Below are 96044 nucleotides of genomic sequence, written 5' to 3' on the forward strand. Positions count from 1 at the left end.
CCGTCGCGCTGGTGGCCGACGGCGCGGCGTCGGTCGTGCTCTTGCCGCCGCACGCGGCCACCATCCCGAGCGCGCACACCACGCTCGCCGCCGCCACGAACACCCTCGTCCTACCGTTCCTCATAATAGACGTTCTCCTCACGTTTCGGTCGGGCCGGCATCCGGCCGGCGCCGGGCCCCGGTACCTCCGAGGCCGAGGCCCATTCCAGCGAAGAGGATGTTGCGAGAGCCTTCGGAAAAATGCTTACGCGGGTTTTACCTCACCCTCCCCTATCGTTGACCCGGGGCGGCCGTTCCCCGGCCGCCCGGTGAGAGAGCAGGAGGTCGATGACGTGCGCGTGCTGGTGGTCGAGGACGAGTCCTACCTCGCCGACGCGATAGCCACGGGGCTGCGCCGCGAGACGATGGCGGTCGACATCGCGGAAGACGGCGCCGAGGCGCTGGCCCAGGTGGAGATCGCCGACTACGACGTCGTCGTCCTGGACCGGGATCTGCCCGGAATCCACGGCGACGAGGTCTGCGCCCGTCTGGCCCGTGAGCACCCGGATGTGAAGGTCATCATGCTCACTGCGGCCCGCTCCCTGCGCGAGCGCGTCGAGGGCTTCGAGCTCGGAGCGGACGACTACCTCGTCAAGCCCTTCGAGTTCCCCGAGCTCGTGGCGAGGCTGCGCGCGCTGGAGCGGCGAAACCAGCCGGCGCGCGAGCCCATCCTGGAGTCCCGGGGGGTGCGCCTGGACCCCTTCCGCCGGGAGGTCTCGCGCGACGGCCACTTCGTGCGCCTGAGCCCCAAGGAGTTCGCGGTCCTCCAGCTGCTCATGGAGGCCGACGGCGGGGTGCTCAGCGCCGAGACGATCCTGGAGAAGGCCTGGGACGCGAACGCCGACCCCTTCTCGAACACGACGCGGGTGACCATCTCCAACCTGCGCAAGCGCCTCGGACGACCCTGGGTCATCCAGACCGTCCCGGGCGCCGGCTACCGCTTCGGGGACTGACATGGTGGACCGTCCCTCAACCGATCGGCCCGACGTCGGGCTCCCGACGACGGCTCCGGGATCCCGGCTTCGACGGCTGACCATCCGAGCCCGGCTCACGCTCACCTACGCGGGCCTGGTGACCGGGTCGGGCGCCGTTCTCATCGCCCTCGTCTACCTCTACATGAGACAGCTCCAGGTGGCGGTCCCCGAGCAGGCCCCGAGCACGGACGGGGTCGAGGAGGAGGTCTACCTGCGGATCACCCTCATGTCCGAGTTCCTCAACACGATGCTCGTCATCTCCCTGGGGGCCCTCGTCCTCCTCGCCCTGCTCTCCGGGGCGGTCGGCTGGGTGGTCGCCGGCCGCATGCTCGCCCCGCTGTCGACGATGAACGAGGCCGCCAAGCAGGCCGCGTCCGGAGACCTCAGCCGGCGACTCTCGCTGACGGGTCCCCGCGACGAGATCCGCGACCTGGCGGACACCTACGATCACATGCTCGACTCCCTGGAGACCTCCCTGGGGACCTACCGCCGCTTCGCGGCGAACGCCTCCCACGAGCTGCGCACGCCGCTGGCGACGGCCCAGACGATGATCGACGTGACACTGGCGGATCCCACCGCGTCCGCGGAGCAGCTGCGATCCCTGGCGGAGCGGTTGCGGGAGACCAACCGGGCCAATGTGGAGACCGTTGACGCCCTGCTCGACCTTGCGGAGGCCCAGTCGGGCGACCTCTACCGGGAGCAGGTCGACCTGGGGGAGGTGGTGGCCTCGGCGCTCTCCCAGCTCGTCCCGGAGGCCGGCACGCGGGAGGTGGACCTGCCCGAGCCCCCGGACGCCCTCGTCGTCGTGGAGGGGGATCCGGTGCTGCTGCGCCAGGCGGTCTCGAACCTGCTGCGCAACGCGGTGCGGCACAACGTCGCTCACGGCGGCATCGAGCTCGAGCTCACCAGCACGGACGACCGGGCCCGACTGCGGGTGTCCAACGACGGCCCGCTCGTGCCCGCGGAGCGGCTGGAGTCGCTGCGGGAGCCGTTCGTCCGCGGTTCCGGCCGGGGCCGGACGCGGGACGCCGGGCACGGTCTGGGCCTGGCCATCGTCTCCGCCGTGGCGACCGCCCACAACGGCGTTCTGGAGCTGTCCGCGAACCCCTCCGGCGGTCTGACCGTCACCCTCGACCTGCCCGTGCGCAACGATGATCCGACGCATCCCGAGGACGACCCCGCCGCCTGATGGGCGGTCGGCTCGCCGACCCCGGCCAGGGGGACGGTCCGTCCCATCCAGGGCCTCGGGACAGAGCCCGACGTGCCGGGCGGGCCCTCCCCTCGACGGTCGGACGGACCCGGCACGAGCACGGCGGACACGGCTGGGCGCGGGTGCGGCGATACCGCTCGACGAGCCCCGGTGATCGGACCCCGGTTCGCTCAGCGCAGCGGACCCCAGCTCGCGTACATGCGATTGAGGGCACGGTGGCGCAGCAGCCGGACGGCCCCGACAATCGTCACCACCAGCCCGGCCATTCCCGTCACAGCGGCGACCAGGAGCAGCATCTCGCTCAGCGGCAGGCGGGAGAGGTCCAGGGGCGGCCCGATGATGACGTCGTCGGTCCCTCCGGGGCAGGTCACCGTGAAGGTGCCCGTCGACGGCGCCTCGAAGGAGCCGTAGGGGAAGTCCTCGGTCAACGGGGTCAGGGCCACGGAACCGCCGTCCGGGCCCGTCACGGTGCAGTCGGTCGTCGTCCTGCCGAGCGTCGATGTGTACAGGGCCGAGGCGCTTCCCTGCTCCAGGTACACCGTGCCGGCTTCGCCCAGGGGCTCGCCGGGGCCGCGGGATCCCCCGAAGGCGAGGGAGACCGCGGCGAGGGAGAGGATCAGCGGCAGCACGAGCATGAGGACCAGACCGATCGCCGCCATGCGCCACGGATGGTACGCCGCCGCCCGGGAGCGCGCACCGAGCCCGGTGTCGTGCCCCGGACCGGTGCGCTCGCGCACGGGGGGCAGAGGAGCCGCCAGCCGAACGGCCCTCCCGCCGGACGGGCGCACATAGGGGTCGGGATCCTCCCTCCCGTGGTCCCCCGTCGGTCCTCCTCCGCGGCCCGGATCGCGCCCGTCCCCGATGTCCTCCACGGGCGAGCCGTACGACGGCGTCTGAGAGTCCGATGACCAGTCCGAGTCCGCGGCCGACTCCATCAGCGGCCCATTCCCCTGCTCGTACAGGTACGCCGCCAGCTCCTCGGGACTCAGGCGCTTCCCGTAGCGGGGCTCGCCGTCGTCGGTCTCGTAACGCGCCACGCGAGGCTCAGCCCTGGCGGCCGCCCGGGCCGCCGATCCTCGCCGCGATCTCGAGCACGAGACGCAGCAAGAAGATGTCGACGCAGGCCTTGGGGGCGTTCATGAACAGGTTGACGAGGAACCTGCCGACGTCGAGGTTGTTGCTGCCGAGGCTACTCGTGCTGTAGCTGTAAGCGGCGTAGAGCCACAGCAGGACGTAGCCGACCGTGCCCACGATCATGACGATGGTGCCGTACCTGGACGCGAAGGCGCGGCTGGCGTCGAACAGGTTGGAGAAGAGCGAGCCTCCGGCCGCGGACTGCGGCGGCATCACGCCGGCGGGGGCGTACTGGGCGGTCTGCGGAGCCCCCGCGAACTGCTGCTGCGGGTTGTACGTGCCCGGGGCCGACGGCGCGGAACTCGGCGGAATATAGGGCTGCCCAGGATTGGGAGCAGGGCTGGGAGGCTGTGTCATGGCGAACTTCCTTCGTCGTTGGGGGTACCTACACACTATAACCGCGAGCAGAAGCGCTCCGGGTCATGGATCACGCTTCGATCACGGTTAGATGCGGCGCAGGACGACGCCCTTGCCCGGGCGAGTCTCCCGCATCACCCCGGGCGCACCGGCGGTCGGCACCCCGGCGCCGGCGGTGAAACTCCGGCCCGCCCGGCCCGCCCGACCGGCGCGGGCGGGCACGACCCGGACCTCGCCGTCGGCGGCCGCGGCGAAGACCCGTTCAGCGGCCGCCTGACGCAGGCGCATGGCGCGGTTCTCGCGCTCAAGAGCCTCCAGACGGCGTTCGAGCTCCAGGATGCGCCGGATGCCCTCGAGGTTGACGCCGTCCTGACTGAGAGCCTGGACCCGGCGCAACTGCTCGACGTCGCGGTGGGAGTAGCGTCGCCCCCGCCCGGAGGTGCGGGCGGGGGTGACGAGTCCGAGGCGGTCGTACTGGCGCAGCGTCTGCGGATGCATGCCGGCCAGCTCGGCGGCCACGGAGATGACGTAGACGGCGCGCTCGGCGGCGTCGTCGGCTGGGAAGTCGACGCCCTGGCCGGTGCGACGCCGCGGGCTCATTGCGAGGCCTCCCGGGCCAGCGAGGCGCGCGGGTCGGACTCCATGGCGGCGTCGAAGGCCTCGAGGGCATCCTTGGCCGCGCGCGAGAGCTTCCTGGGCACGGCGACCTGGATGGTGACGAGGAGGTCCCCGGCCTTCTTGGAGGTGACGACCCCCTTGCCGCGCACTCGCATGACGGTGCCCGAGGAGGTGCCCGGCTTGATCTTGATGCGGGTGGTCGTCCCGTCCAGGAGCGGCACCTCGACGGTCGCTCCGAGAGCCGCCTCCCTGAGAGTGACCGGCAGGTCCATGCGCAGGTTGACGCCGTCGATGGAGTAGACGGGATGCTTGGCGACCGTGATGGTGATGACCATGTCGCCGTTCTCGCCGCCGTCGCGGCCGGGACGCCCCTTGCCGCGCAGGCGGATCTTCTGCCCGTTGTGGACGCCCGCGGGGATGCGCACGGTCATGGTCCGCCCGTCGGCAGTGAGCTCGACGGTGGTGCCGGCCACGGCGTCGCGCAGGGACAGGGTCGCGCTGGTGATCACGTCGGGGCCCTTGACGGGCTCGGGCTGGGAGGCGAAGCCTCCGAAGCCGAAGGGGCTGCGCGAGCGCCTGCCCCCGAAGCCGCCCGTGCCGCCGGCGGCCCCGAACTGGCGCAGGAGCTCATCGATGTCGGGCTCGGCGCTTCCCGACGTGGAGAAGCGGACGTTGCCGCCCCCGCCGCCGAACATCGAGGAGAAGATGTCCTCGAAGCCGGCGCCGGCGCCGCCCGACCCGGAGGTGAAGCGGGCTCCGCCGCCGGCCATGGAGCGGATGGCGTCGTACTGCTGGCGCTCCTTGGCGTCGGACAGGACCGCGTAGGCCTCCCCGATCTCCTTGAACTTCTCGGCCGCTGCGGCGTCGTCGGGGTTGCGGTCGGGGTGGTACTTCTTGGCGAGGGCTCGATACGCCTTCTTGATGGCTGCGGAGTCGGCGTCCTTGGCGACGCCGAGGACCGCGTAGAAGTCCTTGGTCATCCAGTCCTGGCTGGCCATGGGTCACCGCCTCCTTGTCCGGGTGGTGGTCGTGGTTCTCTGTCTTTCGTGCGATGCGGGTGCGTGGTGGGCTCCGACGGCGGGGGCCGGGCGCGGGTGCCGGCCCCCGCCGTCGGATCCGGTGCCGGTCCGAACCGATCTCGGTGCGGAACTGAACCGATCTCGGTGGGGAACTCGACCGATCTCGGTGCGGAACTGAACCGATCTCGGCATCAGGCGGGGTTGGCGACCTGGACGCGCGCGGCGCGCACGACCCGCTCGCCGAGGCGGTAGCCGGGCTGGAGGACGAGCGCGATGGTCGGCTCGCTCACCTCCTCCGACTCGGTGGCCATGAGCGCCTCGTGGATCGTCGGGTCGAAGGCCTCGCCCGCCTCGCCGAAGCGCACCACACCGAACTTGTCGGCCAGGATCGCCTCCAGCTTGCCGGCGGTCGTCTCGAAGGTGCCGGTGAGGTCGCCGTGCTGGCGGGCCAGCTCGATCTCGTCGAGGACCGGGATGAGTGCCTCGACGACGGCCGCCTGACCGGTCTCCCGATGCCCCGCGGCCCCCTCCCGGGAGCGGCGCACGAAGCCCTGGTACTCCTGCTGGAGGTTGTACAGGTCGGCGCGCGCGCGGGCCAGGTTGTCGGCCGCCCGGGCGGCCTCGGCGCGGACCTGCTCGAGCGTCGAGGCCTCCGAGGGCTCGGAGGACCCGGCGGCCTCGGAGGAGTCCGCGGCTCCGGCCCCGCCGGGCCCGGCCGCGCCGTCGTCGGCCTCGGAGGACCCGGCCGACCGAGTCCCGTCCTCGTCGTCGGCCGACGGCCTCTCGGCCCCGCCGGCCTCCCCGGCCGCCCCCGAGGGAGCGACCGGGTCGCCCGACTCGTCCAGCACGACGTCGTCGAAGGCGGACTCGACGGCATCCGCCAGGGCGGGGTCGATCCGGCCCTCGCCGTCCTCGCGATCGGCGTCCCCGGCACTCACTTGGAGTCCTCGTCGTCAACGATCTCGGCGTCGACGATGTCGTCGTCCTCGGCGGGGGCCTCGGAGGAGGCGCCGGCGGAGGCCTGGTTCTGCTGCTCGGCCTGCTCGTGCTGGTAGAGGGCCTCGCCGATCTTCTGCGCGACCTCGTTCAGCTTCTCCTGAGCGGTCTTGACCGGCTCGATGTCGTCGCCCTCGAGGGCCTTCTTGAGCTCGTCGACGGCGCCGGAGACCTCGGAGTGGACGGCCTCGGACAGCTTGTCCTTGTTGTCCCTCAGGAGCTTCTCGATGGAGTAGGCCTGCTGCTCGGCGGAGTTGCGGGTCTCGGCGTCCTCGCGGCGCCTCTTGTCCTCCTCCGCATGGGCCTCGGCCTCCTTGACCATGCGGTCGATGTCCTCCTTGGGCAGGGCCGAGCCGCCCGAGATGGTCATGGACTGCTCCTTGCCGGTGCCGCGGTCCTTGGCGGAGACGTGGACGATGCCGTTGGCGTCGATGTCGAAGGAGACCTCGATCTGCGGGATTCCGCGGGGGGCCGGGGCGATTCCGGTCAGCTCGAAGGTGCCCAGCGGCTTGTTGTCGCGGGCGAACTCGCGCTCGCCCTGGTAGACCTGGATGAGCACGGACGGCTGGTTGTCCTCGGCGGTGGAGAAGACCTCGCTGCGCTGGGTCGGGATGGCCGTGTTGCGCTCGATGAGCTTGGTCATGACGCCGCCCTTGGTCTCGATGCCCAGGGACAGGGGCGTGACGTCGATGAGCAGGACGTCCTTGCGGTCGCCCTGGATGACGCCGGCCTGCAGGGAGGCGCCGATGGCGACGACCTCGTCCGGGTTGACGCCCTTGTTGGGCTCCTTGCCGCCGGTCAGCTCGCGCACGACCGAGGTGACGGCCGGCATGCGCGTGCTCCCGCCCACGAGGATGACGTGGTCGATTCCGGAGACCTTGACCCCGGCGTCCTTGATGACGTTGTGGAAGGGGACCTTGGTGCGCTCCAGGAGGTCGGCGGTCATCTCCTCGAAGCGGGAGCGGGTGAGCTTCTCGTCGAGGTGGATGGGGCCGGCCTCGCTCATGGACAGGTACTGCAGGTTGATGTTGGTGCTCGTCGCGGACGAGAGCTCCTTCTTGGCCTGCTCGGCGGCGTCCTTGAGGCGCTGCATGGCGATCTTGTCCTTGGACAGGTCAACGCCGTTCTTGTCCTTGACCTGCTTGACGAGCCAGTCGACGATGCGGGCGTCCCAGTCGTCGCCGCCCAGGCGGTTGTCGCCGTTGGTGGCGCGCACCTGAATGGTGGAGAAGCCGTCCTCGTCCTTGCCGACCTCCAGGAGGGAGACGTCGAAGGTGCCGCCGCCGAGGTCGAAGACGAGGATGAGCTCGTCCTCCTTGCCCTTGTCCAGGCCGTAGGCCAGCGCCGCCGCGGTGGGCTCGTTGACGATGCGGTCCACGCTCAGCCCCGCGATGGTGCCGGCCTCCTTGGTGGCCTGGCGCTCGGCGTCGTTGAAGTAGGCGGGGACGGTGATGACCGCGTTGGTGACGGTCTCGCCGAGGTAGGCCTCGGCGTCGGCCTTGAGCTTGGCCAGGATGCGGGCGCTGATCTCCTGGGCGGTGTACTTCTTGCCGTCGATGGCGACGGACCAGTCGGTGCCCATGTGGCGCTTGACCGAGGAGACGGTGCGGTCGACGTTGGTGACCGCCTGGCGCTTGGCCACCTCGCCGACGAGGACCTCGCCGGACTTGGAGAAGGCGACGACGGAAGGCGTCGTGCGGCCGCCCTCGGCGTTGGGGATGATGGTGGGCTCGCCGCCCTCGAGGACGGCGATGGCGGAGTTGGTGGTACCGAGGTCGATACCGACGGCGCGTGCCATGTGTGGCTCCTTGCTGCTCCCGAGGGAGCGATGATCGAGATTGAGTGGTATGCACTCAGGATTGTGGTTGAGCGGGGGCTTGTCAATTTCGCGCACCACGATCTTGAGTCTGTTGGGCTCAACCTTTGTTGCGAGCGATCCATTCCAGGAGCCGCAGGTGACCTGAGACACGCAGCGCGGAGAGGGCGCGGATCGGGGTGCCGCCAGTCCACCGGACAGACCGTCACGGTCCGATAGCCTCGTCGCCATGTGCACCCCACCCCGGCCTCAGGCCGACAGGCCCGCGCCCGAGGAGGTCTTCGACCACCTGCGCCGCGAGGACGGCGAGCACGTGGGCTACATCGAGATGACCACCGACGGCCGTTTCACCCCCTACGACCTGCTGTGGGTCCGCCGGGGCGAGGCGATGGACCTCGACGAGGCGGAGGCGACCCTGGACGAGGTCGGCCTGCGGCTCCTGGCGGAGGACTGGCTCCTTCAGGAGGAGGACGGGCAGACGGGCGAGGCGACCTGGGCGCGAGTCAGGATCCGCGAGGTCCACCGGGACCGCGTCGTCGTCGCCAGGGCGATGGAGGACCTGTCTGCCGACGTCGCCAAGGCCGTGGACCTCGTCGGCGGCGTCGAACTGCCGCTGCCGACGACGCGACTGCGCCCGGGGCGTTGAGCGGCGCCCCCGCCGGCACCGGCCCCCGACAATGGCGTCCCCGTCACCACCTGCGCAGGCCCCGGCGTCAACGCGCCCCGCGCGGAGGCGAAGGCACGCGGCTCGGCGCCCGCCGGATCGCACGGCCGCCCGTATCGATTCGATCTCGCTCGGTCAGGGTGTCGGGCGAGCTCTTCGACGCATTTCTGGCCGCGCTCGAGTCCGACGTGCCCCGGACCCGTCCTCTGCATCCTGGATCACCAGAATCATGCGAGGCCTCGCGCGGAGAGGGCCGCCGCCGTACCCTGAAGGCGGTGCCCCGCGCGCCGCCCCATCCGTCTCAGCGAGGAGGCCTCATGTCCGAACGCTCCCCATCCGCAGTAGATACTCTCCCCTGGGCGACCCAGGAGGATGTCGATGACTTCTTCGCCCCACCGACCAAATCCGTCAAGCCGCTCTTCGTCACCGCCTACCTCCTGGCCCAGCTCTTCTTCTTCATCGCCCTCCTGGGCCCCGCGATCGTGGCCATCCAGGTCAAGGTCATGGAAATGTTCCCGGGCGACAACTCCGCTCAGGTCGACGCGGTCGCCACCATCGCGGGCCTGGGGGCGCTGGGGGCGCTCTTCGCCAACGTCATCTTCGGGCAGATCTCCGACCGCACCACCTGGGCGTGGGGACGACGCCGCCCCTGGCTCGTCATCGGCATCGTCACCATGACGGTGGGCCTGGCCATGATGGGCCTGCTCAACACCGTGCCCCTGGTGGCCACCGGCTGGCTCATCGGCCAGATCGGCGCCAACGCCACCCTGGCGCCCTTCGTCGCCGTGATCTCCGACCAGATCTCCGAGACCCAGCGCGCCCGCGTCTCCTCATGGATCTCCATCGCCCAGAACCTCGCGGTCCTCATCGCCACCTACCTGGCCCAGGGGCTGGCCACCCGTCTTCCCCTGCTCTTCATCGGCCCGGCCATCCTCGCCATCATCTTCATGACCTGGTTCGCCTTCGTCCTGCCGGACAAGCGCATGCCCGTCAAGCCGACGCGGTTCGGCCTCGTCGAGATGCTCAAGACCTTCTGGGTCAACCCGATCGCTCACCCGGACTACGCCCTGGCCTGGTGGGGTCGCTTCCTCATCACCTTCGCCAGCTTCTCCTTCACCACCTACCGCCTCATATACCTGGTCCACCGGGTCAACCTCACCGAGGAGCAGGCCCGCTCAGTCGTGTCCACGTCCGTGCTCATCTACACCATCGCCCTCATAAGCGCGAGCTTCATCGGCGGATGGCTGTCCGACCTGTACCACCGCCGCAAGGTGTTCGTCATGCTCGCCTCCGTGCTCTTCGGCATCGGCACCGCCCTGCTGGCGCACACCACCACGGTGGGTATGTTCTACTGCGTCGAGGCGATCATGGGTCTGGCCTACGGCATCTACGTGGCCGTCGACCTCGCCCTCGTCGTCGACGTCCTGCCCAACCCGGACAACGCGGGCAAGGACCTGGGCGTGTTCAACATCGCCAACGCCCTGCCCCAGTCCCTGGCCCCCTACGTCGCCCCTATCTTCCTGGCGATCGGATCGCCGGAGGACAAGACGAACTACCCGGCGCTGTGCTACATGGCGGGCGTCTGCGCCATTATCGGCGGTCTCCTCGTCATCCCCATCAAGAAGGTGAAGTAGCTCCGCGGGGAGGACGACCGGGGAGGCGACGCGGCTCAGCGGCAGCGCCCGGTCCTCCGGCGAGGGGCTCGAGGGCCCTGCGGGTGGCGGCGGCCCGGCCGGGCCGCCGCCACCGCCTCTCGCGGGCGCTCACCATGCGCGCCCGCGCTCAGCCCGGCGGAGCCTCCCCGAGGAGGTTGCCGCTGAAATCACGAGCCTCGCCTCCCAGTCCATCGACACCGTCCCGTTCCACCGCTTCACAAGCAGCCTCACTGGCGGCAGGGCTGAGCGCGGTCCTGCGGGGCGAGGTGACGGGGATGCTGGGATCCGATGGACGTGGGCCGATCAGAGGCTCGATTGTCCAAATCTGCCACAAAGGCCCGGATCCTGTGGGAGTGCGCGAGGAGAATCGTTGAGATTCCGGGCTTTTCTTCGGCGCCGATATCGGCTTTCAGCTCCTTTGTGGCAGATTTGGACACGCCTTGCCCGGACGAGTCCCAGGAGCCCCACGCGCCTCACCAGACGGGTGCGCCCCCTACTCCTCGCATCCCGGTCCCCGCCGCCGGGCGGGTCTTTGGGCGCACTCGCCGCACCATCCCCGGCAGGAGGAGCCAGTGAGTTCGTGCGCATCCCGCCCCGTCGGTTCCGGGCACCATCCCCGGGCGGGAGGAACCGGTACCGTCTCCACGTCGATCAGGACCTCCACAGGCGCCCGACAGCCGGGGCCGCCGAACAGAGCCCGAGCCCCAGCCAGTACGAGGTCCGGGCCCTCATCGCGCCCTCGCATTGAGGGGCGGGCACGGAGGACGCCACCCCGGACGGCGCACGCCGACGGCATCGCCATCACAGCTCCGAGCGGCGCTCCCCGCGTGCGGCCGCCTCGTCGGCCGGGCGGTCCCCGTCGTCGGCCGCGTCGTCATCGCCCACGCCGAAGGCCGCCAGCGCGTTCGCGACCACGCCGAGGGCCACGACGACCACGCCGAAGGCCGCACCGCTCGCCTCACCGGTCAATCCAACCAGCGGACTGACCAGGCCGCCGACGACGAACTGGATGAAGCCGAGCAGGGCGCTGCCCGTGCCCGCCCAGCGGCCGGTGCGGTCCAGGGCGATCGCGGGCACGTTGCCCATCGACAGGCCGAGGCAGACCACGTGCACGAGGAGGAGCGCGATCACGACGACGAGCAGCGGCATCCGCTCCGGCCCGTCGACGGGCCCGCGCAGCCGGACCAGGCACACGGCGGCGAGGACGACGTCGACGACGAGCCCCGTGAGCAGCCCGACGCGCACCTGCCGGGTCTGCGGGAAGCGGCGCACGAGCGAGGCGGCCACGGCGATCGTCACCGTCACCGTCGCCCCGCACAGGCCGAAGACGGCCGTGTAGGGCGCCGTCCCCATGCCGAGGACGTTGCGCAGCACGAAGGGCGCGGCGGACAGGTAGGCCATGAGGAGCCCGAAGGCGAGGGCGTTGATGAGGAGGAGCCGCACGAGGACGTGGTCGCGCGCCAGCTCGCGCGTGCCGTCGAGGAGGATCCTCATACCCCCGTCATGACGTCGTTCGGCGGGTAGGGACTCGGGAACCCAGAGGGCGACCATGAGGACGAGCATCCCGGTGAAGCCCGCGACGACGGCGAGGATGCCGCGCCAGCCGATGACGTCGACGAGGGCGCCGCCCAGGATCGGGGCGACCACGGGGGCGATGCCCTGAATGGCCATGACGAGGCTGAGGGCCCGGGTGGCGGTGATGCCGCGCGAGCGGTCGGAGATCACGGCGCGCCCCAGGACCATGCCGGCGGCACCGCCGAGTCCCTGGAAGAAGCGGGCGACGAGGAGGAACGGCAGGGCCGGCGCCACGACGGTGCACACGCTCGCGACGAGGGCGAGCACGCTGCCCCACAGGAGGAGGGGGCGCCGGCCGAAGCGGTCGGACAGGACGCCGATGCTCAGCTGGCCGAGCGCCACGCCCACGAGGAAGGTCGTCATCGTCAGCTGGACGCTGGAGGCGGAGACGTCCAGGTCGTCGGCCATCTGGGCGAAGGCGGGCAGGTAGGTGTCGGTGGCCAGGGGCGCGACGGCCGCGAGCGCCGCGAGGGCGACGAGGAGCGTGGCCGTGAAGGAGGTGCGCAGCCCGGCATCGGACCGCGCATCCGCAGCGCCTCCCTCCCCGGTCCCGCCGCCGGGTCCCGGGCTCCCTTCCTGGGGGGAGGGCGAGGATCCTGAGGGCGGGGATGGCGTCATGCACTGAGATTACGAAGCGTCCGGACCGCAGCGTCAGCGGGCGGCGACGTGATGTGCTCCACGTCGGACTCGTGCGTCCCGGCGCTCCCCCGCCGACTCCCGCCGACGGCGCTCACCGCCCTCGTCCGCCGATCGCGCCGACCCTCAGGGCCCCCACTGACGGGCGACGCTCCCGGTGATCCGCAACCCGGTCGCGCAGAACCAGCGGCCCAGCCCGCTGACGGCACTGCGAACGCCGCGAGCGCCGGGAGCGCCGCAGGCGTCGTCGGGGTCGGGGACCGGGAGGCCGGGCTCGACCCGGTCGATGAGACCGCCGATATCGCCGTCGGGCGGGACGGGGGCCACGATCGCACCGGCCCGCAGCCCCGCCATCGCGCCCTGATCGGTGCAGGCGATCAGCAAGACTCCGCGCAACGGGGCGGCGGTGTCCCGCGCCGCCCGACGGACGGTCAGCGCCGTGGGCCGGTGCGGCAGGGTCCTCCAGGGGATCCGATGCCGGTCCAGCAGCATCACGACGTCCAGAGCGCCGTCGGGCGGGGTCGGGGTCACCGGGTCGGGCGACTCGAACAGGACGGCGCGCGAGTCGGTGATTCTCATGGCAGTCGAGAGCTCGGTCGGGGTCCCGCCGAGGCCAGGAGCCGGCGCAGCTCGTGCAGATCATCGCACGCCACATCGCACTCGGCTCCGGCCTCCCGGGTCCCGCCCACCGCCACGACGAGCGTCCCCGCGGCCCGTGCCGCCTCCAGGCCGGGGGCGGAGTCCTCCACACCGGCCACTCGGCGGGGCTCGACCCCCAGGCGCCGCACCCCCAGCAGGTAACCGTCCGGATGGGGCTTGCCGCGCTCAACGTCGTCGAAGGAGACGATGACCGGCGCCTCGATCCCGGCGGCCCCCAGGCGCGCGCGGGCCAGACGCAGGTGCGCGTTGGTGACCACGCCCCAGGGCAGGCGCCGCTCATCCAGCCAGGCCACCAGCTCCGGAGCGCCAGGGGCGGGGATGACGCCGTCGATGTCCGCGCACTCGCGCTCCAGGTGAGCGGCGACGTGGCGAGCCAGCTCCGCCGCCCCGATGCCCGGCAGGAAACGGCGCACGGTGGTGGCGGCGTCCGGGCCGTGGCACACCGCCAGGACGGTCGCCGGATCGAGGCCGTTATCGCGGGCCCAGGCCCTCCATGTGGCCTCGACGGCGGCTCCCGAGTCCACCAGGGTGCCGTCCATGTCGAGAAGGACGGCACGGCAGGAGGCAAGATGGCGCATGGGCGAGGTCATGCGCCCATTAAACTCGTTATTCGATTAAAATACTAGACGCAGATACAGGAACCGGAGAACCCGTGGCACGACGACGCAGCACCGCCGATCAGCTCCGCTGGGCCCTGGCGGCCGACGTCTGCGCCCTCGTGCGGGCGACTCCCGGCATCACCCGGGCGGGAGTCGCCCGGGAGCTCGGGATCTCCACCGGCACGGCCACCGACCTCGTCACCAGGATGCGCCGGACCGCCATCCTGACCGAGGGGGACCCGGTCCCCCACGGCCGCGGGCGTCCCACCTCAGTTCTCGCCGCGCATCCCCGGGGGCCGCTCGTCATCGCCGTCGAGATCACCGCCACCGACTGGCGGATGGCCAGCGCGGGCCTCGACGGCCGCCTCACCACCGCGGTCTCCGCCCTCCACCGAGGACGCAGTCCCGCCGACGTGCTCGCCCCCATCCGCCGGGCCGTCGCCGCCGAAGCGCGTGCCCGCGCGGGCAGGGTGCGGGTCGTGTCGGTCGCCGTGGCCGCCACCGTCCGCGACGGGAGCGTCGTCCAGTCCTCCGTCCTGGACTGGGACCGGGTGAGCCTCGCCCCCCTGGGTGCACCGAAGGCCGCCCTCCTGGTCGCCAATGACGCCACATGCGAGGCCCTGGCCGAATCCCGCCGCGGCGCCTCGCACGGGGCGCGCTCCGCCCTGCACCTGACCGTGCTCACCGGCGTCGGCGGCGGCCTCGTCCTCGACGGCGCGCCCGTGCTCGGGGCGACCGGCCTGGCCATGGAGGTCGGCCACCTCCCCTTCGGCGACCCGCGGGCGCTCTGCAGTTGCGGGGCCCGGGGCTGCTGGGACACCGTCCTCGGCGCCAGGCCGCTGGCCGCACGGCTGGGGGCCGACGACGACTCCCCGGCGGACATCGAGACGATCATCGCCCGAGGGGATCCCGCTCACCGCCCCGCCCTCACCGCCGCGGCCACGAGCCTGGGACGGGGACTGGCCGGACTGATCAGCGCCGTCGATCCCGACGTCGTCACCCTCGGCGGGCTCGGGCCGCTCCTGCGCGCTCACTGTCCCGAGGCCTTCGAGAAGGCCCTGACGAGCGGCCTCATGACGTGCCTGAGCGAGAACCGGCCGCGAATCACCACCAGCGCGCTCGGAGCCGATGCCGCGCTGGTGGGCGCCGTCGAGACGGCCCTGGACGAGGTGACGAGTCCCGCGGGTCTCGCCGCCTGGGCGGCGCGCGGCGACCCCGCCACGGAATCGCCGGCCAGCCGCGAGCACCCGCCGCCCGGGCGCTGAGAGCTCCGAACCTTCTCCGGACGCACCGGTCCAGCCGATGCCGCCCCGCCCGGACACTGAGAGCCCGGGCTGCGCCGTCCGGCACCGTGGGCGGGAGCCGCGCGGGAGGCGCTGGCCGCCGATGGACCGCGTGTGGTCCGAGAGGACGTGGGCGGGAGCCGCGCGGGAGGCGCACCAGCGGCACCCGAACAAGAGCGTCCGGCATCGTGGGCGGGAGTGCCGGCCCCGCCCGGGCGCTAAGCCCCCCCCTCAACCGACGTGAGCCTCAGCATCACATGCTCCGCCGGCCCCGCCCGGGCGCCGGGGCTCCCGCCCGGACGAGAGTCGAGATCGACCCGGCTCCGCGCGGAGGCCGGCCCGGAGCCGGAGCAACGGCCCCGACACGCCGTTAGACTGATCGAGTGAGCGACCCACTCATCGACTCTCTGGCGCGCGCCGTGGACGCGGCCCCCGACGACATCCGACTGCGCACCCACCTGGCCGAGCTCCTCATCGAGGCCGGCCGCCAGGCGGAGGCGGTGACGCAGTGCGCCACCGCCCTCCAGTGCGACCCCACCGACGAGGCCGCTCGCGAGCTCATGGCTCGCGCCCTGTCCGCCCGATCCGCGACGACGCCGCAGGATGCGCACCCCGAACCCCACCACCGGTCCGAGCCCGGGCCCGCGTCGCCAGTGCCGCCGCCGGCATCGCCGTCCAGTCCGGTGACCCTTCCGGCGTCGCCGGCCGACGCCGCCGCAGCCGGTACGCCTGCGGCGAGCCCATCGCCCAACGGGCCCGCGGCGGGCACCCAGCCCGGCACGCCCGAGGCGGGCCCCTCGCCCGAGGCAACCGGGGACACCGAGGGCTTCGACTGGCACCGGGCCGAGAAGGACCTGACGACCGACCCGGCCGCGTTGTCCACGCCCGGCGGCCCCGACCTGGTCTCGGTACCGGTCAAGGCGGGCGACTCCGACGACCCGGATATCTGGGAGGTGGAGAAGGCCGATATCACGCTCGCCGACGTCGGCGGCATGACCGAGGTCAAGAACCGTCTCGAGGCCTCCTTCCTCGCTCCCATGCGCAACCCCGAGCTGCGCCGACTCTACGGCAAGAGCCTGCGCGGCGGCCTGCTCCTGTACGGTCCGCCGGGCACGGGGAAGACCTTCATCGCCCGCGCCGTCGCCGGGCAGATGGGAGCGGGCTTCCTCAACGTCACCATCACCGACGTCCTCGATCCCTATATCGGCAACTCCGAGGCCAACCTCCACAAGGCCTTCGAGCAGGCCCGCGAGCACAGCCCGTGCGTCCTCTTCCTCGACGAGCTCGACGCCATCGGCATCAAGCGCTCGCTCTCACGCAGCTCGGGTATACGCGGCACCGTCAACCAGCTCCTCGAGGAGCTCGACGGCATCGGCAGCGACAACGAGGGCGTCTACCTCCTGGCCGCCACCAACGCGCCCTGGGACATCGACCCGGCGCTGCGCCGCCCCGGACGGCTCGACCGGAGCATCCTCGTCCTGCCGCCGGACGGGCCGGCGCGCGCCGCCATCCTGCGCACGCACCTGCGCGAGCGCCCCGCCGAGGGCATCGATCTCCAGGAGCTGGCCCGCACCACCGACGGCCTGACCGGGGCCGACCTGTCGCACCTGTGCGACAGCGCCGCGGAGAAGGCGCTCCTGGACTCCGTGCGCACCGGCTCCCCCCGCATGATCACCATGGAGGACATGCTCGCCGCGCTGCGCGAGATCCGCCCCTCCAGCGGCCCGTGGTTCGAGGTCGCCCGCAACGTCATCGAGTACGCGGATTCCTCGGGGGAGTACGCCGAACTGCGCGAATGGATGAAACGGCACCGCCTGCTGTGAGCGATGAGGACTACAACCGGCAGTGGGCGAGGGCCTACCAGCTCGTGGAGATGGGGCAGGACGACCGGGCCATGAAGGCCCTGACCGATCTCCTCGCCCACTACCCGGAGCACGCGGATCGCACGCAGCTCGCCCTCGCGATCGCCCACGACCGTGCGGACCGCATCGATCAGGCCGTCGCCTCGGCTCGTGCCGCGGTTGCGCTCGCCCCGCAGGAGCCCGAGGCGCACCACTGCCTCGGTCATGTCCTGACGCGCCAGGGGGACCGGGACGGCGCCGAGCACGCCCTGCACGAATGCCTCGCCCTGGATCCCCACAATGCCGGAGCGCACTCCGCCATGGCCCGCGTGCTGGTGGAGTCGCCGCGCAACGCGGAGGCTCTCGCCCACGCCCGCGAGGCCGTACGGCTGGACCCCGATAATCCGGAGCACCACGCCATGCTGGGCGCCGCCCAGGCGACCGTCGACCCCGCCGCGGCCGACCTCTCCCTGCGGGAGGCCCTCCGACTCGACCCCTCCTACGACCAGGCCCTCGCCCACCTCGCCATCCTGCGCATGCGCCGCGGCGACCAGACCGGCGCCGCGCGCGCCCTCGCCTCCTTCGCCGCGCAGAACCCCCGCAGCAGCATCGTGCGCACGGTGGTCGACCTCTTCCTCGCACAGGTCGTGTCCGTCATCCACACCGGAACGATCCTGTGCCTGCTACTGATGCTGGTGGCGCTCCTCCTCATGCGATTCGCGGACCTGCCCGCCGTCATCGCAGTCCTGGTGCTGCTGGTGATGGCGATGCTGACCGGCATATGGGCGCATCAGCGCATACAGGCCCTGCGCTCCGCTCTCCCGGACCGCGGTCGTCGTATCGCGTGGTCCTTCGTACGGCGCCGTCGCCTCATCGTCGTGTGGGCGCTCCTGCTCGCAGCGATCTGGGCAGGTCTGGCGATCGGGGTCTCCCTCCTGCTCGCGGGCAACGGCGCCGCACCGTGGTGGACGACGGTGAGCGGTTTCGTCGCGACCCTGATCGGCTGGCGCTTATCCCACATCGAGTTCGACGACGAGCTCGAGTGACACCGGTGCCGGCGGGCCGGGCCCCGGAACCGTGTCGCCGCGGGAGCGCGCGCATCTCACGAGCCATGACGTCCGAGACCCTCAGAAGTCGCGAGACGACGCAGGACCCGAGACCGCCCGGTCGTACGTTATGGCGCGCGGTCGTACCCGGACTCGCGAAGTCGTACCCGAGACCGCGCGGTCGTACGCAGACGCGCGCGGTCGTACCTTAGAGCCTCTCTAAGGTACGACCCGGCGCAAGAGGGTACGACCGCGCGCTACAACGTACGACCCGGCACAGGAAGGTACGACCGCGCGGGACCCGGAGCGCCGACACCGGGGCTCGCCCGCGCCGGCCGCACACTGGATGTCACAGACCGCCTCTCCGTGTCATCCCACCCGCCGGCGCGCTCCGCACGTCCACGTCGCTTGCGCCTCAGACCCCGGAACGCGAAGAGCCTCTTTCACAGGAGACCCACAAGAACGACCTGCGTCCGCCACACGCCGATTCGACACCGTGGAGCCATGTCGAACCAGCACCGGCCACCGGCCTCAGACCCCGCCGGCACAGCGGGCGCAGCAGGCACCACCGACGGCACAGCATGCACCATGAGCACGGTAGGCACCACAGACGCCACCGATACAACAGGCACCTCGGGCGCCACAGGCACAGCAAGCACAGCGAGCTCCCCCGGCTCCGCCGACTCGACCGCCGGCTCCATGACCGTCTCAACGGCGACCGCGCCCGAATCGCGGACCCCGCGGCCCCGCCATCGCACGCGTCGCACCTTCCTGCTCGGGGGCGCCGCCGTCCTGGGCCTGACCGTCACCGGCACCAGCGCCTGGGCGCTCAACCGCTTCGTCATCGACCACACCGAGATCACCGACGTGGCCGCCTACGAGGCCGAGAACGCCGCCGCGGCCTCGGCGGCGACCGCCGACGCGGCCAGCGTCGCCATCACCGACTCCTCCTACACCTCCTCACTCACCTCGATCGCGATCAACACGGTCGCCACCGGCTCCGGAGCCGACTCCGTCACCTACTACACGGCCGATGTCACCGTCTCCGACGCCGCCGCCGTCCGCAGCGCCTTCGCCAACAACGAGTACGGCACCAACATCACCGCCAAGCCGAGCCTGATCGCCTCCGAGCACGACGCCGTCCTGGCCACCAACGGCGACTACTACGGCTTCCGCTCCGACGGCATCCTCATCCGCAACGGCGTCGTCTACCGCGATGATGGCGTGCGCGACGGCATCGCCTTCTACACCGACGGCCGCTGCGAGATCTACGACGAGACCTCCACCAGCGCCCAGGCCCTCCTGGACGACGGGGTGTGGAACACGCTGTCCTTCGGTCCCGCCCTGGTCAACGACGGGCGGGTCCTCACCGGGATCGACGAGGTGGAGGTCGACACGAACGTCGGCAACCACTCCATTCAGGGGGCCCAGCCCCGCACGGCCATCGGCTGGGTGGACACCAACCACTACATGCTCGTCGTCGTCGATGGCCGCGACGAGGGCTACTCCCGCGGCGTCACCATGACCGAGCTGGCCGGGATCATGTCCGACCTCGGCTGCCGAGTCGCCTACAACCTCGACGGCGGCGGCTCCTCGGCCATGTACTGGGACGGACGGATCATCAACCGGCCCTCCAACGGTGGCGAGCGAGCCACCTCCGACATCCTCTACATCACCCGGGGGGCCTGAATGCGCACGACGACCCGGCCCGACTCCGGCTCCCGCCCGACCCGGGAGCGCCCCCGCCTCGACGACGTCGCGCCCCGGCACCGCCCGCCCCTCCCGGCCGCGGAGCCTCATCGCGACGCCCGACGCGCGACCGCGGCGAGACACGGCGTCGTCGCGCTCGTCGTCCTCATCCCCGCCTACCAGCCGGACATGCGCCTGACCCGCCTGATGCGGGACGTGCGGCGCGCGCTTCCGGAGACGCGGGTACTCGTCGTCGACGACGGCTCCGGCCCCGCCTACGAGGGCGTCCTCGCCACGGCCCGCGCCGCCGGAGCGGTGGTCACCGGCTACCCGGTCAACGCGGGCAAGGGCGAGGCCCTGCGCACCGGTCTGGCGCGGGTGATCCGCCTGTGGCCGGGCGCCGACGTCGTGTGCGCCGACGCCGACGGCCAGCACACGCCCGCCGACATCGCCGCGGTGGCCCGCCGGGTCCACGAGACCGGTCGCATGACGCTGGGCGTGCGAGCCTTCACCGGATCGGTGCCTCTGCGAAGCCGACTGGGCAACAGCGTCACCGCGCTGCTGTTCCGCGGGGCGACGGGGTGGCGGCTGCGCGACACCCAGACCGGTCTGCGCGGCTACCCGGCGGGCGAGCTGGAGTGGCTGCTGGAGGTCCCCGGCGATCGGTACGAGTACGAGCTCTCGACCCTGCTGAGATCCCACGAGCTGGGGATGGCGGTCGAGGAGATCGAGATCGCGACCGTCTACGAGCCCGGCAACGCCTCCTCCCACTTCCGCCCGCTGCAGGACTCCGCGCGGATCTACGCTCCGCTGCTGCGCTTCACGGGGGCGTCCCTGGCGAGCTTCGTCATCGACTGGATCGGGGTCGTGGTGCTGCACCTGCTCACCGGGAGCCTGCTGACGAGCGTGGTGGGCGCGCGGCTGATCAGCGGCGCCGCCAACTTCTTCATGAACCGGCGCGTCTTCCGGGCGGCGCCGGGAACGGTGGGGCGCACGGCCGTGCGCTACGTGGTGCTGGCGCTCGTCCTGGTCGCCGCGAGCTACCTCGCGCTGGCGGCGCTGACCGGGGTCGGCGTCCCGCTGGGCATCGCCAAGATCCTGGGCGACAGCGCGATCTACGTCGCCAGCTACATGGTCCAGCGCCGGGTCGTGTTCCGTGAGAAGGCGTGAGCGATGGGACCGAGCCGGCGCGATCCCGCCGGGGATGGCGGCACTCCCGGCGGGCGGGGCGCCCCGAGCACGGGTCCGTGCAGTCGGAGCCCTCGGTGGCCGGCACTCCCGGCGGGCGGGGCATCCCGGCCGGCCGGGCCTCACCCTCGGCTCCGCGAGTCCTCGCCGGCCTCGGTCTCAGGAGCCCGATCGAGGCTGCATCCAGGCGGGGACGGTCTCGGGGCGACGCGGGTGGAGACGCAGATCCTCGGCGCAGTCCTCAGGGGTGTAGGGAGGATCGAGAGTGGGCGGGGCGTCGTAGTCGAAGTCGGTGGTCAGTCGGTAGTCGTCGGATTTCATGGTCAGGTGCGCCTTGGTCCAGGCCCCGCCGCCGGGCTGGGCCATGGCGGCGCGCAGGTCGATGGCCTCGCGCACGATGATCGCCGGGACCTCGTTGTCCACCCACTGCCCCCGGTACAGGGCGCGGGTGTGGACCAGGACCCGCTGCCCCAGGGCGTCGATGCTCATGATGGTCTCCTGCACACCGGCCTGCCGCATCCACTCGCCCATGTGGTCGGCGACGGTCTGCATCGCGGTCATCTGGTTCTCGAAGGACCAGGGGCTCATGAGTTCTGAGTTCTCCTTGTCGACGGGGTGCCGCGGGGACCCGCGACGCTGCGGCACCAGTCTGCCCGGCCCGTCCGACGTCGGCCAACCAGGTGGCGCCGTCGGGCTCGGTGATGAGATTGCGATCCATCCGACGCCGGCCGCTCCGGACCGTCCGGGGCGCGGCGCGCCCCGCCTCACGCCCCCGGCTGCACGAGACCCGCTTCGTAGGCGGCGATCACGAGTTGGGCGCGGTCCCGTGCATCCAGGCGGGCCAGCAGCGCGGTGATGTGACTGCGGCAGGTGGCGCGGGTGATGCCGAGCACGGTCTCGATCTCGCCGTTGGACAGTCCCCGGGCGATGAGCACGAGAACCTCCCGCTGCCGGGGAGTGAGTCGCCCGACGTCGTCGGCCCGCCGCCCGCAGGCCGCACCGGACGGCGAGCGCGACACGAGACCCCGGAGGATCTGGGGGCTGAGGAGCGACTGACCCTCGTGGACGGTGCGCACGGCGTCGACGACCGTCTGCGGGTCGGCGTCCTTGAGAAGGAAGCCGGAGGCGCCGGCACGCAGCGCCCCCAGCACGTACTCCTCGATCTCGAACATGGTCAGGACGAGGACCCGGGTGCCCGCGAGCGCCGGGTCGGCGCAGATCCGAGCGGTGGCCTCGATACCGGTCAGCCCCGGCATCCGAATGTCCATGACGACGACGTCGGGACGGAGGCCGGCCGCCAAGGCGACGGCGCGGGCGCCGTCCGCGGCCTGCCCGACGATCTCCAGGTCGTCCTCGGCGTCCAGGAGCGCCGCCAGCGAGGCGCGCAGGAGCGCCTGGTCCTCGGCGACGAGGACGCGGACGGGACCGCCGGCCGGGCCGCCGCCGGTCGGCATACCGCCGGCCGGGCCGCCGCTGGTCGGGGCACCGGACGACTCTCTCGTCCCACTCGCGTCACTCATGGGATTCCTCCGCGGACTCGCGCGGGCCGGCTCTCGAAGCGGTCGCCCCGCCGACTCCGCCGGTCCGCGTCGCGGGCAGCGGCAGGACCGCCTCGACGACGAAGCCCGCCCTCACGGCCCCGACGGCCCCGGCCGTCCCATCCGCACCGCCGGCGCCCCGGCCGCCAGCAGCGCCGTCGCCACCATGACCAGCACCGCCGGCACCGCGGAGGGGTCCCGCTCTCAGCGTCCCGCCCATGGCCTCGACCAGCTCGCGCAGTCCCCGAAGTCCCTGGCCGGTGCCGGGGCGAGGCGTCCAGCCGGGAGCCGGACCGTCGTCGACGACGATGACGCGCAGCCGGGAGAACTCCCGCCGGACCGTGACACGGGCGCGCGAGGGCCCGGCATGACGGGCAGTGTTGACCAGCGCCTCGCCCACGACCCGGGCGACCGCCTCCCCCATCGGGGAGGGCCCGGCGCCCCGGTCGGCGTCGATCTCGACCTCCACGCCGGCGCGACGGGCGCGGGTCACGGCCCCGGCCAGAGCGGAGTCCGGATCGCCGGCGCCAATGCCGCTCCCCCGCCACGAGGCTGCGACGGCGGCTCCAGCGGTGCCAGCGCCGTGCGGGGCACCGGCACCGGCGGGAGCCCCGCGGGCGGGCCGGATCATCCGGTCCCCGGGTCCACCCGGGGCCCCCGCCGCCCTCGCCGGCCCGGCCGGGCCCGCAGCCGCAAGGCCCGCCGGACTCGCCGAACCAGCCGCCCTCACCGGCCCGGCCATCCCCGACGCCCCCGTCGGGTCCGGGATACCGTGCGCGGCCGCGCCCTCGTCGCGCAGCACCGCGAGCATGCGCCGCAAGCCGTCGGTGGCCTCCCGGGAGGCCGACTCGACGTCGCGAAGGGCGTGACGCAGACCGTCCGGGGAGGTCTCGAGCCGCTGGGCCACGGCGCAGCGCACGGTGATGGCGCCGAGGTTCCCGGACACGGCGTCGTGCAGCTCGCGGGCGATGACGAGGCGGTCCTCGACGACGGCGCGCGCGGCGGCCTCCCGCGCCAGGCGCCGCTCGTAGGCGCATCGGTCGCGCCGTCGCAGCCACAGGGCAGCGACCGTCAGCAGGGCCATGGCGAGCAGCATCACCATCTGGACTCGGGGGGAGGGCTGCGGGTGCACGCCGACGAAGAGACCCCAGAGCACGGTGAACGCCATGAGGCCGGTGATCACGCGCCCCAGCGTGGAGTGGCGCGGGGGAACGTCGAGTGCGGGCACGCGGCCAGTCTAGGAAGGCGGCCGGGCGAGGTCATCGAACCACGGTCCGAGGCGCGGGGTCCGACGCCTCGCGAGCCCCTCCTCTCGACGGCCGATGCGCATCGCGTCGTCCCACCGGTGAGGTTGCCCCATGATCAGTGTTGAGAACCTCGTCAAGCGGCACGGCCGGAGAGAGGTGCTCCACGGCGTCAGCCTGGAGGCCCGTCCCGGCCGCGTCACCGGCTTCGCCGGCCCCAATGGGGCCGGAAAATCCTCCACCCTGCGGTGCCTGCTGGGGCTGGACCGGACCGACGGCGGGCGCGCGCTCATCGGCGGCCCCCCCTACCGCGAGCTGCGCGAGCCGCTGCGCGCGGTGGGCGCGATGCTCGACGGCTCGGGGGCGCACCCCTCCCGTACGGCCCGCGGTCACCTGGCATGGGTGGCCTCGGGCGCGGGGATCGGGCGGCGCCGGGTGGCTCAGGTGCTGGACATCGTCGGGCTGAGCGAGGCAGCCGGACGTCGGGTGCGCACCTTCTCCCTGGGGATGGGGCAGCGGCTGGGACTGGCCGCGGCCCTGCTGGGGGACCCGGAGGTGCTCATCCTCGACGAGCCGGTCAACGGCCTGGATCCCGAGGGGATCCGCTGGATCCGCAGGCTGCTGCGCCGTCGGGCCGACGCCGGGGGCACGGTCCTGCTGTCCAGTCACGTCCTGGCCGAGCTCGCCGAGGTGGCGGACGACGTCGTCGTCATCGCCGACGGGCGGGTGCGGGCGGCCGGGACGCTCGAGGAGATCGCAGCCGGCTACGCGAGCCTGGAGGAGGCGTTCTTCTCCCTGACCGGGGGCGGGTCCGGCCGCGCGCCCGGGGGTCGGGCCCCGTTCGGAGGCCGGTCGGGACGCCCGGGTCACGCGGATCGTGGGGGCCGCGGGGAAGGGGGCCGGGCATGAGCGCGGCGACGGCGCTGGTCCGCTCGCTCAAGGCGGAGGCGCTCAAGACGGCCGGTCTGCCGGGCGTGTGGGTGGGGGCGGCGCTGGCGCTCGTCCTGCCGGCGCTGGTGGAGTACTACGTCGATCATGACCTACCGGCCAGGCTGGCGGCCGGCGACCCGCGGGCGCTGGCAGGGCTGGACGGCGTCGGCGTCATCGGCCTCTACATGGGGACGACGGGGATCGTGGTACTGGCGGCGAGTGTCGTGGTCAGTGAGTACGCGAGCGACCCGCGCACGAACGGCGCGTCGCGGCAGGTGGCGACGACGATGCTGGTCCAGCCGCGGCGCGGAGCGGCGGTGGTCGCGAAGCTGATCGTCGTCCTGGTGTCCGCGCTGGTGCTCCTGGCGCTGGCGTCGGCGGTGACCTTAGGGCTGTGCCGGCACCTGCTGGGGTCCTGGGCGCCCCTCGATCCGGTGCCGTGGCCGCTGCTGACCGGGATACTGGCCTGGTGGGGGTTCTCGGCGATGGCGTCGATGGCGCTGGCGGCGGCCACCCGCAGCGCGCTGGTGTCGATGACGGTGCTCATCGCGATGTCGACGATGATCTCGCCGGGGGTGCTGCTCATCAAGTCCACCGATGCGGCCCGGTTCCTGCCGGATGCCGCCGCGGTCCGTCTCATCGCGAACCCGACGACGCTGAACTACGACCGTCTCGTGGACCTGCTGTCCGTCCCGATGGCGGCCGCGGTCTGCGCGGCGTGGGCGGGCGGCTGCGCCGTGACCTGCTGCTGGGTGTGGATGAGGAGGGACGCATGAGTGCAGCGAGTCGGGCGCGACGGACCCGGTCTGATCGCTCGGAGAGCCAGGAGCACCAGAGCCGTCCCGGCATCGGAACCGGAGCGGTGGGCCGCCTCGGGGAACGCGAGGACTCCGGCCCGAGCCGCCTCGGCACCGGGGTCCGGGGGCGCGCGAGGACCGGGGCCCGAAGGCGGGCGTTGCGCAGCGAGCTGCTGAAGGTCGCGACGCTGCCGGCGATGTGGTGGACGCTCCTGGTGACCGCCGGACTCGGGGCCGCGATCATCCTGTCGGCGCTTCAGAACGACACGGGCGGACGCGCGTTCGGCTTCGACCAGATCGCCCCGACGTGGACGCTGGCGGTGCAGATCGGGTTCGTGGCCGCCGGGGTGATCATGTCCGGGGCCGAGCACTCCAGCGCTCAGGGGACGACAACGCTCCTGGTGACGCCGGCGCGAGCGCGGCTGGCGGCGGCACGTCTCGGTGCGCTGACCGGCGCGGGTCTGGTGACGGCGAGCGTCCTGGTATCGGTGGGCGTGGTGATGTGCCCGGAGATATCGGCCGCGGCTCTGCGGGCCGGCGGCAGGAGCGTGGTGTGGCTGACGGCGGCGCTTCTGCTGGCCGCGGGTCTCGGCGAGATCCTGCGCAGCACGACGGGTGCGGCGACGGCCGCCGTGGTGCTGGTGGTCCTGGCGCCGCAGGTGGCCGTGATCGCGGGCGACGCCGCCCGCTGGCTCCCGGGCCAGGCGGGCCAGATCTGGGTGGCGGCGGCTGGGCCGCGCGCCGACGTCGTCATGGCCGGATTGGTGGTGCTCGCCTGGACCGCGGTGGCTCAGGCGGGCGGAATCCTGCGCCTCATCCGCTCGGATGCATGAGCGCGGATCCTGACAGAGCGACGGACCGCCGCGCGCAGTCGCCCCGGTTCCGCAGCAGTCCACGGCAACGCGTCGTGACGAACCTGTTACTCTGCTCATGAGCCTTTTGCACAACCCCTGATCCTGAGGAAGCACAATGGCCGCCAACGAGAAGAGAGCAGCTCTCGACAGGCAGCACAGCACGACCTCCACGGCGGTCGACGTCGACAGTCTGAAGAAGGCCTTCACCGACTTCCTCGAGACGCTCGGCATCGCGCTGGCGACCGAACCCAGGGAGGTCGACGATGACGACCCGCGGGCGCTGTGGCCGGCAACCGAGCCCACGGACTCGTTCGGGGCCCCACACGGCCGTCCAGACCGTCAGAGACCGCGCCGACACGATCGAGAAGTACAAGGACAATATCGTCGCGTTGAACGAGTCGGGCACGGCCTCGATGGACGCCGACGGCGTCATCACCCTGACCCTGCCCGACGACGCCGCCCTGCCCGACGATCCCACGGACTTCGCCTCGTGGGCGCAGGCCACGATCGACGCGAATGATCTGAAGTCCCTGACCGAGTCCAGCGATATGACCGCCACGTCGCCCAGCGGGCGCACCTACGACCAGGTCATCGACTCCATCCGGGCCAACTCCACCGATAGCGGCGGCTACGACGCCGACCACCGGGCGGCCTACTCCGATGCGCTCATCACGGCGATCGGCCCGGAGAACCTCACGAGCCTGCCGATCAGCGCTCAGCAGCACTTCCTCTACAATCCTCCCACCGGCAAGGAGGTGAACACCCGCCCCGAGGCGGGCGGGGACCTGGCGAGCCTGCTGGGCACGGTGCTGGCCACCGCGTCCTGGTCCTGGTCGTGGGACGAGGTCCGCTCCCGGAAGGTGGCCGACGCGATCGTCTCCTCGGTCGACGAGGAGGGCGAGTACGGACGGATCAGCGCCCTGAACGCCATCCTCGGAGGCCACGACGCCGATGACAACCACGTCAATGATCTGACGTTCGACCGCCGGCTGCTGGTCGACCTGGCCGAGGGCCTTGATGACATCGATTACCAGAAGGTCGCTCGGGCAGCCTCCTACCCGGAGCAGGGAGGGGGCGACCTCACATCGCAGGGAGAGGCCCGGGCACGCGCGACGATCCTGGGCTCCAGCCTGAGCGGCTACTCCTTCGATCCCCTGACCGGGGTGCTGGACGCCATGGGCAACAATTCCTCCGCGGCCCTGGCGTACCTCGCGCCCACGACCGAGGACGGCGCCGTGGACACCAGCCGCGTCGCCGACCTGTCCGCACGGACATGGGATGAGGCCGGCCTGGCCGGCTACACCGGCGCCGTGGCGGCCGCCTCCTCGCTGCGCACCAGCGAGGTGGGCAACCAGAGCGAGCAGGCCACGCAGCTGGCCGGCTCCGCCATCCACAGCCTGGCCCGGAGCACCAGCGCCGACGCCTACAACGAGGACGCCAAGGCCCGCACGGGCATGCTGCTGGCCAACTGCCCCGCGGAACTGGTCGTGGCTGCGCAGAAGGATAATGGTCAGGGTGCCCCTATCACGGATCCGGAGACGGACTCGCCGTTCCCGGAGGCGACCTCGGACGACATGAGGACCCTGATCTACGACGTCGCCGACAGCACGTCCGCGGTGACGACCATGAGCTCGACAGTGGCCGACTACACCCACAACCACGCCGTCGCCCTGGCCAAAGACGCGGAGGGGGACGAGCAGACCAAGATCTCCGCTCTCAACAACGAGTACAACCACGGGGCCCAGGCCGCCGGCCTGATCGCGGGCCTGGCCGACAACCGCGCCGCGGACATCACCAGCGCGGGTACGGCGAAGAGCGACGGTGCGGAGAGCACCGCGTCCACCGCCCTGGGGGCCTTCTCCACGGCGGTCAGCACGGGCCTGTCCACCGCATTCCCCGAGGCCACACTGGCCTCGGCGGCCTGGAGCGCGTTCTCGACCGTGAGCACGCCGGCCGCGGTGGACGCGCTCACCCCCGATGCGAGCTATCAGGCCAGTCAGGGCTCGGAGGGCCTGAAATCGGGACTGTGGGTGTCCCTGATCCGGGACACCGCCAACCTCGGGCTCCTGAGAGACACGGACTTCAACCCGGCCAAGGGCACCTACGGCTGGCTGGACAACGACGCGCGCACGATCGACCTGACCGGCACCGACCCCGCCACGGTTCACAGCGAGATGGTGGACTGGACCAACAAGATCAACTCCTCCACGCAGTGGGCCAGTGAGCGCGACCCCAATATCCCCGCGGTGGCCGACAACATGCACGAGTTCTTCGGCAGCGGCCGGAGTAAGGGACATGAGTTCAGCACCGAATAACCGTCGGGCCGCCCATGCACGGCGGGCAGTGGCCGCGGTGGTGGCGTGCGCGGTCCTGGCCCTGGCCGTGCTTCTGGGGAGCCGGGCCTGCTCACCCGGACGGGGCGGCGGAGCCGCCCGGGCCTCCTCGACGGAGACCCCCATGGCCGGAGACGCCATCGTGTGCGAGCTGATCGAGGCCTCCCGCCTGGAGGAGATCTTCGGCGAACCGGTCGTGCGCTACGGCCAGGCCTACAACCCCACCAACACCAGACCCGGCTCCCCACCACAGGGCACCTGCTTCATCTACTTCACCTCCCACAAGATCGACAGCATCGAGATCACCTACACCAGCATCGACTACTTCCCCCGACTCAAGGAATTCGGCGGCACGGCCTTCGAGGACGCCTACAACGGCCCGGACGCCGCACCCATCACCGCGGACGGCATCGAAGGACGCGGAGCCACCTGGGGATACAACCTGCTGACGTGGAGCTACCCCGACGGGACGTTCCTGGAGATGCAGATCGATCGTCACGGCCCCTCCACCGACGGGCCCGCCGACTACACCAGCGAGGCGGCCGAGCTGTTCCAACAGATCGGCACCACCATGCCCCAACGCCTCACCAGCCCCGGCCCCGCACCCACCTTCAACACCCGCCCCACCATCAGCCCCACCCCGCCACCGACCCGCTACCCCTCAGAATCCACCCTCGGCTGACCCGATCACGGCCACCGTCACCTGACCACGCACTGCCGGCCCCGACGCCTCTTCACGGTCAACCGCTCGCCAGTGCTTCCGTCCCGACGACGCGCTGCGGCCCTCGAGGGCCTCACCCACACACGACCGCGCGTGCGGCGGGGTGGGGCATACCGCCGTCACGATTTGCTCCCGAATGCGCGCAGCTGCACGGAGACGGAATGGGATGCGGCGCCGTCGTCGGGCTCGCACCGGCGTCGCGCGACCCCGACCACTCGGGCACGCGCCCGAGTGGGCCTCCCTCAAGCCGCGAGCGGATCGACGACGGCGAGGCCACGGGCCCGGGCCGCGTCGGCCAGGCGGGCGTCGTGGGTGAGAACGGTGATTGGGTCCCGCGGGTCGTCCAACAGCGTCGCGGTGGCCAGGTGGATCGCGTCGAGGGATTTCAACTCCCCGGTCAAGGCGCAGGCCCGCTCAATGACGTCGTCGCCGATGTCGAGGAGTTCGACTCCGTCCACGGAGGCGCTGACAAGGCGAGCATCGAAACCTTCACGATGCGCCGCTCGCGCTTGGCCGGGCGAACCCTGCCCTCGCGGACCATGCGCTCATACCAGGACCCCTCGCGATGGATCGGGACGATCCGGGCGATGGGCGAACTCATCGCGTTCACAACACGAGGATACCGGTAGGCCTCTGCACACCCTCCAAGGAGACGCGACAACCCGCGGCGGCAAGGACGACGCCATCGACGCCGAGGCCGCCAGGGCGCGCCGGCTCGGACGCGGCGCCGCGGATGCCCTCACGCCGCCCGGTAGGTGAACCGCTCCCAGCCGAGTGCCTCGATCGACGCGGCCATGCGCTCGCAGGCGGCGTCCCAGCCCTCGGCGGTCACCGCGAAGTCGCCCGTCGTCCCCCTGCCGCGCGCCTGCTGCAGGGCGTAGACGCGCGCTCCCGCCTCGTGCACTCTCCGGGCCACCTCGACGGCGTCGTCGGCCGTCACGTCCCCGGGCACGACCGTGGTGCGCACCTCGAACGGCACCTCGGCCTCCAGCAGCACCCGCAGGCTCTCCCAGGCCTTCGCGCCACCTGAGGGGCGGCCGACCACGGCCTCGTAGTGCTCGGGCAGCGCCTTGACATCCAGCCCCACCCAGGAGATGAGCCCGGAGTCGAGCAGGTCGCGCAGGCGCCGCGGATATGCGCCGGCGGTGTGCAGTCCCACGCGGAATCCCGCCTCGACGACCTCGCGAGCGGCGTCGGCGAGCGCGTCCTGGCGCAGCGCCTCGCCGCCGGTGAAGACGACGCCGTCGAGCAGCCCGCGGCGGCGCCCCAGCAGAGCGCGCACCTCGTCCCAGGCGACCGCCCCGGGCGTGCGCGTGGGGATGAGCGCCTGATTGTGGCAGTAGAAGCAGTTCCACGGGCAGCCCTGCAGGAAGACCGTCGCGGTGAGGTGGTCGGGCCAGTCGACGGTGCTCATGGGCACGAGCCCCGCGATCACCAGAGCATCAGCAGGGCCGGTCGACCGGGCTCTCGCCTCCTTCACCTCAGGCATCGAGACCGAGGGCCGCCGCGATCTCGTCGAGTCGGCGCGTCTTGATCTCACCGCGCCTCACCGCCTCCGCCTCCGTCTTCAGCGCGTACGCGTACTCCAAGTCATCAAGTCGGCGCTTGAGGTCCTCCGGCAGCCGAACGCTCAGAGCCCCTCCTTCTCCGTCGCGAGTCCTCACGCGCTCACCGCGCTCAGCCGGGAGGTGGCGGCCCCGTGGGCGCCGGCGGCGCCCTCGGTGAACATCTGCCGCTCCATGTACTCGCCCTTCTTGCCGATGTTGAACGACTGCACGGGGCGGAAGTAGCCCATGACGCGCGTCCACACCTCGCACTCGACCGGCTCGGCGTCGGGGTGGAGCGCGGCGCACTTCTCGCAGGTGAGGTGCTCCCCGACCAGGTAGCCGTGGGTGGGGCAGATCGAGAAGGTCGGCGTCACGGTGATGTAGGGGGTGCGGAAGGCCGTCAGGCTGCGCCGCACGAGCTCCTTGCAGGCCCGCGCCGAGGAGATCTGCTCGTTCATGTACAGGTGGAGAACCGTGCCGCCGGTGTACTTGGTCTGGAGCTCCTCCTGCATCTCCTGGGCCTCGAAGGGATCGTCGGTGTAGGCCACGGGCACCTGCGAGGAGTTCGTGTAGTAGGGGTTCGTGTCCGTGCCGGCCTGGAGGATGCCCGGGTAGCGCTTGCGGTCCTCCTTGGCGAAGCGGTACGTGGTGCCCTCGGCGGGGGTCGCCTCGAGGTTGTAGAGGTGGCCGGTGGCCTCCTGGAACTCCACCATCTTGTCCCGCACGTGGTCGAGGATCCGCACGCACATGGCGTGACCGCGCGGGTCGGTCAGGTCGTAGGCGTCGTGGGTGAAGTTGCGGACCATCTCGTTCATGCCGTTGACGCCCAGGGTGGAGAAGTGGTTGTCGAGCGTGCCGAGCCACCGCTTGGTGAAGGGGAAGAGACCGGCGTCGATGTGGTGCTGGATGACGGTGCGCTTGAGCTCGAGGGTGTCGCGGCCGATCTCCAGCAGACGGTCGAGGGCCGCCACGAGGCCGGCCTCATCGTCCGCGTGCAGGTAGCCCAGGCGCGCCATGTTGACGGTGACGACACCGACGCTCCCGGTCTGCTCGGCGGATCCGAACAGGCCGTTGCCGCGCTTGAGCAGCTCGCGCAGGTCCAGCTGGAGGCGGCAGCACATGGAGCGGATCATGCCGGGGTCGAGCTCGGAGTTGATGAAGTTCTGGAAGTAGGGCAGCCCGTACTTCGCGGTCATGGTGAACAGGCGCTCGCAGTTCTCCGTCTCCCAGTCGAAGTCCTTGGTGATGTTGTAGGTGGGGATGGGGAAGGTGAAGACGCGGCCCTCGGCGTCGCCGGTGGTCATGATCTCCATGAAGGCGCGGTTGATCATGCCCATCTCCTCGGCCAGGTCGCCGTAGGTGAAGTCGCACAGCTCGTCGCCGATGAGGGGGTGCTCGTCGGCCAGGTCCGCGGGGCAGGTCCAGTCGAAGGTGAGGTTGGTGAAGGGCGTCTGGGTGCCCCAGCGGGAGGGGACGTTGAGGTTGAAGATGAGCTCCTGCATGCCCTGGAGGACCTGGTCGTAGGTCATCGAGTCCAGGCGGACGAAGGGGGCCATGTAGGTGTCGAAGGAGGAGAAGGCCTGGGCCCCGGCCCACTCGTTCTGCAGGGTGCCCAGGAAGTTGACGATCTGCCCGACGGCGGAGGAGAAGTGCTTGGCCGGCGCGGAGGCGATCTTGCCGGGAACCCCGTTGAAGCCCTGCTGGAGGAGGTTCTTGAGCGACCAGCCGGCGCAGTAGCCGGCGAACATGTCGAGGTCGTGGATGTGGACGTCGCCGGCGCGGTGGGCGTCGCCCGCCTCCTGGGAGTAGATCTGGCTCAGCCAGTAGTTGGCGATGACCTTGCCGGAGGTGTTGAGGATCATCCCGCCGAGCGAGTAGCCCTGGTTGGCGTTGGCGTTGACGCGCCAGTCGGAGCGGTCGAGGTACTCGGTGATGGTGGAGACGGCATCGACCTGGGGCCGTGAGCCGTGGGCGACGGCCGAGTCGGCGGAGCCGCGCGCCACGAGCTCGGGGTGAGCGGCGGCGAGATGCGCGGCGGTGGGGATCTGGCTGCTGTCTGACACGGTCATCTCCAGAGTGCTTCCGTTAACGAGTACCGACGCCGTCATGGCGACGGTAGGCGCCGCTCCGACCCCCAGGGCGGGTGCCTGGAGCAACTACGCTGGTTCTGAAGCCTACAACCGAACCACACTCGTGCAACACATCATGTAGGTGCCAACCCCTTTGGCAACCACAACATATTGTGGTCAAGGCGACTTCGATAAGATTCATGGACGACCTCTTTCGGCATGATTGCAAGGCTCCCCGCCCCTCGATCCGGCATGTGCGGCAGATCACATCACGAAATGTCGGACGGCGCCGAGCGCGTGTCGCGGGCGGTGGGGTGGTGGGTGGTGCCCGTGGTACGGCGCTGCGCGGCGCCCCGCGCGCGGCCACGCACGTCGAGTCGGGCTTTTCGGCGTGAGTCCGACGGCGGCGTCGTCGGACTCACGCCGAAAAGCCCGACTCGCGCAGGAATGCCCGACTCCCGTCGCACCGGCCCGGGCGCAGACGCCGCCCGGGAGGCGCTCCTGCTCGACGTCGTCGCCACGCTCTTCGACCACTTCCCGCCCGAGCCCCCGGCGCCCGGCGCCCCGGGCCGCCGACGGCGATCGAGAGCCATCGGGCGCTGCGCCGGGCCGTGGCCCGCATCGACACCTCCTTCCACGAACGCGTCACCCTGGATCGCCCGGTACGGCACGTGGGCTCCCCCGGTTACCCGTCCCAGGTCTTCCCTCAGCAGGTCGACACGACCTTCTCGGAGGATCTCACCCGCGTCCGCCCGCGACGGGCGACCCGGGACCCGGGCGGGACCGGCCACCGCATCGCGCAGTTCGCCGTAGACAGCGGCTTCCCGGCGTCAAAACCCTCAACACGGCCTTCCGGCCGCGCCTTCGGGCGCACGCCCCGGCCTGCCGTCGCCTGCTGACGGCCGCCACCGCCGCCGCGAACTCGGTCTTCCACCAGCGCTACGTCTCTCACCGCGACGAGACAATCATGCGGGTCCTGCACATCTGGGCCTCACGTGCCACCACCGGCGAGACGGCCTCCTGCGCGATGACCAGGGGATCGGATCCAGTCGGAACGCACAGGAGAAATCGTTGGTATTACGGGCTTTCCTCTGCTTTCGATACCGGCGGACTGCTCCTTTGCAACAGGTTCGGGCACGCCCCGCCCGAATGAGCCAAGGCCCGGGCGCTCGCCGCGTGCTGCTAACGGGTACGCGCACCGGCATGAGTCCTGCTGCATTCCACAGGCCCCGCAGCCGCGCCCCGCCGACCTGCGCGACGCTGGCCTGCGGAGCCCGGAGCGCCCGGGAGCGCATACCGGTTCATCACCGTGCGCCATCGGCCCCGCGCGGTCGTACGCAGTCCCACCCGGTCGTACGTAAAACCGCGCGGTCGTACCCCCGGCACACGCGGTCGTACGCAACTCCACGCGGTCGTACCTTAGAGAGGCTCTAAGGTACGACCGCGCGCTCCCGGGTACGACCGCGCGCCCCCGGGTACGACCGCGCGCCCCCGGGTACGACCGCGCGCCCCCGGGTACGACCACGCAGGACCCCGAGACACCGAACCACCGGCACCCGCCCACCCCAACCACACCCTCACACGAAGGGCCCTATCGCGGTCGGACAAGCGGCCCAACTCCCGCGCAAGGTCAGCCTCGATACTGACACGCGCCCACCTCCCGGCGGCTCGCCTCGCCCGCACCGGCGTGCGCCTCATCGTCGGCAAGGTCGGTCAAGGTCGGTATGGACCCGGGCACCGAGACCGGCTGCCGGACGCACGGCGCCCTGCACCGCGTCTTCCCAACCGGCAACGCGGTCATCGCCGCCACCGCCGTCGAGGAGGTCGAGGACACCCAATAGCGCGACCTGGGGATGCCCGAGACGCTGTGGGCCTTCCGAATCACGCATTTCGGCCCGCTCATCGTCTCCATCGACACCCACGGCGACAACCTGTTCGAGTGGTAGAAGAACGAGCGCAAGAAGGCCGCACTGGCCAAGCTCGAGCGCAAGGTTCGGTACATCGGATGAGCGTCGACGGCACCCGCCCGATCGTTCGGAAGGCCGCCGATGCGGGCGCGGCGGGCGCGGACACGGCCGAACGGCTCCCCACCGGCACCATCGCCATCGACGCCAGCGCTCCCCGGCCGAGAGGCGGGCCGGAACCGGGCCTGAGACGCGAGACCAGACCGTGGGCGCGGGTCGCCCATCTCGCCGTCGGCAATGCCGGGGACAGGGCCCCGGCGGCCCTGTCCGGCTTCTCCAGCTCCACGATCCGGCTCATCGTCTCCGCCTTCTTCACCGTCCGGGCGGTGATCTCCTCGGGACCGGACGAGCGGCTCGTCCACCCGTTCGTCAGGGTCCTCGGGCGCTCGCCCCTCGCTCTTGTGCCGGGCCGGCCCGACATGAGTCAACCGGGTGGCTGGATCATCCCGGCGAGGGCGCCGTGGCAGCCTGGCTCCATGAGCACCGCGGCCTCTCCCGCCCCTGGCTCCCATCCGACCTCGCCGGTCCGGTCGCCGCGCGGCCTCCTCCCCCGCTGGGCCCGCGCGGTCCTGGCGGCCTGCCTGGCCCTGGCCGTCTTCGCCGCCGGACCGCACACGCCGAAGGCGGACACCTCCTCCATCACCGGCGACCAGGACCTGGCCAAGCAGGTCATCGACCTCCTGCCCGACGACTACCAGGCCCGCGGCGTCCACGTCTCCGTCATCACCGCCGACGGCGCCCGCCACGCCGGCATCGGCACCGCCGCCTCCGGCCAGCAGTACACGTCCACCACCCCCATGGAGATCGGCTCGATCACCAAGACCTTCACCGGCCAGCTCCAGGCCGACGCCATCGCGCGCGGCGAGGTCAGGGCCGGCGACCCGCTGTCCGCCCACCTGCCCGAGCTCGCCGGAACCCCGGCGGGCGAGGCCACCCTGGAGGAGATCGCCTCGCACCGATCCGGCCTCCCGAGCTTCCCCTCGCAGGACATGGGCAGGTTGCTGCGCGCCCAGATCCTCGGGCTGAACCCCTTCACCGACAGCATCGACCAGCTCATCGACAGTGCCCGTACCACCGAGCTGGGCGAGCGCGGTGAGTTCGCCTACTCCAACCTGGGGATCTCTCTCCTGGGCGAGGCTCTCGCGCGCGCCGCCGGCGCCGACTCCTGGAGCTCCTACATCACGGAGCGGCTCTTCACGCCATCGGGCATGGAGCGCACGATCATCAGCCACGGCGGCATCACGATGGAGTACATGACCCATCTGGCCATCGACAGGGAATCGGGAACGGCCGTCATGGTCTTCACCGACCAGAACAATGATGGGACCGCCTCCGCCCTGGCCGCCGCTCTCCTGACCGATGGACAGAAGACCTCGGCGGCGCACGCGCCGCTATCGGCCGAGACGCTGGCAGAGATTGCACTCCTCGGCGCCTTCACCATCCTGGCGCTCGTCATGGGCCTGTACACGACCGCCCGCGCGGCGAGCGTCCCCAGCCGCATGGCGGTGGTCTGCCGCGCGGCCTCACTCATCGCCTGCCTCATGGCGGCCGCCGCCAGCGGACCCTGGGCGTACCTGCCCGGCTGGATCCTGGCGGTCGCTGCATCGCCCGGCCTGTACGGCGTCGTCCGGGGCATCACGCCGTGGACGCGACTGCCCGCCCTGCCACGTCGCCGGGCCTGGCTCGGCTGGATGCAGGTGGGGCTGAGCGCCGCCTTCGTCGGCGCCTGCCTGGTCGTCGCCTGGCCCAAGGCCTGAGCCGCTCCGGGCCCGGAGCCTTCACGACCGTTCTCGTCCCCCAGGCGGAGGAGCCGGGCACGGGCCGGAGGGTACGGACGCGGCAACCTCCCGGAGGAGGACAGCGGACGTCATCCCCCTCCGCCGGGAGGTCGACCTCGTCCACCCGGAGGCCGCGAACCGACACCTCCGGGATCCTCCCGACGGTCGAGGAAGTCGACGTCGCCGCGCCTTTAACGTCGCGAACGTCCGGGCACTGCGGGAGCGCGGCCCGGGCGGAGCCCATCAGCAGGCATGAGCCGGTCATGCGGCATCGAGCTACCCGCGACCGACCCGGCCCGCGGCAGGCAGCAGAGGAAGACCGACGACGATCCAGACACCGCAAGGAGGGCACACCCCATGAGACCGAGACCCCTCATCGCGCGGAAGGCGGGCGCGGCCCTGGCAGTACTGATGCTGTCGACCGCCCTGACGGCCTGCCAGCCACAGGCCGCCGGCGCCACGGCACCCGCTTCCGCGCCCGCACCCACCGCCCAGGCCAGCGCCCCGGCGGGTGACGCCACCGGCAGCTCCAGTTCCTCCCAGAGTGACGTTCCCCAGGAACTGGAGAGCTTCTACGGCCAGTCCATCGACTGGCAGGACTGCTCGGACGGCACCTCTCCCTTCCAGTGCGGGACGGTCACCGTCCCCCTGGACTACGAGCATCCGGACGGCCGCACCATCACGCTCGCCCTGAAGAAGCTTCCCGCCTCCGACGGCGACGCCGAGCACGGCTCCCTGTTCCTCAACCCCGGAGGCCCGGGTGGCAGCGGCGTCGAGGCAGTGGCGGACGCGCCCCGAGCGCCCGAGGAGCTTCGAGCCGCCTACGACATCATCGGATTCGACCCTCGGGGAGTCGGGCGGTCCACCCCGATCACCTGCTGGACCGACGACGAGATCAACCAGTCCCTGACGGATCCCGGCAACGGCGACATCAGCCCGACGAACCCGCTCAGGGGCATCACATCCAAGAACGTTCCGGCCCAGGAGAAGATCGACCGAGGTACGGCCAACGCCGCCAGGTGCGCTCAGCACTCGGAGGTCCCCGAGCTGCTCGACCACGTCGGCACCCGAAACGTCGCCCGCGACATGGACGTCCTGCGCGCCACGAACGGCAACGCGACGCTGAACTACCTGGGCATCTCCTACGGGACCCATATCGGAGCCGTCTACGCCGACCTCTTCCCCGGCCGCGTCGGACGCGTCGTCCTGGACAGCGCCGTCGATCCATCGAAACGAGAGATCGACCGAAACACCGAGACAGTAGCATTCAAGGAAGACGTCCTGCGCCAGTACGTCGAGCACTGCCAGCTCCAGAGCGACTGCCCCCTGACCGGCTCCACGGACGAGGCGATCGCCCAGCTGACGGCCTTCGTCGACGGCCTGGACCAGGCCCCTCTCGCCGCCCCGGACTCCAGCGCCACCGTCAACACGCAGGACGCCATCGGCATCATCCAGCAGCACGCCGTCGCACAGCCGGACTGGGACGCGCTGACCGCCATGCTCACCCCGGCGATGAACGAGCGTGACGGCACCCTCATGGTGAAAGCGAAGCAGAACTCGGGTGAGGCGCCGCCAACGACCGTCGAGACGGCGGCCAGCCAGGCGAACAGACAGATCATGCTCGCCGCGGTCATCTGCAACGACAACCCGGACACGGCCGACACCGCCTCCGACTGGGACGCGCAGTCGGCCGCCGAGAAGAAGGCCTCCCCCTTCTTCGGTGGTACCTCGAGCGCCATGGACGCCTACTGCCGCGGCTGGGGGCACCGGACGCAGACGCCACCCGCTCAGACCCGCGCCGAGGGCTCCGACCCGATCCTCGTCGTCGGGATCACGGGCGATGTCCAAACACTCTACTCATGGGCCCAGAGCCTCGCCGGCCAGTTGGACAACGGCCGCCTGTTCACCGTCGAGGGCTACGGGCACGGCGGCGCTATCGGCAACTGCGCCAGCGCGGCCACGATCGGCTTCCTCGTCAACGGGACCGTCCCGGCGGAGGGCGCCACCTGCACCGCCGAGCCCCGACAGGCCGCCGGCGGAGCCGAGGGCTGACGGGCGGCGCCTCCGCTGTCGCGATGACGCAGGGCGACGCAGCCGCGAGCGCGGGACGCATGACAAAGCCCGCGAGCTCGCCACCGAGTGGGCCGCGCCGCAGCCGCGAGCGCGGGGGGGCTTCGGAGCCTCGGGGCCGCTCCCGGCGAGCTGCCGGGTGACATCGACCGGAGCCTCGACGTCCGCGCCCCCGTCCGCCCGCATCCGTGCTCCCGGGCCCCTGGCGGGCTCCAACGGGCCCCGCCAGGAGGCCTCCGTGTCCGAATCTGCCACAAAGAGGCTCACACCTCTCGAACGCGCTCGACAGAACCGCGGAATCATGCAGTTTCATGCCAGCCGCTCGGGCCCTGCGGCGGCCTTTGTGGCAGATTCGGACAATCGTCCTTCGCATCGACGACTGACGACCCGGCCGTACGCGACCCGCAGGGGAGGCCGGGCCCTACGCGGAGTTCCTCGCGCACCAGGCCCGGCAGGACAGGTGACCGGCCAGTGCAGCCGCGTACTTCGACCCTTAGACCAGTGCTTCTACCCTTCCAGGTGTACAGCACAGGGCGAAGGGGCGAAGTACGCGGCTCAGCAGGGCAGGACCGCGGTCGACGAGCGCCGTCATCCGGCGGATCGCGACACCCGCGACACCCGCGACACTATGGTCACGCCCTGACGCTCCGCGAGCGCACGGACGCCGTCGCAGGCGCTGGTCTCGACCTTGATGGTCGTCATCCTGAACATGAGATCAGTGCGTCGTGACTGGACACTCCCCGCCGCGCCCGACCGTCGACGGCTCCATCGCCACCATCTGGCCACGGCTCGTGATCTCTTGGAGCTCCGGCGCGGTTCGCCGCTCCTTCTCGGGAAGGTTCACCGAGGCCATGAGCAGATCCGCCACACGGCGGACCTCTTCGGCGTGAGCGTCGTCTACGGCCCAATCGTCGAAGCTCACGGTGATGTTCTCGTCCCTCGTGATGATGTCCAGAGTCGCTCCCTCCTTCTCCATCCGAAGACGGACGTAACGCAGGTCCGACAGGGAAACGCTCCGCTCGATGCTCCCGTCCCCGGTGAGAGCCGACTGCGATGTGAGGAAGAACCGTGTTGGCGTAACACCGAGGTAACTGGCGGCGCCCGTCAAACGCCACTGGGAGACCTCGGCCAGGGCGAGGAGGGGCTCCTCGCGGGGCAGCGCCCACCTGAGGATGCCGAGGGCGCGATTCGACGCATCGTCCTTGACGACCTTGATACCCGGACTCAGGACGAGAGGCTCCTCATAGACCGCACCGCGCAGACGGTCGACGTACTCAATCATGGCGCTCACCGCCCGGTCGACGCCGGACGAACGCCGGGATCTGAGGTCGCGAAGGCTCCAGGTCCGCCCACTCGACTCGGCGGCGAGATGGCAGTGGGCGTCGAGCTGCTCGAGAACCCCGGCGATCAGTTCCATCGACCGACGACGCTCAGCCGGGATCTGCCTGGCGAGGTGCCGCATGAGCTCGTCGTCCCCGGCGGAGCGATGGTCGTCGGCCGCGATCTCGGCGGCTCTGAGCGTCTGGTAGCGATAGTAGGCGGTCTCCGCCATGACGAAGCCCTGGACGTCCGCGACGATCTCCTCGGCCTTGTCCCTCAGGTAGTCGCGCCGATCGGCGTATCCGGCGTCGAGCGACTGCAGATGCTTGTCGAGATAACCGGCGAAGGCCCGGCGCTCCTTGTGCAGCGAGTCCTCAAGGCTCTTGACGCGGTCGAGGGTTCGCGACGTGACGGTTCCGACCTCGCGCGCCTCGCCAACGGCGCCGGCGATGGTGTCGCACAGCCCGCCGAGCCTGTTCCAGTGATCCTCACGAAGGGCCCTGAGCACGTCACGGGTCAACTCGATGTTCTCATCGACCTTGCTCGAGGTCGCGGTGAGCTGCGCGCCGATCGTCAGGAGGGCGAGAGCGGGGCCCAGGCTCGCCACGATGGCGCCCATCTGGGCACCCGTCGCCGGCGCCCAGCGAACGGATGCGGCGAATCTGCCGCCCCGGGTCAGGGTGCCCAGGTAGTAGCCGTCTTTCGCAACGGTCTGCATGGTCCCGAGGTTCCGGATCGTCTCCGGCGCGAGCCTGACCAGCCCCTGGACGGAGGCGAGACCTCCTATGCCCTGTGCGGCAAGGTTCGCGGCGCCGACGGCGTTGCTCAGCGCGTGGACGACCTCACGGTCGCCACGCCTCCCCAGCCCGAAGGGCTCGACCTCCAATCCCGCTGGCACGCGATCGCCGAGGAGGACGGCGACGCCGGGCTCCACTTCGAGAAGGGTCGCCTCCGCGCCTCGCGCCTCCAGCGAGGACCCACTCCCATTATTCATACTCATTGCTACTCCTTGCTCCCGCGGACGTCGTCGTCGGCTGTTTACGGAAGGATGCTTACGGAGGGAACAGTAGCCTCAGGGTGCGACACATTCGTGACCGCGCAGGAATGGAAGCGGCTCCAGGCGCGGCCAGCCGCTCCCGCAACCCGCGCCCTCACGACCCCGGAACCGGGTCACAGATTGATCATGTGCTCGTCATGGCCCCGAGGATCCCGGTTCCCTCCCTAAGATCGTTCTCGTGACCACGGTCGTTCCTCCCGCCTCCCCCGCACCGGCGGTGGCCTCTCCTGCGCCGTCCCTCGACGTCGCACCGGGCTCCGTGGTCCGGGTGCGCGACGAGGACTGGCTCGTCACCCAGGTCTCCATGACCTCTGACGGCACGCTGGTGACGGTGCAGGGCCTGTCCGAGCTGGTCCGGGACACCACGGCGCAGTTTTTCGCGGGCATCGACCGCATCGTCCCGGTGGACCCGCGCCGCACCCGCGTCATCGCCGACGCCTCCACCCGACATCGGCTCTCGCGCCTGTGGCTGGAGGCGACGCTGCGCAAGACGGCGCTGCCGGCGAGCTCCACGGACCTGGCCGTCGTCGGCGATGTCCTGGCGGACCCCCTGGCCTACCAGCTGACGGCGGTGCGCCAGGCCCTGGACCCGGCGAACCTGCGCCCGCGCATCCTGCTGGCGGACACCGTGGGCCTGGGCAAGACCCTGGAGATCGGCATGATCCTGGCCGAGCTCGTGCGCCGCGGCCGGGGCGACCGCATCCTCATCGTCACGCCCCGCCACGTGCTCGAGCAGATGCAGCACGAGATGTGGTCGCGCTTCGCACTGCCCTTCGTGCGCCTGGACTCGGTGGGGATCCAGCGGGTGCGCCGCTCGGTGCCGGCCTCGCGCAACCCGTTCTCGGTGTTCCACCGCGCGATCATCTCCATCGACACCCTGAAGTCGGACCGCTACCTCAACCATCTGCGCAAGCAGCGCTGGGACGCGGTGGTCATCGACGAGTCCCACAACGTCACCAACAAGGGCACGCTCAACAACCGGCTCGCGGACATCCTGGCCCGCCAGACCGACGCCCTCATCCTGGCCTCGGCCACGCCCCACAACGGCGACCCGAAGTCCTTCGCCGAGCTCATCCGCCTGCTGGAGCCGACGGCGGTGCGCGCGGACGGCTCCCTCGACGAGGAGGCGGTGCGTCGCCTCGTCATCCGCCGCCACCGCCACTCCGACGAGGTGCGCGACGTCGTGGGCGGCCGGTGGAAGGAGCGCCTGACGCCGGTCAACAAGCTGGTGGCGCCCTCCCCGGCTGAGGACGCGGTGGCGGGCGAGCTCTCGCGCACCTGGCTTCACGGCGGCGACGGCGCCGCCCCGCCCGGCGGCCGGAAGGCAGGCTCGCGCGGCGACTCGCTATTCGCCTGGACCCTGGCCAAGTCCTTCCTGTCCTCACCGGCGGCCCTGATCCAGACGATCGACGAGCGCCTGTCCCGGCGCCGCAACCGGGCGGCGGGCCCGGACGGCCCGGAGCCCTCGGAGCAGTCGCAGGCCCTGGCCCGCCTGCGCGAGTTGGCCACCCGGGCCAACACGACGGCCTCGGGCAAGTACCAGGCGCTGCTGGCCGAGCTGCGCCGCATCGGCATCTCCCGCTCCTCGGCCGAGCGCGTCGTCGTCTTCGCCGAGCGCATCGCGACGCTGACCTGGCTGGCCGAGCACCTGCGCGAGGACCTGCGCCTGCCGGCGGAGGCGGTGCGGGTCATGCACGGGAGCCTGTCGGACGTCGAGCAGCAGGAGATCGTGGAGCAGTTCCGCCAGGCTCACACGCCGGTGCGCGTCCTGGTGACCGGCGACGTCGCCTCGGAGGGCGTCAACCTGCACGCCCAGTGCCATGAGCTCGTCCACTACGACATCCCCTGGTCGCTCATCCGCATCGAGCAGCGCAATGGCCGCATCGACCGCTACGGCCAGAGCGTCTCCCCGCAGATCACGACGCTGCTGCTGAGCCCGTCGGACCCGCGCTTCTCCGGCGACGTGCGAGTGCTCACGCGCCTGATGGAGAAGGAGGACCAGGCGCACCGGGCCCTGGGCGACGCCGCCTCCCTCATGGGCCTGTACTCGGGTGAGAAGGAGGAGGCGGCGATCCGCGAGGCGCTGGCAGCCGGGGAGGATATTGACGAGGTCGTGCCCGACGCCGACGACGCACTCGCTCTGGACCCCATGGCCGCCCTATTCGCAAGGCTCACGGGTACGGCCGAGGCCCGGGGCGGCGACGACGCACTCGCCGGTGCCGACGACTCCCCCGCACCCGGCGATCCGAGCGATTCCGGTGATCCGGACGGTCCGGCCGACTCCGCCAACGCTGCCGCTCCGGCCACCCCCACCCGGCCCGCCGCCCCGCTGCCGACGTCGACGCTGTACGAGACCCAGCTGGACTACCTGCGCCAGGCGCTCACCGAGCTCTATGAGCGCCCCGAGGAGGCCGAGCAGCGCCAGACCGGCGGCGGGGGCGTCTCGTGGCGCGAGCACGGCCCGCAGCACGTGGTGGAGATGGTGCCCCCGGCGGGGCTGCGCCATCGCCTGTCGGTACTGCCGCAGTCCTACCTGCGCGAGCGCCGCGTCCAGGAGCACCTGCTGCTGGCCACCACGCAGGCGAAGGGCGCGCGTCTTCTCACGGAGGCCCTGCGCGACTCCTCGGACTCCTCCTGGCCGGAGGCCCACTACCTGGGGCCCTTGCACCCGGTGCTGGACTGGGTCGGCGACCGGGTCCTGGCCAAGCTCGGCCGCTCCTCGGTGTTCGCGGTGCGCGGCGATGTGGACTCGCCGACCGTCCTGCTACTGGGGACGCTGACGAACCGCGCGGGCAGGACGGTGTCGATGGTGTGCGTCAGTGCCGCCTTCCCGTACCTGGACCCGGCGGCAGCCGGCGCAGACCTGGCTGCGGGCCGGAAGTTCGAGCCGGTGGCGATCGGGCAGGTGCACGACTCCCCCACCGCCATGTTCGCCTCGGCGGGCATCTCCCGTCAGCTGCGGAACTCCGGGCCGGTGACGGACACCGGCCTGCTGGAGGAACTCATCTCCCCGGCGGTGGACGCGGCCGAGAGTCAGATGGCGCTGACCGTCCAGGCGGCGAGCCGCCAGGCGCGCGAGCGCGTGGATGCCTGGGCGGAGCACGCAAACGCCTGGGATGACGAGGCCGGTCTCCTCATCCAGAACCGCCACCTGCGCGCGCAGCGCTCCACGGTGGCTCAGGAGCGCGAGCTCATGGACCAGCACCTGCCCGCGCACACGCTGGTGCGCCCGCTGCTGGTCGTCGTACCACAGGACTTCGGGACGGAAGGGGAGTGCTGATGGCGGCATCGGACGCGCTGGTCGTCGGCGAGGACTGGATCAGCGAGCACTACTTCACCACCGACGCCGTCAAGGAGTCCTTCCTGGCGCGGGTGCTGGAGCGCCGCAAGGAGTGGGAGACCCTGGAGAAGCCGGCCGATCCCAGTACCGCTCCGACGCCGACGCCCCGCTCCCGGTTCCGCTCCGAGCGCTCCCACCTGGAAGAGCTGCTGGCGGCCCTTCCCGCCGACGACGCCGGTTCCCTGACCAGTGCCGCCCTGGAGGCGGCCGAACGGCTCGATGCGCTCCTGCGCGAGATCCTGGGCTTCGCCTCACCGGAGTACCGCCTGACCGAGCGGGGCCCGGTGACCCTGGTGAGGCCGGTGGGCGATGAGGGCCCGGCCCCGTTGGCGCTGCTGCGGGCCCGCCCGGTGACGACGGTGGAGGACCTGCTGGTCAAGGACGCCCCCACGCTCGCCGAGTCCTGGGAGCCGGTGGATCTGGCCGACCCTGACGCCCCGGTGCTGGAGGGCTCCGAGCCGGTGGAGTCGGTGTCCCGGGCGCTGTCGACGCTCATGACCGATGAGCACGGTCCGGCCTTCGCCCTGGTCCTGGCGGGCCAGTGGGCGCTGGTGGCGGAGCGGGAGCGGTGGCCGGAGGGCCGCTGGCTGGCAGTCAACGTGCAGCTCGTCGTCGAACGCCATGAAACCACGCGCGGAGGCGAGGTGGAGCGGGCCCTGACCTGCCTGGATGCCCGCTCCCTGGTGCCGACGGCGGAGGGCGAGACCTGGTGGGCGGCCACCCTGGAGGACTCGGCGGCCCACACGGTGGGGGTCTCGAAGGACCTGCGTGAGGGCGTGCGCGCCTCGATCGAGATCATCGCGAATGAGGTGGTGCGCCGTCGCTCCGCCCGGGGGCTGGAGCCGCTGGCCCAAAAGCGGGCGCAGGACCTGGCCCTGCAGTCGCTGCGGTACATCTACCGGATCATCTTCCTGCTGTACGCGGAGGCGAGTCCCGAGCTGGGGGTCCTGCCGGTGGGCGCCACCGAGTACGACGCCGGCTACGGCCTGGATCGTCTGCGCGAGCTGGCCTTGAGGGAGCTGCATGAGGAGTCGGCCCAGGCGGGCACGCACATCTATGACTCCCTGGACCGCCTGTTCCACCTGGTCGATGAGGGGCACAACGAGCAGGTGCCGGCCGCGCAGGAGGGCAGCTTCGACGGCCTGGTCTTCCGGCCGATGCGCGCCGACCTTTTCCGCCCGGTGGCGACCGCCCTCATCGACGAGGTGGGTCTGGGTAACGGGGCGCTGCTGCGGGTGCTGCGCCACCTGCTGCTGACCAGGGAGAACGGCAAGAGTGGCCGCGGCTTCATCTCCTATGTGGAGCTGGGCATCAACCAGCTGGGCGCCGTCTACGAGGGGCTCATGAGCTACTCGGGGTCCTTCGCCACCGAGCGCCTGTGGGAGGTGGCGCCGGGCGGCGATGCGTCGAAGGGCTCGTGGGTGGTGCCCGAGGACGTCATGAAGGGCCTGGAGGAGAAGGACTTCGTGACGGTGGAGGATGAGGTGACGGGTGAGCGCCGCAATGTCACCTATGAGAAGGGCCAGTTCGTTTACCGGCTTTCCGGCCGGGACCGGCAGCGCTCGGCTTCCTTCTACACCCCGGAGGTGCTGACGCGTTTCACGGTGCAGCAGGCGCTGGAGGAGCTGCTGGATCAGGATGGGCGGACGACGAGCGCGGAGGAGATTCTGCACCTGACGGTGTGTGAGCCGGCGCTGGGGTCGGGGGCCTTCGCGATTGAGGCGGTGCGACAGCTGGCGGAGCAGTACCTCTCGCGGCGTGAGCGTGAGCTGGGCCGGCGCGTAGATCCTGAGGAGCGGCCCCGGGAGCTGGCGAAGGTGAAGGCGTATCTCGCCTTGCACCAGGTCTACGGAGTGGACCTCAATGCGACGGCGGTGGAGCTGGCGGAGGTGTCCCTGTGGTTGGACACGATGGTGGAGGGGCTGGCGGCCCCGTGGTTCGGGCTGCGTCTGCGGCGCGGTAACTCGCTGGTGGGGGCGCGCCGAGCTCTGTACTTCACCCCCCAGCTGAAGAAGCGGGCCTGGCTGTCGGCCGCTCCGGTGGCCGAGCCACTGAGCCAGGTGGCGGCCGCAGTCGACGACGCCGATGCCGCCTCCCGGCACCGGATCGGTGGGGCACTGGACGTCTCCGGGAGCATCCATCACTTCCTGTTGCCGGCCAAGGGCTGGGGCAGCGCGGTGGAGGTTCCCAAGCAGGTGCGGGACCTGGTTGATGCCGGCCGGCTTAAGGCCCTCAAGGCCTGGCGCAGGGAGACCACGAAGGCACCGAATAAGACCCAGACCGAGCGGCTGACGGCCCTGGCCCGGCGCGTGGAGGTCCTGTGGGAGATGACCCTGCGGCGCCTGCGGGTGGCGGAGACGGAGGCCTCGCGGCGCATCGATCTGTGGGGCCGCGAGACGCAGGACGACGCCGGTTCAACGGTGTCCCGCGAAGACATCGAGGCGTATCTAGCGGCGCCGGGCTCGGCGTATCGGCGGCTGCGGCTGGTCATGGATGCGTGGTGCACCCTGTGGTACTGGCCGCTGACCACGGAGGTAACCCCGCCGAGCCTCGATGAGTGGCTGGGTGCCCTGGAGGGTCTGCTGGGTAAGCAGGTCAAGGACGCCAAGGGCACCGACGGAACCCTGGTGGATGCCTCCTCATGGGCGGAGCTGGAGACCATGGAGGAGGTTGAGCTCGGTCTCGCCGGCGCTCGCCGGGTGGAGGCGGTCATTGACGAGCACCAGTGGCTCGCCGTGGTCCAGGAGGTGGCGGAGGCGCAGGGCTTCTTCCACTGGGAGCTGGACTTCGCCACCGTCTTCGCCCGCGGAGGCTTCGACCTCCAAGTGGGGAACCCGCCGTGGGTGAGGCCCCGCACCGATGTTACTGGTCTTCTCTCTGAGGGAGATCCCTGGTGGTCACTCAGCAACAAGCCGTCTGTCACCGCAAAGAACGAACGCATGCCACACACCTTGGCTCGTCCTGGAGTCCTACGCACAGTCCTTGACGGAACCGCTGAGGTCATCGTGCTCTCTGAGCTCCTGAGCGAACCGGCTGTCTATCCGCTCCTCAGCGGCCAGCCGGATCTCTACCGCGCATTCATGTGCCAGGTGTGGCAGCACCAAAGCCAGGGCGGAACGTCGGGGCTCATCCATCTAGAAAGTCATTTCACTGACTCGAAGACTCAAAGTCTTCGAGCAGCATCTTACCGTCATTTGCGTCGACATTGGCAGTTCATCAATGAACTTCACCTCTTTGACATCCAGAACCAGAAACAATACGGCGTTAATGTCTACTCCACCGAACAGGACCCCTACTTCCTACACGCAGTATCTCTCTATCATCCAGAGACTGTAATGCGTTCACTCAAACACGATGGTTCAGGAGAAGAACCGGGCTTCAGAGATCCTCGCACCGGCTTCTGGGACCTCCGCCCACACTCGGCTCGCATACAACTTGTTGACATTCCGACCCTTCAGTCTTGGCAAGCCGTCACTGAATCCAGCGATTGGCATTCCACTTCTATGGTGTCAACCGTCAACTCCACCACATCACGGACGCTTGCAACCCTTGCCCACAGACCACGCATCAATTCACTGGAACTTCGTCACTCCAGAGGATGGGACGAGTCAATCGATCGCCAGAAGGGGAGATTTATCCGGTCATGGGGCCCCTCTTCCTGGGACGACGCAATCATTCAAGGATCGCATCTCTACGCGTCCACGCCGTTATACAAGCAGCCGAACCGGACAATGGCTAACCAACGCGACTGGACGTCAACCGACCTGGAAGCACTTGCCCCGAGCGCACAGCCCGTTACCCAGTACAAGCCTGCGGGCGACCGCGCCACCTACGACCGTCTCTACACCCACTGGGACGGCTCCCCCGCTCGCGACCACTACCGCATCGCCTGGCGCCGTATGGCCCCTCTGACCGGAGAAAGAACTCTTGCGTCAGCAATCATTCCTCCCGGTCCAGCACACATTGACGGCGTTTTCTCAGCAGCCTCTAAAACACCTTCCGATACCCCACTCGTAGCAGCCACATTATCCACACCGCTCAGCGACCTATTGATTCGAGCAGGCGCAAACACCAACATTCGCGAACGTGCAATCAGTCGCCTTGCTCTACCATCTTCAACTTCACCCCTAGCGAAGCAAATTACGCTGAGGGCACTTCGCCTGAACTGCCTCACAGATGCCTACGCCGATCTGTGGACAGAGTGCTGGGATGAGTCGTTCCTGACTGATATTCCAATTCTGGAGCGCTATGACGAGCGTCCGATTGGTCCGGAGTGGACAGCGGATACGCCGTTGCGTCGGGCGGAGGATCGTCGCAATGCCCAGACGGAGATTGATGTCATGGCGGCAATGATGCTGGGGGTGCCGATCGAGGACTTGTGCACGATCTACCGCACCCAGTTTGCCGTCCTCTATGACTACGACCATGGCCGTGGCCAGGGCGCCTACGTCTACGATACGAACGGCCGCCAGCTGCCGACTCCGGTCCGCCAGGCCTGGGAGAAGCGCCATCGCCCTACCTCCAACGAGGACATGCCATTATCGGAGCGCACTCACACCCACCCTGGCTCCGACGTCTCCTACGTCTACGACCTCCCCTTCCGCATCCGCGACCGCGAATCCGACTTCCGCCGCATCCACACTCATCTATCCGACTAGAGCCCAGGCTGTAATACTCACCGACACGCCACACCTTCGAAAAGGAGAGCTTATGACCGCCCCTTCCAGCATCAAGCAAGCAGATGAGGTTTTCGGAATTTCACCGAATATCCACAAGGATTCTTACGTCGATAGAGGCAGACTTGACGCCAAGATGAAACGACTACTTAAACGCGACCAGCACATAGCATTAAAAGCCCCCTCCAAGGCAGGGAAAACCTGGCTGAGAAAGAAAGCGCTCAATAATCCCATTGAAATTCAGTGTCGAGTAGGCCAGAGTGTCGACGAAATTTACACGAACGCTCTAGCCGCTCTTGGTATTAAACTAGAAATCACACGCACTCGAACCAACTCATTCTCCGGACACGCAGAAGCCGAAGGAGAAGGCGCACTCAGCATATTTGTAAGGGCTTGCGCGAAAATAGGCGGAGCAATCGGACGCGAAAACACCGCAACATACCAACAACTCAGGCAGAGTGTAACCAACCTCAATTTTATCGCCGAGTGCATCAAGGAGTCTGGACGACGTTTAGTGGTCGAGGACTTTCATTACCTCCCCAAGGACCAACGGAAACTATTTGCTTATGAAATGAAGGCACTCTGGGAGCTCGGAGTTTTCGTTGTCGTCGTAGGCATTTGGGAAGAAACAAACTATCTATTGTCTCTAAATCACGATCTCGCAGGACGCATCGAAGAAGTTTCCGTTAGATGGAGCCACGAAGAACTTAAAGAAATCTTAATTTCTGGCGGCACAGCACTCAACATCCGTTTTTCAGAGGAAGTAATTAAAGAAATTACTCGATTCAGTTACAGTAGCGCCGGAATTCTTCAAGCTCTCGCATCCAGAACACTGGAAGCGGCAGGCATCGAAGAAACGCAGGAACACGAAACTGTAATTTCAGATATCGAATTGGCCAGAACAGCCGCAAAAAAGCAGGCGAAACAATCTCGTTCAATCTATGAAGATTTTGCAAAGAAAGTCGCGGTAGGGATTCGACGACGCAACAATTCGACTCACATTTACGCATATGCAATGGAGGCGATCATGAGGCACGACGATACGGAACTTGCTACAGGGGTTCCTGTTCACAGAATCTACGAACTGGCTCACGCAAGACAAGATAGAATCAATCTAGGCAACCTGCGCAACATTCTAAGAAAACTCGAATCTATCCAAACAGACGAGGATAGCCGAGGATTAATCCTCCTATACAGCGAGGATGACGATGTCGTTTCTGTTGTCGACCACCAGCTTTTACTTTATCGGCACTTCCGGGAAACCCCTTGGCCTTGGGATGTTATCATTTCAGAAATCGACAGAAACCCTTCGAATGGAGTCGACTACGAGAGAGACGAATAGGGATCGAGAAACAAGTAAGAACCGCTTTCTCGCCCCACAGAGCATCAGCAAGCCCCCGAGGTGAGGGCAACTGATTTAGTTTCAGAGCGAATGGTGTACCGCTGGTACGGGAGCACTGAACCCATAGGGGCGATGATTGGCGCTTAATCGGTCTCTCATCCTGAAAGTCCATGAGGATGCCATCAGCTCCCATGACCACCCTGTCATGCCGACCTCGATGAGACCCATTAGGAGAAGGAGCGCCCGAAAGATCCGTAAATCATGGCGGCCGAAAGAAGTGTATCACCCAGCGCAACCAAGGACAGTCTCCCACTGTCCTGCTGGTACATGCTTTCAGGCTGCGTGATGGTCGCTGAAGTCCCGCGAGGTGAGGTGGCACGGATCCACCTGAGAATCGACACTTTGGTCGTCGATGGCTCTGCACGCGATCGCGTTGCGCTGAGCTTAATCAGTGCTCATATCAGGCGACCAGATATGAGCAAGGACACAGTCGAATCGGCACCCCGTACCCCGCTGCCGGATCGGACTCGAGGAAACCGCATAGAGACGCTTGTTCGCACCTCGGCGAGTCATGTCCGCACGCCTCCGATGGCTTGCCATAACAGGCCAACATTACGTGCTTGCTTCACGGACTCATCGAGCGCGCGCCCAGTGGCGCGGAGTCGTATCTGCGCGACCACGACTCTCGTGAGGGCAGGATCATCGACCGTGGCTGCAGGATCCGGACCATCCCCATTATTGGCGTTCTCGATCTCGTCAAGCATCTCTTCGACGGTCTTCATACTTCACTCCCTCCTCAAGAGCTTCTCGTGCGCAAACATAGTATGAAAGACGAAGTCATCGCCATTGACGTCGACTTTGAGCAGGTGACTAGACCGAGAGAAGCCAACAGCGCAGCAGTGGCCATTCAACAACCACAGCGAGCTCGGAAGGCAGGATCACGGTCATGCGACGAGCTCACGCAGTAATTCTTCCGCTTGAGCACGCTCAGCCTGGAGGGCGCGTACCTGGTCCAAGACGTCGCTCGTGGAGTCAGCAACGCACGCCTGGCCGGTGCGAGCAAGATCCCGTCCCCAGGAGGTGGTCTCGGCTACGCGGCGAGCGAGAACGATTCCGCGTCCGTGTTTGACTGCCTTCTTTGTCTGGGAGCGAGTGCCTGAGTGCTCGGAGGCTGTAACAACGAAGGTGGTGATGCCGTAGCCGCTCATGACGGCGTTGCGCATCGGAAAGTTTGCAGGCTTCACTGGAGCATTCGGTTCGAACTGAGTCATGACCAGCCCGCGGTTGGCAACGATGCGCTCACGCAGGTTCTTGTTTGTCGCCGGGTAGATGCGCTCAAGCCCCGTGCCCATGACGGCGACAGTGCGTCCTCCGGCATCCAGGGCAGCGGTGTGGGCGGCAGTGTCAATGCCAGCGGCCAAGCCCGATACGACAGTCAGACCTGCCTCGACTACCGCTCTGGCGACGTAGTCGGCAACACGGAGAGCATCGTCGTCGGCATCGCGTGAGCCGACAATGCACACTCCCTGGTCTGCCGGGGTCAGGTCACCCTGGTAGTAGAGAAGAGCCGGCGCCTCGCGAACATCACGCAGACGTGCGGGGTACTGGTCAGCCAGTACAGAGACGAGTCCCATGCCCTGAGAGAGCCAGTTGTCGACGTCCTCGCGGGCTTGGCTCAAAGCCGGGTCATCGAGCAGGGAAGGACCAGCAATGTCGGCAAGGACTTCGCGGGGGTCGGCACTGTCCAGGAGAACCTGAACGCGATCAGGCTGAGACAGGCCGCGCTTCTTGATACGGGTGATAGCCAGGACCTGGGCGAGGGCTTCCGCGGTCTCCATAGCACTCATAGTAGCCAGGGGTGAGTTCAGAATGTCAGTGCAGGCTGACATCATGGGACGTGCCTCTCTTCGGCACCTTTTCCCGGAACGTCCATGTGTCCTTGCCGGGGAGGGAGGGCTTGGGAAGGAGGTGAGGGCCGTGTCCAAGCCGAAAGGCCGACGCGCACACGTCCGCAAGGACAAGGTAACGGCCCGGAAGGTGAGCGACATACTCAACTCGATCGCTCGCCTTGTCCGGGCCGTCGGTGTCCTTGTGGATGCCCTCAGCAAGTGGATCGGATAGGCCTTCCTCTTGCCAGGGGAGTCGCCCGGATGCGACCCGGGTGGCTCCCCACCATTATGGATTGCCCCGCTCAGCCCTGTCCACAGCGCGACGAGGCTCACTAAGGATCTCCGCAAACGAGGCTCGGAACCTCACGTTGAACCGCCCGCTCCCTTTCTCCCGAGGTCGGCCTTGACCTCGTCCCAGGGGATGGGGCCGTGCTCTGCGATCTCAGCCCGGGCGGCGGCGGCCTCGTCATCAAGAAGCGACTCGGACCGTTTCCTCTTCCTTTCCCTCGCTGCGGTAGCCTCTGAGTTGCGGGATCAATCTCCCGGAACGACGACGATCCGCACGAGGCCGTGCCGGCCCCGGCGGGCACAGGTCCCGTGCCCGCCCCGGCCGACGCCGCCCCCATGCCGCATCCGAGCCCCACCACTCACAACCAGCGCGCCTTACTCATGACTCTTCTGCTCCCCAGCCTCCAGGCCGAGCGCATCCGGCGCTCCATCGTCGACTACCTCTCGACGACCTTCGCGCTGACGGACGCCGAGCCGCGGCGCGTCCTCGCCGACTTCCTGGAGGACGAGGAGCAGGGAGTCTTCGTCGGCCCCTTCGTCCGCCTGCGCCTGCCCTACCTGGCCGCGAGCGCCGCCTCCCGCGCGGCGGGCCAGGCAGACAGCCCCCTCGACTGGGACCCCGGCCTTCCTCCCTACCAGCACCAGGAGGACGCCTACCGGCGCCTGACCACCAAGGGCGGTCACCGCCCCGAGCCGACCATCGTCACCACCGGCACCGGCTCGGGCAAGACCGAGGCCTTCCTCCACCCCGTCATCGACCACGTGCTGCGCGCCCGAGCCGAGGGGGTCACCGGCATCAAGGCCCTCATCCTCTACCCCATGAACGCCCTGGCCGCCGACCAGGCCGGCCGCCTCGCCCGCCTCATCGCCGGGGATCCCGCCCTGGCCGGCGTGCGCGCCGCCGTCTACACGGGAGACTCCTCCGCCCGGCCGCACAAGCACGTCACCGCCGACTCCCTCATCACCGACCGCTACGTCATCCGCGACAACCCGCCGGACATCCTGCTCACCAACTACAAGATGCTCGACCAGCTCCTCCTGCGCCCCGAGGACCGCGAGCTGTGGCGGGCCTCGGCCGGGTCGCTGACCTACCTGGTCCTCGACGAGTTCCACACCTACGACGGCGCCCAGGGCACCGACGTCGCCATGCTGCTGCGGCGCCTGGGCCTGGCCCTGCGCGCCCACCTGCCCGCCGACGACCCCCGCCAGGAGGCCTTCGCCGCCTCGCCGCTCGGCCCCGTGTGCCCCGTGGCCACCTCCGCAACCCTCGGCGACGGCGCAGACCCCTCCCGGATGCTCGCCTTCGCCCGCGACGTCTTCGGCGCCGACCTGCCCACGAGCGTCGTCGTCACCGAGACGCGCGCCGACCTCGACCGGTGGGCCGCCGCGCACCTCGCCACTGCCGAGTCCAAGGGCCTGGCCGGTTGCGCCCTGCGCCTGCGCTCCCTGCCCGGTGAGAACCTGCAGGCCCTGGCCCGCTTCGCCGAGGCCGGCTCCCCCGATCCAGAGGAGCTGCTCCGCGGCGTCGTCAGCAACCTGTATGACCTGCCCGAGGAGGTGGAGGACGCCCTCGACGCCGCCGGCCTCGCCTCCGCCCTCCAGGCCCACCCCGACGTCCTGGACCTCGTGCGCGCCGCCGGGAACTCCACACCGCTGGCCGCCCTCGCCCAGCGCCTCCTGGGCCCCGCCCCCGAGTCGGGTCCGGCCCGGCGGGTCCTCTCCGCGATCCTGGCGGCCCTGTCCGTCGTGCGCGCGGGACTCGACGGCACCCCCGACCGCCGCGCGGTCAACGTGGAGGTCACCCTGTGGATCCGGGAGGTCACCCGCGTCGACCGGGCCCTGACCTCCCTGCCCTCCTTCCGCTGGGCCGACGCCGCCTCCGAGCAGACGCGAGCCGAGGAGCCCGCGCGCCCCGCCCTGTACTGCCGCTCCTGCGGGCGCTCCGGCTGGGGCATCGTCCTGGCCCCCACCGGCCAGAGGGAGAAGGACGACCAGACCCACGTGCGCCGCGACCGCAGGACCGGCGATCCCCGCTTCCGGGCCCTCCTGCACGCCCCCGGCGAGGACGCCGACGACCGCACCCAAGCCGAGGCCGGCGAGATCAACCTGGAGGCCCGCCACCCCGGGCTGCGCTGGTACTCCATCAACAGCCGCGAGCTCCTCACCCGTCGCCCGGCCCAGGAGAGCACCGAGGCCAAGGAGGGCCTCGTCCTGCCGGTCCTCACCCTCACCGGGGACGAGCGCAGCATCGCCGAGGACTCCACCCACGACGTCTGCCCCTCCTGCGGGGCCAAGGACTCCATCCGCTTCCTCGGCTCGGCCGTCGCCACCCTCCTGTCGGTGTCCCTGACCACCCTGTTCGGCGACGACGCCCTCGACGACACCGAGAAGCGCGCCCTCATCTTCACCGACTCCGTGCAGGACGCCGCCCACCGCGCCGGCTTCGTCAACCAGCGCTCCCACACGATGAGCCTGCGCTCGGCCCTGCGCGGTGCCCTGCGGGCGGAGATGCCCATCGAGGAGTGGGCCGAGGCCGCCCTCGACGACGCCCGGGCCAGCGCCTTCGACCGCTACCGCCTGGTCCCCGCGGCCCTGGCCGAGCACCAGCGCTTCAAGCCCTACTGGGACCCGAAGGCCCCGGCCTCCAGGCGGCGGCGGGCCGAGTCGCACGTGCGCCGTCGGCTCCTGTTCGACATCGCCCTGGAGGTGGGCCTCCAGTCCACCTACGGGCGCACCCTGGAGGCCACCGGCTCGGTGACCGTCCACGTCAGCGCCGGACGCGCCAGCGCCCTGGCGGCCCTCGCCCGTCAGGCCCTCGGGGCCGACCAGCAGGGCGTCCTCGACGGCTTCGAGGGCATCAGCGACGCCGATCTGCTCGCCTGGGTGCGCGGCACCCTGGAGCACATGCGCCGCGAGGGCGCCATCGACCACGAATGGCTCGCGCGCTACAAGCGCGACGACGGCAAGCGCCTGTGGATCTGGTACAAGCGCAGGCGCGACCAGGGCCAGCCCGCCTTCCCCTCCGGGCGCGCCGCACCCGCCTTCCCCCAGGTGGGCGGCGGCCTCGACACCCGCACGTCGGCCTTCCCGCCGGTGGGCTCGTCGAAGTCCTGGTACGCCACCTGGACCCGCAAGTGCCTGGGGGTCGCGCCCACCCACGCCTCCCGCCTGGCCTGCGCGCTCCTGGCCCGCCTGGCCGAGGCCGAGATCCTCAGCGTCACCGCCACCGACTCCGGCGGCACCGTCTACGGGCTGCCGGCCGGGCGCGTCGTCGTCTCCCCCCTGCGCGAGACCACGCGCGAGACCCTGCTCCTGGTGTGCGACACCTGCCGAACGCAGTTGCCCGCCGCCACCGCCACCGTCGATCAGCTCGACGGCGCCCCCTGCTCGGCCGCCGGCTGCCCGGGTCACCTGAGGGCCCGGCCGCATCCGGCGGAGAGCTTCTACCGCAGCATGTACGCCGGGGCCCACGTGCGCCGCGTCGACTCCCACGAGCACACCTCCCTGCTCGACGCCGACGAGCGCGCCGCCGTCGAGGCCGGGTTCAAGCGCCCCGAGCAGGCGCCGGGGGACCCCAACGTCCTGGTGGCCACCCCCACCCTGGAGATGGGCATCGACATCGGGGACCTGTCCACCGTCATGCTCGGCTCCCTGCCGGCCACGGTCGCCTCCTACGTGCAGCGGGTCGGCCGCGCGGGCCGCCGCAGCGGCTCGGCGCTCGCCCTGGCCTACGTGCCCGGCAGGCGCAGCCAGCTGCCGATCCTCGACGCCCCCGACCGGCTCCTCAACGGATCGGTCGCGCCGCCGTCGACCTACCTGGGGGCCGAGGAGATCCTGCGCCGCCAGTTCCTGGCCTCCGTCATCGACACCCTCACCCGTGAGAACCACCCGGCCGTCCCCTCCGGGGGCCGCGGCGGCGGCACCGCCAGGACCGCGCTGGGCGCCACCGGCGAGGGCTCGCTCATCACCACCGTGTGCGAGCGGATCGAGCGCGACGGCGCCCTGCTGGCGCAGGTCTTCACCGCCGCCTTCCGGGAGCGCACGCCGGCGCTCGACCGCCTGACCACCTGGGTGACTCGGGACTGCGGCGCCGGGCCCCGAGAGATGCTCACGCGGGACGCCGCCGAGCACCGCGCCGAGGCCGAGCGGCTGCGCCATCAGGAGCGCCAGATCCGCGAGACCCTGCCCGGGCTCAAGGCCGCCGCCGAGCGCCCCAACCCCACCGAGGAGGACCGGCGGGCCCAGCGCGCCGCCGAGGGAGCCCAGAAGGCGGCCCGGTCACGGATCCTCGAGCTGGAGGAGGAGCACTGGGTCTCGGCCCTGGAACGCCACGGCATCCTGCCCAACTACACCCTCATCGACGACTCCGTGCGCCTGTCCGCCCGCGTCTCCTGGCGCGACCCGGACAACGACGAGTTCCACTCCGAGCCCTACGACGTCGAGCGGGCCTCCGTCCACGCCCTGCACGAGTTCGCCCCCGGCGCCACCTTCTACACCCGCGGCCTGGAGATGACCATCGAGGGCATTGACGCCTCCGACCTGCGCAACCAGGCCCAGTGGTGGTTCTGCTGCGAGGCCTGCGGCTACACCGACGTGCGCGAGCCGCAGGAGACCCGGCCCGCCGCGCCCCCGCAGTGCCCGAGGTGCCGCGACACCGCCATCGCCGATGTCGGGCGCGCCCGGCGGGTCCTGCGCCTGAGTCGGGTCTTCGCCGACGTCTCCCGGGACGACGCCCGTATCGGGGACTCCAGTGACGAGCGGCTGCGCGCCCGCTTCGAGGTCCTGCCGCTGGCCGACGTCGACCCGGCGCGCGCGGTGCGCCAGTGGAGCGTGGAGGCCTCCGGGTTCGGGCTGACCCGCTACCGGGCCATGAACCTGCGCTGGCTCAACACCGGGCGGCCCCTGGCCGGCCAGAGCGTCGACCAGGTGGCCGGCAACGCCCTGTCCTCACGGGACTTCCGCCTGTGCGAGGCCTGCGGCAAGCTCGACACGGACACGCGGGCCGCCTCCGCCCGCGAGCACCGGCCCTGGTGCCGGTACCGCAGCGACCCGGCCGAGCACGTGATCGCCGTCGACCTCATGCGCGAGCTGAGCACCGAGGCGCTCGCCCTCGTCCTGCCGCTCGGCTTCGCCACCGACCGGGTGGGCGTGGACTCGCTGGCCTCCGCGATCCTCCTGGGACTGGAGATCACCACCGGCGGCTCCCCCGACCACCTCGGCATCGCCTGCGTCCCCCACCCCGTCGCCGACGGCGCCCCCGGCGAGACCCGCCCCGCCCTCCTGCTCCACGACACCGTGCCCGGGGGCACCGGCTACCTCACCGACCACGACGACTCCTCCCGACTCTGGAGCCTCCTCATCCGCACCGGCCAGCGCCTGGAGAGCTGCCCGTGCCGCGCCGAGGGCAAGGACATGTGCCCGGACTGCCTGCGGCCCCACGCCGTCTCCGCCGAGGTCACCCGCGCTGCCGCCCTGCACGCCATCGGCCAGGTCCTCGGCCTGGACACCACGGGCACCGACGTCCTGTTCGCGGACCTCGACCCGGAGGTCCCCCAGTGGGAGGTCACCGACGAGGCCGTGCGCGCCGGCACCGGGGAGAGCCCCCTGGAGGTGCGCTTCCGCGCCACGCTCGCCGAGCTCCTGGGCAAGGAGATGGCCGTGCGCACCACCAGCGACCCCTCGGGCGCGCCCGCGCTGGAGGTCGACGGGGGCCGCTGGCGGATCCGCCCCCAGCTCGACGTCCGCGGCACCCGCCCCGACTTCGCCTGCCTGCGCCCCGGGGGCCGCGGCCCCATCGCCATCTTCACCGACGGTCGCAGCTACCACGCCAGTCGCGCGCACAACCGCCTCGCCGACGACGCCGACAAACGCGCGCGGCTGCGCGCCGCCGGCTACCGGGTCGTCTCCGTCGGCGCCGAGGACTTGGACGAGCCGTGGGACCCGGCCTGGCTGGGTGAGACCATCATCGCCCAGCTCAAGAACGGCGCCCTGGGGCCCGCGCGCGCCGGCGGCGTCACCGACCAGGCCATCGCCGCCTGGCGCGGCGGGCCGATGGCGCTCCTGGAGGCGATGCTGAGAGACGACGTCGAGGACCCCGGCTCCAGCCCGACCGCCGCCGCCCTGGAGGCTCTGGCCGACTCCGCCTGGGGGCCGCTCATCGTCGGCGCCGCCGGCCACCTGCCCCTGGGTCAGAACGCGTCCCTGCGGTACTCCGCCACCCAGGGCGCCGGGGCGGATCCGCTGTGGGAGGCGCTGCGCGTGCTGCGGCCCGAGGATGATCTGCCCGAGCCAGCCGGCGCTGCTGATGCCGCCGCCTCCCCCGCGGGTTCCGCACGCTCCGGCTCGGTCTTCGCCATCCCCCACCTCGCTCTGGCGGTCCAGCTGACCGGTGTCTCCACCACGGGGATGGCCCTCGTGCTCGACGACTCCGACGAGGCCCTGGCCTCCCCCGAGCACCCCGAGGCCTGGCTGGCCTGGCTGCGGCTCGGCAACGTGCTCGCCCTGTCCCGGGCGTCCGTGGACATCACCACGACCAGCCGGGCCCTGGCCGAGCTGCGCGCCCGCGCCCAGGTCGAGGTCGCCGTCGCCGACGTCGCCGGCAGCCCCGCCGCCATGAGCGATCTCGGCTGGGACGACGTCGACCGGGACCTCACCCCCGAGCCCGTCCTCGCCCTCCTGCCCCACCTGGCCGCGGCCGGCGTCCCCCACGGGGGCGACGGCGTCGAGGTCGGCGGCATCATGACGGACCTGTCCTGGGCCGCGCCCAAGGTCGCTGTCCTCGCCGAGCCGCAGGACGGCGACGAGGAGGCCCTGACGGCGGCCGGCTGGCGCGTCATCGTCACCGGCGACGATCCGGCCCGCACCGCCACCGATATCTGCGCGCTCATCCCCGAGCTCCTGGAAGGACACTGACATGGCCACGATCCTGTTGCCCAGCAGCAAGACGAAGGACGCCACCGCCAAGGACCCCTCCCTCAGGGCGAAGATTGGGCCATTCATCAGCAAGCTGTCCACCATGACCGCGAGCTCGGGCCTGCACCTGGAGCCCATTCGTGGGGCGCGGGACCGGCGCGTGCGCACCGCGCGCGTCACCGACTTCTACCGGGCCGTCCTGTTCGAGCTCGCCGCCGACGGCGAGGTCGTCTACGTCGTTCACGGCATCTGGCCGCACGACGAGGCCATCAAGATCGCCGAGTCCGTCACGGTCCACGTCAACCCCCGCAACGGCATCACCGAGGTCGTCGACGTCCGGGACCTCATCGGCCTGGATCCCGACGCCGTCGAGGAGGCGCGGCGCGCGGCCCGGGCCAAGCTCGCCGCTGCCCAGCGCGAGGCCGACGAGATCGCCCGCGAGACCGTCCGGATCCAGGCCGCCAACGCCGAGGCGCGCCGTCGCAACCAGGAGGCCGCGAGAGGCTCCGACGCCGGTTCCGAGCCCACCCAGGCACCCGGTGCTGAGCCGGTCGCGGTGACTGCTGCACCACCGGTGGAGGGCCGCCGGAGCGAAGGCGGGACGGCTGCTGGGGTGGCCACCGGGGCCGTTACTGTGCCGGGCGCCGTCGTCGTCCCCAGCCGGGACCAGGCCCCCAGCTGGCCCGAGGGGCTCACCGTGGAGATCCTGCGCGACGAGCTCGGCATCGACGTCCAGCTCGGCGCGGCGGCACTGGCGGCGGAGCGTGAGTCCCAGCTGCTCGACCTGGCCTCCACCGCCCAGGTCTCCTGGCAGGGCGAGGCGCTGCTCAACCTGGCCACGGGGGCGACGATCGAGGACATCCGTGAGGACTTCGGGCTGCGGCTCTCGCGCGACGTCGCCGCCGAGCCCACCGACGCCGACCTCATCGCCGGTCTGCGCACCCGCGCGGCGCGCTCGACCTTCACCTGGGTGGAGACCGACGAGGACCTGCGCCGCGCCATCGAGGGTCTCAGCTTCGCCGAGTGGCAGCTCTTCCTGCACCCCCAGCAGCGGGCCCTCGTGGAGCGGCGCGCGAACGGCCCCATGCGCGTCTCGGGCGGCGCCGGAACCGGGAAGACCGTCATCGCGGTGCACCGCGCCGTCGAACTCGCCGAGCGGGATGCGGCCGAGGGACGCGAGCCGCGGATCCTGCTGACGACCTACACGCGCAACCTCGCCGACGACCTGCGCCGTCAGGTCGCCCAGCTCGAGCCACGGCTGTCCTTCACCGAGAGGCTTGGCGAGTCCGGGGTCATGGTCAGTGGCCTGGACCGGGTGGCGCGCATGATCCTCCAGCGGGCCGGGAGCGAGATCACCCCGATCGCCCAGGGGGTCATCGGCCAGGCTCGCGCGCGGGTGCTGACCTACCCCAGGGGCAGTGTGTGGCAGGAGGTCCTCACCCTCATGGGCGATGAGCTGCCCGAGGGGCTGCGCTCCGCCGACTTCCTGGAGTCCGAGTACGACCTCATCGTTCTGCCACAGCGCATCACCACCCTTCGGCAGTACCTGCGCATCCGCCGGCCCGGGCGGGGCGTGGCCCTGGACCGGTTCAGGCGGGCCGCCGTGTGGAAGGCGGTGGAGCGCTACCGGGACCGCAGCGCCGACCTGGGCGTCACCTCCTTCTCCGAGCAGCTCGCGCTGGCCGCCGCCTGGCTCGACCACGAGGCGGCCCTCGGCTCGCCCAGGCCCTTCCGGCACGTGCTCGTCGACGAGGCCCAGGACCTGTCTCCCGCCCACCTGCAGCTGCTGCGGGCGCTGGTGGAACCTGGCCCGGACGATCTGTTCCTGGCCGAGGACTCCCACCAGCGGATCTACGGCAAGAAGATCACGCTCAGCCACTACGGGATCCAGGTGCGAGGGCGATCGCGGCGGCTGACGCGCAACTACCGCACCACCCGTCAGAACCTCGACGTCGCCTTCGGGATCCTCGATCCCGGCACCTATGAAGATATGGAGGGGCAGGCCGAGGAGCACCGCTACGTCTCGCCGCGCTCCGGACCGGAGCCGCTGCTGCTGCACGCCACTGACCGCGCCGATGAGCTGAGCAAGGCCGCTGAGCTGTTGACGGTGTGGCTGGAGCAGGACCGGGACAGTGAGGACAGTGCCCCGGAGTCCATCGCCGTCCTCGTGCGTGACCACTACCAGCGCGACGCCGTCGTCAACGGCCTGGCGCAGCACGGGGTGGAGGTGCGCGCCGTGGACCGCGAGGCGGCCGGTCGGGGCCGGCCGGTGGTCATGACGATGCACCGTGCCAAGGGGCTGGAGTTCCGCAAAGTCCTGCTCTTCGACGTGTCGGAGAACGCGATCCCCCGGTCGCTGCGGGACCAGCAGTACTCCGAGGCCGACCACGCCGATGCGATGCTGCGGGAGCGCTCGCTCCTGTACGTGGCGGCCACCCGCGCCCGCGACCAGCTCGCCATCTCCTGGAGCGGGAAGGCGAGTCCGTTGCTGGACACCATCGCACGACGAGAGCAGCAACCGCTCGCATAAGCGAAAGGCCATCTCATGAGAATTTCCTGCCTTCTTCCCAAATATTGGAATAGGCGTGGAGAATCCTCGACGGATCCGACGCCCGAAGCGGTAGCCCGCCCCCAGTCTTCCGCAGAAAAATCGCCCACTCAATTGGATCCCACGGAGCCCCCAGCGAATCATGCGCCGACCGGACCGACTAGGCCGACCGGACATTCTCCCATTGGCGAGCGCGCCGCCGCCCTGGTTTTAAGCCACCAATCCTGGGTGAGAAGGAGGGTCGAGTCCGTTCAGTTTCTTCCAGGAGGTGAGACCAGGCATCGCATCAGCTTCGATCTCGCGATACCCGAGGAGCTCACCATCTCCGGCCAGGAGATCAGCGCCAGCGAGAACAGCAGTCTTATCGCCGTACCTTTGACGTATATGCGGAAAGGGGCGCTCGTCGATCTTGACATCAGCGGAGCGGATGGAAGCGCTCTGCCCTCGGTCGGAGCCGAAGAAAATGGGCGCATCACAGTGGCGGCACTCCAGTGGCTCGTGGACCGCCTCCCCAGACTCGAAGAACTTCCGAGCGGAAGCGATCTCGAGAAGGATCTTCAGCGCGTCGTTTACAGTACCTCCGTTTTTGATGACATTAATTCCTCCGGCACGCGCCCCATGATTGTCAACGGCAAGCCCACGAGTCTCAATGACAAGCGCGATAGGTGTTTTAGAGCCCTACTGTCCTCCCTCATCGACGAGAAGGATCCGCCCGCAGTCGATGACACATGGCTCGAACTGGCGCATCTAGGCACTTATCTCTCCAGTCAGATATCAGCGCACCTCGCGGACCCCATCCCGTCTACCGAAGACGACGATAATGAGCGAACCGAGAATCGTGCAGCCCTCGCCTCACTGCTCATGCTTCTGTCGACCGTTTCAACTAGTTACGCCTTCACCATTCTCGCCCCTCGTGCAGTCGTCATCTCCCGGACTATAATTAAGGTCTCCTTTGACACCGACATACCGAATAGTCTCCGAAAGAAGAAGGGCTCCACCGTCCCCAAAGTCGAGCAGTATTCGATTTACGTTCCAACGAGAGCAGCAAAATCAACCCATATCGACCTCCGCCCCGCCGACGGCACAGAATTGCTTGGATTGAGCGCTCATCGTATGGGACACGCCCCGCATAAGGCACTCTCCGTCAAAGCGATGGGGCCCAACATCCACATCAACGCCGGTCGCCCTAGCGAGGCCCCTCTCACCGGACTCGCAGTGAGCATGTGGTGCACGCACCGATCGCTCATACCGGTGCTCATCGGATCCGTGCTCTCCTCTCTCCTCTGTCTTCTCTTGTTCGTCATCTCATTTCTGAGAGTCAACATATTTTCGAAATTTTTCACAGCCGACAGCGTTCTCGCGATTCTCGCCCTCGTGGTCGGCCTGTGGGCGGCAACAATTTTCGACATCGGACGTCATCGCCTTACCAAAGACATCAACAAGCCGCTCCTCTGCCGAATCATAACTCTTGCCGTCGCTGTCACTTCGAGCCTCCTCTCCGTCGCCGCCGCCACGGATCAGCAGGGCGCATTCCAGACCGAAGGAGTTCTCACAGGAGGTGTGCACTGGAATACATGGAGCGCAACCGCTCTCGTCGCCCTTTTCTGCGCCATTCTTTGCATCAAGATCGCGATTCAGGCATGTCTCTGGGCATCGGATCGCAAAAAACAGTCCAAGATCATGGACGAGATTCGCGAAAAAGGTCGACTCATCCTCCCGACCAATACCGCAGCAGCACCGACGTCACACAACGATCGCATCGATGCAGCCGAAGTCGCGGCGTTCGAATGCGTCGCGGACCTTCCCGAAGACGGCCCCTCCCAGGCACTTGAATGCGTGAAGCATGTCTGCCATCATATCTGGGAGCAGCACGCATGCGCCCCAACAGAAGCAGATCAATGAACCCGACCATACCGACGACGACCTTCCCACAATCGCTCATCACCCCTCGCGGCTCCGGACATGCGATCATCGATATCGATCTCGACGGCGTATGCGCAGACTACATAACGGCGATGCGCACCATCTGCGCCAAAGAATTCAATATCCCCGAGGACTCGATTCCGGAGCCGGACACCTACAACCTGGCGGACGCCAAGGGTTGGCCCATCAGGGACAGTAAGACATTTTTGCAGATCCACACAAAGGCAGTTGCCGGCCACCTCTACCGGAAGATCCCAATCTTCCCAGGAACAAAAGAAGCCTTCAACTACCTCAGCGACAGCGGTTTTCACATCCGAATTGCAACGCACAGGCTCATCTCCTCCGGCCTGCATCAGATCGTCGTATCGGATACCGCCACCTGGCTGGAGGAGCATCATCTTCCTTACATGTCCCTGTGCTTCGTAGGTCCGAAGGACACTCTTGACGCGAATCTCCACATCGAGGACTCCCCATCGGTGGCAAGCGATCTAGTCCGTGCACATCAGCAGACAGTTCTGATGGACCGCACGTACAACCGATCCATCACAGGAGTCCCACGCGTCCACTCATGGGATGAACTCACGAGGGCGATCGAACTGCACCTGAATGAGGCCAGAACGGCATCTCTCACGTGACCAACATGGATAGAAAAGCCGACGGACCTGGACGTCGTGCTTCAGGAGGACCACAGTGCCGCGCCCCGCCTTCTCCCACGTGCAGCGAACCCCTTGAGAGTCGCGTGGGCTGTACGTTATCTCACAGATCGCGACCCGCTTCGCCAGTGGCGCGCCCGACTATCATGGGATTGATCGTCCCCCAGCCAGGCCTCTTACCCCCTCGGGAGTAATGCCCACATGGCTGAGGCCTTTTGATATGTGGAACGGAGGCCTCACCTCTTTACCGCATTCCGCGCGGCGCAACCGTCGGAACGCGGAAACGCGGGGTCAAGCACCGGGTGCCGTCAAACATCTGCGAACGCTGTAGGCAGCATCCCTCTCGAGCAACTGCCGGGCATCCATCTGCTCGGAGACAGGATCGACCTTCGACGATCCCTCGGCTAGAGCGCGTCGCACCCGAGGATCGAGGTCAGTAGCCAGACGCGCACCGAGGTGAGGCGGGAATGGATGGCGTGCCCGGATGGTGGCGGCAGGTGAGCGAGCAGCACAACTCTGGCCGGAGAGGAATCCCAGGTCGTCATTGAGCGCATCGGTATCCTGAAGCTGCCGGAGCGCACAGGGGGCGGCAAAGTCTGTTTAGGTGATTGGCTGGGCGATGAGCTTGATAGCTCGTTTTGGTCGTCTTGACAGGGCTCTGGTGGTTGAGGAGATAGAGACTCTGGCGCCGTGGAAGAGTCGGATGAGGCCGATGGCGAGGTTTCTCAGCGCAGCCATGATCTCCGGGCCGTTAGCGGTGCGCAACTGGCGGTGGTCCTCGCCCGTGACGACGTCTCTGACCCGGTGGGGCCGGTTCTCGATTCCCCGGTGCCCTTGGATCCAGACCGCGACGACCTCGGGCCGGGCCTGGTCCATGGGCAGTGAGCAGACCCGGGTGGACCACCTCAACTCTCGTCTTCGTAGCGATTGTCTTAGCGCTGCTATTCTTGCCCGCTTTCTTGCGGTTCTTGGTGGTTTGGGTGCGTCGGACCCGGACCACCATGAAGCGCAGGAGCACGGGCAAGAACGGCAGGGCCAAGCTCAGGATGTCAGTGCCGGCTGGCATGATGGAACCTGCCTTTCTCCGGCACCTTCCCCCCCGGAACACCCACGTCCTGGCCGGGGAGGAGAGGAACTGGGAAGGAGGTGAGGGCCGTGTCCAAGCCGAGAGGGCGACATGCCAAAGTCCACCGGGGCAAGGGAACGGCCCGGAAGGTGAGCGACGTACTCAACTCGATCGCTCGCCCGATCCGGGCCGTCGGTGTCCTGGTGGATGCCCTCAGCAAGTGGATCGGCTAGGCCATCCGCTTGCGAGGGGAGTCGCCCGGCTAGCACCCGGGTGGCTCCCCACCATTATGGCCGGCACCGCTCCGCTCTGTCCACAGTCCGACGAGACTCATCAGGGATGCCCGCGCAGGAGGCTCGGTGCCTCACGTAGGGATGCCCGCGAAGTCCGTGGACCGTGGTGGGCACGGGAAGTGGGTTGTCGATACAGACCAGGGCCGAGATCACGAGCAGGTACGCCAGGGCGTATGCGAAGGCGTCGAAGAAGGACAAGAGGCGGGGATCCTTGACGAGGTCTGGCTCTCGCGGCCTGGAGCCGGGACAACGCCCTCAGCGCGGCGGGCGGCCCGCACTCCGCCGCGATGGACAAACCGACGCATTCCTGAGAATCGCATTCGCCTTGCGTAGCTCACGGTTCTCGGCCTCCAGCTCCCCGATCCGCTCGGCGTCCTCGCCGGTGGTTCCCGGCCGGGTGCCGCCGTCGATCTCGGCCTGTCCGACCCAGATGCGCAGAGCCTCGGGGCAAACGCTCGGATCGTCGGCGATCCTGCGGATCGCGCCCCCGAACCTCTCAGGGTCCCGACGGACCTCCACAGCCATCCGGGCGACCCACCCCCTCAGCTCCTCGGGGTACTTCCTCGGCGCACTCATGACACCATGACACCGAATTCTTCCGCGCATTCACCGCCTCCACGAAACCCGGGGCGATTCACGGCAATGGCATGCCGTCGAAACAAGGAGCAATCCACTCATGGCGTAGCCAGCGAGCGAAGTTGAGATCTCAAACGATGTATGAGAGCCTTGACGCATGCGTCTCTCAAAGGGGGTCGAGTGGGCTCTTCATACAACCATCCTGCTCGCTCAGGCGCCCGAGGGCACCTGGATCCCCCGTAAGACGATTGCAGAATTCTACGGCCTGAAGGAAGCCTACCTCGCCAAGTATCTCCAGCGGCTTGTTGCGGAAGGTGTTCTTCTGGCGACAACGGGTCCTCGCGGAGGGTATCGTCTGGCCGCCCCCGCCGAGAAGATCACCACCCTGAGCGTGTTCGAGGCCATCGAGGGCTCGGCGCCGGCATTCACCTGTCAAGAGATTCGGCGACAAGGAATAGGGGCGGCGACGCCGGAGGAGTGCCAGCACAAGTGCATTGTCCACTCCTTGGTCGACCAGGCCGACGCCGCATGGCGCGCCGAGATGGCGGGGCGTACCGTCGCCAACCTGGTCGAGGTTCTTCCGGATTCGCTTAAGACGAGAACAGCAGCCTTCCTATCAAAGGTATGAGTCACCCCAGTAACCATCAACAGCAGTCTTCGGACTTATATTCGCCCCCACCCATAATAGGCCCCGCATTCTAACGCGCCGTCGCCTCCTGCTTGATCGTTGCCCTCCAGCACGTGAATCCGACCAGCGCGACGAGCAGGATGTGGATGATGGTGGATGCGGTCATCCCGTTGATCATGCTCTTCGTTGCGAAACTGTAGAAGATGGCTCCTACTATCACCACGCCGAGCGACGCGCCGAATTGCTGAAGGGTCGTGACGACTCCGCTCGCCATTCCCGCCTGCTTGGGAGCGACCTCCGACAGTGAGAGTCCGGTGAGTGTCGGAAGAATCAAGCCGTTGCCGAATCCGGTCAGGCTGACGGCGACCACCAGCCACCACGGCAGAGTGCTCGCAGAAGAACCGGCCAGAATCGCGACCACTATCACGCCGAGCCCGATGCTGGTGATCCCGCACCCGAGCATGAGGCTTCCGCGAAGGTGCTTGCGCACCTGGCTGGACCCGGCCAGCGAGCTGATCATGAAGGTCGCGCCCGAGGGGACGAAGACCAGGCCGGCCTGGATCGGGGTGAGGTCGCAGTAGCGCTGCAGCACGACGGTCAGGACGAACATGAAGCTCGCGAAGTAGGCCATGAAGGCCCCGGAGGCGACGCTGCCCAGGCGCATCGATCGCACCAGGAACAGTCTCGGATTCAACGTGACGGGGAGCTCTTTCGCAACGCGGCTCGCCTGACTGCGGATGGTGACCGCGAGGACGATCAGCCCGAGGACTCCCGAGGCGATGGCGATCCTGGGGCGTTGGTACTGAGCGAGAAGTGCGGCCCCCATCAGTCCCGCCACGCCGACGAAGACGGCCAGGGCCCCGATTCCATCGACGCTGTTCTCGCCCCTCGACGACACCGGAGGCAGGTAACGGAGGGACGCGATGATGGCGATCAGCATGATCGGCACGTTCACCAGGAAGATGAGCCGCCACCCGAGGCCCCAGGGGTTCGCCTGCACGAGGAAGCCCCCCAGGCCCTGGCCGGCGATGGAGCCGACCCCCGAGGCGACACCGAACCACCCCATCGCCCATCCCCGTCGTTCCGGTGCGACGACCGTGTTGATGAACGCCAGCACCTGGGGAAGCATCACCGCCGCGCTCAGGCCCTGCATGGCTCGGCACGCGATGAGAACGCCGGCGTTCGGAGCCAGTCCGCACAGCGCCGACGTCACCGCGAAGGCCGTCAACCCGGCGATGAACACCCGGCGGCGCCCGAGCAGGTCACCGAGACGGCCCCCTGTCACCAGACCCGCCGCGTACATGAAGGCATAACCGGCGACCACCAGCTCCAGCGCGGTGTTGCCGGCGCCCAGACTCGTCTGGATGTCCGGGGCCGCCACGTTGACGACGAAGAAGTCGAACTGTCCGATGAAGGTCGCGATCAGGACGGTGCCGAGGAGGCGCCTCCGATCGATTGTGGATGTCATACATCCACAATATCTTCAATCGGAGGCACTGTCACGCCCGCTGAGCGAGGTCTCACACGGATCCCCGACGAGGTCCGCGCGGTCATGGTCTGGAGCGGGGAGGGCGCATGCCGTGGCCCGGCGGCAGCCGCCGGGCGCCCACCGGGCGCCGGCGGGCCGGGGACCTGACCATCCAGTCCCACCCGATCAGGCCCTGTTCGACACCAACGACAGGGCCCTCGGCCCATGCCTGGGCCCCACTCCCGTCGCGCTGCGTCACGCGATCATCGATGCCATCATCCTGGCCGCCGACCTGCCCGACGACGCCGTCGTCGACGTACGCCTGACCGCCGGGGAGGATCTGGGGGACGACGTCGCCCGAGCCATCGAGCCGGGCAACCGCCGCGCCGACCTTCATGCCGCCCAGGTCGCCCGGCCGGCCATGAACAGATCCGCCCCCCAGGAGGCGGCACACGCTCGGACATGCTCGGTGCCGGCCCGGCCGTCGCCGTGCGCCTCCTTACGGCCGAGAGTCGCGGAGTCTCGCGCACCCGCCCATGCGCGCGCACTCACTCGTAGTGGAACCGCGCCTGGAGGATCACAAGGTCATCGCCGTCGACGAGGTACACGAGCCGGTGCTCGCCGGAGATCCGCCTGGACCAGGCGCCGGACAGCGCGTGCCGCAGCGGCTCCGGCTTCCCCAGCCCCTCGAAGGGGTGGCGCACGGCATCCTCGATGAGCCCGTTGATCCGCGACAGCATGCGTCGGTCCGCCCTCAGCCAGGAGCGGTAGTCCGTCCAGCCGTTCGACGTGAAGACGAGCCTCACGACAGCAACCCGTGCTCCTCGATGCGTCCCTCGCGCGCCTGAGCGAGGCTCCCCAGGAGGTGCGCGGCGTTGGCGGGCACGCGCAGAAGGTGAGCCGTCTCCTCCAGCGCGTCGAATTCGCTGCGCGAGATGAGGACGGCGTCCCCTCGCCGCGAGGTGATCTCCACGGGAGCCGCGTCCTCATTGACCTGCTCGATGAGCCCGAACAGGTTCGCCCGGGCCTCGCTGGCGGACATGATGGACATGACCCCTCCTCCACATGTACGAGATCCAGTACAATCATGCGCGGCGTGCTCGGTGGGGTCAAGAGCCGAGACGGATGCCGGGGAGCCGCGCTCCACGGCCCCGCCCCGCGCCGCGGGACGACCTTCATCGATGAGACGGTCGTGAGGATCGGCGCCCATTCATGTCTCACCCCTGCGGCACACTGGTCCCATGACCGACCGGCCCGCGCGCGATCTCACCGAGCTCTTGACGAGCATCGGCGCGCGCGACGGCAGGCTCGTCCATCTTCAGCGCACCCCGGCCCGCCCCGGCCGCCACGGCCAGTGGCCCGCCTGGGCCGATCCCGTGCTCGTGACCGCCTACGGGCGTCTCGGGATCGGGTCCCCGTGGACGCATCAGGTCGCGGCCGCCGACGCCGTCCACTCCGGCCATCACACCGTGCTCGCCACCGGGACGGGCTCCGGCAAGTCCCTGGCCGCGTGGCTGCCGCCCCTGTCCGGCGTCCTGGCCGCCCAGGATGCCGGGACGGACGGCGGGCCCGGCGTCGGCGCCACCGGGCGCGCCCGCATCTCCGCCCACGGCCGCCGCCCGACCGCGCTGTACCTCTCCCCCACCAAGGCCCTGGCCGCCGACCAGGCGGTATTCCTGGAACGACTCGCGGCCGAGGTCGAGTCCGTCCAGCGGGAGGCCGGCCTGCCGGCCGGGTCGGTCCGCACCGTGCGCACCGGCGCCTGCGACGGCGACACCCCCCCTGCCCGAGCGCGACTGGGCCCGCGCCCACGCCGACGTCGTCCTGACCAACCCCGACTTCCTGCACTTCTCCCTCCTGCCGGGCCACGAGCGGTGGACGCGCCTCCTGCGAGCGCTGCGCTACATCGTGGTCGATGAGTGCCACGCCTACCGCGGGATCCTGGGCGCGCACGTCGCCCTCGTCCTGCGGCGCCTGCTGAGACTGGTGCGCCGGCTGCGCCCCGACGGCCCGGGGCCGGTGGTGCTGTGCGCCTCCGCGACGGCGGCCGAGCCGGCCCTCACGGCCGCGCGCCTCATCGGGGTGCCCCCGGAGGCCGTGACCGCCGTGACCGACGACGGCGCTCCGGCCGGCGAGCGCGCCCTCGCCCTGTGGCAGCCGGCGCTGCGCGACCCGTGGTTGTTCCGGGAGAGCTCGGCGACCGCACCGGCGACCGCCGCCGACGTCCCGGCGTCCGGCCCTCGTTCCGACCGGTCCGACGCCGCCGCCGCGAACCGGGGCCCCGGCGCGGGCGCTGGCGGACGGGCCAACGGCTCAGGCCGTCTCACGGCGGGGACCGCCGCTCGTAGCGGCGAGACGGGCGCGCCCGGCGCCACCGCTCCGGCCGGGGGAACCGGGCCGGCGCCCGCGGGGCCCGTTCCCGTCGGCCCCGACACGCTCGACCCCACCGAGGACCCCTCGGCCCGCCGCTCCGCGGTCATCGAGGCCGCCGAGCTGCTCGTGGACCTGCTGAGCGCGGGAGCGCGGGCGCTCGTCTTCGTGCGCTCGCGCCGCAGCGCCGAGATCGTGGCCGAGCGCGCCCGGCGCACCCTGGGGATGAGTCTGCCCGAGCTCATGGGCACGGTGGCCGCCTACCGGGGCGGCTACCTGCCCGAGGAGCGCCGGGCCCTGGAGAGGGACCTGCGCCGCGGGAGGCTCCGCGCCCTGGCGACGACCAGCGCCCTCGAGCTCGGCATCGACGTCACCGGCCTGGACGCCGTCATCATCGCCGGCTGGCCGGGCACGCGCGTGAGCCTGAGCCAGCAGGCGGGCCGCGCCGGGCGGGCCGGCACCCGCGGCGTCGCCGTCCTGGTCGCCGGCGACAACCCGCTGGACGCCTACCTGGTCCACCACCCGGAGGCGGTCCTCGCCGCCCCGGAGGCCACCGTCTTCGACCCCGCCAACCCCTACGTGCTGGCCCCGCACCTGTGCGCGGCTGCCAGCGAGGCGCCCCTGCGCGAGACGGATCTGGCGCTGTTCGGGCTGCCCGACGAGTCCCTCCTGGCGGACCTGGCCGCCCGCGGAGCGCTGCGCCGCCGCCCCGCCGGCTGGTTCTGGAACACGAGCCTGCCGGGTCGGGCCCAGGACCTGACCTCCCTGCGCGGGGACGGGCCGCCGGAGGTGCCGGTGGTCGACGCCGTCACGGGCACGGTGATCGGCACGGTCGACGGCGCCGCCGCGGACTCCACCGTGCACGTCGGCGCCGTCTACATCCATCAGGGGCGCAGCTACGTCGTCACCGCGCTCGACGACGAGGCGGCGCTCGTCGTCGAGAAGGCGGCGATCGGATACCGGACCCGGGCACGTGAGCGCTCCAGCGTGCGCATCATCTCCGAGCGCGAGGCCCGCGAGTGGGACGGCGGAGTCCGCTGGTCCTTCGGGTCGGTGGAGGTCACCAGCCAGGTCATCGGCTACGCCCGACTGGCCCTGCCGGGCATGGAGGTGATCGCGCAGGAGCAGTTGGACATGCCCGAGCGCATCCTGCCGACCGCCGCCGTGTGGTGGACGGTGCCGGAGAGCGCCACCCGGTCCGCCGGCATCGCCCCGGCGGACCTGCCCGGTGCGCTGCACGCCGCCGAGCATGCGTCGATCGGCATGCTGCCGCTGCTGGCCACCTGCGACCGCTGGGACATCGGCGGGCTGTCGATCAGCGCGCACCCGCAGACGGGGGCGCCCACGGTCTTCGTCCACGACGGGCACGCCGGCGGCGCCGGCTTCGCCGAGCGGGGCTACCGGGCCGGGAGGCGGTGGCTGGCCGCCACGCTCGCCGTCGTCGAGGACTGCGCCTGCGCGACCGGGTGCCCGAGCTGCGTGCAGTCGCCCAAGTGCGGGAACAACAACGAACCGCTCGACAAAGCCGGGGCGATCAGCCTGCTGCGCCTGCTGGTGGCGGCGGCGCCGGGTGCCGAGGACGACGTCGTCGGGCGAGCCGTTCCGAGCCCCGGGGCCGACGGCGGGGAGGCGGCGCCGTGAGCGGGACCGCGAGGGCCGTCGTCGGGCCGGCCCTCCCGATCGCGGCGTCCGGCCGGCCGCGCGCGTCATGTGCGCCATGCGGGCCGCGCGCGTCATGCGCGGCCCGACCCGTGTCGTCCGCCCTCCCAGTTCTTGGACAGTACTGTCCAAGAACCTGTAGCCTGGGACCCCGCTCGCCCCGGCGGGCGCGGACCCCACCGGGCGGCTTCGCGACTCAGCGACCGGGCCCCGGACACACCCATAGGTGGAAGGAGGCGAGGCGAGTGGCCAGACCCGCGCAGCCGCTCGATCCGGAGCGACGAGCGCGCCTGCTGGGCGAGGCGCGTCTCGCCTTCGCGGCCCACGGTTTTCGCGCCGCCGGTCTCGCCCCGATCCTGAGGCGGGCGGATTTCCCACGCAGTTCCTTCTACCACTACTTCGGCACCAAGGAACGGCTTCTCGACGAGGCCGTCGCCGATGGGCTGCACGAGCTCGCGGGTCTCGTGGAGATCCCCACGGTCGCCGAACTCGACGAGAGCTCCTTCTGGCCATCGTTGACGAGACTGGTCGCGACCCTGTCGGAGGCGGCGGCGACGCGGCCGGACCTCGTCGCGGTCGGCGCGATGTACCACCTCGGGGACCTACCGGAGTGCCCGAGCCTCGACGCCTTCAGGGGGACGGTCGTCGCCTGGACCACGAGCGCCGTCGCCCGAGGGCTGGAGCTCGGACTCCTCGACCCGCTCATCCCCTCCCAGATGCACGCCGAGCTCGCCTACACCGTGGCGAGCCTCATCGACCGCTGGGCCGTCCGGGGCGCCATCGGCCCCGAGACGGCGCAGGAGCTCGCCCGCACCGTCCTCCCGCGGATGCTCGGCGCGCCGCGAGGCCCCGGCGAGCGCTCCCGTCCCGTGCCGACGAATCAGGAGGCCCCGTGACCGCGCCCATCCTCGTCGCCGGGGCCACCGGTTACCTCGGACGCTTCATCGTCGCCGAGCTGCACCGCCGTGGGCACCGGGTCCGCGCCGTCGTTCGCGACCGCGATCGGGCCGTCTCACCGGGCCCTTGGGAGGCCCCCGGCCTGGAGGGCCTCGTCGACGAATGGATCGTCGGGGACGTCACGGACCCCGGCGTCACCCCCGGAATCGCCGCGGGCGCCGACGCCGTCATCTCCGCGCTCGGCGTCACCCGGCAGAGGGCGGACCCCTGGGACATCGACTACCGCGCCAATCTCGCCATCCTCCGCTCCGCCGAGAGCCACGGCGCCCGATGCTTCTGCTTCGTCAACGTCATCGGGGGCGAGCAGTGCCCGGCCCGGCTGACGAGGGCCAAGACGGCCTTCGCCCGGGAGCTGGCCTCCTCGTCGATCCCGAGCCAGACCATCAACCCTCCGGGGTACTTCTCCGACATGATCCAGATCCTGCGGATGGCCCGGCGCGGGCGCGTCCTCGTCCTCCGCCGCGGCGTCCGGATCAATCCGATCCACGGAGCCGACCTCGCGACGTTCTGCGCGGACCGTCTGGTCTCCGGGCGGGAGGGGACGTGGGACGTCGGCGGCCCCGAGCTCTTCACCTGGCAGGGCCTGGCGGAATGCGCCTTTCACGCCCTGGGGCGGCCCGCGACGGTCACGACCGTCCCGTCCGCCGCCCTGACTCCCCTCACCCGGGTCGTCGGGCTCGTCAGCCCGAGGCGGGCGGACGCGCTGCGCTTCGCCGCGTGGAGCATGCTCCACGACTGCGTGGGCGAACCCATCGGAACGCACGGGCTCCTCGAGTTCTACAAGCGCCACGCCGCGGACATGGACTGATCCGTCGTGCATGAGTGCGGCCCGTGGGTCCGGGGCGGCGACCCGGACCCACGGGCTCTCGTCATCGAGACCGCCGCACCGGGTTCCCACTCCCGGCCGGACGAGCCTCCTTCGCCGGAACGCACCACCAGGGCTCCCTTGGACCCCAGCAGCGCTCGACGCGAATCCCTCACCGGGTTCCCCAACCCTCAGGACCCGCCCCGTCCGACGGCGACCACTATGTAACCCCACCACCCTGGAGATTCACCCCCACCCCACCTGGCAAAACCCTGACAGCACCCGCCCCGAACCGAACTCGAGCCGGAACCGAACCGATCTCGACGCGGAACCCGACCGAACTCGACGATGGAGGGTGGGGCGCGATCAGGGGCATCCCATCATCCGCCGCATCAGGGATCGTCCACGGGGCCGGCGCGTGCGGAGGAGACCGCCGGGCGCGAGACGCCCAGCACCCGCGCCTCCACGGACACCTCCACGACGACGTCCTCCCCGGTCACGGAGCACGTCGTCACCTCGGCCCCGTTAGCCCGTGCCACACGGCTCGCCGCCTCGCACGGGTCGCCCGGGGCGACGATCGAGGACAGCGCCGTCGCCCCGCCCAGTGCCGCCAGGTCGGCCGCGGCTCTCGACCGTCCCGCGGCGGCCTGCGCCTGGATGAGTCCCGAGACGCCGAGCGCGGCCGCGAGCAGGACCGCGATCACCCCCACGACGAGCACCGTGCCCGCACCGCGCTCGTCCGATAGCGCTCCACTCGCCGCCCCGCGCCCCCGCCCGAGCGGCGCCCGCGCCCCCCGCAGCCTCACGATCCGGCCCCTCACGGCCCGCTCGGCTCGGTGTAGGCGCAGGCGGTGCTGCGCGCCGTGAGCCCGAGGCCGCCGAGCGGCCCCGGCACCGTCCGGCTCACGTGAACGCAGGTCAGCTCGCCCCGGTCGACGTCGACGCTCACCGCGCCCGCGGACCGCGTGGCCGCGCCCTCGACGTCGTCGGACCCGATGGCGGCCTGCCGCGCCGCCGCCCGTGCGGCGTCCGTGACGCGCAACTGGGTGACGCCGGCGCTCACGGCCGACAGCACGAGCAGCAGGACGAGGACGACGGCGGGCAGGGCCACGGCGATCTCCGCGGTGACCATGCCCGCCTCACCGGGCGCGACGGCGTGCGAGTCCGGGCTCGTCCCCGCGAGACGGGGCCGGTCCTTTCTCCACGCCATGGCGTCTCAGCCCGCCGAGAGCGCGGACTCGATCAGGCCCTGCAGGACGCTCTGCAGGGAGCCCGACCGCATGATGGCGAGCAGGAGTCCGGCGAAGGCGGCGGCCGCCAGGGTGCCGATGGCGTACTCGGCGGTGGCCATGCCGGCCTCGCCGTCGTCGTCCTTCGTGCCGTCCGGGGCGAGGCGGTTCTCGCCCCGGAGGTGTGCGAGGCTCCAGGCGTCGCGCACGGTGTTCCAGATGTGCTTCATCGTGTTCTCCTCGGGGTGGAGGGGCCCGATCGGCCGACGTCGCGCGCCCCCGGCCGCCCGGACTCCGCGGGCACCGTGCCCGCCCCACCAGGGTCGGATACGGGCGCTATCACGCGCATATGGGCCCGTTGAGCCCTGTGGATAAGTCCCGCGCGAGCCCGCCTGTGGAGACCTGCGAGGGCCCGATCAAGCCTTGGCCGGTCGTTGGCCGACGAGGAGCGCTACCAGGCCCTGCGTCGCCGAGAGCCTCCGGCTGCGAAGGCGTTCGCCTCGGCCACGCGCGCCGGGTTCCCGCATTGCGCTGAGCCCGGTAGTCCGCGGCCGACGAGCAGACCGCGGATGACCGGGTTCCTACGTCATCAAGAGCCCCGCGCGGCCGTGCTCGGGCCTGCGCGGTCGTACCCGGGTTCGCATGGTCGTACCTAACTGCGCGCGGTCGTACCTTAGAAGCACTCTAAGGTACGACCGCGCGCCGCAGAGTACGACCCGGCGCGAGAACGTACGACCGCGCGCCGCAAGGTACGACCCGGCGCGAGAACGTACGACCGCGCGCCCCAGAGTACGACCGCGTGAGGATCGGACATCGCGAGCCTCAGAGCCCGCCGGGCCCCGAGCCTCAGGCCCCGCCGATGAGCTCGCGGATCTCCTGCGCGGTGAGTCGGGCCCGACTCGCGCCAGCGCCCGCATCGCTCCCCGCGGCGTCATCCCCGGACCCCTCGACCACGCGGTCGAAGAGCTCGGCCTTCTTCTCCTTGAGGGCCATCACCTTCTCCTCGATGGTCCCCGCGGACACGAGCCGGTAGACCATGACCGACTTGTCCTGACCGATGCGGTGCGTGCGATCGACCGCCTGCTCCTCGACCTGCGGGTTCCACCACGGGTCGAGCAGGAAGACGTAGTCGGCCTCCGTCAGGGTCAGGCCGAAGCCGCCGGCCTTGAGCGAGATGAGGAAGACGTCCGCCCGCCCGTCGCGGAAGGCGTCGATGATCTCCTGCCGATTCGCGGTCGTCCCGTCGAGGTAGGCGGTGCGCATCCCGTCGGCCTCCAGCGCCTCGCGCACCCCGGTGAGGTACCGCGTGAACTGGCTGAACACGAGGGCCCTGTGCCCCTCGGCCACGACCGGGCGCAGCGTCTCCAGCAGCATCTCGACCTTCGCGGTCCGCTTGCGCCTGCGGCCGCCGCCGGTCCGACCGATCTCGCCGCCGCGTCGGGGCCCCTCGACGAGCACCGGGTCGAGCGCCATCTGTCGCAGGATCGTCAAGGACTTCAGCGCGGTGAAGCGCGCCCGCGCGGAGTCCTCCTCCAGCAGCCCCAGAACCTTCTGCCGTTCGCGAGCGAGGCGCCGGTCGTAGGCGCGGCGATGGGCCTCCCCCAGCTCGACGGACAGGATCTGCTCGCTCTTGTCCGGCAGGTCGGCGGCGACGTCCTCCTTCGTGCGGCGCAGCAGAAAGGGGCGTATCCGGGCGCGCAGCGCCGCCAGGGCGTCGTCGTCCCCGTGCTCGACGGGACGCCGGTAGACCTTGGCGAAGCGATCGGGCCCCGGCAGCAGGCCGGGCGCCGTGATCGACAGCAGGCTCCACAGGTCCATGAGCGAGTTCTCCAGCGGCGTGCCGGTGATGGCGAGGGTCGACGGCGTGCGCAGGCGCCGCACCGTCTTGTAGGTGACGGCGGTGTGGTTCTTGACGAACTGGGCCTCATCGAGCACGACCCACGACCAGTCCACCCCGGTGAACTCCTCCTCCTCGAGCCGCACGATCGTGTAGCTGGTGACCACCACGTCGGCACCGGCCACGATCGCGCCCAGGTCCTCGCCCCGCTTGGCGCGCGTGCGGGTCACGGCCCGCACGCGCACATCGGGGCAGAATCGCGCGGCCTGCTCCACCCAGGCGCCGACGACGCTCGTGGGCGCCACGACGAGCACCGGCCCGCTCCGCCCGTCGGCGGGGACGGCGGCCTCGGAAGCGGTCCCCATCGCCCCGGCGTGGGCGGGCTCGGCCCCGGTGGCGGCTCCGGGAGCATCGGTCCCGGCCCCGGCGTCGGCGGGCTCGGCCCCGGCGGAGTCAGCGGTCCCGCCGGCCGAGGCGGCCCGCGTCTCCAGCATCCGCTGCACGACGGCGAGCACCTGGAGCGTCTTGCCCAGACCCATGTCGTCGGCCAGGACGCCGCCGAGACCGGTGGACTGCAGCAGCGCGAGCCACCGGTAGCCGTCGAGCTGGTAGGGACGCAGCGTGGCGCGCAATCCCGTCGGCACGGGCACGTCGATGGCGGAGCCGATCCCACCGCCGGCCCCGCCCTCATCCTCGGCTCGGGTCCCGGCCCCGGCGTCCCCGACCTCGGCGGCGGCCACCACCGCCAGGAGCCGCTCGACGCCCTCGCGCCATCGCTGCGTCGCCTCCCCGACGACGCCGAGGCCGACGAGCTCGGCGTACAGCCCCGCCTGGAACGGGGTGACGGACAGGTTCCCGGCGCTGCGGGCCTCCGGGTCGCGCAGGTCCCGCCCCTCCTCCATGAGCTTGCCCAGGCGCACGATCTCGGGGCGGTCGGCCAGGCTCACCCACCGGCCGGAATCGAGCAGGACCTCCCCGGCCCCCGTGGCGACCGCCGTCATGAGCCGGTCGATGGGGACGTCCTCGTCGCCGACCCTGACGCTCACCCGCAGGGAGAACCAATCGAGCTGCTCGGCATCGTCGGCGACATCGGTGGTGATGAGCGGGGCCTCCTCGGCCTCGCGGTAGTCGGGCACCTCCCCCGCCATCTCCACGACGACGCCGTCGATCCGCTCCAGCGCCGGCAGAGCCTGCGCGACGAGCCGGGCCGTGCCCATCCCCCCGTAGGTCCCGGCATGCCACAGGGGGCCGTGCGTCTCCGCCAGGGGCAGGCACTCGTCCACGACGCGGCGGGCCAGCCGGTCCTCGGCGGCGTGGTCACGAGCAGCGGGGGCGGCGGCCCCGGGGTCGGTCATCCGCGAACCGCCGCGCGCCGAACGGGCCCCCGCGCCCCGGGCACCGGTCAGGGCCGACGGGGCTCCGGCAGGAGCTGCGGAGCCGGTCTCCGCGCCATTGCCGCCGCTCCCGCCCGTCCCTTGCCCCCAGTCGAGGGGCTCCGGCCCGTCGAGAACCGTCGTGAGGTCCCCGATGGCCGCCTCGCCCCGGTTCTCACCGTCCTTCGTCACGTACCGGATGACCCAGGTCGTCTCCGCGCGGTGCTCGGCGGCATGCACCTTGACGCGCAGCACGGCGACGGGCTCGCCCGTGTCCGGCAGCCTCAGCGCGGGGTCGAGGTCGATGATCGGAACAGTGGCGGCGAGCCGGCCCAGGTGCGTGTTCTCGAAGCGCTCCACGTCCGCGGCGGGAACCGCGATGCGCTCCTCGCGCCGCAGGATCCTGCCCAGGACCTCGCCGGGCAGCGGGTCCAGCGGCATGAGGTTGAGAACGCCGTCGGTCCCGGTGAGGGCGTAGCCGTGAGTGGGGTCGCCGATCGGGCGGGGTCTGGAGCCGCGGGCGCCCCCGGCCGTGAGCCCCTCGACCCCGGACAGGTCGACGGAGGGCGCGATGAGGGCGGTGCCGTCCTTCCGCCGCTTGACGCCGACCCCCGCGCGCAGACCGGGCAGGATCCTCACCTGGCTGCCGCCCCGTTGAGCCGTCGTCAGGGTCACACCCGCGTCCACGCTGCGGCGCAGGACGCCCCATACGCGGGAGGGCAGCGTCTCCAGGGCGATGCGAGCGTTGTGGTAGTAGAGGTAGCCGTCCGGGTCCATGGCGGCCAGGTCCGCCAGGCACTCCAGGGCCTCGGGAGCGACCTGCCCCGCCAGGTCGCCGTCGAAGACGGCGCGCCAGGAGATGCCCTGCTTGATCCACCCGCGCTTGCCCGCGATCAGGGGGAGCAGACCCAGTCTGCCGGTCCGGTGCGCACCGGAGTTCTGCGCGGAGATCTCGATGGCGACCGCGCGCCGCGGCGTCCCCCGGGTGCGCAGCATGTGGATCAGGCGGCGCTCCCAGTCCGTGTCCCCCGGCGGGGCGCCGGCGGCGTCGGCCCTCTCCCGGGCCGCCAGGATCAGGGCCGCCGTGTGCTTGCAGTTGCTCCCCACGGGGCACGAGCAGCTTCCCCTCCAGGAGATGCGCTTCCCCACCGACTCGGAGAAGACCAGGGTCTGGTAGACCTGGCTCCGTGAGCCGCGAACCGTGGCGGCTATGATCTCGCCGTTGCCCGACACGGAGATGTTGGAGACCCTGTGCGCCTCCGCGTACCTGCGCCCGCGGGCGAAGGCGGTCGGTCCCGTCACCGCGGAGACCGTGGCGTCGGTCGTGCGGGCGGGCCAGTCGTCGGGAGTGATCTCTCGGGCCATGAAAGCACCCTACGAGCAGGGTACGACGCATTGCGGGGCCCGCCAGGCCTGGTGCATCGCACGGCCCCGCCGCGGGCGGGAGCGGCTCAGAGCTCGCCGGGAGCACCCATGACGCGAGCCGGCTCCGCGTGCGGGCGAGGTGCGCTCCGTCGCCCCGAAGCTCGCCCCGCGCCCGGGCGGGGAGGCCGGCAGCTCAGGGCGGGGAGGCCGGCAGCTCAGGGCGGGGAGGCCGGCAGCTCAGGGCGGGGAGGCCGGCAGCTCAGGGCGGGGAGGCCGGCAGCTCAGGGCTCTTCATAGACACGATGGAGCCGCCCGCCCCGCGCCCGGGCGACGGTCGGGCGATTCACCGTCGAGCGGGCGCGACTGCCGCGCTCGTCCCGTGCCGTCTCAGCTCTCGCCCTCACTGCCGGCACCCCCGCGGCGGACCTCCTCGTGCAATTCGCGCAGCTGTTCGAGCTCGCGACGACGCTGGGCGCGATCCTGCGCCCACAGCACGGCGCGGCGCTGACGGGTCTCCTCGCGCTCGAGCCTCAGCTGTCGGCGCATCTGCTGGCGCCAGTGCGTCCGCTCGGCCTCGATCTGCGCCAGGCGCTCGGCCAGGCGGCGCGACTCCGTCTCCGACAGGCCGTGATGGTGGAAGATGAGGTCGCGGCCACGACGCGGCAGACCGCTGGCGGGCGTCGACGGGACAGGCGACTCGGGGGACGCGGCCGACGACATCGGGGCCGCCGGGCGCTGGGCGGTGGGACCGGCCTCCTCGCCGTCGGCCGTCGCGGCGCCGTCGTCGGCGGACGGCGTCCCCAGGCCGGCGGGCCGCCGCGGCTCGCTCACGAGCATCTCGCCGGTGTCGCCCGAGGCCTCGATGAGGCCGTGACCATGCCGCTCGCGCGGCCCCTGGACGACGGCGAGCGCCTCGACGGCGGGGGCGTGGTCGTCGGCGGCGGACAGGGCCAGCCCGAACGTCGGCATGACCAGCACGCTGACGGCGCCGGCCAGCACCAGGGTGGAGGCGAAGGAGGAGGTCATGGCGTCGGCGCTCACCGCGACCTGGGTGACGGCCACGATGATGGGTAGGGCCGTGGTGGAGTACACGGCGATCTGCAGGGACTGGCGCATGGAGTAGGCGCGCGAGCCGTTGCGGCGCCGCTCCAGGCGGGAGGCGACCCACACCGGCAGGCCCCGCACGAGCACGAGCAGGAGCAGGAAGGCGCCGATGGTCGCCAGCGACTGCTCCGACATGCCCAGCTCGATCCCCATGCCGGAGACGACGAAGAAGATCGGGATGAAGAAGCCGTAGGCGAGCCCGTCGAGCTTCTCCTCGAACTGGCGATTCCCGTCGGGCAGGGCGTAGCGCAGGATGAATCCGGCGGCGAAGGCGCCCAGGACGACGTCGAGGTCGAAGGCCTCCGCGAGCGCGCACAGGCCCACCAGCAGCAGGACCGTGATGCGCACCGTGGTCTGCGCCGTCGTCGTGCCGCCCAGCCGGATGGCCTCGATCAGCCGCCGCCCGGCGCGGCGCACCCGGTCGGTGAAGCGCACGATGGCGAAGGTGACGACGCCGAAGAGGACGAGGATCGCCAGGCTCGCCCCGGTCGAGCGCGACCCGAGCAGAAGCGCCATGAGGATGACGGGGCCGACCTCGCCGACGGCGCCGTGATTGAGGATCGCCGCGCCCACCGCCGTGGGCAGCAGCCCCCGTTCGCGCAGGATGGGCAGGATCGTGCCGATGGCGGTGGAGGTCATGGCGATGGCGATGGCGATGCCGTTGGCGGAGAAGACCCCGCCGGACACTCCGACGGCGGCGACCGCCGCGAAGGCGAGGCCGAGGGACCCGGCCCAGGCGGCCATGGCGTGGCGGCCGCCGGAGCCGCGCAGCTCGTTGACGTCGATCTCGTAGCCGGCCATGAGGAAGAGGAACGAGACGCCGAGCTCCTTGAGGAACTCGATGTCTTGGCCCTCGTGGGCGATGCCGAGGCCACTGGGGCCGATGAGCACGCCTCCGGCGATGAGCAGGACGGTCTCCGGAAGCAGGCGCTTGGGGACGCTCCAGGAGATGAGCGGCGCGATGAAGGAGACCGCCACAATGCACAGCAGGGAGACGAAGACTGCGCTCATGCCTGTTCCTTTCCTCGGTGGCTTCCCCCCGGCAGGGGCCCGCGGGCCGGGGCGGTGCCCGGGCCCGCGGTGTCGGGCGCGCGACCGAGTCCGCTCCGGCGATGACCGGCGGTGGGGATGATACCCAGGCCCCGGCGCCCCGGTCGGATCGCGCGAGTCGGTGACGCCGCCGCCGGCCCGGGCCCGCGACGCGCCTCCCGGGCGACGCGTTCTCAGGAGCTCGGGAAGACCGGGAAGAGCTCGGGCGGTACCAGGTGGATGCCGCCGAAGTCCAACTCGCCGGCGGCCTCCGCGTCCAGCCACGGCTCGAGCCACTCCAGGAAGCGCAGGGGCCTGCGTGTGGTGGGGTGGACCATGGGGAGGATGCCGCAGTCATTGGCGAGGTCGAAATACCACACGGTGCCCCTCACCTCGGGGTCGGCGGCGGCGACCACCAGGATCGTGTCCATGCCGCAGCCCTCCGTGCACAGGGGGATCCATCCGCGGTCGGCCTCGCCGCGCTCCAGCGCGTCCCAGTAGGGGTCCTCGTCCGCGGGGTCGCAGACCAGCGGCCGGGTGAAGGTGCAGGGGAAGGGACGGCCGGGGTCGAAGTGGCTGAGATCGTTGTCCCGGTCGGGCACGCCGAGCTCGCGCAGCCCGTGGAAGGGCCGGGTGCCGGACCCCGCGACCCGGGTGATGAAGGCGCGGTAGTCCTCGGGCAGGACGACCCCGTGCTCCGCCTCCCAGGCCGCCACCGCCGGCTCCGCCAGAGGCGGCCGCCACCGCATCGCGCCGCCGGGAGCGGAGCCGGGATCCCGGCGGGACGTCAGTCCCACGAGCTTGTCCGCCACGCGCTCAAGATCGTCGGATACCGCCACCGACGACATGCTACCCGGCCTCGCTCGGGCAGGTCTTCCTCCCTTGATCCCTTCCCGGCCCGGGGCCGACGGCTCTCGAACGCCGCCGTACGGCATCAGCTCCGATGGACACAGCCGCAGCGGGCAGCGCGATTCCCGCGGTCGCCGCGGGAATCGCCCACGAACGGCCGGAGGCGAGAACGCCGCCGATTGCGCCCGCGATCGATACGGCGATGTACATGGCCGAGGAGTTCAGCGCGACCGGCAGACCCGAACGAGTCCGATCCGCGGACAGAAGACGATGCTGCTGCGGACCGGTGATGGCCCAGGCGGCAAGGCCGAACAGCGCTGCCGTGGCCAGCACCGTTGCACGGCCCGTCGCGAACCGTGCCGCGACAGCGACGATCGCGATCAGGAGCAGCGCCCCGGTGACGATCGGCGAGGCACCGCAGCGGTCCGCGGCGCGACCCGCCAGAAGATTGCCCACGGCTCCGGCGGCTCCGACGACCGCAAGCACCAGGGCCAGGAATCCGGGCTCCGCGGTGAAGGGCGCGTAAACGATGGAGATGTAGGCGTAGAACAGGTACACGGCGACGAAGCCGACGAGAGTGGTGGCAAGCACCCACCGGATCACAGGTACGCGAAGAGGTGCGAGTCGCTGCCGCAGTCCGCGTCTGGAGGCTCCTGGCAGCGCAGGTACGCCGCGCACGACGACGGCTCCGACGAGTACGGTCGCGAAAGCGATTCCCCAGAGCACATTCCGCCAGCCGTACTGACCGCCGACGACGGTTCCCAGCGGCGCCCCGGCGGCGGTGGCGACCGTCATCCCCGTCATCACCACGGCGATCGCCCGAGCACGTCCATCGGGCCGAGCGAGGGAAGCCGCGATCAGGATCGCCGTCGGCGTGATGAGGGAGGCGCCCGCAGCCGTCACCGCCCGCCAGACGAGGAGATACCAGTACGTGGGCGCCGTGGCGGACAGGCCGTTGCCCGCCACGAACAGTCCCAGCCCGATCAGCAGTGTCGTCCGACGCGGCAGGGACTCCGTGGACATTGACAGCAGCGGCGCGAGAACCGCGTAGCACAGGGCGAACACCGTGGTCACCTGCCCCGCCGCACCGAGGCTCACATCCAGGTCCGAGGAAAGGGCGGGTAGAAGTCCGGCGAACACGAGCCCCTCCGTGCCCACCGCGAACACGGACGAGGCGAGCAGCAAAAGAGCGAGACGGTTCCGCCTCATCGAGATGGCACTGATTTGTTCCATATCCAAAACGGTACCATTATGTTTCATGTTGTTGGGGCGAGTCCGAGCGACACGACGTGGTACCGTCCGTCACATGGCGCGCCGAGCCCGTGAGCGACTCCTGGAATCCGCACGTGACTTGTTCGCCGCCGACGGTATCCGAGCAGTCAGCGTCGAACAGTTGCTGGAGAGATCGGGCGTAGGGCGCGCCTCGTTTTATCGGCACTTCGCAACCAAGGACGAACTCGTCGTGGCCGTGCTCAGTCGTTACAACGAACGGTGGCACGCCATGCTTCGCAGGGCGCTGTGCGAGGGCGCCGGTGTGCTGACGGTCTTCGACGTCCTGGCTGCCCGCCTCTCAGAACCGGACTACCGCGGTTGCCTGGCCCTCACGGCGCTCATGGAGTTCCGCGAGCGCGGTCACCCCGTGCACCGTGCCGCCATGAGGCACCAGAAGGCGACTGCCGCTGGCCTGGCGGAGCTGCTCGACCCGGGGCTGTCCGACGAAGAGCGATCACGAATCGGACGGCAGCTGCTTCAGCTCGTCGACGCCGCGATGATCGCCGCCCTCGATGATCACAGCGGTCGGCCGGTCGCGGAGGCCCGTGCCACCGCCGCGGCCCTCCTGGACAGCACGAGAGCCGCACCTACCGAGGACTCACCACGGGATCGTCCTGCGCAGGAGGGTGTGTCGGGACACGACGACTCGCAGACGGCCCGGCACCCCCTGCACCAATAGTCCGGCTCCCGCTCGTCCGCCCGGCGAGCAATCAGCACCGTGATCGAGCCGGGCACGGCGGGGCGGGCCGGGCGCAGCGAAGCAAGCCAAGCACAGCGGGCACAGCCGGGCATGCCGGGCCTGGCGGGCCGGGCGCGCCCCGTCGGGCGCTAGCGATCCTCCCGCTCGGCCTCCTTCAGAGCGGCCTCGAGGGCGGGCAGGACGCCGCGGGCGCTCAGCTTGCGCTTCCTGGCGCTGAGCCGCTTCAGAGCCTTCTCGCACAGTTCCTCGGCGGACGACCACTCGGGGGAGCTCGCGCGGACGTCCCTCATGAGCGCGACCAGCTCGCGCGGATGGATGTCCTCGATGGAGTCCACGTAGTCCAGGGCCTTGCGGCGGTACGGCGGCGCCACGCGCATGGCATCCATGTTCCGCCACACGAAGTCGCGCTCGCCGACACGGTCGATGTAGGCGAAGGCCTCCCCCAGGATCTCGCCCACCTTCCTCGCCCGCGACTGCGTGGTGCGCGACACGCCGAAGGCGCGGCAGATCTTCACGATCAGCCGGTGCCTGATGATCGGCGACTCGACGTCGCAGATGGTCCGGGCCACCTCGACGACCCGGGCCCTCGCCTCCTCATCGCCCGTGGCCGCACGGTCCAGGATCTCCTTCGGGAGCACTCCCCCGGGTTGCCACTGCCGGTAGTCGGCCGGGCCGATGAGCACCGCCGGCCCGGCGGGCACAACCGAGCCCTCAGCGCCATCAGGGCTCTCAGCGCCATCGGCGTCCGCCCCGGGCTCCCCCTGCGCAACATCCGAACCGGCCCCGCCACCGGCGGGCCCGACGACGCCGGAGGCAGTCCCATCGGCCGCGCTGCCGGCGAGCCCGGCGGCGTCCGCCCCGGACTCCTCCGGCCCCCGCACGGCCGGCTCCCGCGGCTCCTGCGACGCGGCCGCCGGCGGGTCCTGAACGGGCGACTCCACGGCCGGCTCCCGCGGCTCCTGCGACGAGTACGTCCCTCCGGCAGCCTCGACGAGCCGGGCGACGACGGCCTGCGCGTCGGCCACCCACTCGGGCATCCACACGCGCTCGACCCGCTCCCATCCCATGGTCCCCAGGACATCGACCGGCAGCAGATCGCGATCCGACGTGCTCCCCCGCCGGTCCCACCCGGGCCCGTCGAGGAGCACGGCCACCCCGGGCCGCCCCGGCCGCCCGGGGTCCTCCTGGCTTCCCGGTCGCCCGACCGGCCCGGACTGCTCGGGCGCCTCCGAGACCTCCGGCCGCCCGGCCGGCCCGGACTGATCCGCAGACCCGGAGCCTTGCGGCAGGGCCAGGGCGAGGTCGATCTCGAAGGACGAGTGCCCGACTCCGACGTGCACGTCCAGCCCCGCGTCCCGCAGGCGCTCGGCGATCTCGTTGCGGTGGAGGTCCACCGCGCTCCCGGAGACCGGCAGCGCCGGGGGCGCGCCGCCGGCGCGCGCCTGCTCCAGGTAGGCGCGCAGGTCCTTCAGCCCCTGATGGCTCGAGCGCTCGGCGTGCAGGTCCTCGGGATCGAAACTCGCGAACACGACGATCTGACGGCGGGCCCGGGTGATGGCGACATTGAGTCGCCGTTCGCCGCCGGCATGGCCGAGCGAGCCGAAGCTGAGCGGGACGTCGCCCCTCTCATTGGCGGAGAAGGTGAGCGAGAACAGGATCGTGTCCCGCTCCTCGCCCTGCGCGTTCTCCAGGTTGCGCACGAACAGGCCGTCGCGCGCCTCCAGCGCCTCGGCGACGCGATCCGAGCCGAGCTCCTTGCGCAGCCACGACTCGATGAGGTCGCGCTGACGGGCGTTGAAGGTGATGATCCCCACCGACGGGGTGCGTCCCGGAGATGCCTCGAACCGCCGGACCACCTCCTCGACGATCTTGCGCGCCTCGGCCGGGTTCGTGTTGGGCCTGATCGACGGGTTCTTGACCCGGCCCTCCGGCCTGATGTACGTGCCGTCCACGCGCCGCAAGGAGATGCCGTGGCCGTCGGGGCCGTCGTCCGACCGCGGGGCCATGGCCCGAGGGCTCGGGAAGGACAGCAGGCGACCGCCGTAGTAGTGCCGGTTGGAGAACGCGATGAGGGACTCGACCCGACTGCGGTAGTGCCAGGTCAGGGCACGGCTCGGCACACCGCCGGCGAGGCACCGGTCGAGGATCGACTCGTTCTCGCCGCGGCCCGCGCTCCCCGGCTCCCCGCCGCTCCTGGCCGCCCCCGGGGCGGCGGTCGGCGGCATCTGCTCGGGATCCCCGACGACGACCACGGAGCGCCCCCGCCCCATGGCCCCCACGGCGCCCGCGACCGTGATCTGGGAGGCCTCGTCGAAGACGACGACGTCGACGTAGCGGCGGTGGGCCGGGAAGAAACGGGCGACCGAGTCCGGGGAGACCAGGAGGCACGGGGTGATGGCGACCACGAGGTCCCCGTAGAGGTCGATCAGGTCCCGGATGTTCAGGGTCCCCTTTCGGCGAGCGATCTCACGACGGAGCGCCTCGGCACGCGGACCCGCCTCGCGCAGCGCCGTCTCACGGCGGTCGAGGACGACGTCGAGCAGCTCGGGGGTCAGGGCCTCGCGCAACCGCTCCTGGGTGCGCCGGTAGTCGTCGAGCAGCTGCGCGTGGACGGCGGGGTCGAAGGAGTCCAGGCCGGTGGCGCGGGCGCGGTCCTCGAAGGCGGCCCGGGCCCGCTCCCACTCGGCGCTCTCAGGACCCGCGACGCCGTCGGCCATCCCGGCGCCCTCGACGCCCCCGGCGTCGCGCGCCTCGATGAGCGCCTGGCGGGCGCGGTAGTAGGAGGAGGGGGAGCTGCCCTGTCTCGGGTCGTGCAGCCCCTCCCGGTAGGCGTCCAGGCGCGCCCGGAGCGCGGCCAGCTCCCGGCGCAGCGCGTCCGGATCGGCGCCGGGGGCGGGCGCCCGCAGATCGAGTGCGCGTCGCAGGGCCCGGCAGACATCGACGGGCTTCATGTCGTTGTCGTGGAGGTTGAGCAGGAGGTCCCCGATGCCCGCCTCCTCGCGCAGGCGGCGGGCGACGACGTCGAGCGTCGAGAGCTTCTCCGCCACGAACATGACGGTGCGCCCCGTGGACAGGGCCCGGAAGATGAGGTTCGCGACCGTCTGCGACTTGCCCGTCCCGGGCGGCCCCTTGACGACGAGGCTGAGCCCCGCCGCGGCATCGGCGATGACCCGCGCCTGGTCGGAGTCGGCGTCCAGCGGCAGGTTCTCGACGACCTCGTCGATGTCGGCGCCCGCAGCACCCGCTGCGTCCTCGGCCGGCCCGCCGCCCGCCGGGTCCGCGAAGGCGGCGCCCGGGGCCTCCAGGAGGTGTCCGACCACCGGGTTGGAGACGATGGTCGGCCAGTCCGTCTCCAGGTCCTGCCACATGCGGTAGGTGGAGAAGCGGAACATGCCCAGGTGCACGGCGGGTTCGACGACGTCACGGCGGCCGGACTCCCGCAACCGGCGGCGCAGGCGCTCCAGGGTGGCCTCGATGTCGATGCCGTGCTCGTCGCGCACGGGCTCGGCGAGCTCGGCGAGGTCCATGCCGGTGTCCGCCCTGAAGCGGGTCAGCAGGGAGTGGTTGGGGGTCGAGATCCCGTCCTCGTCCAGGACGATGCCGTACGTCTCGCCCTCCTGCCTGAGTCTGACGGGGATGAGGATGAGGGGGGAGCGCACCCGGTAGCCGTCGATGCGCCATGCCAGGGCGCCGACGGTCAGGTAGAGGTTGTTCGCCCCGGTCTCCTTCAGGGTCGTACGGGCGGAGACGGTCATGGCCCGCAGGCGCTGCTTGTACTTCTCACGAGTCGACAGGTCGACGTGGACCGTCCGCTGCTCGGTCAGCAGCGCGGCCCGGTCCTCGGATCCCGCGGCGTCGTGCGGGACGGGGCGCAGGGTCACGAGGTCTCCGGCGTTGACGAGGTCCTCGAGACGGCCGATGAGCTCGGGCTGCACGAGCAGCTCGACGACGTCGCGCGAGGGGCGGCTGATGAGCGGGTTGCGCCGGGACAGGTCGAGCAGATTCCGTTTCCACTCCTCGACGGCGGGCGGGGCGGGGAGACCCTCGACGGCGGCGGCCTCGGGCGCCGAGGCGGGCGCGCCGTCGGCCGGCGATCCCCCGGCGTCCACGACCGCGGAGGACGATCCGGGGGCGGGCCCGCCGTCCTCCGACGCGACCGGGCGGGTCGGCGGCGGCAGCTCGACGACGACGTCGTCCTCATCGCGCTCCAGCATGGGCTGCGGGGGCGCGCCGTCCGCTCGGGAGGATCCGATCGGGGCGACGAGGGCCAGATCGGACAGCGTCCCCAGCGCGACGCTGCGCGCCGGACCGGTCAGCTCGTGGAAGACCGCGGCCGACAGGGGCGCCGACAGGTCGGGATCGATGAGGCCCATGACGCCGCGCCGGACGAGGTCGGCCGCCTCCTGCGGGGAGGCCGGCGGCCGGCCGACGCCGCTCCCCCGATCCCTCCGATAGCCGAGGAAGGCGGCCTCGGGGGTGAGCAGGAGGGTGGTGGCCGTGTCCAGCCGCTCCAGGACGCCGGCGATCAGGGCCGCGACATCGAGGGTGCTGCCGGCGCGCGCCTCGAGCAGCCCGGCGGCGGTGCGGATGAGATGGGGGGAGGAGCTCCACGGGCCGCCCGCGGCCTCGATGGTGACGCGGTGCCGACGCAGGACGGCGCACGCAGCCGCGGCGAGAGCGTCCGAGTCGTCGGTGGCGGCGCGCGGGCTCCGGCCGTCGGCCGCGACGTCGAGCGCCTCGGCCGCCAGGGCCCCGACGGCCGCCTGGTCGGGCTGGACGAAGGTCGCCAGCGCCGCGCCCGCCCAGCGCTCGCCCCCGGCGAGCCGCCACTGCCGCGGGGGCAGCACGGTGAGTCCCGGGATCCTGCGCACGGCCGTCGTCCCGTCCTGGCCGTGCAGCTCGACTCGCACATGGGCGGAGCCCGACTGCTCCACCTGGAGCAGGTTCGCACGATTCAGCGTCAGGGCGCGGGTGTCCGTCAGCGTCGGACGAGTCGTGTCCCAGGACAGGCGCCAGGGCTCGACGACCTCGCTCCCGCCGTCGTCCTCGATGACGGTGAGCGTCACGTCGAGGATTCCCGGCTGGGACTCCCGGGCGCCACGGGCCGGGGAGGTCAGGACCCGCCGCTGCTGGCCGTCGGCCGCGGCGCGCGGGTCGGGAAGGGCGCCGCCGTGCCCCGAGAGGGACAGGCCGACCGAGATCACGGGGGCGGCGCCCGCGACGGCGTGGGCGTAACTGATCACGGGGACGCACTCGACCTCGACGCCGATGGCGCCGAGCGGATCGCCGCCGAGGCCTCGGCCGTCGTCGATGGCGCCGATGAGCTCGCGTATCTCGCCCTGGCCCCGCGAGGAGCCGATGAGCCGGAGCGTCTCGCTGACCGCGACGAGGGCGGCCAGCGTCCTGTCGGCGTCGAAGCGCTGGCCATGGACCGCCTCGTTGCGGAAGCGGCGGACCTCGTGCAGCTTGCTCACCAGTCCCGGCGGCAGGGGCAGAAGGTAGCGTCTGTCGGAGCCGCGGGCGGTGAGGATGCGGATCTGGGTGGACAGATCGGCCAGGTCGGGGAGGTCCGGAGCCGAGCCGTTGCCCGCAAGGAGGGCGCGCAGCGTCTCGGGCGTGCAGCGGTCCCCCAGGGAGGCGCGGAGGTAGCGCTCCAGGTGAGTCGGCAGGATGCCGAGGAGTCCTCGCAGGACGAGGTCGAGATTGCTGAGCTTCATGAGTCCGGGTTCGGGATGCGGGCACGGTATGTCGAGTAGGGGCCCTGCTCCACGATGCTCCGGCTGGCAGGCCGACGCACCGGCGGAGGGCGGCCGTGGCGGGCGGGGTGCGGCCGACGTGTGCAGGCTACAACGCCCCTGCGACACGATTGTGCGAACGTGGTGACGGATCGGGCGGCAGCGAGCCGGGATCCGGTCGGGGCCGAGTGGGTCGGGGCTGAGTGAGGAGGGCGGCGATCGGTCCGGCTCGACCGCGCGGTCGTACCCGGGCCCGCGCGGTCGTACCCGGGAACGCGAAGTCGTACTCGGACCCGCGAAGTCGTACCCAGGGACGCGCAGTCGTACCCTCCGGGCGCTCTAAGGTACGACCGTGCGCAGGAGGGTACGACCGCGAGACATGGTGTACGACCGCGCCTGAGAAGGTACGACCGCGCGGACTCCTGCGACGCGGAGCACCCGGCCGGACGATCCGGTCCGCATGAAGAGATCGCTCCCGACGCTCCGGGACCCGCCCGGGGCCGCCGACCTGAGGCAGCAACTGCAAGACCCGGCGCGTGTGCCATCCTCCGTGACGGCGCGGCTCATCCCCGCTGGCGCCGGGAGCCCGTGCGCCGCGCGGGCCGCCAGCATCGTCAACCCCGCTCATCCCCGCTCGCGCGGGGAGTCCGGTACTTCGCCGACTCGAACCTGGAGATGGCCAAGATCATCCCCGCTCGCGCGGGGAGTCCGGAGAGAACACCGCCACCCGGACCGGCCTACTGCCCATCCTCCCTCGTGCCCTCGACGAAGGTGACCATCTCCTCCAGCCCGTGGGCCCAGAACAGGACGAGACCATCGGACTGGGCCGCGACGAGGTTGCGGACCTTGAAGACGCCCGACAGGACCGCTGCGGGGACGCAGGTCATGGTCCCGAACTCCTGGATCCAGGTCTTCGCCTTCACCGCCGCGTCATTGTTGAGGCGCTTCACGGAATTGGTCGAGGAGTTCGAGACCTTGCACTCCGTTGGCATGACGCGCCCGTCCCAGAGGCGCACGACAAGATCCGCCTTGCGGCTCCCGAACAGCGTCTCGGCGCAGAACTCGCCGCGTCCGGGGACGTGCGACATGTTCGCGATCGTCCGGGGAGGAACCTCGGTGAGCCCCGCGGCGCGCAGTGCCCCGGCAACAGCGCCCTCCTGGGTCTTCTTGGCCTCGTTGCGCCTGCCCGTCTGAACCTTCTGGGTCGCGATGAGCGCGGCCGTGGCGACGACGGCGGTCCGCCTCTCCGCCTCCGTGGGATCACGGTCCTCACCCACCCACGGGAACCGCTCGCGGTCGAGGCCCAGGAGAACCGTCCCGATCACGCGTCGCGCCATCCCCGGGTCGGCCCGCAGACGCTTGGGGCTCAGCACGGCATCGGCGAGCACCTTCACGTCGTCCTCGCTGATCGCCGGGGAGGCCAGGTAGCGGATGGTGGTCAACCGCTCGGGGCCCGTCAGGAGCTCGACCGCCCGATCGTCGAGCCGGACACGTCCGGTGGGGTCGGTGAAGCCGGTGAGATCCGTGGTCTCCTCGATGAGAGACTCCACCTGACGCCGGTACTTCTCGAAGTGGTCGAGGTAGGCCTCCAGGGGCTCGTGCATTCGCGTCTGACGGAAGTGGAGGATCGCCTCGGCGGCATCCCTCTCGAAATCCTGCTCGGTCCACCTCGGAGGGCTCAGCGCCATCGTCTACGCCCCCTCGGTCAGCATGTCCGGACCGGGCACCGGGATGCGCTCCATCTCCCTGGGCTCGAACTTCACCAGTCCGCCCGCATACGTCCGCCCCTGGGCGAGCGTGACCTCCGCCCGCAGCCGGTCGGCGAGACGATCCAGGAGCACATCGCTCATCCTCTCACGCGGGTAGAGGCCGTGAGCGATGTTGATGTGCCGGGCACCGGCGTCATTGCGCACGAACGCCGGGGGACGACGAGCCATGTAGGTGGCCAGGATCGGAGCGGCCGCCCGCAGGCCCACGCTCCACCACGCCCTGCGATTGGAGGCGATGTAGCCCTCGTGAACGCCCCTGGCCCGGGCCTCGCGCAGGAACCGGTCGACCTGCTCGCGCTCGTCGTCGTCGAGGACGTCGAGATCCACCGGCAGGTCCACCACGCGACGGAGCGCCTCCAGGCTGCCGAGACGCGCCCCGGCGCCGAAGAGCTCACGGGCCTTGGTGATGCTCGGGAAGAGCACCCGCTCGGGCAGATCCGGGCTCGCATCGCGCCTGACCCACACGGCATTGGCCCCCGTGACCGTCCCGCGGTGGACCCGGCACAGCTCGCCGAGCTCGACGTACCCCTCCCGAAGCCTCGGGGTCTCGCGCGTGAGGACGGACCAGCGACTCGTGCCGGCCAGGCGCTGCCGGGACACGCTTCGCCCTCCGGCGAGACGGCCCAGATCCGAGAGGGACTCGACACGGCGGATCCTCATCGTCGACGGCGTCTCGCCGATGCGGAAGCACGTGATCGCGCTCGTCGTCGTCGCGTCCGAGAACAGCGGGGCCTCGGGGGCCAGGACGTGGAGCGACTGACCCCCGAGGCCGTCCAGCAGCAGCTGCCGCACGAGCCCTCCGTAGTTGACGTCCAGCCACTCCGAGGAGGTGATGAAGGCGCCGTAGTCGCCATTGCGGCCGTACTCGGCGGTGGCGAGGAAGAAGTGGACGTGCAGCCCGGCGAGAGCGCTCGCGTCCAGGCCGCGCCGGCGCGCCGTCTCCAGGAGCCACGTCTTCCACTCGGGGGCGATCCGGTGGTGGCGGACGTACGGCGGATTCCCCACGAACAGAGTCGGACCATCGACCGGGGGAAGGCTCAGCGCGCGGTAGTCGCCGACATGCACGCGGGCGCGGTCCGCCAGGCCGGCCGCCGCGAGGTTGGCGCGCAGCATCAGCGCGGCGAGCGGGTCGATATCCGCGCCGTGGAGGGCCGCCCCGGGGAAGCGCTCGCCGGCCGCCACCAGATAGCGCCCCGACCCCGCACCGGGATCGACGACGCGGACCGGGTCTCCGTGGTCCGAGGCCCACCGCAGCATCGCCTCGATGATCGGGCGCGGCGTGTAGGTCTGGCCGAGCGGACGGCGCTCCTCGGGGGAGCGGATCGTGCAGTAGGCGTCCCCCAGCGGGTCCTCGCCCCGCCCGATCATCCCACGCACCCCGCGAACGAGCGCCGCAGTCGTCCGGGCGCCGTGCGCCTCGTCGACCAACCGCCTCTCGGCGGCGCTCAGATCGCCGGCGTCCTCGGCGCCGAGCGCGAGGGCCAGGGACACCAGGGAGGGGACGGTCTCGATATCCATGCCGTCCAGAGTCTCAGACGGCACCGACATCAATCGCCCTCCTCGCCCGGCCGAGCCGGAACGTCCCTCGGAAGCCGACCCTAGCACGCACGGAAGCAAGCGTATTCAGCGCGCGCAGCCGGCCCAGGTCGCATGCCGCGCATGCCGCACACACCAAGACCCCGACGTGGTGTCACTCGCATGCACGGGTGCAACCGGCGCCGGGGTCTCGACTGCCTCAGTCAGGTTCCTTCGGTGTAATACCTTGGGAGTCGCTTGTGAGACACTTCAAGCGACCCGTGATAATTATGTGTCCGGACCCCGGGCGACGTCCACCACGTGGATGAGGCGCGGACGAAATATCGAGGATCCCCGCCGTCGGATCACCGGCGCGCAGGCGGCCGCCAGGGTCTTTCGTCTCACATCGTCCCGTTCACCCTCCCGCCCCGACCGCACGCCGCGCCTCGGCGCCCCGTCCCGTCAGCCCCCGCCGGTCGGGAGGGAGTGAGGAACCCGCCTTTGCGCACCTCCATCATCCGCGCCGGCTCCGCCGGTCGAGCGGGGCATCGGCGCCGGGGCCGGGGCCGGGGCCGGGGCCGGGGGAAGAATGCCGCAGATCGTCAAGGGCCGAGATGCCGAGGGATCGAAGGGATCGAGAGGAACGGCAGGGCCGGGGGAACGGGGAAGAGCCGTGGACGACGGCGTCGGCTCCGATCGACCGCGCACCGGGATCGGAAGGACCTGGCGAGCCGCTCAGCGCCCTCGCCCGTCACGACGTCGCGCTCACGGGCTCGCTCGCCTCCGGCAGCAGCGTCGCCCTGCTCGATATCGACGCCGACTACACGCCGGCCCAAGTGGCACAACGCCTACGAATGAGTCGAACTCACCCGTACAAGCCCCTCGACTCCGGGAGGATCCCATCCCACCGCGTCGGACGCGACCGTCGCATCGCCGGGCGCGACGCCGTCGCCTTCGAGCGTCACCGCCAGGAGGAGCGCCGCGCACTCGCCGAGCGCTTCGCCGGCGCTCAGACGATCCGCCGAGGCGCCGTCGACGGGCTCGCCGCAGAACTCTGACATCCTCCTCCGAGGCCCGGGCCCGGCACCGAAGTCGGCGTCGGCACCGTGTCGCGCGATGTATGCGTGCGTCACGACCCTGCTGCCCGCCCAACCCTGAGACTGCTCACCGAGCTCTCGGAGGGATGGGCGAATGGAATGGAGTGGGTGGTTCTCGGACTGGGGAGGTTCTCCGGTCCTTCGTGTGTGAGGGTGCGGTCGGGGCGGGCGGGGGCCGGCGGTTCGGTGTCCCGGGGTCCTGCGCGGTCGTACCCGGGGGCGCGCGGTCGTACCCGGAAGCGCGCGGTCGTACCTTAAAGACCCTCTAAGGTACGACCGCGCGAAGTTGCGTACGACCGCGCGCGCCGGGGGTACGACCACGCGGCTTTACGTACGACCGCGCGGGACCGATGACGCACGGCGACGAAGCGGCATACGCTCCCCGGCGCCCCGGGCTCCACAGGCCGACGGCGCACGGCGCGCGGACCAGCAGCGCAGGACTGCGGGACCCGCGGAACGCAGCAGAACCCATGCCGACGCCAATGCGCGCACCCGCAAACAACGCGCGACGAGCACCCGGGACCTCCGAGACTCATTCGCGCAGGGGCGCGCCCGG

General features: G+C 70.6%; 65 protein-coding genes and 2 pseudogenes (1 of these 67 only partly in view). 31 read left to right on the forward strand and 36 right to left on the reverse strand.

Annotation, left to right across the window (positions count from 1 at the left end):
• Positions 1–124 carry the 5' portion of a hypothetical protein gene (locus G448_RS0106115; protein ID WP_026407281.1) on the reverse strand. The gene continues 362 nt to the left of window position 1, outside the view, so the window shows 124 of its 486 coding nt (coding positions 1–124); the start codon lies at positions 122–124; its stop codon lies beyond the left edge, outside the window.
• A 208-nt stretch (positions 125–332) separates the two neighbouring features.
• On the opposite strand from G448_RS0106115, the gene G448_RS0106120 reads away from it, so the two are divergent.
• Entirely contained in the window at positions 333–992 is a 660-nt protein-coding gene (locus G448_RS0106120) for a response regulator transcription factor (protein WP_026407282.1), read from the forward strand.
• A 1-nt stretch (position 993) separates the two neighbouring features.
• Complete coding sequence (locus G448_RS15325) at positions 994–2202, forward strand: sensor histidine kinase (protein ID WP_051268669.1); 1209 nt, start codon at positions 994–996, stop codon at positions 2200–2202.
• A 191-nt stretch (positions 2203–2393) separates the two neighbouring features.
• On the opposite strand, the gene G448_RS0106130 is transcribed toward G448_RS15325, so the two are convergent.
• The 6 genes from G448_RS0106130 to dnaK all read right to left on the reverse strand — a co-directional run bounded on the left by G448_RS0106130 (position 2394) and on the right by dnaK (position 8145).
• Positions 2394–3260: a hypothetical protein gene (locus G448_RS0106130; RefSeq protein WP_026407283.1), complete on the reverse strand. Its 867-nt coding sequence runs from the start codon at positions 3258–3260 to the stop codon at positions 2394–2396.
• Between the two features lie 7 nt (positions 3261–3267).
• Positions 3268–3714, reverse strand: coding sequence for a hypothetical protein (locus tag G448_RS0106135; protein WP_026407284.1), 447 nt, complete (start codon positions 3712–3714; stop codon positions 3268–3270).
• Between the two features lie 87 nt (positions 3715–3801).
• The gene (locus G448_RS0106140) at positions 3802–4314 is read right to left on the reverse strand and encodes a heat shock protein transcriptional repressor HspR (RefSeq protein WP_026407285.1); all 513 of its coding nucleotides are present in this window, start codon (positions 4312–4314) and stop codon (positions 3802–3804) included.
• Positions 4311–5330 (reverse strand): DnaJ C-terminal domain-containing protein, encoded by a 1020-nt coding sequence (locus G448_RS0106145; RefSeq protein WP_026407286.1) that lies wholly within the window; start codon positions 5328–5330, stop codon positions 4311–4313. Before G448_RS0106145 ends, G448_RS0106140 begins: the two co-directional genes overlap by 4 nt.
• 212 nt (positions 5331–5542) lie before the next feature.
• Entirely contained in the window at positions 5543–6289 is a 747-nt protein-coding gene (locus tag G448_RS0106150; protein WP_026407287.1) for a nucleotide exchange factor GrpE, read from the reverse strand.
• A complete protein-coding gene (gene dnaK, locus G448_RS0106155) occupies positions 6286–8145 on the reverse strand; it encodes a molecular chaperone DnaK (RefSeq protein WP_026407288.1) in 1860 nt (619 codons plus the stop codon). Before dnaK ends, G448_RS0106150 begins: the two co-directional genes overlap by 4 nt.
• Before the next feature lie 247 nt (positions 8146–8392).
• Here dnaK and G448_RS0106160 point away from each other — a divergent pair, with 247 nt between their 5' ends.
• Both G448_RS0106160 and G448_RS0106165 read left to right on the forward strand, forming a co-directional pair.
• A complete protein-coding gene (locus tag G448_RS0106160; protein ID WP_026407289.1) occupies positions 8393–8809 on the forward strand; it encodes a hypothetical protein in 417 nt (138 codons plus the stop codon).
• 335 nt (positions 8810–9144) lie between these two features.
• Positions 9145–10461 (forward strand): MFS transporter, encoded by a 1317-nt coding sequence (locus G448_RS0106165; protein ID WP_026407290.1) that lies wholly within the window; start codon positions 9145–9147, stop codon positions 10459–10461.
• 822 nt (positions 10462–11283) lie between these two features.
• Here G448_RS0106165 and G448_RS15330 read toward each other — a convergent pair.
• From G448_RS15330 to G448_RS15335, 3 genes are all read right to left on the reverse strand, one after another.
• Positions 11284–12675, reverse strand: a complete 1392-nt coding sequence (locus tag G448_RS15330) for a multidrug effflux MFS transporter (RefSeq protein WP_245572206.1) — start codon at positions 12673–12675, stop codon at positions 11284–11286.
• A 144-nt stretch (positions 12676–12819) separates the two neighbouring features.
• A complete protein-coding gene (locus tag G448_RS0106175) occupies positions 12820–13272 on the reverse strand; it encodes a hypothetical protein (RefSeq protein ID WP_026407291.1) in 453 nt (150 codons plus the stop codon).
• Positions 13269–13943: an HAD family hydrolase gene (locus G448_RS15335; protein WP_084436393.1), complete on the reverse strand. Its 675-nt coding sequence runs from the start codon at positions 13941–13943 to the stop codon at positions 13269–13271. The genes G448_RS0106175 and G448_RS15335 overlap by 4 nt, the downstream gene beginning before the upstream one ends.
• 62 nt (positions 13944–14005) lie before the next feature.
• Between G448_RS15335 and G448_RS15340 the strand changes: the two genes are divergently transcribed.
• The 5 genes from G448_RS15340 (at position 14006) to G448_RS0106205 (ending at position 20981) form a co-directional block, all read left to right on the forward strand.
• Complete coding sequence (locus G448_RS15340) at positions 14006–15217, forward strand: ROK family protein (protein WP_034494564.1); 1212 nt, start codon at positions 14006–14008, stop codon at positions 15215–15217.
• Between the two features lie 401 nt (positions 15218–15618).
• Positions 15619–17058 (forward strand): AAA family ATPase, encoded by a 1440-nt coding sequence (locus G448_RS0106190; protein ID WP_026407292.1) that lies wholly within the window; start codon positions 15619–15621, stop codon positions 17056–17058.
• Positions 17031–18122 carry a tetratricopeptide repeat protein gene (locus tag G448_RS15345; protein WP_084436395.1) on the forward strand — a complete coding sequence of 364 codons (1092 nt, stop codon included), beginning with the start codon at positions 17031–17033 and terminating at the stop codon, positions 18120–18122. The genes G448_RS0106190 and G448_RS15345 overlap by 28 nt, the downstream gene beginning before the upstream one ends.
• A gap of 699 nt (positions 18123–18821) precedes the next feature.
• Positions 18822–19811 (forward strand): phosphodiester glycosidase family protein, encoded by a 990-nt coding sequence (locus G448_RS0106200; RefSeq protein WP_034494567.1) that lies wholly within the window; start codon positions 18822–18824, stop codon positions 19809–19811.
• Entirely contained in the window at positions 19812–20981 is a 1170-nt protein-coding gene (locus tag G448_RS0106205) for a glycosyltransferase (RefSeq protein ID WP_026407294.1), read from the forward strand. It begins immediately after the preceding gene.
• 177 nt (positions 20982–21158) lie between these two features.
• Here the strand turns inward: G448_RS0106205 and G448_RS15355 are convergent, their stop codons facing one another.
• From G448_RS15355 to G448_RS18975, 3 genes are all read right to left on the reverse strand, one after another.
• On the reverse strand, positions 21159–21587 hold the full coding sequence (locus G448_RS15355) for a hypothetical protein (RefSeq protein ID WP_034494569.1): 429 nt from the start codon (positions 21585–21587) through the stop codon (positions 21159–21161).
• Positions 21588–21763: 176 nt separating this feature from the next.
• Positions 21764–22453 (reverse strand): response regulator transcription factor, encoded by a 690-nt coding sequence (locus G448_RS0106215; protein WP_026407295.1) that lies wholly within the window; start codon positions 22451–22453, stop codon positions 21764–21766.
• A 58-nt stretch (positions 22454–22511) separates the two neighbouring features.
• Complete coding sequence (locus G448_RS18975) at positions 22512–23765, reverse strand: sensor histidine kinase (protein WP_051268674.1); 1254 nt, start codon at positions 23763–23765, stop codon at positions 22512–22514.
• 130 nt (positions 23766–23895) lie between these two features.
• Between G448_RS18975 and G448_RS0106225 the strand changes: the two genes are divergently transcribed.
• The 5 genes from G448_RS0106225 to G448_RS18980 all read left to right on the forward strand — a co-directional run bounded on the left by G448_RS0106225 (position 23896) and on the right by G448_RS18980 (position 29377).
• Positions 23896–24690 (forward strand): ABC transporter ATP-binding protein, encoded by a 795-nt coding sequence (locus G448_RS0106225; RefSeq protein WP_026407296.1) that lies wholly within the window; start codon positions 23896–23898, stop codon positions 24688–24690.
• Entirely contained in the window at positions 24687–25487 is an 801-nt protein-coding gene (locus G448_RS0106230) for an ABC transporter (protein ID WP_026407297.1), read from the forward strand. The genes G448_RS0106225 and G448_RS0106230 overlap by 4 nt, the downstream gene beginning before the upstream one ends.
• Positions 25484–26341 carry a cupin gene (locus tag G448_RS0106235; protein WP_245572207.1) on the forward strand — a complete coding sequence of 286 codons (858 nt, stop codon included), beginning with the start codon at positions 25484–25486 and terminating at the stop codon, positions 26339–26341. Before G448_RS0106230 ends, G448_RS0106235 begins: the two co-directional genes overlap by 4 nt.
• Positions 26342–26625: 284 nt before the next feature.
• A complete protein-coding gene (locus G448_RS0106240) occupies positions 26626–28677 on the forward strand; it encodes a DUF6571 family protein (RefSeq protein ID WP_342663530.1) in 2052 nt (683 codons plus the stop codon).
• The gene (locus G448_RS18980) at positions 28658–29377 is read left to right on the forward strand and encodes a hypothetical protein (protein WP_156910939.1); all 720 of its coding nucleotides are present in this window, start codon (positions 28658–28660) and stop codon (positions 29375–29377) included. The genes G448_RS0106240 and G448_RS18980 overlap by 20 nt, the downstream gene beginning before the upstream one ends.
• 281 nt (positions 29378–29658) lie before the next feature.
• Here G448_RS18980 and G448_RS15365 read toward each other — a convergent pair whose 3' ends face one another.
• The 4 genes from G448_RS15365 to G448_RS0106265 form a co-directional block, all read right to left on the reverse strand.
• On the reverse strand, positions 29659–29874 hold the full coding sequence (locus G448_RS15365; protein WP_245572208.1) for a PIN domain-containing protein: 216 nt from the start codon (positions 29872–29874) through the stop codon (positions 29659–29661).
• 281 nt (positions 29875–30155) lie between these two features.
• The gene (locus tag G448_RS0106255; protein ID WP_026407301.1) at positions 30156–30905 is read right to left on the reverse strand and encodes an anaerobic ribonucleoside-triphosphate reductase activating protein; all 750 of its coding nucleotides are present in this window, start codon (positions 30903–30905) and stop codon (positions 30156–30158) included.
• Entirely contained in the window at positions 30898–31080 is a 183-nt protein-coding gene (locus G448_RS18730) for a hypothetical protein (RefSeq protein ID WP_245572209.1), read from the reverse strand. Before G448_RS18730 ends, G448_RS0106255 begins: the two co-directional genes overlap by 8 nt.
• Positions 31077–33032, reverse strand: a complete 1956-nt coding sequence (locus tag G448_RS0106265; RefSeq protein WP_026407302.1) for a ribonucleoside triphosphate reductase — start codon at positions 33030–33032, stop codon at positions 31077–31079. Before G448_RS0106265 ends, G448_RS18730 begins: the two co-directional genes overlap by 4 nt.
• A gap of 1724 nt (positions 33033–34756) precedes the next feature.
• Here G448_RS0106265 and G448_RS0106275 point away from each other — a divergent pair.
• The 3 genes from G448_RS0106275 to G448_RS0106295 all read left to right on the forward strand — a co-directional run bounded on the left by G448_RS0106275 (position 34757) and on the right by G448_RS0106295 (position 38826).
• The gene (locus tag G448_RS0106275) at positions 34757–34873 is read left to right on the forward strand and encodes a tartrate dehydratase subunit beta (RefSeq protein WP_026407303.1); all 117 of its coding nucleotides are present in this window, start codon (positions 34757–34759) and stop codon (positions 34871–34873) included.
• Between the two features lie 164 nt (positions 34874–35037).
• Positions 35038–36753, forward strand: a complete 1716-nt coding sequence (locus tag G448_RS0106290; protein WP_245572210.1) for a serine hydrolase domain-containing protein — start codon at positions 35038–35040, stop codon at positions 36751–36753.
• A gap of 378 nt (positions 36754–37131) precedes the next feature.
• On the forward strand, positions 37132–38826 hold the full coding sequence (locus tag G448_RS0106295; RefSeq protein WP_026407304.1) for an alpha/beta hydrolase: 1695 nt from the start codon (positions 37132–37134) through the stop codon (positions 38824–38826).
• A 733-nt stretch (positions 38827–39559) separates the two neighbouring features.
• Here the strand turns inward: G448_RS0106295 and G448_RS0106305 are convergent.
• Positions 39560–41158 (reverse strand): hypothetical protein, encoded by a 1599-nt coding sequence (locus G448_RS0106305; protein WP_245572211.1) that lies wholly within the window; start codon positions 41156–41158, stop codon positions 39560–39562.
• 241 nt (positions 41159–41399) lie between these two features.
• On the opposite strand from G448_RS0106305, the gene G448_RS0106310 reads away from it, so the two are divergent.
• From G448_RS0106310 to G448_RS18050, 3 genes are read left to right on the forward strand one after another with little or no spacing between them, the layout of a single operon-like run.
• A complete protein-coding gene (locus G448_RS0106310; RefSeq protein ID WP_245572212.1) occupies positions 41400–44501 on the forward strand; it encodes a helicase-related protein in 3102 nt (1033 codons plus the stop codon).
• Positions 44501–49219 (forward strand): hypothetical protein, encoded by a 4719-nt coding sequence (locus G448_RS0106315; RefSeq protein ID WP_026407307.1) that lies wholly within the window; start codon positions 44501–44503, stop codon positions 49217–49219. Before G448_RS0106310 ends, G448_RS0106315 begins: the two co-directional genes overlap by 1 nt.
• 52 nt (positions 49220–49271) lie before the next feature.
• Positions 49272–50579: a hypothetical protein gene (locus G448_RS18050; RefSeq protein WP_156910940.1), complete on the forward strand. Its 1308-nt coding sequence runs from the start codon at positions 49272–49274 to the stop codon at positions 50577–50579.
• Between the two features lie 569 nt (positions 50580–51148).
• On the opposite strand, the gene G448_RS17440 is transcribed toward G448_RS18050, so the two are convergent.
• Complete coding sequence (locus tag G448_RS17440) at positions 51149–51361, reverse strand: hypothetical protein (RefSeq protein ID WP_245572213.1); 213 nt, start codon at positions 51359–51361, stop codon at positions 51149–51151.
• Positions 51362–51523: 162 nt separating this feature from the next.
• The gene (locus G448_RS15385) at positions 51524–52417 is read right to left on the reverse strand and encodes a DNA-processing protein DprA (RefSeq protein WP_169720823.1); all 894 of its coding nucleotides are present in this window, start codon (positions 52415–52417) and stop codon (positions 51524–51526) included.
• 675 nt (positions 52418–53092) lie between these two features.
• Between G448_RS15385 and G448_RS0106325 the strand changes: the two genes are divergently transcribed.
• The 4 genes from G448_RS0106325 (at position 53093) to G448_RS15390 (ending at position 64774) form a co-directional block, all read left to right on the forward strand.
• Positions 53093–59668, forward strand: coding sequence for a DEAD/DEAH box helicase (locus tag G448_RS0106325; protein ID WP_245572214.1), 6576 nt, complete (start codon positions 53093–53095; stop codon positions 59666–59668).
• A gap of 1 nt (position 59669) precedes the next feature.
• Entirely contained in the window at positions 59670–62198 is a 2529-nt protein-coding gene (locus tag G448_RS0106330; protein WP_026407309.1) for a 3'-5' exonuclease, read from the forward strand.
• 246 nt (positions 62199–62444) lie between these two features.
• On the forward strand, positions 62445–64118 hold the full coding sequence (locus G448_RS18055) for a hypothetical protein (protein ID WP_156910942.1): 1674 nt from the start codon (positions 62445–62447) through the stop codon (positions 64116–64118).
• Positions 64115–64774 (forward strand): 5' nucleotidase, NT5C type, encoded by a 660-nt coding sequence (locus G448_RS15390; RefSeq protein WP_051268676.1) that lies wholly within the window; start codon positions 64115–64117, stop codon positions 64772–64774. Before G448_RS18055 ends, G448_RS15390 begins: the two co-directional genes overlap by 4 nt.
• Positions 64775–65392: 618 nt before the next feature.
• Here the strand turns inward: G448_RS15390 and G448_RS17445 are convergent.
• Together G448_RS17445 and G448_RS15400 are read right to left on the reverse strand one after the other, a co-directional pair.
• Positions 65393–65701, reverse strand: a complete 309-nt coding sequence (locus G448_RS17445; RefSeq protein WP_245572215.1) for a hypothetical protein — start codon at positions 65699–65701, stop codon at positions 65393–65395.
• Between the two features lie 705 nt (positions 65702–66406).
• On the reverse strand, positions 66407–66727 hold the full coding sequence (locus tag G448_RS15400; protein WP_051268678.1) for a transposase: 321 nt from the start codon (positions 66725–66727) through the stop codon (positions 66407–66409).
• Between the two features lie 157 nt (positions 66728–66884).
• On the opposite strand from G448_RS15400, the gene G448_RS15405 reads away from it, so the two are divergent.
• A complete protein-coding gene (locus G448_RS15405; RefSeq protein WP_034494574.1) occupies positions 66885–67355 on the forward strand; it encodes an RrF2 family transcriptional regulator in 471 nt (156 codons plus the stop codon).
• A gap of 70 nt (positions 67356–67425) precedes the next feature.
• Here G448_RS15405 and G448_RS15410 read toward each other — a convergent pair whose 3' ends face one another.
• From G448_RS15410 to G448_RS0106385, 4 genes are all read right to left on the reverse strand, one after another.
• Positions 67426–68823 carry an MFS transporter gene (locus tag G448_RS15410; RefSeq protein WP_034494577.1) on the reverse strand — a complete coding sequence of 466 codons (1398 nt, stop codon included), beginning with the start codon at positions 68821–68823 and terminating at the stop codon, positions 67426–67428.
• 82 nt (positions 68824–68905) lie between these two features.
• Positions 68906–69277 carry a hypothetical protein gene (locus tag G448_RS18060; protein WP_156910943.1) on the reverse strand — a complete coding sequence of 124 codons (372 nt, stop codon included), beginning with the start codon at positions 69275–69277 and terminating at the stop codon, positions 68906–68908.
• 94 nt (positions 69278–69371) lie between these two features.
• A complete protein-coding gene (locus tag G448_RS0106380) occupies positions 69372–69629 on the reverse strand; it encodes a Txe/YoeB family addiction module toxin (protein WP_026407311.1) in 258 nt (85 codons plus the stop codon).
• Positions 69626–69874 carry a type II toxin-antitoxin system Phd/YefM family antitoxin gene (locus G448_RS0106385; protein WP_008731023.1) on the reverse strand — a complete coding sequence of 83 codons (249 nt, stop codon included), beginning with the start codon at positions 69872–69874 and terminating at the stop codon, positions 69626–69628. Before G448_RS0106385 ends, G448_RS0106380 begins: the two co-directional genes overlap by 4 nt.
• 190 nt (positions 69875–70064) lie before the next feature.
• Here G448_RS0106385 and G448_RS15415 point away from each other — a divergent pair.
• The 3 genes and pseudogenes from G448_RS15415 to G448_RS0106400 all read left to right on the forward strand — a co-directional run bounded on the left by G448_RS15415 (position 70065) and on the right by G448_RS0106400 (position 74617).
• Positions 70065–72834, forward strand: a pseudogene (locus G448_RS15415) (DEAD/DEAH box helicase).
• Between the two features lie 263 nt (positions 72835–73097).
• Entirely contained in the window at positions 73098–73748 is a 651-nt protein-coding gene (locus G448_RS0106395; RefSeq protein WP_026407312.1) for a TetR/AcrR family transcriptional regulator, read from the forward strand.
• The gene (locus G448_RS0106400; protein ID WP_026407313.1) at positions 73745–74617 is read left to right on the forward strand and encodes an NAD(P)H-binding protein; all 873 of its coding nucleotides are present in this window, start codon (positions 73745–73747) and stop codon (positions 74615–74617) included. The genes G448_RS0106395 and G448_RS0106400 overlap by 4 nt, the downstream gene beginning before the upstream one ends.
• Before the next feature lie 389 nt (positions 74618–75006).
• Here G448_RS0106400 and G448_RS0106405 read toward each other — a convergent pair whose 3' ends face one another.
• From G448_RS0106405 to G448_RS15425, 7 genes are all read right to left on the reverse strand, one after another.
• Positions 75007–75414, reverse strand: coding sequence for an Rv3654c family TadE-like protein (locus G448_RS0106405; protein ID WP_034494624.1), 408 nt, complete (start codon positions 75412–75414; stop codon positions 75007–75009).
• 17 nt (positions 75415–75431) lie between these two features.
• On the reverse strand, positions 75432–75824 hold the full coding sequence (locus tag G448_RS15420; protein WP_026407315.1) for a TadE family type IV pilus minor pilin: 393 nt from the start codon (positions 75822–75824) through the stop codon (positions 75432–75434).
• Between the two features lie 6 nt (positions 75825–75830).
• Positions 75831–76073 carry a DUF4244 domain-containing protein gene (locus tag G448_RS0106415; RefSeq protein ID WP_026407316.1) on the reverse strand — a complete coding sequence of 81 codons (243 nt, stop codon included), beginning with the start codon at positions 76071–76073 and terminating at the stop codon, positions 75831–75833.
• 616 nt (positions 76074–76689) lie between these two features.
• Positions 76690–80418 (reverse strand): DEAD/DEAH box helicase, encoded by a 3729-nt coding sequence (locus tag G448_RS0106420; RefSeq protein WP_026407317.1) that lies wholly within the window; start codon positions 80416–80418, stop codon positions 76690–76692.
• 387 nt (positions 80419–80805) lie between these two features.
• Complete coding sequence (locus G448_RS0106425; protein WP_026407318.1) at positions 80806–82533, reverse strand: cation:proton antiporter domain-containing protein; 1728 nt, start codon at positions 82531–82533, stop codon at positions 80806–80808.
• Between the two features lie 212 nt (positions 82534–82745).
• Positions 82746–83390 carry an SMI1/KNR4 family protein gene (locus tag G448_RS0106430; protein ID WP_026407319.1) on the reverse strand — a complete coding sequence of 215 codons (645 nt, stop codon included), beginning with the start codon at positions 83388–83390 and terminating at the stop codon, positions 82746–82748.
• 10 nt (positions 83391–83400) lie between these two features.
• A complete protein-coding gene (locus tag G448_RS15425) occupies positions 83401–84633 on the reverse strand; it encodes an MFS transporter (protein ID WP_169720824.1) in 1233 nt (410 codons plus the stop codon).
• A 73-nt stretch (positions 84634–84706) separates the two neighbouring features.
• On the opposite strand from G448_RS15425, the pseudogene G448_RS19180 reads away from it, so the two are divergent.
• Both G448_RS19180 and G448_RS15430 read left to right on the forward strand, forming a co-directional pair.
• Positions 84707–84859, forward strand: a pseudogene (locus G448_RS19180) (helix-turn-helix domain-containing protein); the annotation flags it as partial.
• Positions 84860–84862: 3 nt separating this feature from the next.
• Entirely contained in the window at positions 84863–85351 is a 489-nt protein-coding gene (locus G448_RS15430) for a hypothetical protein (protein ID WP_245572216.1), read from the forward strand.
• A 149-nt stretch (positions 85352–85500) separates the two neighbouring features.
• On the opposite strand, the gene G448_RS18735 is transcribed toward G448_RS15430, so the two are convergent.
• From G448_RS18735 to G448_RS0106455, 3 genes are all read right to left on the reverse strand, one after another.
• Complete coding sequence (locus tag G448_RS18735) at positions 85501–91089, reverse strand: DUF3320 domain-containing protein (protein ID WP_245572217.1); 5589 nt, start codon at positions 91087–91089, stop codon at positions 85501–85503.
• Between the two features lie 755 nt (positions 91090–91844).
• Positions 91845–92795 (reverse strand): XamI family restriction endonuclease, encoded by a 951-nt coding sequence (locus G448_RS0106450; RefSeq protein ID WP_026407320.1) that lies wholly within the window; start codon positions 92793–92795, stop codon positions 91845–91847.
• A gap of 3 nt (positions 92796–92798) precedes the next feature.
• Positions 92799–94424, reverse strand: coding sequence for an Eco57I restriction-modification methylase domain-containing protein (locus G448_RS0106455; RefSeq protein WP_034494582.1), 1626 nt, complete (start codon positions 94422–94424; stop codon positions 92799–92801).
• 581 nt (positions 94425–95005) lie between these two features.
• On the opposite strand from G448_RS0106455, the gene G448_RS18985 reads away from it, so the two are divergent.
• Complete coding sequence (locus tag G448_RS18985) at positions 95006–95449, forward strand: helix-turn-helix domain-containing protein (RefSeq protein WP_084436407.1); 444 nt, start codon at positions 95006–95008, stop codon at positions 95447–95449.
• Positions 95450–96044 lie beyond the last annotated feature (595 nt).

Origin of the sequence: Actinomyces gerencseriae DSM 6844, assembly GCF_000429265.1 — a bacterium.
Lineage (GTDB): Bacteria > Actinomycetota > Actinomycetes > Actinomycetales > Actinomycetaceae > Actinomyces > Actinomyces gerencseriae.

Coding starts and splice junctions, on each gene's coding strand:
- G448_RS15325 (WP_051268669.1), top strand. CDS start 994: ATGGTGGACCGTCCCTCAACCGATCGGCCCGACGTCGGGCTCCCGACG.
- G448_RS0106135 (WP_026407284.1), bottom strand. CDS start 3,714: ATGACACAGCCTCCCAGCCCTGCTCCCAATCCTGGGCAGCCCTATATT.
- G448_RS0106140 (WP_026407285.1), bottom strand. CDS start 4,314: ATGAGCCCGCGGCGTCGCACCGGCCAGGGCGTCGACTTCCCAGCCGAC.
- G448_RS0106145 (WP_026407286.1), bottom strand. CDS start 5,330: ATGGCCAGCCAGGACTGGATGACCAAGGACTTCTACGCGGTCCTCGGC.
- dnaK (WP_026407288.1), bottom strand. CDS start 8,145: ATGGCACGCGCCGTCGGTATCGACCTCGGTACCACCAACTCCGCCATC.
- G448_RS0106160 (WP_026407289.1), top strand. CDS start 8,393: ATGTGCACCCCACCCCGGCCTCAGGCCGACAGGCCCGCGCCCGAGGAG.
- G448_RS0106165 (WP_026407290.1), top strand. CDS start 9,145: ATGTCCGAACGCTCCCCATCCGCAGTAGATACTCTCCCCTGGGCGACC.
- G448_RS15330 (WP_245572206.1), bottom strand. CDS start 12,675: ATGACGCCATCCCCGCCCTCAGGATCCTCGCCCTCCCCCCAGGAAGGG.
- G448_RS0106175 (WP_026407291.1), bottom strand. CDS start 13,272: ATGAGAATCACCGACTCGCGCGCCGTCCTGTTCGAGTCGCCCGACCCG.
- G448_RS15335 (WP_084436393.1), bottom strand. CDS start 13,943: ATGACCTCGCCCATGCGCCATCTTGCCTCCTGCCGTGCCGTCCTTCTC.
- G448_RS15345 (WP_084436395.1), top strand. CDS start 17,031: ATGGATGAAACGGCACCGCCTGCTGTGAGCGATGAGGACTACAACCGG.
- G448_RS0106200 (WP_034494567.1), top strand. CDS start 18,822: ATGACCGTCTCAACGGCGACCGCGCCCGAATCGCGGACCCCGCGGCCC.
- G448_RS0106205 (WP_026407294.1), top strand. CDS start 19,812: ATGCGCACGACGACCCGGCCCGACTCCGGCTCCCGCCCGACCCGGGAG.
- G448_RS15355 (WP_034494569.1), bottom strand. CDS start 21,587: ATGAGCCCCTGGTCCTTCGAGAACCAGATGACCGCGATGCAGACCGTC.
- G448_RS0106215 (WP_026407295.1), bottom strand. CDS start 22,453: ATGCCGACCGGCGGCGGCCCGGCCGGCGGTCCCGTCCGCGTCCTCGTC.
- G448_RS0106225 (WP_026407296.1), top strand. CDS start 23,896: ATGATCAGTGTTGAGAACCTCGTCAAGCGGCACGGCCGGAGAGAGGTG.
- G448_RS0106230 (WP_026407297.1), top strand. CDS start 24,687: ATGAGCGCGGCGACGGCGCTGGTCCGCTCGCTCAAGGCGGAGGCGCTC.
- G448_RS0106235 (WP_245572207.1), top strand. CDS start 25,484: ATGAGTGCAGCGAGTCGGGCGCGACGGACCCGGTCTGATCGCTCGGAG.
- G448_RS0106240 (WP_342663530.1), top strand. CDS start 26,626: ATGACGACCCGCGGGCGCTGTGGCCGGCAACCGAGCCCACGGACTCGT.
- G448_RS18980 (WP_156910939.1), top strand. CDS start 28,658: ATGAGTTCAGCACCGAATAACCGTCGGGCCGCCCATGCACGGCGGGCA.
- G448_RS0106255 (WP_026407301.1), bottom strand. CDS start 30,905: ATGCCTGAGGTGAAGGAGGCGAGAGCCCGGTCGACCGGCCCTGCTGAT.
- G448_RS0106265 (WP_026407302.1), bottom strand. CDS start 33,032: ATGACCGTGTCAGACAGCAGCCAGATCCCCACCGCCGCGCATCTCGCC.
- G448_RS0106275 (WP_026407303.1), top strand. CDS start 34,757: ATGGACCCGGGCACCGAGACCGGCTGCCGGACGCACGGCGCCCTGCAC.
- G448_RS0106290 (WP_245572210.1), top strand. CDS start 35,038: ATGAGCGTCGACGGCACCCGCCCGATCGTTCGGAAGGCCGCCGATGCG.
- G448_RS0106295 (WP_026407304.1), top strand. CDS start 37,132: ATGAGACCGAGACCCCTCATCGCGCGGAAGGCGGGCGCGGCCCTGGCA.
- G448_RS0106305 (WP_245572211.1), bottom strand. CDS start 41,158: ATGAATAATGGGAGTGGGTCCTCGCTGGAGGCGCGAGGCGCGGAGGCG.
- G448_RS0106315 (WP_026407307.1), top strand. CDS start 44,501: ATGGCGGCATCGGACGCGCTGGTCGTCGGCGAGGACTGGATCAGCGAG.
- G448_RS18050 (WP_156910940.1), top strand. CDS start 49,272: ATGACCGCCCCTTCCAGCATCAAGCAAGCAGATGAGGTTTTCGGAATT.
- G448_RS17440 (WP_245572213.1), bottom strand. CDS start 51,361: ATGAAGACCGTCGAAGAGATGCTTGACGAGATCGAGAACGCCAATAAT.
- G448_RS15385 (WP_169720823.1), bottom strand. CDS start 52,417: ATGGAGACCGCGGAAGCCCTCGCCCAGGTCCTGGCTATCACCCGTATC.
- G448_RS0106325 (WP_245572214.1), top strand. CDS start 53,093: ATGCCGCATCCGAGCCCCACCACTCACAACCAGCGCGCCTTACTCATG.
- G448_RS0106330 (WP_026407309.1), top strand. CDS start 59,670: ATGGCCACGATCCTGTTGCCCAGCAGCAAGACGAAGGACGCCACCGCC.
- G448_RS15390 (WP_051268676.1), top strand. CDS start 64,115: ATGAACCCGACCATACCGACGACGACCTTCCCACAATCGCTCATCACC.
- G448_RS15400 (WP_051268678.1), bottom strand. CDS start 66,727: ATGAGTGCGCCGAGGAAGTACCCCGAGGAGCTGAGGGGGTGGGTCGCC.
- G448_RS15405 (WP_034494574.1), top strand. CDS start 66,885: ATGCGTCTCTCAAAGGGGGTCGAGTGGGCTCTTCATACAACCATCCTG.
- G448_RS15410 (WP_034494577.1), bottom strand. CDS start 68,823: ATGACATCCACAATCGATCGGAGGCGCCTCCTCGGCACCGTCCTGATC.
- G448_RS0106385 (WP_008731023.1), bottom strand. CDS start 69,874: ATGTCCATCATGTCCGCCAGCGAGGCCCGGGCGAACCTGTTCGGGCTC.
- G448_RS15420 (WP_026407315.1), bottom strand. CDS start 75,824: ATGGCGTGGAGAAAGGACCGGCCCCGTCTCGCGGGGACGAGCCCGGAC.
- G448_RS0106415 (WP_026407316.1), bottom strand. CDS start 76,073: ATGAAGCACATCTGGAACACCGTGCGCGACGCCTGGAGCCTCGCACAC.
- G448_RS0106420 (WP_026407317.1), bottom strand. CDS start 80,418: ATGGCCCGAGAGATCACTCCCGACGACTGGCCCGCCCGCACGACCGAC.
- G448_RS0106425 (WP_026407318.1), bottom strand. CDS start 82,533: ATGAGCGCAGTCTTCGTCTCCCTGCTGTGCATTGTGGCGGTCTCCTTC.
- G448_RS15425 (WP_169720824.1), bottom strand. CDS start 84,633: ATGGAACAAATCAGTGCCATCTCGATGAGGCGGAACCGTCTCGCTCTT.
- G448_RS18735 (WP_245572217.1), bottom strand. CDS start 91,089: ATGAAGCTCAGCAATCTCGACCTCGTCCTGCGAGGACTCCTCGGCATC.
- G448_RS0106450 (WP_026407320.1), bottom strand. CDS start 92,795: ATGGCGCTGAGCCCTCCGAGGTGGACCGAGCAGGATTTCGAGAGGGAT.
- G448_RS0106455 (WP_034494582.1), bottom strand. CDS start 94,424: ATGTCGGTGCCGTCTGAGACTCTGGACGGCATGGATATCGAGACCGTC.
- G448_RS18985 (WP_084436407.1), top strand. CDS start 95,006: ATGCCGAGGGATCGAAGGGATCGAGAGGAACGGCAGGGCCGGGGGAAC.